Consider the following 115,343-nt stretch of genomic DNA (forward strand, 5'->3'; position numbering starts at 1 on the left):
CGATATCGCGCCGCAGCACGCGCACGCAGAAGCTGTGGAAAGTCGAAAGCAGCGGCTTGGCCAACGACGAATGCCCGAGGATCTTGTCGACGCGCTCAGCCATCTCCTTCGCAGCCTTATTGGTAAACGTCACCGCTAGGATCGAGTCCGCCGGTACGCCCCGCTCTTCAATCAAATACGCTATGCGATGCGTCACGACGCGCGTCTTGCCGCTGCCCGCACCGGCCAGCAACAGCACTGGCCCATCGACCGTCCTGATTCCCTCTTGCTGCTGAGGGTTCATGTTCTCTAAAAGATGACTCAAGTTGCCCGTCCAACTTCAATTTTAACGCTTCCTTCAACCATTCGACGGCTCGTCACGATTTCCACACCGCTCGTCACATCACGCACATCCAACGGAACCTTCTCAAGTCCAACGACGTAGTTCGCAACGATGAGGTCGCCAGGTGCACCGATGCAGTCGAGCGCTCTCTCAAACCTCGAACCACTGGGAGTGAAACATGAATCGTCGCAATCTCTTCGCAGTCACCACCATCGCCGCATCGTTGATCGTCTCCCCCGCCGTTTACGCCGCAACCAGCATTCATTCTCCGGTCAGCGCCATGTTCGGCAAGACGAAGATCATCACACTCACCCTCGTCAACGACTCCGGAGCCTCCATGCAGGTGAAGGCAGGCGAAGACGTCATTACGCTCGAGACGGGCAAGCCTGTCACCGTCAAGCTTCCGCCCGGTACGCGTGTTGTAGCCACCACCGCCACTCCTGTTCATCAGGCCGGCTCACTCATCGCCGAGGTCTCTAACGCACTCAACGGAGCAGTTCTTCACATCAAATAACAACTCACCTATCTGGCACGGGGATGCCGCGTCCGCGTTTTTGAGCCGCGGCGTCCCCACTTAATCCCGTTCTGCTGCTTCATCATCCCCTCACATTCTCTGAATCCGTCCCTGCTATCCTCAACGGTGTGATCCGCAACGTTGCCATCTTCTGCGCCTCCGCCGACGGAGTTGACCCTGTCTACCGCGAAACGGCTGAGACTCTCGGCCGCACACTCGCCCAGAAGAACATCGGCCTCGTCTACGGCGGTTCCAACGTCGGCCTCATGCAGGCCGTCGCTGAAGCCGCACTCGCCGCTGATGGCCGCGTCATCGGAGTCATCCCCGAGGTCCTCGTCGACCTCGAGGTTGCTCACCACGGCATCACCGAGCTCCACATCGTCGACACTATGCACACACGCAAGGCGCTCATGGGCAACAAAGCTGACGCCTTCATCGCCCTGCCCGGTGGCTTCGGAACCTTTGAAGAGCTCTTCGAGGTCCTCGCCTGGCAGACCCTCAAGCTCCACGCCAAGCCTGTCATGCTGCTCAACATCAACGGCTTCTATGACAAGCTGCTGGACTTCCTCGACCACTGCGTCACCGAGGGCCTGCTTAGGCCGAAGAGCCGCGAGATTCTCCTCGTCGCCAATACGGTCGAAGAGGCCCTTGCCCTTCTGACAACCTGATCTCACGGAGACGCGATTACCGCACATAACTTGCGGAATACAGCCAGATAGGTGAATATGTATTTAGAATACATATTCACAGGAGGAGTAATGCTGGCCCAGCAAAAGGCTATCGTTCAGGCAACCGTCCCCGCACTTCAGCAGCACGGCGAAACCATCACAAAGGTCTTCTATCAGACTCTTTTTGAAGAAAATCCGGCCCTGCTCAACATCTTCAACCCTGCCAATCAGCAGAGCGGCGGCCAGTCCCGCAGCCTCGCGGCCTCGATCCTCGCCTATGCCGCGAACATTGATCGCCTCGACCAGCTAGGCGGCATGGTGAGCCGCATCACTCACAAACACGCCAGCCTTGAGGTACAGCCCGAGCACTATCCCATCGTCGGCGACCATCTGCTCCGCGCGATTCGCACCGTACTCGGCGAAGCCGCAACGCCGGAGATCCTTGACGCATGGGGCGCCGCCTATCAGCAGCTTGCAACTATCATGATCGGCGCCGAAAAGCAGCTCTATACCGAAGGCGGCGCACAACCCGGCGGCTGGTCCGGCTTTCAGCCTCTCGTTGTCGAGCGCAAGGTCGTCGAGAGTGAGACCATTACTTCCTTCCATCTCGCCTCTCCTTCAGGACAGCCGCTGCCTTCCTTCCTTCCCGGACAGTACCTGGCCGTCAAGGCGCACGTCGCCGACGCGCCCTTTCAGCAGATTCGCCAGTACAGCCTCTCGCAGGTTAGCAACGGCAAGACATACCGCATAAGCGTCAAGCGCGAGACGGCTCCCCTGCACATCGCCGCAGCCAACAACGGTCTCATCTCCAATCATCTCCACGCCGACGTTCATGAAGGCGACACCATTCTGGCGCATGTGCCGCAAGGCGATTTCGTTCTGCGCGAGGGCAGCAGGCCGGTCGTGCTTCTCAGCGGCGGCGTCGGCATTACCCCGGCGATCTGCATGTTGCAACACCTTACGCTCAACTCCACGGATCGCCGTGTGCTCTTCGTGCACGCTACAACCCAGCGCAGCCACCACTCCTTCCGCGACGAAACACGCTCGCTCGTCGAGGTCCACCCTGACGCACGCGCACTCGTCTTCTACGAGAAGGTAACAGCCGCCGACAACCTCGGGCACGACTACGATCTCACCGGCCGCATCGACGCAGCATCTCTGCGGCCCTACCTGCCGCAGGAGCCTGCCGACTTCTACTACTGCGGCCCCCCGGGCTTCATGAGTGCAGTCGAGAGCGTTCTCGATGCCCTTAACATCCCGCTGGCCGACCGTTATAGTGAAGCTTTCGCCCCCGATCCCTCGTTCGCGACCGAAATGGCGAGGGCCTAGCCTAAGGAGTCCGCTCACCTCATGAACATCACCCGCTTCTCGGACCTGTCCCTGCGCCTTCTCATGTATCTCGGCAGCCGCGCCGAGCCCATGCAGGCCACGGTCACGGTCCGCGAGGCGGCCTCGATGTTCAATGTTCCCTACGCCCACCTCGTCAAGGTCGCCCATCAGCTTGGCCAGCAGGGATTCCTCGTTACCACGAAAGGCGCCGGCGGCGGACTCCGCCTCGCGCGCCCGGCCGAGTCCATCCGTCTCGGTGAGGTCCTCCGCATCACTGAGCCCTCCGACGCCGTAATCGACTGCACGGCCCAGCCATGCCCGCTCGCAGGAGCATGTCTTCTCAAAGGCGCGCTCGACAGTGCCTACGCTGCGTTTCTTGACACGCTCGACCGGTACACCCTCGCCGAGGTCGCGCGGACCCCGCGGCTGCAGAAGCTGGTCTATCTCAAGCCTTGAGCGCCTGGCTCTTCGACCTGCACGCCTCGCACTGGCACACCCGCCGCAGATACTCCCACGAGTAGATTCCGCTCTCGTGCCCATCCGTCCACTTGAACTTCATGGCGTACTTGCCCACCGGAGTCACCTCCACCGGACGCACCGGAGCCTCATACATCACCAGCAGCGTCTTCGGCTTGGGCTTCGGCTCACCCGGCCTGCGCCCGCTCTGCTCGCGCTCTTCATGACACGTCGCGCACGGACACGCATTGCGCAGCCACGCAAAGTTCCACTCGCTCGCATGGCCATCCTTCCACTCAATCGCGACGCCGGTGCCTTCCGTCTTCATCACGCGAACCTTCTTCGGAGTCACGGCATCCTCCGGCAGTCGCGCTTCCTCCGCTGCCTCACGGTGCGCCTGCTCCGCGCTCACAAACCGGATTCCCTCATGGCTCATGGCTCCATCTCCTCGCTTGCGCCGTCGCGATCGTATTTCATCTTCAGAAACAGAATGCTCAGTGACAAGGCCAGCGTCACTACATTCGATGCAATCACCGGCTTCGACCTGATCATCAGTCCATACATCAGCCACATCGCCACACCCACCGAGAACAGCAGAAAAGTCCCCAGCGAGATCTCCCTCGCCGACCGCAGCTTCAGCACGCGAAGCAGTTGCGGCACAAACGCCGCAGTTGTGCAGAACGCCGCGACAAACCCAATCTCCTCCACCAAACGCTCCCCGGACAAAATCATCCGTTCCTCCAGAAAAAATACGCCGCCATCACACATCCCGTCGTCACCACAATCGCGCGCAAAACATCTCCATTCATACGCCGCGCATACTGCGCCCCCACATACCCGCCAAGACCGGCAAACACCATTGACACCACGCAGTAGCGCCACAACACCGCACCGCTCACAATAAACGTGCCAATCGCCACCATGTTCGACAGGCACGCCATCACAACCTTCAGCGCATTCAACGTGTGCATCTCTTCCACGCCGAACAGCGCCAGGACCGTCATCACCAGGAACCCGCCGCCCGCGCCAAAGTAGCCTATATAGAAACCAATCGGAAACAGCGTGACGAACAAAGGAAGCATCTTTGGCGTGTGCCTCACATGCGGCGTTGACGACCGCGTCCACAACCAGCGTGAGATCCTCCCACTCACCCCGAAGATGACCGCGCCCATCAGCAACAGCCACGGGATCTGGTGCAGAAACGTCACCTGCTTAGTCCGCAGCAGCACCGCCGCGCCCGTCAGCCCACCAAAGACCGCCGCCGTCACCACCGCCGGCAGCAGCTTAATATGAACATCCTCGCGCAACGCCGCTACCGAGGTCAGTTGCCCTGGCCACAGCGCGACCGTATTCGTCGCGTTCGCCTGAACTGGCAAAACGCCCATCGCCATCATCGCCGGAAACGAAACAAACGAGCCACCGCCAGCCATTGCATTCATCACCCCGGCAATAAGCGAGGCAGCGACCAGCCAGACATAATGCCAGTGCGAGCTAAAATCCAAAACCATCCATCTTCCATTGTACCGGCTGCACCAGCTCAGCTCTTGCGCCGCGAAAGACCGGTCAATTCAGCGGTTTGTCGAGGGCAACCTTAAACCCGCACCTCAGGCGTCGCCCCAATCAACTCCCGCGTGTAAGCCTCGCGCGGTTCGCAGCACACCTGTTCGCATTCACCCAACTCCACCAGCCGCCCCTTCCGCATCACGGCTACGCGGTCGCACAAATATCGCACCAGCGGCATCGAGTGCGAGATAAACAGATACGTCAGCCCATAGCGCTGCTGCAACTCCCGCAGCAGATTCACCACCTGTGCCCCCACGCTCACGTCCAGTGCGCTCACTGGCTCATCCAGCACCACAAACTCCGGCCGCAGCGCCAGCGCCCGCGCAATGTTGATCCTCTGCCGTTGCCCCCCGCTGAACTCATGCGGATAACGTTCCAGTGCCGAACCATCCAGCCCAACCTCGCCAAGCATCGCAGACAGCCGCTCCGCAGGGCATCTCTCTCCATGAATGGCAAAAGGCTCCGCCAGAACCTCCTTCACCCTCATCCTCGGGTTCAGCGCGGCAAACGGATCCTGAAACACAATCTGCATCCTACGCCGCAGTGCGCGCAGCTCACGCGCTCTCGCAGCCAGCAGGTCCTCGCCGCAATACCGGACCTCGCCCGCTGTCGGCTCCGTCAGCCGCAGCAACATCCGCGCGACTGTACTCTTGCCCGAACCCGACTCGCCCACCAGCCCCAGCGTCTCGCCGCGTCCGATCGTAAACGACACATCATCCACCACGCGCGAGCCCGCGCCATACTCCTTCACCAGTCCCCGCGCTTCCACCAATGCACTCATCGTCTAGCCGATGCTACCATCCACTTTGAGCAAACCTGTAGACGCATCCAGGAGCGAATTCGTGACACCCTCGGCCACACTTTCCAACAAAACCGCCATCGTCACCGGAGCCAGCTCTGGCATTGGCCACGCTACCGCGCTGGCTCTCGCGCGACACGGAGCGAACCTCATCGTCACCGCCCGCCGTGAAGACCGGCTCCGCGCCCTCGTCGACGACATCGAAGCACTCGGCGCCCGTGCAGCCCTGCACGCCGGCGACGCCACCGACGACGCCACCGCCCGCCAGACCATCGCACTCGCCATCGCCGAGTTCGGCCGCATCGACATCCTCGTCAACAACGCCGGCGCAGGCAGCGACAGGAATCTCATCGACACCACCGTCGAAGACTACGACGACCTCATGGACACCAACATGAAGTCCAGCTTCCTCTTCTCCCGCCACGCCGCGCCCATCATGATCGAGCAGCGCAGCGGCACCATCCTCTTCATCGCCTCCGTCGCCGGCCTGCAGGGTGCAGCAGGCGAGTCCGTCTACTGCGCCGCCAAGTTCGCGCAGGTGGGCTTCGCGCAGGCGCTCGACGCTGAGCTCCGCAAACACAACATCAAGGTCGGAGCCATCTGCCCCGGCGGAACCAAAACCGAGTTCGCCGTCGGACGCGGCCGCACCGAAGAGTGGGTCCGCGACTCCGAAATGATGCAGCCCTCCGAGGTCGCCGACGCCATCGTCTTCGTCTGCCTCCAGCCCCCAAACGTCCGCATCCCCCAGATGACCGTCCGCCATATGGGCTAACCCACATGAGTTAAGCCTCCACCGTCTTTTGTTGGCATCCTGACCGGAGGCGTCCCTCGCCGCCGCGACTACCCCTCGTTGTCATCCCGACCGGAGGCGGCGCTTTTGCCGCCGCAGTGGAGGGATCTGCTTCTCGCCTTTTGAAGCTAATCCAGTTTCGGATGCATCAGGTGAAAACTCGTCGTATCCTGATACGACCGCGCCAGCGCAGCCAGTCGAGCATCCGAGTACAACGCCCCCAGAAACGTCAACGACACCGGAGTCCCCGGCCCACCCACATTTTCCCGCGCGCCATCCTCTTCGCTGTCCGGCTTCGGAGCACCATCGCCACGCAGGCCATTCGGCACAACGATTGCGGGATGCCCCGTCAGGTTCGTCGCCGTCAACTGCGCCCCGTTCGAGGGAGTCACAATCACGTCTACCTCGTTGAAGACCTTCGCCATCGCCTCCATCGCCATCGTGCGAGCCCGCTGCGCCTGCACATAATCCACCGCCGAATAGAACCTCGCCACATGAAACTGATTCGGCCAGTCGAACGGCATCTGCCCGGTAAGCAGCTTGTCCCGTCCACTCGTTGTCAGTTCATCAAAGGCCGCCGCAGCCTCCGCCTCCAGCAAGGGAGTCATGTCTCCGAAGTGATACCCCGTCGGCATCTCCACCGGAATCAGGTTCACGCCCATGTTCTTCAGCGCATCCAGCGCAGCCACCCCATACTTCAGGTCGTAGACACGCCGGTCGTAATCCCTCTTCTGCTCCGCAGTCGCATCCGCAGCCAACTTCGGAGCTTCGAACTCGCTCTTCAGATACCCCACCCGCAACGTCTTCCAGTCGAAGTCCGCGTCCCAGTTGAAGGCCGCATCCTTCACGCTGCGGTCCTTTCCATCCGGCCCATAGATCGAAGACATCACCAGCGCGCAGTCCTCCACGCTCCGGCAGATCGGCCCGATTTTGTCCATCGTCCAGCTCAACGCCATCGCTCCTGTACGCGGCACGAAGCCAAACGTAGGACGCAGTCCCGTCACGCCGCACCGCGTCACGGGCGACGAGATCGACCCCAGCGTCTCCGTCCCGAGCGCAAACCCCACGCAGCCAGCCGACACCGCGCTCGCGCTCCCGGCCGACGACCCGCTTGACCCCTGCTTCTGATTCCACGGATTCCGCGTCCTTTCACCACCAGCCCGCGCCCCGAACCACAGGTCACCCTGCGCCAGCGCGCCCATCGACAGCTTCGCCAACAGCACCGCTCCCGCCGCATCCAGCCGCTCGACTACCGTCGCGTCGTAGTCGAACCGTTGCTCCTCAAACCCCGCCGCTCCCCACGTTGTCCTGTAGCCCTTCACCGCCAGCAGGTCCTTCGCGCCCCACGGAATCCCATGCAGCGGCCCACGATACTTACCCGCAGAGATCTCCTTATCCGCGGCGGCCGCCTGCTTCAGCGCCCGCTCCTCGGTCAGCGTAATCACAAAGTGCAGACGCGGATCGTGCCGCTTCAACCGCGCCAGGTACATCTTCGTGAGCGCAACGCTCGTCACCTTGCGTGTCTTCACCAGCTCCGCAAGCTCCCGCACCGAGGCAAACGCCAGCAGACCCTCTCCAGCGCTCAACCGCGAAACATCCGGAGCCGCACTCATCCGCATCGGCCTCCGCTCTGTATCGAGCTTCATCCGGATCAAACACGAACGCCGGAGCCACACTGTTCGCCAGCTTCATACTTCGGATCGCGATCACCGAATCCCGCTGCTTCCCCAGCCCCTCGAGCATCATCGACTTCTGCTCGTCCTTCAGCTTGATTCCCGCAATCACCGCCGCCGCATCAATCATCTCCGGCGTAATCTTCCCGAGCTCCTTCGCCTTCTCGCCCGAACTACTCGCCGCCGGAGCCTGAGCCGCCATGCCCCAAAGCACACCAGGCATCAGCGTCTGACCCAACCCAAGCGCCGAACACACGCCAAGAAACCTCCGCCTATCTACAACCCCATACTGTTCGCCCATCCCGGCATTATTGCATCGCCCTTCGCTCCAGCCCGAAAACAGGCTCACGCGCGCATGCTTTGGCAGAATCTGGCATCCCTCACTCGCTATCCAGACTGGCTCCTCCTCTGGGGAAGTGATACATTCTTTTCGTTCACCCGGACACACCTTTAGTGGCCGTGAACGAACGTCATGCACGCGGGCCCAAATCACACATCTGAAAGGAAGGCCATATGCGACTCCGTAATGCTCTTCCCCTGCTGATGGTGCTCCTTCTAACAACCTTTGCCATGGCGCAAAAGGTCAACACCGACTACGACCGTGCGGCCACATTCTCCAACTACCACACCTACGCCTGGACCGCAGGCACCCCCGTCCCTAACCAGCTTATGGATGGACGCATCCGTGACAGCATCGATCAGCAGCTCGCCTCCAAAGGGCTACAGAAGGTTACCGACCCCGAGAAGGCCGATCTGATCGTCGCCTATGAGGCCGCCCTCGGCCACGAGACCCAGATGAATACGACAGACTTGGGCGGCTGGGGCGGCTGGGGAGGATACCGCTATGGCGGCATGGGCGGAATGTCCACCACCACCGTACAAAACATCCCCGTCGGCCAACTGATCGTGCTCCTCGGCGATAACAAGACCAAGAAGGTCGTCTGGCGCGCCACCGCCTCGGACACGTTGAGCGACAAGCCCGAAAAGAATACCAAGAAGGTTCAGAAGGCTGCTTCGAAGATGTTCAAAAATTACCCGCCCAAGGCCTAAGGAGCCAGATCGCAGCAGGGCAAAAATAAACGGCCTCACGTATGCATCGTGAGGCCGTTCTGTTTCAACCAGACTTTGAAGACAGCTCAGATATCCAGGTTCTTCACATCCAGAGCATTCTCTTCGATGAACTTCCTGCGGCTCTCCACATCCTCGCCCATCAGCGTCGTGAAGATCTCCTCGCAGGCAGCAATATCTTCGAGCTTCACCTGCAGCAGCGTCCTGCGCTCCGGATCCATCGTCGTCTCCCAGAGCTGCTCGGCCGTCATTTCGCCCAGACCCTTGTAGCGCTGCACCTGGTACTCCTTGCGGCCCTGCTCGATCACATACTCGAAGACCTCGCGCGCCGTCTTCTTCTCCACCGGGTCCTGACCCGCCCGGCCAGTCTTCCTGGCCTTGACGGTCTCAGCCGCTCCTTCTTCTTGAGTGGCCTCCTCGGCCTCTTCCGCAGCCTCAGCCTTCGCAGCCTTCCCCGCATACTCAATCAGGAACGGCCCCTCAAGCTGCTCGCGAATCAGCGCATGCTTGCCCAGTAGCTGACGGCTCTCCGGAGCCGACGCCAGCGGCCAGTCAATCGTCCGCGTCGCGCCCTGCGCATCCGTGAAGTTCACCGAATACGTCCGGTGCTCCTCATCCAGCTCCACATCGCCAACGTGCTTGAACTGGTATTCCTTCGTCATCGCCACCAGCTTCGCGCGTAGCGCCTCCAGCTTCGCGGGAGTCTCAAAGTCCGCGCGCTTCGCCGGCTCCTTGCCCTCATGCGCAAACATCTCTGCGAACTCCCGCGTCACCTCTTCGTTGCGCAGCCGCTTCTCCACCTTCTCGAAGAACTCGAGGTAGTCTTTCAACTGCCCCATGAACTTCGTCAGCGTGGAGCCCTCCAGCTTCGCGCCTCCGTCGCCATAGTGAATCACCATGCCATCCGAGGCGCGCTTCACCATCACGCTCACGTACTCGCGGTCGTCCTTGATGTACTGCTCGAACTTGCCCTTCTTGATGCGATACAGCGGTGGCTGCGCAATGTATACATGCCCGCGCTTGATCAGCTCCGTCATATGCCGGAAGAAGAACGTCAGCAGCAGCGTGCGGATGTGCGATCCGTCGACGTCGGCATCGGTCATGAGGATCAATTTCCCGTACCGCAGCTTGGTCGCGTCGAAGTCATCCTTGCCGATCCCGCACCCAAGCGCGGTGATCATGGCGCGAATCTCTTCGTGCCCCAGCATCTTGTCGTACCGGGCCTTCTCCACGTTGAGGATCTTGCCCTTCAGCGGCAGAATCGCCTGGAACTTCCGGTCGCGGCCCTGCTTCGCGGTTCCACCTGCGCTCTCTCCCTCGACGAGGTAGAGCTCGCAGCGCTCCGGCTGCTTTTCGCTGCAATCGGCCAGCTTGCCGGGCAACCCGCCGCCATCCAGCGCTCCCTTGCGCCGTGTAAGATCGCGGGCCTTGCGGGCCGCCTCACGCGCACGAGCTGCGTCAATCGCTTTGTTGATGATCTTCTTCGCAACCGAAGGAGTCTGCTCCAGAAACGCCCCCAGGCGCTCGTTCACAAACGCCTGCACCGTTCCTGCAATGTCCGAGTTCAGCTTGCCCTTCGTCTGCCCTTCAAACTGCGGCTGGCTCAGCTTCACGCTCACAACGGCGACCAGGCCCTCGCGAACGTCATCGCCGCTCAGGTTCTCCTTCACGTCCTTGAACAGGCCCATCTGCTGCCCGGCCCAGTTGATCGTGCGGGTCAGCGACGCGCGGAATCCCTGCAGGTGCGTTCCGCCATCAACCGTGTTGATGTTGTTGGCAAAGGTAAAGATCGTCTCCGAGTACGAGTCGTTGTACTGCAGCGCGATCTCCATGGCCACGCCATCGCGCTCGGCCTCCATGTAGATCGGCTTATCATGCAGAACCTGCTTGCCCTTGTTCAGGTGCTTGATGAACTCCGCAATTCCGCCGACGTACTTGAACTCCTGGCGCTTGCTCTCACCTGTCTTGGTATCGGTGGTCCGCTCGTCAGTCAGGTGAATCTCGAGTCCCTTGTTCAGGAAGGCGAGTTCACGTAGCCGCTGCGCCAGCGTGTCGTAGTTGAACTCCGTCACCGTGAAGATGCTCTTGTCCGGAAGGAAGTGGACCTTCGTTCCCCGACGCTTGGTCGTTCCCACCTTCTGCAGCTTGCCCAGCGGGTCGCCCTTGGAGTACTCCTGCGTCCACGCGTTGCCGTCGCGCCACACCTCGACGTCGAACTCCTCGCTCAGCGCGTTGACGCAGCTCACGCCCACGCCGTGCAGGCCACCCGACACCTTGTAGTTCGAGGCATCGAACTTACCGCCCGCGTGCAGCATGGTCAGAACCACCTGCACGGCCGGCATCGTCTTCCCGTTGATCGTCTTGTCGTCCACCGGGATTCCGCGGCCGTCGTCGGTCACGGTAATGGAGTTGTCCACATGGATCGTGACGTCGATGCGCGTCGCATACCCCGCCAGGGCTTCGTCCACCGAGTTGTCCACCACCTCATACACCAGGTGGTGCAACCCCTGCTCGCTGGTCGAGCCAATGTACATCGCCGGACGCTTCCGTACCGCCGCGAGGCCTTCCAGAACTGTAATATTCTCGGCCGAGTAGCCGCCGCTGCTCTTCGTCGCAGCGTCCTTCTCTGCGGTGTCTAGTTCCAAAAGTTCACTGCCGGTGGGGACTGCGGTCGTTGCCATGGATCTCCTGATGATGCGGGAAGAGACCTCCGGAATTCTGTCGCCCGAAACTCGCGCAAAACCGCGTCAATCAAGCACTTTGCACAGATTCAACCGGGGTCTTCCGTGTCTTAAGTATAGCACGTCCCGGGGGTCGAAACCCGCCTCCGGGGGCCCCCTCCGGAGTATCCGCAACGGTTCAGTCCGGCCCCTTCCGGATGGTTCCGCCATGCATTCTCCCGGCCACAAAACCACCCCGGTTTACCCCTTTCGTGGGACTGGCCTAACACCTGTGGCTTGTTATGCTTCGCTCGGTATCACGAGGTGAAGAATGAAACTGAATCGCTTGATAATGGCTTCTTTGCTGAGTCTTTCCTTATCCGCTACCTCCGCCTATGCGTGCGACCACGGTGCAAAGGGTGACGGCAAAGGCGGCACCGTCTTCAACCATCACCACCACGACGACGACCACGATCAGGACAACGATCGCGATCACCACGACAGCGACCACCACGACGGCGACCACCACCAGTGCTCCGGTGGAGACCACTCCGGTAGCGGCGGCAGCGGGAGTGGCAGTGGTAGCGACAAAGGCGGTACCACCCAGTACAAATAACGGCCTCGCAATACCCGCTACACCCGTTTTTCATGCACCGTCCACTAAACACGAGGTAATCCCATGAAACTAAACCGCTTGCTAATCGTCCCCCTTCTTGGTCTATCGCTACTAACTACTTCCGCTCTCGCTGACGACCACAGCAATGACAGCAGCAGTCACCAAAGCCATTGGTCTTTCCTAAGCTGGATCTACAACCCTGTTGCGGACTCACACCGCCAGTGTGACCAGTATGGGCAGGATTCCGGCAGAGGCAACAACTGCGATCGCGGCAGAGGCAACGGCGGAGGCTACTGCGGAACCGGCGGTAGCACGTCGGGTGGCGGCACCAGCGGTTCAGGCAGCGGAAGTACAAGCAGTGGGGGCGTTACCACCCAGTACAAATAGCCCTTGCCGAAAACCACAACGACAACCCTAGCACCTCGGACCGGCACCAGCCGATCCGGGGTTTCCTTTTTCCGGTATCGTCGGTTTGCGCCGATTCACCTCATTTCCACGGGAGATTCTTGTCAAGCCCCTGAGGCGATCATTCTCAACAAAACAAACAACTTGCGAGTGGCAGAGTAGTTTCCCAAAACTGCTAGAATTAAAACATCAGCCAATGAAGAGAGCCCCCGGTCATCCGGGGGCTTTTCTATGTCAATAACCCTATAGTATCGAATACTTTACAGATAAAGTATTGATTTTAGATACTTTACGTGATTAACGACAGAAAGTACAAGGCTAAGCCGTTATTTTTGAATACCTTGCACAAGAAATATCCAGGGGGGCCAAAGGAAGACGAAATGAAAAGCTGGACCATCCGATGGATGATCCAGCCGTCTTGTCAGGAACGAGGTTCTGCTACTCTATCGAGCCCTTGCGAGGCCGCCGGTTCGCCTGCAGTACCTTCTTGCGTAGCCGGAGCGACTTCGGAGTAACCTCGACCAGTTCATCGTCTGCGATGAACTCGATCGACTGCTCCAGCGTCTGTTGCTTGTACGGAACCAGCCGCAGCGCGTCGTCCGAACCTGAGGCGCGCATGTTGGTGAGCTTCTTCTCGCGCACCGCATTGACGTCCAGGTCATTGTCGCGCGAATGCTCGCCGACGACCATGCCCTCGTAGACCTCGGTGCCGTCGCCGACGAACAGGATGCCACGATCCTGCAGCCCGTTCAGCGCGTAGGTCGTCGTCGTGCCGTTGCGGTCGGCGATCAGCGCGCCCGTAGGCCGCTGTGGAATCTCGCCCTGGTAAGGCACGTAACCATCTGCTATGGAATTCATGATGATCGTTCCACGCGTCTCCGTCAGCATCTCCGAGCGCAGCCCGATCAGTCCGCGCGAAGGAATCTTGAACTCCATCCTCACGCGACCGGAACCGTGGTTGGTCATCTTGGCCATCTCGCCCTTGCGCGGCCCAAGCCGCTCGATCACCGTGCCCACAAAGGCCTCCGGGACGTCGACCGTCAGGTACTCGCTCGGCTCCATCAGCTTCTCTTCGATGCGCCGCGTCACGATCTCCGGACGCGAGACCATCAGTTCGAAGCCCTCGCGCCGCATCATCTCGATCAGCACCGAGAGCTGGAGCTCGCCGCGGCCCAGCACCTTGAAAGTCTCAGGGGAGCCGGTGTCTTCGACGCGGATCGAAACGTTCGTCAGCAGTTCCTTCTCCAGCCGCTCCTTCAGGTTGCGGCTGGTCACATACTGCCCCTCGCGGCCGGCGAAGGGTCCGTTGTTGACTGAGAACTGAATCGCAATCGTCGGCTCGTCGATCTTGATCAGCGGCAGCGGAGCTGGATTCTCGATGTTAGTGATCGATTCGCCAATCGTGATTCCCGCCACGCCGGCAATCGCAACGATGTCGCCCAGCGTCGTCTCGGCAATGTCGGTCCGCCTCAATCCGTCGAAGCTGAACAGCTTTGTAATCTTGACGTTCTCAAGCGAGCCATTGGTCTTAGAGACCGCTACCTCCTGACCGGTCTGGAGCGTACCGTTGAAGACGCGAGCGATCGCGAGCCGGCCCAGGTAGTCCGAGTAGTCGAGGTTGGTCACCAGAATCTGCAGCGCACCATCGGGATCGCCCTTCGCCGGAGGGATCGTCTTCACGATCAGATCGAAGAGCGGCTTCAGGTCGGTTCCCGGCGTTCCCAGGTCCATGGTCGCCGTGCCCTGCTTGCCGTTGGTGTAGATGATCGGGAAGTCGAGCACGCTCTCGTCGGCGTCGAGGTCGATGAACAGGTCATAGACCTCATTGACGACCTCCTGCGGTCGGGCGTCGGGCCGGTCAATCTTGTTGATCACCAGGATTGGCGTCAGCTTCGCCTCAAGCGCCTTCGAGAGCACGTATCGCGTCTGCGGCAGCGGCCCCTCGGAGGCGTCCACCAGCAGCACCACGCCGTCAACCATCTTCAGCGCACGCTCCACCTCGCCGCCGAAGTCGGCGTGGCCCGGCGTATCGACGATGTTGATCTTGGAGTCGAGGTAGTGGATGGCCGTATTCTTGGCCAGAATCGTGATTCCACGCTCTTTTTCAAGGTCGTTCGAGTCCATGACGCGATCGGCGACGGCCTCGTTGGCGCGGAAGGTGCCCGACTGGCGGAGCATGGCGTCGACCAGCGTCGTCTTGCCGTGGTCAACGTGGGCGATGATGGCGATGTTGCGGATAGGCTGCTGGGTGCTCACTGCGTTTGAATGTCCTGTCTGTGCGCTGGGGATGAGGAAAACCTGAAAATGCGCGTGTACTACTAGTTTAGCTTAGTTGGCTGACTCTTGACGGCTCCGGGGCGCGCCAAAGCAACAACATCGCGTAAAACTTGAGAATCACACGCGGTAGGGCCAATAATGGATACACGCTCAGATTCGGCGAAGGAGCAAGCCAATGACGACCCCAGAGATTGCAAGCTGTACCCACCCGCTTCGGACCAGCGTAGCGGACTTCATATCCGGACTACGTGAACTGGAGCGGGACCTCATCACCAAGGAACGGATCGCAGCCTACATGGCCGCGACGACGCTGCGCCCCGAAGCCCTGCACGACTATGTCTGGTGGCGCGACAGCTTCTACACTCGTAACCTCATCTATCGCGACGAGCTTTTCGAGGTCATGACCATCTGCTGGTCGCCGGGACAGAAGACCGCCATCCACACCCACAACGGCCAGCTCGGCTGGATGACCGTCTCCCAGGGCGAGGTCTTCACTCACGAGTACCATCACACCCGCTGCAACGCGCCCGAGAACCAAAACGTCGTCAATATCGACTGCCTCGGCGGAGCCACCGAGCTCCAGATCGACAAGGTTCGCACCCTAAGTTGCTCCGAAGGCACGGGAATGGTCACGGTGGACAAGCTCCAGACCATCCATCAGATTGAAAACGCTGGAACAACCGGCTGCATCAGCCTGCACGTCTACTCCAAACCCTTCGACTCCTGCATCGCCTTCGACCTCGAACACCAGCGCTGTTACCGCAGACAATTGAGCTACTTCAGCAGGGATGGGCACAGAATCGAGAAGTAGCAGGGCAGCGAATTTTGTCTTTGGACAGCCACAAATCAGGCCAGCCGGAGCCGAACATCGTGCTGCTCACGCCCGGAGCCTTCTGGTGGAGAAGGCGACGCGGCTGCCGGAGCAACTTCCTCCGCTGACTCGGAAGCAGAAGATGGCGCAGCAGCAGTTGAAACCCGTCGATCTGCGTTCTTTAGAGATTTAGCTTCTTGAAGATGCGCTCCGGGATATTGCGTACGACAAACATGATGGGCTGCCACTGAAACGGGACGTAGAGGTTGTCCTGGCGCTTTTCGATGGCTTTGACGATCGACTGTGCGACCGTGTCGACGTCGGCGAACTTCTCGCTGCCCTTCATTCCGGCTGTCATCGCGGTCTTTGTTGGGCCGGGCTTGATGGTGAGGATTGTGACTCCTTCGCGATCTACCCTGTTGCGCAGGCCAGCGAGGAAGGCGGAGAGGCCGGCCTTTGAGGAGCCGTAGACGTAGTTCGACTTGCGGCCGCGGTCTCCTGCGACCGAGGAGAGAACCGCGATTGTTCCAGAGCGACGTTGCTCGCAGAAGTTCGCCAGCCAGGTGAGTAGAGAGACCGGCGCCATAAAGTTGGTGTGCAGGATGTGCGCGGCGGTGTTGAAGTCCTGCTCGGCTGCGACCTGATCGCCGAGGACTCCGTGCGCGAGATAGGCGATGTCGAGTCCAGTGAGCGAGTTGATGGCGTGCGCGAGCAGCCCGGGGTGCTGGTCGGTGTCGTCGAGATCGACAACGGCGGTATCGACGTAGCTGGCTCCGCGGGCCTTCAGGTCCTGCGCGACGGCGGCGAGCTTTTCGGCATTGCGAGCGACGAGAAAGAGGCTTGCGCCCTGCGCAGCCCAGATGCGGCATGTGGCTTCGGCGATTCCTGAGGTTGCTCCGAGGACGAGGATCTTGCGTGGTGCGCTGCTTGCTGTCTGATTCATAGGCTTGGCTTGTTTCCGGTGACGCGCTCCCAGAAGCTGGAGGTGAGGAGCGGGTCGCGGTAGCGGGCGAACTGCTGCCACTGCGGGTAGAAGGCCTGGAACTGCGCGGCGGTCATGGCTGCGTCCTTGGCGGGATAGAGACGGCCACCGAACTCGAGCGTCATGTCGGCGAGGCGTTCGCAGAGCGGGAAGCTCTTGCCGGGCTTGATAGGGAAATCCAAACACAACGTAATGCCGGGCTTCGGGAAGCTCATCATTCCGGGCGAAGGAACGTCGCCGAAGGCCTTGAGGACGGCGAGGAAGCTGGCCAGGCCAGACTTCGCGACCTCCTTGAGGATGGCGACTGTGCCTTCGCGCGCGTGCTCCCACGGAATGACGTACTGGAACTGGAGCAGACCGCGCTTGCCGTACATGCGGTTCCAGCGCAGGACCTTGTCGAGCGGGTAGAAGAACGGCTCGTAGTCCTGGAGCGCGACGACTCGCTTGCTGAACTGTTTGTGGAAGAAGAGCGTGTTGAAGAGGCTTACGGAGAGACTGTTGAGCGCGAAGCCGGGCGCGTCGAAGGGGAAGATGAGCCTCGGCTTCGGCGAGGGTTTTAGCTCGTCCCTCTTAGTCGAGTGATCGCCCTGCATGAAGATGCCGCGGCAGAAGTTGCGGCCGGTCGAGGTGCAATCGACCCAGCTTACGGTGTACTCGATGTCTTTGCTCTGCTCGGTGAGCGAGATGAACTCGTCGATGCCGTGAAACTGGATTCCTTCGTAGTCGATCTTGCGCGAGACGATGGGCTTGAGTTGCACCGTTGCCCACGAGATGAAGCCGGTTAGACCGAGGCCGCCGATGGTGGCGGAGTAGAATTCCAGATTCTGCGTTGGCGAGCAGAGGATGCGCGTTCCGTCGGTGCGGACGAGCTCGAACTGCGTGATGTGGCAGCCGAAGGTTCCGGCGATGTGGTGGTTCTTGCCGTGAATGTCGTTGGCAATTGCTCCACCGAGCGTTACATATTTTGTACCCGGCGTGACGGGAAGAAAGAAGCCGCGCGGAACGGCGAAGTCGAGGATCTGTGCGAACGACATTCCGGCTTCGGCGGTGAGCAGGCCGGTCTCCGGGTCGAAGGAGATGATGCGGTCCATGCCGGTGGTGACTAGCAGGTTGCCGTTTTCCAGCAGGCCGACGTCACCATAGCTGCGGCCGAGGCCGACGGGAAGAATGCCATTGTGCAGGCCCTCGGTGACAGCGGGAAAATCGCTCTGCCAGTGAAGCGGGATGATGTTGGCGCGGTAGCTTGGGTAGCGGCCCCAGGACTCAAACGATGCTTTTGTTCCGTTCTGAGTAGGGTCGGAGGTCTCTGCCATGTTTTCTAGGATAACGTCTTCGGTGCGGCCGGAGATGAACGCGATGGAATGATGGCCCCCTTTTGCGTCGCGAGTTAAAGTGCGAAGGGCACAGCTTCGAGCCGTGCCCCTCAGGTAAGCAATTTTGTTGCTGCGCTTAGGCGGCCTTCTTCTCCGACTTGGCGGCGGCGTTGGCGGCCTTTGCCTGCTCGGCGAGAGCGGCGAAGCCTGCCGGGTCGTTGGCGGCGATGTCGGCGAGGACCTTGCGGTCGAGCTCGTTGCCGGCCTTCTTAAGGCCGCTGATGAAGGTCGAGTAGCTCAGGCCGTTCAGCTTGGCTGCAGCGCCGATGCGGACGATCCAGAGAGAGCGGAACTGACGCTTCTTCTGCTTGCGGCCGGTGTAGGCGAACATGAGCGAGCGCTCGACGGCTTCCTGCGCTGCCTGGTAGAGCTTGGATTTCGTGAGGAAGTAGCCACTCGCGCGCTTGAGTATTTTTTTGCGGCGGTCACTACGTTTCGTACTCCGTTTTACACGGGGCATCGTGCTTCTCCTTTTGCGTACTTCGTTTGAGCGGCTGGAGGTAAGGAAACCTCTTCACTCGCTTTTCTCATCCAGGTCTCGGTTGGCTTCGCTGACGCTAATCCAAGGGGCCTTTACGCTTTTGCGGCCCTTTGCTTCTATTGAAGCGGCTTGACCTGAAAACCTTCGACTCCCTGCCCTTATCAGGCGTAGGGGATCATGCGTGCGACTTTGGCCGAATCCGCCTCGGAGACCAGGGTGATACGAGCAAGCTTGCGCTTGGTCTTGGTCTTCTTGGAGGTGAGGATGTGGCGCATCTTCGACTGGCCGCGCTTGAACTTGCCCGTACCGGTCTTCTTGAAGCGCTTGGCTGCGCCGCTGTGTGTTTTCAGCTTTGGCATTGTGATTCCTAAAAGGTTACTGCTTTGGACAACCTTCTAAGTATACACGGCGATTCCAAGAGGGCTTTCGAAGTGCCCCCCGGGCCTCTCCCGCGCAAAATATTTGCCACCCCCTCCCGCCCTTTTTGTGCAAAATCTTCCGAACAAAGACTTTAGGTCTGGACTTCGCGTGCATTTATTATGCCGAAGCGTGAAAAGTCCGGAAAAATCATGGCTTGATATATGTAAAGTCTTCATATGGTTTGGTTTATCTGGAATGAACTAAAGGAAAAGGCCCCGAATAGTGTCCGGGGCCTTTCTCTTCCTTCTGTTTCTAATTTTACCGGATGCAGGGAAACTAACGTGCCACTTTGCCGGAGATTATTTCGCGTCGGTAAGCGATTGATGCATTTGCAGTTAGGCAATCCAAGCTTGATCTCTGCACCGGTTGGGGTCTTGACAGGTTTTAGAGCGAATTACGCCTCGCGAAGGATGGGGCACCCGGGCTTTTGTGGCACTGCTGACAAAATGCGCTTCGCTCAGAATGACAGCAAAAAAACGAATGCAGAAGAGGCGAGCGTTACGCTCGCCTCTTCTGTCCAAGGTTTGTTTGATGGCTAGTTATGCGGATAGTCGACCCTTACGGTGAGGATTTCGTAGGGGCTGATGTTGGCTGTGACTTTGTTGCCGCTGACGGTTAGTGGCTGGCCTTCGGGTTTTTCCATCAGGCTGGTTTCGGTGGCGGCGGTGGCGCCCTCGGGGACGGTGAAGGTCACGGTGGACTGCTTCCCTGCCCACTCGAAGACGCGGAAGATGAGGGAGTTTGAGTCCTCGGCTTTTTTGACTGCGGTGAGGACTACGTTTTCCGGAGCGACGGAGATCCATGAGTGCGCGAGCGGGAGGGTGCCGGTGTGTGGAGCGACCTGCGCGGCGCGTAGCTCGTAGTTGTACTGGTAGCCCTTGCGCTCGGTGAGGGCCTGCTTCCAGGTTCCGGCGTGCGGGTAGAGGGCGTAGCTGAAGTGCTGATGGCCACGATCGGCGTCGGCGTCAGGCCAGGTTGGCGAGCGAAGGAGTGTGAGGCGAAGGACGTTGTCAGCGGCGTCGTAGCCGTACTTGGCCTCGTTGAGGAGGCTGAAGCCGTGCTGTGCGTCGCCGAGGTCGGCCCAGCGCATGGCGGGGACTTCGAACTTGGCTTGCTCCCAGGAGTTGTTGCGAGTGGTGGGACGCTCGATGTTGCCGTAGGGGATCTCGTAGGTCGCCATCGGGCCAGTGGCTGCCAGCGGAAAGGCTGCTTTGAGGAGGACGTGGGTCTCGTGCCAGTCGATGTCGTTGATGACGTCGACGGTGTCGGTGTTGGCGTAGAGCTGGATGTCCTGCACGAACCTGGAGGACTGCCAGGTGCGGGTGACGCGGATGACGGCGCGCATGGGGCCCTTTTCGACGAGTTCGACGGAGTCGACCTTATCGATTGGGGTCATGTGGTCGAGCGTGCCGGGGTCGATGTTCCAGGCGTCGTAGTCCTTCGGTGTGTCCTTGAAGGTCTGGAGCTGGTTGCCGCAGGCGCCTTTGGCAAGCGACTCGAAGTTGGAGCGCTTGTCATAGAGGCTGGTGATGCAGCCGGTGGCCGGGTCGACGGTTACGCGGAGAGCCGCGTTCTCCATTGTGTAGCCGCTGGCTTTGAGGTCGGTGGTGAAGGGCTTCTCGCCTGCGACTGCGTGGAGAACTTCGTAACCGAGTGAGGGGACGTCCTTCGCCTGAACGAGGAGCTTGTAGGTGTTGGTCTTCGAGTCGGTGGAGAGGACCTTCGACGGGACTACGTTGTTGTGCGAGTCGAGGATGGAGATACCGCTGGGTGAGGCGGTGGGCATCTGCACGGTGACGGTGGTGACGCCTGTGTCCGACCAGGCGAGAGGATTGACGATGAGGACGGGGACTTCGCCGGCAGCGCGGGTGTCGATGCCGGCGGCGAGGGTGTGGAGCGAGTGAGAGGAGATGGCGTTGGTGGAGAGACGGACCTTGTCGAACTCGGCCTGCGCCTCTTTGTAGATGATACCGATGCCGGAGCCGGCGGCGAGGTCGTGGAAGTCGTTGAAGGTGACCTTCTTCCAATCGTCGGTGAGGTCGGCGTTGGGATACGAGTCACCGTTGAGCCAGGCGAGCGAGGCGTACTTCTCGGCGTTGAGGGTCTGCTCTTCGCTCTCGCGCATGTTGCGCTTGTGCTGCGCCTGCGAGGTCATGACTCCGCGGTGGTACTCGAAGTACATCTCGTCTTTGAAGGTGGGAATGCCGATCTTGCCGGCCTCGGGCGTTGGCGGCGTGTATCCCTTTGCGAGGTCGCTGTAGTTGATGACGGGTGAGTTGGGGGAGACTTCCTTTTCGACCTTCGAGAAGTAGGACTGCGCGGTTCCGAACTCGAGCTTCGGAACGATCATGCCGGACTGGGTTTCGGAGTGGGCCCAGTGGTTGCCTTCGTCGAGAATGGCGCGCGTGGGGCCGCCGCCGTGGTCGCCGATGCCGTAGAGGTCCATCATCTGCTCCATTCCGGGTGCGCGCTGGCGTGCGGTGGCGAGGTCGGCGGAGAGGCGGACGGGGTTGAGGTTGCCATTGGCGTAGTCGTGCGGGAAGTAGGTGAGGACCTTGGAGCCGTCGGGTGACTGCCACCAGAAGAGTTTGAAGGGGAGCTGGTTGGTGTCGTTCCAGGTCATCTTCTGGGTGACGAAGTAGTCCATGCCGGAGCGCTTGTAGATCTGCGGGAGTTGCCAGTTGTAGCCGAAGGAGTCGGGGTTCCAGCCGATGCGGACGTCGACGCCATACTGCTGCTGGAAGAAGCGCTTGCCGAGGAGCAGCGAGCGAACCTGCGATTCTCCGTCGGGCATGTTGAGGTCGGGCTCGACCCACATGCCGCCGACGATCTCCCAGCGGCCTTCCTTGATGCGCTTCTTGATCTCTTCGTTGATGGCGGGGTACTTGGTGGCGATCCACTCGTTGTAGGCGGCGGCGGACTGCGTGTAGGTGTAGTCCGGATACTCGTTCATGAGTTGGAGCGCGGTGGAGAAGGTGCGCTTGACGACGTCAACCGTCTCGGAGACGGGCCAGAGCCACGCGGCGTCGATGTGCGAGTTGCCGGTGAGGTGGATGGTCGCCTGCTGGAGGACGGGCTTGAGGGCTTCGAGCTTCTGGCGGGCCGAGGTGAGCGAGGCGTCGAAGGTTGGCTGATTGGCGGAGTCGAGTGCTTTGAGGTCGACGGTCTGGATGGAGTTGTTGAGGTTGGCGAGGTCCTGCGTGGAGTTCTTCGAGAGGCTGGGGAGAAGGACCGCGCTGGAGAGGAACTCGAGGCGGAGGTCCGCGGGGTTGGGGCGATTGGAGGCGAAGTCGATCCTGGTGACGACACCGGCGAAGGTCTTCGTGTCGACGGTGTGGAGGAGCTTGACGGCGACGAGGACCTTGTCGCCAGGCCGGGCCTGATCGAAGAGGACGATGGGCTCAAGATCGTCGCCGAGCGCTACGCGGCGGCCGTTGAAGTATACGATCTGAGGCATGGGGCCGTTGGCGTTGGCGCGGAACTGGAACCAGATGCGGGCTCCGGTGAGGTCGTAGCCGTTGAGGGTTTTGGGGACTTCGATGAGACGGCGGTACCAGACGGCTTCGTTGGGCGCGTGGCTGCGGGGCTTCACGACCTGCCATGAGGAGTCGTCGAGCGCGGGGTCTTCGCCGTGAGCGAGATCGCCGTTGTGGTAACGCCATTCGGAGGCGGGGAGGTTGTCGAGGGCGCCAAGACGCTCGATGACTGACTGCGAGGCAGAGGGGAGCGAGTGGGCGATATCAGCAATCTCTTTTGCGGACTGAGCGAATACGGGAGTGGCGAGGAGGGTGGCGAGCAGGATCTTTGCCGTGGTGCGCAGAGAGGCGGTGACAGTCAAAATACAGCTCCTTCTTTCTTTACCGGTTACTTTCGCAACGAGGTTTTTGGTTCTAAAGCAGACAGAGGGAGTCTAACGCACTGCGCTCCCGGAGAGCGAGGGTGTGGATTGCAATGGTGCGTGTTGGGAGACGGCGACACTGGAGGAAGCAGCGGTTGACAGTGAGGGTTGGGGCAGATAGGGTAAGCGCGGGCGTAAGCGATGACGCTCGTGATTTGAGGAGGAGCTGCGTGGGTTTTGCTCGCGGATTGAAGACGATTGTCACCGATAGCCACTTTCTGGTGCCATTTCTGGTGCTGCTGGCGGGGATTGCGCTGCTGGTGGCTCTGCACTAGTTGGTGGATGGAATGGGAGAACGGATGGCTGCTGGGGAACAGGTGGTGACGAAACGCGGACTCTCGCTGCATGGTCTGGGCGTGATCTGCGGGTTGGCGGCGGGAGTGTGGCTGGGGGCAGCCGAGGCTCCAACGAAGCTGGTGAATGTGGGGCTGTCACCGTTTGCCGTGTCGCTGTGCATGGTGGCGGGAGTGTTCACGGCGCGATGGACGTTTCCGACCCTGCTGAAGGGGACGGGCTACGTCTTTGAAGATCTGATGGAGAAGAAGCACCTGATCGTGTGGGCCCTGCTGGCCGGAGCGCTGTGGGCGGTGGCCAATACGCTGACCGTGTTTGCGATTCGCGATGTGGGGCTGGCGGTGGCGTTTCCGCTGTGGAATGCGAACTCGCTGATCGGACTGTTCTGGGGCCGTGTGCTGTTCCGCGAGCTTGAAGGCGCGAACGCAAAGAACATCGGCAAGGTGGTGCTGGGGGCGGTCGCGATCGTGATTGCCGCGGTGATGCTGGGCTTCAGCACGATTCATGGAGGGACGACGCAGGCGCACCATGCGATGAGCGGGATTCTGGCGGCCTTCGGGGCGAGCCTTATGTGGGGGACAATGTATGTTCCGTACCGGAAGGCTTACCTGAGCGGGATGAATCCGCTGTCGTTTGTGACGGCGTTTACGGTGGGCGAGCTGGGCACGGTGCTGGCGTTGACGCTGGCGCTCGACGGGGGGCTCCACTCGCCGTCGTTTCAGCTGTTCCATCATCGCGGACTGGTGTTCTGGCTGTTTCTTGGAGGGTTCGTTTGGGTGGTGGGCGACCTCTTCCAGCAGTTCGCCGCGAAGTACCTGGGGATTGGACGAGGAATTCCGCTCTCGAATACAAACCAGCTCTGGGGGCTGGCGTGGGGCGCCCTGGTCTTTGGCGAGCTGGCGGGAGCGGACAGACAGCACAAGTTGCTGGTGCTGGCCGGGTCCGCCGTGATGATTCTGGGAGCGATGGCGATTGGGACGGCTGTGGCCTCGTCACGCGAGCAGACATCGAACAACGAGGCGGTGCTTCGCGAGTGCGAGCGCTATGGACTGGACTACAACCGCACGCTGGCAGCGATGGCAGGCGACGAGTTTGGCGGACGCGACGAACGGCGGCGCTGGTGGGACTACGTGATTGTGGCCGCGGCGACCCTGTTGTTCGTGTGGCTGGGACTGCGCGCGGTCGTGCCTCCGCTGGCGATGAATCTTGCCTGGGTTGCAGTGCTGGGAGCATTGCTGGTGGTGAGCCTGGCTGTGGGCGGATGGTGCCTGTGGCGGCGAACGAGGTTTTGTTAGCGGAGATAACGCTTCGACATCTGTCGTAGCTGTGGGATGATGCATTTTATGGCGGTCAGGCTAAAGGACATAGCGCACGATCTGGGTGTTTCGGTAGTCACGGTCTCGAAGGTTCTGCGAGGCAACAAAGATGTAGGACCTGAGACACGGCGGCGTGTCCTGAAGCGCATGAAGGAGCTGAACTATCAGCCCAACATGCTCGCGAGAGGGCTGGCCAGCGGCAAGACCTATACGGTGGGACTGGTGGTGCCGGACCTCGTGCATCCGTTCTTTGCGGAGTTTGCGAAGTCGCTGAGCGAAGTCCTGCGGAAGAGCAGCCGGGCGCTGATCCTGGCATCGTCGGAGGAAGACCCGGAGATAGAGCGGCAAGAGATACGCACGCTGCTGCGGCGCGGGATCGATGTGCTGCTGATCGCCTCGTGCCAGTCGAACCTGCGGAATTTCTACGAGCTGGGCGAGGAGCGCACGCCCTATCTGCTGTTTGACCGCAACTTCCCTCACCTGGCGGCGCACTTTGTTGGGTCTGACGATCTGAAGGTGGGAGAGATCGCGACGTGCCACCTGATCGATATCGGGAAGAAGCGCATTGCCCATATCGGAGGCAAGCATACGAGCCCAGCCTTCGATCGTCTGCGAGGCTATCGGACCGTGCTTGCTGAGAAGGGACTGCCTGAGAAGCCCGAATATGTTGTGCTGTGCGAGCGGACAGAAGAGGCCGGCGACAAGGCGGGATTCCAGGCGATGAAAGAGCTGCTGCGCCGGAAGCCGCGGCCGGATGCGATCTTCTGTTACAACGACCTCACCGCGATCGGAGCCATGGAGGCGGCGCTTGAGGCTGGTTTGCGGATTCCTGAGGACATTGCGTTCGTCGGATGCGGCAATCTCCGCTATGCCGAGTATTTGCGCGTCCCGCTGAGTTCGATCGACCATGGAACGGGAGAGCTGGGACGAATTGCGGGTGAGTTTGCGCTGGAACTTTCCGCCAAGCCGGACCAGGACCCGAAGAGCATCCTGGTTCCGCCGAAGCTGGTGGCCAGGACTTCGACGATGGGGAAGTCGTAGAGACACGTCAGGGCTGGAAGAGGAGACGCGCGCCTTGTTCGGAACTGAGAGTCGACGTCGCGTAACTGTAACAGTGCTCAAGGGAAACGAATTTTCACTTGCCAAACCAGGCAGCGGGAGTGCTATATTTCCATCAACGTTAGCGGTAACGTAAGTTAGATCCGCTCGTCTTCTGGAGGAAAATATGGCCGCGAGTATCACCAACCCAAATGCACCGTTGAAGGATATGGACGAGTGGGACGACTTTCTCACCGGCCGGTACAAGGAAGGCAAGAGCGAGACGGAGTTCCGGCAGTATGACGCCCAGGCCAATCCGGGCGTCGCGGAGTTCTACCGGCTGAACCATCTGCACCAGACGTTCGACTACGTGATGGCGAAGGAGAAGCAGTACTTCGGCCTGGACAAAGGCATGAAGAGCATCTGGGAGGCGGCGGAGTTTCTGAATACGCTGGTCGACGACAGCGATCCGGACACCGACCTGACCCAGATCGAGCACCTGCTCCAGACCTCGGAGGCGATCCGCAGGGACGGGCATCCGCGGTGGTTTGTGCTCACCGGCTTCATCCATGACCTGGGCAAGGTACTGTGCCTGTGGGGCGAGCCGCAGTGGGGCGTCGTGGGCGATACCTTCCCTGTGGGCTGCGCATACTCCGACCAGATCGTGTTTCCGGAGGACTTCAAAGCGAATCCTGATTTCAACCATCCGGTGTACAGCACGAAGTACGGCGTCTATGAACCGAACTGCGGGCTGGACAAGGTGCATATGTCGTTCGGGCATGACGGGTACATCTACGAAGTGATGAAGAACTACATGCCGGAGGAGTCGCTGTACATGCTGCGGTATCACTCGTTCTATGCGGCGCACCGGCATGGAGCGTACCGACACTTGATGAACGAGCACGACCTCGAGATGCTGGAGTGGGTGAACAAGTTCAATCCGTATGACCTCTACTCCAAAGGCCACACCAAGCCGAACTTCAAGGAGTTGAAGCCTTACTACGACGACCTGTTCGCAGAGTTCTTCCCAGAGAAGATTGCCTGGTGACGCAGCGGCTGCGTCGCCAGTGATTTGCATTGGATTCATGAAAGACAGGCACAATGCAGACAGATGCCTTCTCTTGAGGAACAGATTTGACGACAGTACAACGTGCAGTGCAGATTGTGGCGGGTTCATTGCTGGCCGCCGCGAGCTATAGCGGAGTTGCGCAGCAAGGCAACCAGGCCTCGCAGGACAAGGTGGTGAGGCTTAACCAGATTCAAGTGATCGGCTCGCACAACAGCTATCATGCAGGGTTTGCGCCGAGTGAGCGGCGATACCTGGAGATGAAGAATCCGAAGGCGCTGCGCGGGCTCGACTATCACCATGCTCCGCTCGCTGATCAGTTATCGTCCGGCGTGCGGCAGATTGAGATCGATATCTTCGCCGACAGTAAGGGCGGCCGCTTTGCGCATCCGATGATCGACCGCTGGGTCACGGACGCGGGGCTTCCGGCTGATCCTGATTTCGATCCGCAGCATGAGATGGACAAGCCGGGATTCAAGGTGATGCACGTGCAGGACTTCGATGAGCGGAGCACGTGCCTTACGTTTGTCGCGTGCCTCACACAGGTGAGGAACTGGTCGAGGCAGCATCCGGGACATCTGCCGATCTTCATCCTGGTGGAGACGAAGGAAGGTGAGGTGAAGGAACTGCCTAATGCTCCGAAGACAGAGCCGTTTACTTCGGCTGTCTTCGATGCTCTGGACGCTGAGATCCGTTCGGTCTTTCGGCCCGAGGAGATCATCACTCCGGATGAGGTTCGCGGGCGGCACAAGACGCTGATTGACGCCGTGCGCGCTGGCGGGTGGCCGACGCTTGCGCGAGCCCGCGGACGCGTGATTTTTCTGATGGACCAGAAGAAGGCTGGGCCGATTTACACCGAAGGGCATCCTTCGCTGCGTGGGAGGATTTTATTTACGAACGCTGAGCCTGGCGCTACGGATGCCGCGTTTGTGGAGCAGAACGATGGGACGCCAGAGGCCATCGATGCGCTGGTCCGGCAGGGTTATCTGGTGCGGACGCGGAGCGATGAGCCGACCGAGCAGGCTCGGAACAATGACACCCGGCGACGCGATGAGGTGCTGTCGAGTGGAGCGCAGATGATCAGCACGGACTATCCGAAGTCGGAGCCTGCATCGTGGACTGGGTACTCGGTGAGTCTGCCGGGTGGAGTTGTGGCTCGGTGCAATCCGGTGACTTCGTCTTCCGGATGTGTCGACGATCTGCTTGAGCCTGCCCGGTAAATCATGAATCGCCGACGCGCCCGCAGCTCGACGGTCCGTAAAACAGCTGCGGAGATGGCCCGAAGATGTGTCCGCGGTCGAGTTTTTCTTGCTTGCAGCATTTCGCAGCGCCCGCGATTCATTGCATTTTCCTCAAGTCCTTGAAGCTGATCTTGCCGGGTCTCAGGAGCAACATGAGGAGAAGATAAGCGAACACCACCCACACGATCAGGATGAATCCATCTGACGTTGCCAGTGTGTAGGCCTGTGCTCGTACTTGTTGACTCAGAATGGCGACCGCACGATGCTGTGCCACTTCTGGCCCGGTGGAATATGGAAGCATTGCTCCGGTTAGCATATGCAGTCGGTTATCGGTAAGCCAACTGCCGGTCTGGAGATGGAGCCCCAGCATGTTCGAGTGAAATTTCTCGCGAACCGAAATGAAGCGGGTCAAGACAGTCACGCCGATCTGACCGCCGAAGATACGAATAAAGTGCATGAATCCGGAGAATGTGGCTGCATTGGCGGCGCTTGTCAAGGCACCCGCTTCGAGCCCCTCCAGGACTATGCTGCTCACCAATCCAATGTATGTGCAAGCCAAGGCGCATGCCAGGAGAAGTTCTACTGACTGAAAGCTATTTCCCGCCCACGAAGTATCCACATGTGACCAAAGCCAACAGCTCACCGCGCCCGCGGTGAGCCCCACCGCCAGAACCATCCGCGAGTTGGTGTAGATGATGGTTGTGGCAACCAGCCATACGACTACAAACATCGGTAATGCCACCCAGGCAAGGGTGTGGCCAGTCTCAAGGGGCCGGTAATGTTGAATGTTGCCCAGAAATCCGGGGACGAGCACAATTGCGGCCAAGTGCATGAACTTGAATACAAAAATCGATAGAGCCAGAATGATGATGTTTCGAGTGTTCAGGAACTTAAGATTCAGAACTGGGTTTGGCTCGTAGAGCCGACGCACGACTGCCGCGGCCAACAGGAAGACTCCCGCAGCGGACATCGCGACGACCGTGGCCGAGTTGAACCAGTCAAGACGCTCCCCTTGATCCATAGCGCCATACAGTAGAGCGAGGCCCATACTGAAGTAAACGAACCCCTCCCAGCTGGGTTTCGGGTCCGCAGCAGGCCGGCGCGGGATTCCGTAGTAGACGCAGACCATCATCACCGGAGAGAAGAGCGCGGCAGTCCAGAATATCCACTGCCAGGCCCGGCCCTCCATAAACCAACCTTCCAGCAAGGATGCAAAGTTGCTGACGAAGACGATGTCCGCCGCATAGGCTGCGATTCCGAAGATGATCAGCCGCTTCGGAAGGATGGTCAACACAAAGGTCATCGTAAGCGAGTAAAAAGTGCCTGAGGAAATACCTGCGAGCACAACCAAGACCAACATTGTTTGGTAATTCGGCGCAAAAGGCAGCACCATGGAAACGACCATAAAAATCGCAGCAGCCGGCAGCAAGATTCTGCGCGGCCCCCAAAAGGCGTTCAGGAAGACGATAAAGACACCACTAAACATCGTCGCCATATTGAGTGCGGTCGGAAGCCATGAGGCCCCGTCGAAACTGAGACCGAGGGCGCCCCGCAGGTCCGGGAGGCCGACACTGAGCAATCGGCTGTTCAGCGTGGCAAGTCCCGCACCGATAAAGACCGCCAGGATCCCCACGTATGGATTGGTGGTGACCGGGATCGATGAAGGTTGCGGGACTTTCTCTGAATCGTTCATCCGGCCCTCCGAGGCGACGGGTGACCACCTTGTAGCAACTGTGCGCCGCTTAACCATCGGCGCGCGATACAGAGCTCTAAAGATAATCCGCTCTACCGCGGGATGCATGCAAGAAATCTGTGGGTGAGTGATTTGGGAAAAAGATTCCTCCCCATTCGGCTTCCCATTCGACTTCGCTCAGGGCAAGCTGCTCAGGGCGGGCTGCTGCGCTGCGGAATGACAACAAGAGAACAGGCAACGGCTAAAACGAACGCAAAGTACGCAAGGGAAAGGGAACGGTCGCAAAGGCAAGGCAACTGCGAAAGCAGCTGTCTCCTGTGCTTCGCTCCGGTCGGGATGAAGGATCTATCGTGACCTGCAATTAATTAACGATGCTAGCGCCCCATCCAGTGCTTGATGCGGGAGCGATAGGTTCGGCTCATCGGGATCCTCTGGCCGTTGCGGAGGACTACACCGTAGTCTCCGTCGTTTTCGGGACGGACCTCCTTGACGTACTGGAGGTTGACGATGGAGGAGCGGTGGACGCGGAGGAAGGTGCTGGGGTCGAGCTTCTCCTCGATGCGCGACATGGTCTCGCGGAGGAGGTGCGACTCGGACTGCGTGCAGATGCGGACGTAGTTCTCCTCGGCGCCGATCCAGCAGATCTCCGAGACGGGAAGGAAGAGGATGCGGCCCTTGGATTTGAAGACGATGCGCGTAGTGTAGGGGCTGCCGTTCTTCGCTTTGCCGGTTTGGGCCTGCGGGTTCTGTCGCAGGTTCTTGATGTGCTGGAGAGCGCGCTGCGTGGCCGCGCGGAAGCGCTCGAGCGTGAAGGGCTTGAGCAGGTAGTCGACGGCGTGGATCTCAAAGGCGCGCAATGCGTAGCGATCGTACGCTGTCGTGAAGATGACTGAGGGCATGGAGTCCCCGACAGTTTCGGAGAGACGGCCGATGACGTCGAAGCCGTCCATGTCGGGCATGCGAATGTCGAGGAACAGCAAGTCAGGCTTAGCCGTGCGGACCAGGTCAATGGTCTCGGCGGCGGTAGCGCCTTCCCCGACCACCTGAATCTCGGGAATCTCACGTAGCAAATGGCGCAGCTTCTGCCGTGCCAGAACTTCATCGTCTGCTAATACGGCCTGAATCATGTGACACCATACCTTGTTGTGTTCGTTTCAGGGGAGTGGGAACCAAAGAGGAGCGGGAGTGTCATGACAACCTGCACACGCCGGTCTTCTATCTCGGAGAGGAAGAGGCTTTGATCTGCGCCGTAGTGCATGCGCAGACGGTTGCGAACGTTGGCGAGACCGACTCCTGTGCCGGAATTGTCGCCGTTGGAGGCCAGGGCGAGGCCCCGGCCGGAGTTGGTGACGCAGAGGCGCAGATGCGAGTCCTGCCGCGATGCCTCGATGGAGAGCAGGCCGCCAGAGTTGATGTGTGACAGGCCGTGGCGGTAGGCGTTTTCGACGATGGGCTGCAGGATCATGGTGGGAACGAGCGCGTCGTGAAGACGCGGGTCGATCCGCATCTTCTGTTCGACTCGTCCGCAATACCTTCGGCCCTGCATGGCGAGGTACATCTCGATGAACTCCATCTCGTCGCTGAGAGGGATAAATTGGGCGTCTCCGCGATGGAGGGTGATACGTAACAGACCGCTGAGTTGTTCCAGCATGAGGTCGGCGGCGGCGATGTCGGTGCGCATGAGGCTGGAGATGCCGTTCATCGTGTTGAAAAGAAAGTGGGGATTGAGCTGCATGCGAAGCGCGCGCATCTGCGCTTGCACGAGTTGTGACTCGAGCTGTGAGGCCGTCCTCTCCTTCTCGCGGTAGCGCTGGTAGTAGCCGAGGCCGCGGAAGAGGAAGAAAGCGGACCAAAAGATGACCATGCTATCCACGAACTCGGCGTCGAGCTGAAAGGCGAGCCGCGTCCAGAAGTGCATGTTGGGATGCCCCATGGGAAGGTGTGGAAAGAGGAGGACCCAGATGACCTCTTCGACGAAGCAGACTGCGATGCTGAGGGGAGCGAAGAGCAGCAGGATGGTCCGCAGTCCGCCATCGTTGATTTGCGGGCGAAGCAGCATCCAGAGGAGCCAGCAGATGGTTCCCCAGAGGAAGTACTGGGCCCCCCAGGCGCGAAGGAGCAGGCCGAGGTCAATGTGCATGTGGTAGTTCCATGAAAGCGAATGGACCCACTCCTGCACGCCAAAGAGAAAGCCGAGCACCGTCGCACTCCCGATGAACACGAGAGGGTGCATGAAGAGCGGCTGATTGAAATCACGCTTCCATCTTAAAAAAGTCAGGGGCTTGTCCTCGGCTTTCGTGGGCTTTCGTAGGCTTTCCTGCCTTCCGCTCACGGGCAATGGAAAAAACAGCTGACGTGAAGATGCGATTTTGACCCGTGGGAGTGTCTTGCACTGCATAGACGCAGGAAACTACGCATCGGTTATCGCCCCGGTTCCGCGATAAGGCCTGAAGAGTTATTCATCCCGGGATTTGGTCGCTTCGTCACAAAGAACGGCACTTGGCTGCTACTTTGCTGTGAGCGTGGGCGGGGTTCCGCGGCCGGTGAGGGCGTGGATGAGGTCGACTTCGTGCTGGCGGTAGGGGGTGAGGTCCGGGTGGAAGACGTCGTGGAACCAGATGGTTGGCTGAGAGAGGACGTAGGGATGCAGCCAGGAGTCCCAGGGGAGGTAGGTTTGGGTCTTGCCAGCGACGAGGCCCCAGTTGATGGCAGCTACGTTGAGTTGTTTGGCGAGGGGGAGGACGGTGTCAAAGGTGCTGCCGCTGCCGCGAGCCATATACTCGGTGCAGAGGATGGGGCGGTGCAGGGGCTCGAGCGATTTGACGCGGGCCTCGAAGTCCTCAGGCCAGCCGTAGTTATGGAAGGTGATGATGTCGGATTCGGCGAGCTGGATTTTGGTGACGGGGCTCTCCTGGGCGGGGTCGGTCCAGTCGCCGGTCCAGACACCGCTGGTGAGGGGCTGGGTGGGATGGACGGAGCGTGCCCAGGCGAAGGTCTTCGGCAGGAGTGCGGCGACGAGCTCTGCCTTGTTCTTAGGCTCGCCGGGCCTGCCGCTGGTGTTGTCGGGCTCGTTCCAGATGTCCCAGCCGAGGATGCGGTCGTCGTTTGCGAAGGCTCCGACGACTCCTTTGACATAAGCCTCAAGTTTTGGCTCGTAGGCGGGGTCGGTGAGGCCGGGGGCTCCGGGGCTCTGGACCCATCCGGAGTTGTGCACGCCGGGGATGGGAGGGTGCTGCGGGCCGAGATGCGGGTTGGGCTCCCAGCAGGAGTCGAAGAGGACGAGCAGCGGGCGAATGTGGTGCTTCGCGGAGATGGCGAGGAAGGCGTCGAGGCGCCGGGTGAACCCTTTGGGGTCCTGCTCCCAGAGCTGGTCCTGGAGGAAGACGCGGACGGTGTTCATGCCGATGGATTCGGCGGCTCCGAGCTCGCGGTCGTTGAGCGCGGGATTGAAGGTTGCAGCCTGGAACATCTCAAGCTGGTTGATCGCGTCGGAAGGGACATAGTTGGCACCGACCAGCCAGGGCTGGCGGGCGTACCAGTCGTTGGCTTGCTGCTCGGTCCAGCGGCGCTGAGCCAGAGCCGAGGTAGCCAGAGAGAGCGTGAGGCACAGAAAGATCGCCAGATTTCGCATTGGCGAAATGATACGTGTGGCGGAAAGAACAGAACAAGGTACTGTACGAAGTGACGGATTTGGTTAATGATGAATGCCTAAAATCGTTTAGGCCAAACAAGCGAACCGGGTGGGCAAGAAATGAAACGAACAGGCTGGGTGAGGCGAAGGCTATGGGTTTACGCCGTTTCAGTGGCCGCAGTGCTGGCACTGCAGGCGATGAATATTGCAGGCGGCCAGAGCACAAAGGGCGGCGGGGGCAGGCTCAAGGTCTACTTTGTGGATGTGGAGGGCGGTCAGGCGACGCTGTTTGTGACTCCGGCGGGACGCTCACTGCTGATCGATACGGGCTGGCCGGGCAATGATTTCCGCGATGCGAGCCGGATCGTTGCGACAGCCAGGAGGGCGGGGCTGCGGAAGATCGACTATGTTCTGATTACGCACTACCACGTAGACCATGTGGGGGGACTGCCGCAGCTGCTGGAACGGATTCCGGTGGGCGCGGTGATCGACCACGGCCCCAACCGCGAGATGGACCAAGGCCCCACCGAACACGGCTATGAGGCCTACCTGAAGGCGATCGGCGACAGGAAGATCAGGCGGATTACCGCGCATTCAGGGGACGTGCTGCCGATCATCGGAATGAAGGCTACTGTTGTGAGCTCGGACGGCGATCTGGTGACGAGTCCGCTGGCCGGCGGAGGCGGGGCCAATCCTTATTGCAAAGATTCTGAGACGAGACCAACGGACGAGACCGAGAATGCACGGTCGGTCGGAGTGCAGATCGTCTTCGGCAAGCTGAAGCTGCTGGACCTGGGCGACCTGACGTGGGACAAGGAGATGGAGCTTATGTGTCCGGCGAACAGGCTGGGCACGGTCGATGTGTTGATCGTCTCGCACCATGGGTCGGATCTGAGTTCGAGCCCGGCGCTGGTAGGCGCGCTGGACGCGCGGGTGGCCATGATGGACAATGGCGCGAAAAAAGGCGGGTCGACGCCGACGCTGGACACGATCAGAAAGGCTCCGGCGCTCGAGGCGCTGTGGCAACTGCATTACTCGGAGGAGGGTGGCACGGAACACAATACTCCGGAGGAGTTCATTGCCAACCCGGAGGGGGTGGACGGCGAGTATCTGGAGCTGATCGGCAGCGGAGACGGCAGCTTCGATGTGATGAACTCGCGGACGCGGAAGAGCGTGCACTACTCCGCGCGGTAGCGGTGGGCATCTCAGCGTGATTGCGAACTGGGGAAGAGGCAGATTCTTCCCCATTGGTTTCCCATTCGACTTCGCTCAGGGCAAGCTGCTCAGGGCGGCTGCTGCGCTACGGAATGACAACCAAAAAGGCTTGAGTGCGGTTTTGTTCGACAGCCGGGGGGAGCTTTGTTACCTTGTGTGGGATGCGATCCGTTGCTCCTCGTACCCCGTCGATCAAGCCAAGCGGCAAGAGATATTACCCAACCCCAGCGCTCGAGAAGGGGCTGGACATTCTCGAGTTGTTCGCCAGCACTCCTGAGGGAATGACGGTGAGCGAGGTTGCGCGGCGGCTCAACCGCACCATGTCGGAGATCTTCCGCATGCTGCTGTGCCTGGAGCAGCGCGGGTATCTGGCTCAGTCCGGTGCGAAGGACCGATATCATCTGACACTCCGGCTCTTCCGTATGGGGCAGGAGCATCCGCCGACTAAGCGCATGGTGGTGGAGGCGATGCCGATCATGCACCGCGTAGCGTACGAGACGCGGCAGTCGTGCCACCTGGGCGTTCTGGACGGAGGACATGTCGTGATCATCGCGCAGGTGGACTCGCCTGAGTCGACGGGCTTTTATGTGAAGGTGGGGTCGAAGGTCGACCTGATGCATGCATCGACCGGACACGTGATTCTGGCGCACCAGGATGAAGATGCCAGGGAGAGAGCGATCCAGGAGTGGGCGATTGAGACAAAGAAGAAGAAGCCCGCCGACCTGGGTGATCACCTCGACAAGATTCGCCAGCGGGGCTATGAGCGGCGCGCCAGCTATGAGGTGACAGGTGTGGTAAATATCAGCTTCCCGGTCCTGAACTCGCAGGGCAATGCCGTGGCCGGACTGACGGTGCCTTATGTGAAGCGGATCGAGGACACGATCGGGGTACAGGAGATTGTGAATGCGCTTCGGCTGGCGAGCCGGGAGATCAGCGTAGCGATCGGCGCGGTGCTGGAGAGTGAACCGGTCCAACAGGAGCCAAAGCATCGCACTGCGAAGGCAAAAAAGTAGCCCTGCCGGTATGAGATAGCGGTGGTAGGGCTTTGTGGGGAGTAGTGTGATAAAGACCTAGACACCGCTCGCGACTTGTTGTTGCGGACGAAATCGGTGTTTTGTTTCGGTATGGCGTCGCACTCGCGCCGGGGGCCTATGTTGAGCAGATAATTGCCGCCGTCGTGAACTCAGGAGATCAGTTGCGGATGACGGTCTTTGACGACTTCCAATTGTCGTCGGCACGCTGGTAGCCCCAGGAGTCGTTGAGGGTTATGCGGCTCTCCTAGGCTCGGCTGCCTGTCTCGGCCACGATCTTTTGCTCGGGCGTGGAGAAGCGTCCATTGCGTTTTTGTTCTTCAAAGTTGAATTTGAGACGAGCCTGCACGAAGGGTCTTCCCGATGCCGTGTGACAGGGGCCGGAAAACTGCAGCTCGACTGCAGCAGAGTTGTAATGGGCAGTAATTGATAATTGTCAACAATAAAAAATATGTTTTAAGAATCTTCATTTTTTCTTTACCCTCTTTTGTCTGAGAACAGCTATTTAGCCAATTTCGAAGTATGATTTCATTTACAAAGAATCGCTTCCGTAAATGGAAATTCAGGAGCTGGCCCGAAAGGATGCGTTAAGAGAGACCGTGAGCGAAATCATCATTACCGACATCCGCGTCATCGATCTGAGGTTTCCGACGTCGCGCGAGAGCATTGGTTCGGATGCGGTGAATAAGGACCCGGACTACTCGGCGGCGTACTGCATCCTTGAGACGAACACGGGGCTCGAAGGACATGGACTCACGTTCACACTGGGGCGAGGGACGGAGTTGTGCGTCATGGCGCTGGAGTACCTGGGCCATGTGGTCAAAGGCCGCTCGCTGGCTTCGCTAACCGAAGATATGGTTGGCTTCAGCCGTGCGTTGACCGATGAGAGTCAGTTCCGGTGGCTCGGGCCGGAGAAGGGCGTGATTCACCTCGCCGCAGGCGCTCTGATTAATGCTGTGTGGGACTTGTATGCGCGGGCGGAGAAGAAGCCCTTGTGGCGTCTGCTGGCGGGGATGGAGCCGAAACAGATTCTTTCTGCCGTCGATTTTCGCTACATCGATGATGCGTTGAAACCTGAAGAAGCGCGGGAGATCTTAGAGGCAGCACAGGCAGGCAAGGCCGAGCGGATCGCTGTGCTGGAGCGCGATGGGTATCCGGCGTACACGACCTCTGTGGGATGGTATGGATTCAGCGATGAGAAGATCCGCAGGCTGTGCCACGAGGCGCTGGCCGACGGGTGGACCAGGTTCAAGCTGAAGGTCGGCGGCGATCCCGTGAACGACCTGCGGCGGGGACGGATCGTGCGCGAGGAGATTGGCTGGACGAACAAGCTGATGGTGGACGCCAACCAGAAGTGGGGCGTCGAGGAGGCGATTCAGCGAACGCGCGAGTTGGCCGCGCTGGATCCATGGTGGATGGAAGAGCCTACCAACCCGGACGACATTCTGGGCCACGCACGCATTCGCGCTGAGGCCGCGCCGATCCGGATCGCGACGGGAGAGCACTGCCATAACCGTGTGATGTTCAAGCAATTTTTCCAGGCGAAGGCGATCGACGTGTGCCAGATCGATAGCTGCAGGGTTGCGGGAGTGAATGAGAACCTCGCGATTCTACTGATGGCTGCGAAGTTCAAGGTTCCGGTGTGTCCGCATGCGGGCGGCGTGGGCCTGTGCGAGTACGTGCAGCATCTCTCGGCGTTCGACTTTGTCAGCGTCTCAGCGACTATGGAGGACCGCGTGATCGAGTATGTGGGCCATCTGCACGAGCACTTTGTTGATCCGGTGCGCATACGGCGAGGGAGGTATCTGATGCCGGAGATGCCGGGCTACAGCATCGAGATTCGCGCGGAGTCGCTGCAGCGATACCGCTTCCCGGAAGGTGAGGCCTGGCGCGCTGAGGAAGCGCAGGAGACGGCCATCGCGGAGAGTGCGCATTGAGTCCGCTGCGGGGTTCCAGATGGTTTTGTGCGCCTCGGCCGCTATGAATGCGCACTCAGGCTATTCGGCTGTAGACAGGATGACCTCGGAGCGCGGCGCATCAGCGTGGCCGCGCATCAGCATGGTGTAGACGGTGCCAGCGGTAAAGAATCCGACGAACCAGGCGTAGTCGTAGAAGTGCACTAGAACGCGCACAACGTGATGTCCGCCAATCAACCAACTCGCTCCGACGCCGAGGCGATTCAGTACGATACCGGTAAGCGCCAATAGGACTCCGGTGATGAGTGCGACGATCGCACGCGGGTTGATGCCGCTTGAATACTCGTAGACTCCGTTGCGCCGGTAGAGCGAGCAGACATCAAGCCTTCTCCTGCGAATCAGGAAGTAGTCGGCGACCATGATTCCTGCGACCGGGCCAAGCAGGCCGGAGTATCCGACGAGCCAGCCGAAAATGTACGAACCGAAGGTCGCCATCAGCTTCCACGGCATCATTGCGAGGCCGAGGAGACCGGTGATGAGGCCTCCGGTGCGGAAGGAGATGTAGCGCGGCGCGAGGTTGGAGAAGTCGTTGGAGGGGGAGACGACGTTGGCGCCGATGTTGACGTTGAGGGTAGCGATGAGGATCGAGATGAGCGCGAGGAATGCGATGAACGGCTGATGGAAACGCCCGAGCAGCGTGATCGGCGACCAGATGGGTTCGCCGAAGATGACTGCCGACGCGGAGGTAACGGCGATGCCGATGAAGGAATACAGCGTCATCGCGACGGGAAGCCCAAAGGCCTGGCCGACAATCTGGGCATCCTGGTTCTTTGCGTAGCGCGTGAAGTCGGGGATGTTGAGCGAGAGCGTCGCCCAGTAGCCAACCATCGCGGTAAGAGAAGGAAAGAAGAAGCGCAGGAAGCTTCCGGTGGAGTGAAACTGGCTGGGTGCAGCGAGCATGGGACCGAAGCCGCCAGCCTTTTGGAGCATCCACACGAGCAGAGTGAGCGACATGCAGAAGAGAAACGGCGCGGAGAAGCTCTGGAGGAAGCGGATGGATTCGACACCACGCCACACGACCAACATGTTCAAGAGCCAAAAGCCGAGGAAGCAGGCCCAGAGCACCCACGGCATTCCCTGTGCGGCGGGCGAAAGAACATAGATCATCTGCGCGATGGATTGGCCTCCGATCCACGACTGAATGCCAAACCAGCCGCATGCCACAATCGCGCGCAGGATCGCTGGAATGTTTGCCCCGCGCGTGCCGAAGCTTGCGCGCACGAAGACGGGGAACGGAATGCCATATTTCGCGCCCGCGTGCGCGTTGAGGATCATGGGGATGAGGACGATGAGGTTTCCCAGCAGGATGGTGAGGACAGCCTGCTTCCAGTTCATGCCGCCAGCGATGAGCGAGGAGGCGAGCATGTAGGTGGTGACCTCCATCGACATGGAGAACCACAGCGCGATGTAGTTGTAGGTGCTCCAGGTGCGGTGTTCCGGTGTGGTGGGCGCGAGGTCGTGATTGTAGAGGCGCGCGTCGGCGTTCGCGATTCTTTGCGCTGTATCCGTCGCGACAGAAGAGCCGGTGGGGATCACTAGGCGAACCCTCCTGCGTTGGCTTCGCGCTTGAGAAAGCGGCCACGGCCGACTTCTCCGATCCACTCGCCATCTTTCACGACGAGATCACCGCGCGAGAAGACGTGTTTTGCGTTTCCGCGGACCTTCCAGCCTTCGAACATGGAGTAATCGGTCGCCATGCGCTGCGTTGCGGCGGAGATGGTGTAGTCGGCGTTCGGGTTCCAGAGGAGGATGTCGGCGTCCTTGCCGGGTGCGAGCGTGCCTTTCTTCGGCATGCCGAAGATGCGTGCTGGAGCGGTGCAGGCCAGCTCGACGAACTGCTCTGGTGTAAGGCGGCCGGAGTTGACGCCGAAGTGCCAGAGGATCTGCATGCGGTTTTCGATACCGGGGCCGCCGTTGGGGATCTTGCTGAAGTTATTGCGGCCAAGGGATTTCTGATCGGCGAAGCGGAAGGGGCAGTGGTCAGTGGAGACGACGGCAAGCGAGCCTTTCTCGAGCGCCTGCCACAGCGGCTCCTGGTTCTTCTTCTCGCGGAGCGGAGGCGTGAGGACATATTTCGCTTCATCCCAACTCTTGCCGGGCATCTGATCTTCGAGCGAGAGGACCAGGTACTGGATGCAGGTCTCGGCCATTGCGCGGGCTCCGCGTGCCTGCATGAACCTGAGCTCGTCCAGGGCGTACTCGTTGGAGAGGTGCACGATGTAGACTGCTGCGCCGGTCATGTCGGCGAGTGCGATGGCGCGGTGGGTCGCTTCGGCCTCGGCTTTGGGCGAGCGCGAGAGCGCGTGGTAGTGAGGCGCGGTCTTGCCCTCGGCAAGCATCTGCGCGACGACGACATCGATGGCGCTGCCGTTTTCGGCGTGGACGCAACAGAGCGCGTTGAGTGCGGCGGCTTTCTGCATGACCCGGAACATGAGACCGTCGTCGATCATGAGGACACCGGGATAGGCCATGAAGAGCTTGAAGGACGAGATGCCTTCGGCGACCATCTCTTCCATCTCACGGAGGCCGCGCGAACAGTCGCCGCCTCCGAGATCGGTAACGGCCATGTGGAGCCCATAGTCGATGCACGCTTTGCCGCGCGACTTGCCGCGCCAGGTATCGTACGCCTCGCGCATGGTGTGGCCCATGGACTGGAGCGCGAAGTCGATAACGGTGGTTGTGCCGCCGACTGCGGCGGCGATGGTGCCGGTACGGTAGTCGTCAGCAGAGACCGTGCCGCCGAAGGGCATATCGAGATGCGTGTGCACGTCGATTCCGCCGGGCATGACGAAGAGGCCGGTGGCGTCGACCACAGTGTGATCAGCAGCGGAGAGGTTCGGCGCGACCTGTGCGATGGTCTCGCCTTCGATGAGGACGTCGGCCTTCTGCCGGCCGTCGGCGTTGATGACGGTTCCGTTCTGAATCAGCATTCCCATTGATGCTTCTCCGGTTGTGCGGTTATCCGTTGGTGTTCATGACCTCGCGCGCGCCTTCGGGGACGAGTCCTGCGGAGGTGCGTTCATCCCAGTTCTGCGGCGGCAGGCCGTTGTTGATCTGCTCCATCGTGATGCAGTTCTCGACCGGACAAACGAGCGCGCAGAGGTTGCAGCCTACGCAGTGCTCTTCATCGACGCGCGGAATGCGCTCGAGCGGCGTGATTGCGCTTGAATGGGCAGCGCCGCCGGAGTCGAGCTTGGGGATGGGCGTGGTCGAGATGCGTTGGGCCGACGTAGCCTCCACCATTGCCGGCGTACGCGTGGTGTCGGGCGCAGGAGCAGTGCGGTCGAGGTGGATGCACTGGTGTGCGCCGTCCCAGCAGGCGGTGTAGCAGAGCTGACAGCCGATGCAGAGATCCTCGTGAATGCGGGCGACGATCTTGTAGTTGAGGTTGAGGTACTTCCAATCGGTGACGTTGGGCAACGAGAGGCCGCGGAAGTCGTCGATGGTCGTGAAGCCTTTCTCTGCCATCCACGCGAGGAGGCCGTCCTGCATGTCCTCGATGATGCGGTAGCCGTAGTGCATTACCGCGGTGCAGACCTGTACGTTGCCGCAGCCGAGCAGGATGAACTCCGCTGCGTCGCGCCATGTGCCGATGCCGCCGATGCCGGAGAGGGGAAGCGCGGCTGCGGGATCCGATTGCACCTGCTGGACCATGTTGAGCGCAATGGGCTTAACTGCAGGGCCGCAGTAGCCACCGTGCGAGCTCTTGCCGTCGACGTTGGGGTTCGGCTGGAAGTTGTCTAGGTTAATGCCGGTGATGGAGTTGATGGTGTTGATGGCGGAGAGCGCATCGGCTCCAGCGCGCTTGGCGGCGCGGGCGGGCATGCGGATGTCGGAGATGTTGGGCGTGAGCTTGACGATGACGGGTGTGCGCGCCTTCTCTTTGACCCACGAGGTAATCTGCTCGCAGTACTCAGGCACCTGGCCGACGGCCGAGCCCATGCCGCGCTCGCTCATTCCGTGCGGACATCCGAAGTTGAGCTCCAGGCCGTCGGCTCCGGCGTCTTCGGCGCGCTGCACGATCTCGTGCCAGGTCTCGCGCTTCGACTCGACCATCAGTGACGCGATGACGATGTTCTTTGGATATCGGCGCTTGACCTCGGCGATCTCGCGCAGGTTGACCTCTGTGGGCCGGTCGGAGATGAGCTCGATGTTGTTGAGGCCCATCATGCGGTGTCCGTCCCAGTCGATCGACGAGTAGCGCGAGCTGACGTTAGTGATGGGGGCGCCGATGGTCTTCCATACGGCGCCGCCCCAACCGGCGTCAAAGGCACGCATGACCTGCTCGCCGCAGTTGGTGGGTGGAGCCGAGGCCAGCCAGAATGGGTTCATACACTTGATGCCGGCGAAGGTGGTTTCGAGAGTTGGCTTAGGCGTGGACATGATTGCCCTCCAGCCAGGCAGCGATACCGATGCCTGCTCGTTTGCCGTCGGCGACGGCGTCGACGACCTCGCGGCCGCCGTTGGTGCAGTCGCCGCCGGCGAAGTACTTCGGGTTCGAGGTCTGGCCGCTGACGCGATCGATGACGATACGGCCACGCTCGAGCTGGATCGTCGCGCTCCCACTCCCGTTGGGGAGAAACGTGGTGTGGGTTCCCTGACCAATCGCAAGAACGACGAGGTCGATGGGCAGCGTGAACTCTGAGCCCGGCTCCAGGATGAGCGAGCCGTCAGTTGTGGGGGCGAGTCGCGTGAGCTGGAGCGACTCGACGGAGCCGGTGCCGCGGATGGCGGTGGGCTGCACGTGCCAGAAAAAGTTCACTCCCTCCTGTTTGGCGTGTTCGTACTCAAAGGAGAAGGCCGACATGTGCTCTGCTCCGCGGCGGTAGATCATGTGGACCTCGACGGCGCCGAGACGGACTGAAGCAATCGCGGCATCAATGGCGGTATTCCCTGCCCCGACGACGGCTACGCGCGCGGGAGACGTGGTGATTAATCCGGACTTGTAGCCGGCGATGAGGTCGAGTGCGTTAGTGACTCCCGCGAGTTGCTCACCAGCGACACCGAGCTGGTGGATGCCTCCGAGACCGATGCCGAGAAAGATCGCATCGTGGGTGCTCTCAAGCTGGGCAAGCAGCGCCGCGTCGACCGGCGTCTCGAAGCGAAACTCCACGCCAAGCTGGGCAAGCAGATCGATCTCGTGCAGGCTGTCGGCGAGCGTCAGCTTGTACTCGGCGATGCCGTAGGTGTTGAGTCCTCCGGGAAGCGGGCGGGCGTCGTGGATCGTTGCGCGAATGCCCCTGCGGCGAAGTTCGGCGGCACAGGCCAGCGAGGCGGGTCCGGCGCCGATGAGCGCCACGGATCGGCCAGTCTCCTCACCGGGCTCAAAGGGCAATGGATTACCGCTTGCATGAAAGGAGTCCATGGCGAACTGCTGCAGGCGGCCGATCTGGATAGGCTGCTTGTTATAGCGGTGCATCACGCAGGAGCCCTCGCAGAGCACATTCACCGGGCAGGCCCTCGAACAGCTTGCGCCGAGGATGTTCGCATCGAGAATCGTGCGGGCAGAGCCTGCGAGATTGCCGCTGGCGATCTTCTTGATAAAGCGCGGGACGTCGATGTGCGTGGGGCAGGCGGCCGTGCAGGGAGCGTCGAAGCAGTAGAGGCATCGGTTGGCCTCTACTGTGGCTGCCTGGCTGCCCAGCGGGGGATGGATATCGCCAAACTTCGCCGCGATTTCAGGCGCAGGAGAGAACTGTTGCCGGTATGACGCTCGTTGACTCATCGTGCAGAATTCCTCCCGTAACAACGAAAAACCGAAATACGAGACTGACGGATCACGGACGCTGACATGACCCTCCTTGAAATTCACCGATTCAGATCAGGAGTGATAATTATGCACCATAGAAGGGTCATAGCGTTATAGAAGAGTGATCGCTATCGCCCATTCTTTACAACACGTCTCCGGGCCGGACGCTCGGTTATTCATAGCCTCATTGTGAGTTACGTCCGCCTAACCAATTCAACGTCTTGTGGGCGAGCCGGTCGAAGGCCTGCACTGCAAGCTCGAGATGCTCCTTCCTGGTGTCTTCGGCCTTGTTATGGCTGAGGCCGGCGAGCGATTGCGTGAACATCATCACCGTGGGGATTCCGGCGCGCGCAACCTCGGCGGCATCGTGCAGCGGGCCGGAAGGAAGGCTGTGCGAGACGCCCGCAGTCTCGCGAATCGCCTCCTCGCAGAAGCCTATCAGGCGCGAGTTGAAGGGGATCGGCTCGATGTTCCAGATTTTCGACCACTCCACGGAGCAGCGTTCTTCGGCGGCGAAGCGCTCGCTGGCGGAGTGGGCCTCCGTGAGCATGGAGGCGAGAACGCCTGCGTCAAGATCGCGCATGTCGAGCGTCGTCTCGCAACGGCCAACCACAGCGGTCACGATACCGGGGAAGGTCTTGACGCTGCCCATGGTCGCCACCGAATCAGGGTGCTTGCGGGCGATTGGGCGAATCTCAAGCGCGAGCTTTGCGGCAGCGGCCAACGCATCGCGACGCACCGCCATCGGCGTCGAACCGGAGTGTGCCTCCTGGCCGTGAAACGTAATTGTGTGGCGCTCGACTCCCTTGGTTCCCAGCACGGCTCCGAGCGGAAGCTGCTTCGCCTCGAGCACAGGCCCCTGCTCGATGTGAAGCTCGAGATAGGCGGAGGCGTTGCGACGTTCGACCGCAGCGTCGCCGATCCTGTCGATCAGAACGCCACAGTTCTTTAGAGCGTCTTCCAGACGTACCCCGTCGCGATCGGTTCGGCCTCGATCGGTCGCGATGGTCTGCGTGCCTGCAAACGCAGAGGAGCCTAAGAGGCTCCGACCAAAGCGCGCGCCTTCCTCATCGGCCCAGTCAACCACACGAATTGTGAAGGGCGGTCTGCCATTGAACTCCTCCTGCAGGCTGCGTAGAACCTCAAAGCTAGCCAGTACGCCCAGGCAGCCATCGAGCCATCCGCCGTTCGGAACTGAGTCAAGATGACCGCCTAGAATCAAGGCGCGATCGGATTCTCCGGGAAGCGTCGTCCACGAGTTGCCGGCTGCATCGAGATGGTGCTCGAATCCCAGGGCCCTTCCCTTCTCCTGAAACCAGGCACGGGCCTTGAGCCACGTCGGGCTCCAGGCTACGCGCTGTGCGCCATTAGCATCGGCTGTCAGGGAACGTAGCTCTTCCAGATCAGAGACTACTCTTCGCGGATCAAGCGGCATTTCCTCTTCCTCCAGGGACGAAGTATGAGGATAACCGCACTTGGCATCTATGTGTGGGAGAAAGTCTTCCTAGTCCTCCTCGATACATGGCCTGTGCCAACCGCCTGTCGGAAGAACGCTCTGGTAGGCCTCCTTAGGCCCCCACGTCTGCGGTGCATACGGATAAATCGGTGTATCAGCCTTCAACACCGGATCGACAATCCTCCAGGCCTCTTCGACGTAATCCTGGCGGGCGAACAGCGTTGCATCTCCGGCCATGGCATCGCTCAACACCCGCTCGTACGCTTCCATTTCGCCGGGGTGCGGGTGGCGGCTAACGACGAGTTCCGCGCACTCTCGTTTTCCGCCTTCAATGGGGGGAGGTACCGAGACGCCCATCGCTACCGTAGTCGCAGGATTCAGGCGGAACCGCATGTAGTTCTGTGGCGAGTCCGCCGGGATGATATTAGGCAGCGGGAGGCGACGAAAACGGGCGATGATCTCAAGGCATGTCGCCGGCAGATTTTTCCCTGCACGGATGTAGAAAGGAACTCCCTGCCAGCGCCATGAGTTCAACTCCAGCCGAAGCACCGCGAAGGTCTCGGTCTTCGAGTCCGGAGCCACTCCCTTCTCCTTGAGATAACCCTCAAACTGCCCGCGAACGAGATCTCTCGGCTCGATCGGCGGAATGGATTTCAGCACCTTGACCTTCTCGTCGCGCAGGGATTCACTATCGTCGCGCGCGGGGGGCTCCATCGCCAGGTTACACATCACCTGAAAGATGTGGTTCTGGATGACGTCGCGAATCGCGCCAGTCGGATCGTAGAACGCACCTCGACCCTGGATCCCGAAGTTCTCTGCCATGGTGATCTGCACGCTCTCAACGTGATCGCGATCCCATATCGCCTCAAGGAAGGGGTTCGCGAAACGGAAGCTGACCATGTTGTAAACGGCGTTCTTTGCGAGGTAATGGTCTATGCGGAAGATAGACGATTCATTGAACGCGGAGAGCAAAATCAGATTGAGCTCCTGGGCAGAAGCCAGATCGTGGCCAAACGGCTTTTCCACGATCACGCGCGCGCCTTTGGCCGAGCCAGACTTTACCAACTGCTCCACAACCGTCTCAAACATCGATGGCGGAATCGCAAGATAATGCGCAGGATGACGTGCGTCGCCGAGTGCGGTTCGCACGGCCTGAAACGTGGCCGGATCTGCGTAGTCACCGTCGACGTAGCGAAGCAGGCCGCTCAGCTTGGGCCATGCTTCGGCATCGAGGCCGCCGTGCTGCTCCAGACTGTCTTTGGCTCGCGCCCTCATCTGGTCAAGATTCCATCCAGCCTTCGCGACGCCAATCACCGGGACGTTGAGCGTCCCGTGCTTGATCATCGACTGCAACGCCGGGAAGATTTTCTTGTACGCCAGATCTCCCGTGGCACCAAAAAACACCAGCGCGTCAGAATGGGGATTGCTCACAATTCCCTCCTTTGTGGCTGATCCCAACCACTGACCGGAATCAGCTTCGTGCACGGGGTTTCCGCGCCGGCATGCAGAATGACGAGACATAGCTTGCGCGAGCAGTATATGACAATAGTTGACGCTACTTACATTGGCATCAGGTGATGGAACCGACGACCTGTAACGGGCGGAATTTTAGCAGAAGCGGCGATACCGGCGCTTCCTCAAGTCACCCCGAACGAAGGCCTTTTATGAGCAATTTCATAGCGAGGGCTACCGCGCGTTTTGATGTTTCGGTCGTCCCCGGGCTCGAAGCTGCATGATGCGAGACCGGCCACCTCATCTGGAATTTGATAACGGCAAAAGGGGCACTTGACGCCGCAACGCGGAAGCGAGATTATCATAGTCCGCCAGAGGTTCTACATACTGCGTAAATTGAACCACTTGACGCTTTAGGCCCCCTAGATTTCAAAAAATCGGTTTTGAAAGCCGGCCGTTGCGCTCGCAGTGCCTCAGACAGCGCAAGGCGCCCGGGAGAGCCAGCATGATTCAACGAGTTTTTATGACTGCTGGCGACTCCGGCAATAGGTAACGCTAACAATGCAGGCACCTAGACCAAAGGCACAGTGGAGCAGAAGCCGCGACTCCGTATTTGCACTGAAAGCGTGCAGTGAACAAGGAGATAAGACCAACTAGAGGTCTAGGAATTTGTACGGCAAATGATCCTACCCGGGTGAAATGCCATGCTGCCTATCGATCAGGTTTGCGTCTCATCACGCGCTCGGCAACGGGGGATGCTTTCTTCTCTGCATCTCCGGTCAATACTGCTGCCTTGCATATTGTCCCTGACTGCAGGCGCCGCATTGGGACAGTCTGCTACAAGCATCTTTAGTCCTGCGGCAAGTCCCGCCCAGTGGGAGTACGGGCTTTCCATGCTTGTCCTTTCGGTTACGCTCGTCATCTTTTTAGTCGTCGGAGGTCTGCTGCTTTATGCGGTCATCCGGTTTCGGCAGAGACCAGAAGATTCGGAGCGAGAGCCGCCCCAGATCTACGGCAGCGAACAGATTGAACTTTCGTGGACGGTCATTCCAATCCTCATCGTGGTGATGCTCTTCCTCTCGACTACGCGGGTGATTCTTGAGACCGAGGCAGCTGCCAAACCCGCCAGTGCGCTCGACGTAACCGTGATCGGTCACCAGTTCTGGTGGGAGTTCCGCTATCCCAAGTACGGAGTCGTTACCGCAAACGAACTGCATGTGCCCATGAGTGATCCAGCGCGGCCCACGCCGACCTACCTTGCGATGTCCTCGGCCGATGTCTCCCACAGCTTCTGGGTTCCCCGGCTGGCGGGAAAGATGGATGTGATTCCAAACCGCCTGAACACGATGTGGATCGATCCGTGGGCACCAGGACTTTATCTTGGGCAGTGCGCTCAGTACTGTGGAACGCAACACGCGAAGATGTTGCTGAGGGTATATGCACAGTCGCCAGCGGACTTTGCCGCGTGGATCAAGCAACAGCAGCAACCTGCGGATCAGGACCTATCGAACAACTCCGCAGCGGCGGAGGGACGAACCGTGTTTATGCACAGCGCTTGCATCAACTGTCACACAATCACAGGAACACCAGCGACTGGGCGCTTCGGGCCAGACCTCACGCATTTAGCAAGCCGGGACACGATTGCCTCAGGTCCGGTACAGAACACGGCCGAGAACCTTAGAAAGTGGATTGATAATCCCGACTCAATGAAGCCCGGCGTATTGATGCCGTCGATGCATTTGAATGATCACGATCTCGACGTTATTACGGCATATCTAACCACGCTTCACTAACGGCCACGGAAAGAAGCGCAGACATGGCTAACTCTACTCCAGTAATGGAAGCGATCGATCAGACGATTGAGAGTAAGCGACGCCCTCCCTCCGACGTGATCACCGAATGGGTGTCAACGGTGGATCACAAGAAGATCGGCATCATGTACATCGTGTATGCACTGATCTTCCTCCTCATCGCGGGTGTGGAAGCGATCATTATGCGCATCCAGCTTGCAGTCCCGAACAATGATTTCGTCAGTCCGCAGGTCTTCAACAGGATGTTTACCATGCACGGCACGACGATGGTGTTCTTCGTCGGCATCCCAGTTCTTTTCGGTTACGGCAATTACCTCGTTCCGCTGATGATCGGCGCACGCGATATGGCATTTCCGCGCTTGAATGCCTTCGGCTTCTGGATATCGGCCTTCGGCGGCCTGTTGCTCTACTTCAGCTTCTTCGGAGGGGATGGACTTTACGGAGCCGGCTCTGCACCGGATGTCGGATGGTTTGCCTATGCTCCTTTAACCGCAAAGGTGTTCTCGCCTGGTAATAATACTGACTATTGGACATTAGGGGTCCTCCTCAGCGGCATTGGGACAACAGCAACCGCGCTTAACACTGTAACGACCGTGATCTCCATGCGATGCAGAGGCATGACCATGGGCCGCCTGCCACTCTTCACATGGCTGATGCTGATCACTAGCTCCATGATATTCGTTGTGGTGAGTCCACTTACTGCGGCGCAGATCATGTTGATCCTGGACCGCTATCTTGGTTCACACTTCTTCGATACGCAGGCAGGCGGCTCGGCTGTACTCTGGATGCACTTCTTCTGGATCTTCGGCCATCCTGAGGTGTACGTCCTGGTTTTACCCGCCTTCGGTTTCGTCAACGAGATCATTCCTGTCTTCTCTCGAAAGGCGGCGTTCGGTTATCCCGCGATGGTTGCGGCTTCGGCGGGGATTGGCTTCGTCAGCCTGAGCGTGTGGGCACATCATATGTTCACGGTAGGACTAGGGCCGGCCGGCAATACTTTCTTTGTCTTTTCGACCATGGTGATCTCGGTCCCTACTGGCATCAAGATCTTCAACTGGCTCGGGACTCTCTGGGGAGGGAAGATCATCTTCACCGTCCCTATGCTGTTCTGTATTGCCTTCCTCTTTCAATTTCTTGTTGCAGGCTTGACCGGCATCATGCTGGCGGCGGCCCCATTTGACTGGCAGTTGGGCAACTCCTACTTTGTCGTCGCTCACTTCCACTACGTGCTGGTTGGCGCGATCGTCTTTGGGCTCTTCGCAGCGTTCTATTACTGGTACCCGAAGATAACTGGGCGGATGATGAGCGAGACTCTGGGCAAGTGGCACTTCTGGCTCTTTGTCATTGGCTTCCACCTGTGCTTTGACTTCATGCATATTCCGGGGCTGCTCGGCATGCCGCGGCGTATCTATACCTATGAGGCAAGTCGCGGTTGGGAGACGTTGAATCTGATCGTGAGTGTTGGGGCCATCTTTCAGGGCGTCGCTGTCTTGATCCTGGTCTACAATCTCGTACGCTCCTACTACCGGGGCGAGAAGGCCGGCCGCGACCCATGGGATGCATGGACCCTGGAATGGGCGGTTCCGTCTCCACCGCCGGTCTATAACTTCGCTATCGATCCCAGCGTAAATAGCCGCCGCCCGCTTTGGGACCTCAAACATCCGGAAGAACCGGATTCGGACTACGAGTGATGCAAACGGCAAGTGCAATCCCGATCAACGAGCAGGGCGGAGCGCCGTGGGTATTGCCGAGCCGCGGCATCATCGGAATGGTCTGCCTCATCATCGCCGAATCTGCGATCTTTCTTATCTTTGTGGTCGCGTACATCTTCTACATCGGGAAGAGCCTCACAGGGCCGTATCCGAAAGAGGTGCTTGAACTGCCGATCTTCGGCACAGTATGTCTGCTCTCCAGTAGTTTCACGATCCATCATGCCGTAGCGGCGCTGCGCAAGAGCGATACCCGTGGCTGCCTGCTTGGTCTCGCAGGAACGGTCCTGCTCGGAGGGATCTTCATTGCAACGACCGCGAAGGAGTGGTACCACCTTATCTACCACGAAGGGCTGACGGTTCGCACCAACTTATTTGGAACGACCTACTACTCGCTGGTCGGTCTGCACGCCTCTCACGTCATTGTCGGGTTGATCATGCTCGTGACTGCGCTTGGACTTTCGCTCGCTGGCCGCGTGAGGGAAGAGCATGCGGAACGGCTCGAGGTGCTGTCGCTTTATTGGCATTTTGTCGATGGAGTCTGGGTCGTGGTGTTTACAGTCGTGTACATATTGGGCAGATAGTGCTGGATATCGAAGAGGGAGCGGGAGGCGACACGATGGAAGATCCCAGAATCGCAAAGCCAGTAGAATCCGTCCGACTCCCTGCGTCGACGGCGTGGCCGTTCGTACTCGCATTGGGGATCTCTCTGATGTTGACGGGACTGGTGACACATTGGGTGCTCAGCCTTCTTGGAGTTGTGCTGTCACTGATGGCGGCCGTCGGTTGGTTCTTCCAGATTTTCCCCCACGAACATCACGTCGATGTGCCCGTGGTGGCCGAGAGCTTTGAGATTGCAAGTCCACGTTCAACAAAAGCGCTGATTTCTATCGACGAAAAGCATCGAAAGATGCTACCGATTGAGACCTTCAACGTAATGTCAGGGGTTAGAGGAGGGATAGCAGGGGGGATCGCCATGATCATACCTGCGGCTCTCTATGGTCTATTCCGATATCACAGCATATGGTATGCGGCCAACCTCCTGGCTGCAGGCGGATTTGTCAGCTGGGCGAACGCGAGCAACGAGTTTCTCGCGCAGTTTCACCTACAAGGCCTGCTGGCTGCTTCAGGGATTCATGCTTTGGCTTCCCTACTCGTGGGCCTGCTGTACGGCGCGATGCTGCCTATGTATCCCAGGAGACCAATTCTGACATGCGGGTTTATAGCGCCGCTTGTGTGGACAGGCTTGCTGCACTCGGCACTCGGCATTATCAGTCCAATTTTGAATCAGCGAATCGACTGGATTTGGTTCATCGCTTCGCAGATCGCATTTGGCCTGGTCGCCGGCTATGTCGTCAATCGGCACGTGAAGGTACGTACAGCGCAGTTTCGGGCTCTGCCGTTTGCTGTTCGTGCTGGAATCATCGCCACCGGCCTGAGCGAAAAGAAAGAAGACGAACGGTGAGAACGACCATGTTGAGGATTGCTACATTGAACACCTTGGTGACGGTTGCAGGTCTCCTCTGCCTCGGGTGTGATCGCATTCCTGGTCGCCCCGGGCCTGGGCCGGAGGTGGTACGGCCCGAAGAAGTGCTCGACTTTGACGTCCTCTATAAGACGAACTGCTCCGCTTGCCATGGTGACCACGGCAAGGGCGGAGTCGCGATCTCACTTGCGAACCCGGTGTATCTGTCGCTCGCAGGAGAGGAGAACCTACGCCAGATCACCAGCAAAGGCGTGCCGGGCAAGTTGATGCCACCCTTTGCAAGAGATGCGGGTGGTATGTTGACCAATCAACAGGTCAATGCCATAGCGCACGGCATGATTGAGCATTGGGGACAGAGGGATCTTTCTGCGGCTCAGGACGGCCCGCCATACGCAGCCGCTGGTTCGGGTGATCCCATTCAAGGACAGCAAGCGTTCGCCGCTTATTGCGCGCGATGCCATGGAGCGAACGGCGAAGGAACCGCAGCCGACACTACCGCGAACAAAACGAAGAAGATTGGCTCCATCGTCGACGGCTCCTATCTTGCGCTTATCAGTGATCAGGCCCTTCGTAGCACCGTGATAGCCGGAAGGCCGGACGAGGGAATGCCCGACTGGCGCTCGGATGGCGCTCAGCCCATGACGGATGGCCAGATCACAGATATCGTTGCGTGGCTTGCTTCAAAACGTGTCGCCAATCCCGGCCAGCCATATCCGACGCACCCTTGAAGGGTTCCCAGGCCAGTACGTCGACAGGAGCAACTGAGATGAATACCGGTGAAAATAGTCCGCAGACAGAGATGGCCAACAAGAATGCTTCCCTGAGTTCGCGAAGGACATTCCTGTTCAAACTCTCCCTTCTGCTAAACGGAGCCGTCGGCGCGGTCCTTGCGGTGCCTATCATTGGTTATCTTTTGGGGCCAGCCGCGAAGGGGGCGAGATACAACAATTCATGGATCACACTCGGTCCATTGAGCAACTTCCCCGAGGGGGAGACGCGTCTGGCCAACTTCCGCAATCCGGTGACAACCTCGTGGGATGGCCAAACTGGAGATATTCCGTGCTGGGTTCGACGGATCTCCGGAACAAGCTTCCAGGTCTTTGCAATCAACTGCGCGCACCTGGGTTGTCCGGTGCGTTGGTTCGCTCAGTCGAAGCTCTTCTTGTGCCCCTGCCATGGAGGCGCCTACTATGCCGACGGAAGACGCGCCTCTGGACCACCCGAGCGCGGCATGTTCGAGTACGAATATAAAGTCGTTGGAGATGAGTTGATGATAAGTGTCGGCAAGATGCCGACACTGGCCGAAGAGGCAAGCATTTCGCCGCCACTCACTCAGATTGCAGGAGCACACCGGCTCTCCGCGTTGGAAAAGCCAAAACCGAGGTGCGGATCATGCCCAGGATGAAGCAACGCGTCACTGAACTGTATCTCTGGTTCGAGCGTCGGCTCGGCCTCGGCAAACCCATGATCGATGCGGCCGAGCATCCGGTGCCTGAGAACACTTCGAGCTGGTGGTACGTCTTTGGCAGTGCGGCGACAGTGCTCTTTGTGCTTCAGGTCGTGACGGGAGTACTGCTCGCGCTCGTTTATGCGCCTTCGGCCGGCAATGCATGGAGCAGCCTCGAGTTCCTCGATCACAACGTGAAGCTGGGATGGTTCCTGCGCGCGCTGCATGGCTGGGGCTCCGATTTCATGATCGCCGTCGTCGTAATCCACATGGCGCAGGTCTTTTTCTTTGGGGCATTCAAGTTCCCGCGCGAATTGACGTGGATCATCGGCGTCTGTCTGCTGCTGCTTACGCTGGGGATGGCGTTCACCGGGCAGGTTCTGCGTTTCGATGCGGATGCTTACTGGGGTCTCGGAATCGGGGCCTCCATTATCAGCCGCGTGCCAGTTATCGGCGGGGCACTCGTCGACATATTGCTGGGAGGCCCGATTATCGCAGGTCCAACGCTCAGTCGCTTTTTTGCCATGCATGTCTTCGTCATTCCGGGGATACTGCTGGCACTGGTCGGCCTGCACGTCTGGATGGTCCTTCGTCTTGGCATCAATGATTGGCCGATGCCCGGGCGCATCGTTCGCAGAAGCACGTACATTCGCGAGTATCACGAACTCACGCACCAGACCGGAATCCCCTTCGTGCCTGACGCCGCCTGGAAGGACGCTATCTTTTCCGCGGCCATCATGCTGGCGGTTATCGCGTGCGCTCTTCTCTTCGGCCCCTTCGGCCCCACGGGACAGCCGGATCCGACCATTATCGAAACCGCGCCCAAGCCTGACTTCGCGTTTCTTTGGATCTATGCGGTGCTTGCGTATCTGCCGCCAAACCTGGAAACCCCTTTCATGCTTATCGCCCCGGTCCTCGGCATTGGTGCAATGCTGCTGCTTCCACTGGTCGCGGGAGAGGGGGAGAAGCATTGGTCACGCCGACCCGTCGCAGTCCTGATGTTGACGGTCATCGCAGTGATGCTGGGAATCTTTACGCGCCTCGGCACCTACACGCCGTGGAGCCCAATCATGACGGCGTGGGCCAGTGACCCGATTCCGGCGGTTTACCTCCACGATCGAACTCCACTCGAGAGACAGGGCGCGCTCGTCTTCCAAAACAAGCAATGCCGCAACTGTCATTCCATTGGGGGAGCCGGAGGTTTGCGCGGACCTGCACTGGATAACCTCGCGAACCAAATGACGGAAGATCAGATTATTCGGCAGGTACTCCAGGGCGGCGGCAATATGCCGGCCTATGGCAATGCACTCAACCCCGCAGAGACCACGGCTCTGGTTCGTTTCCTCACCACGCTGCGGGGAAACAATCTTCCCGCCGCTGTCGACGCATCACGGCAGATGGTTCTTTCCGGTGAAAAAGCAACACCCAAGGGGCATTAGTGCATATACCCTACCCTCATGCCACCTGAGTTTCGGGCGGTCTTTGAAGATTGGTCGCCGCCTCTCCTCCTTACCGGAAGCCTACTCCTCTGCGGCATAGTCTACGCGAGAGGCTTTCTTGCGATTCGAAAGACGCGCGCGTCCCAGTTTCCCATCTGGCGGCTGGGGGCATTTTTCCTGGGGCTTGTTACCATCGGGATTGCAATCGCGTCACCGCTTGACGGATTCGCGGATGTGTCGCTGAGCGCCCACATGGTGGAGCATCTCCTCCTGATGTCGTTCGCTCCACCGCTTCTACTTCTCGGAAACCCCATCGTCCCGACGCTCCGCGGACTGCCTCAATCAGTGATGGTCCGACTCTTCGGGCCGTTGATGCGCTCTAGATTGCTTCGGGATTTAGGCCACTTACTGATCTCTCCGCTCGTTGCATGGCTCGCGATGAACCTCGCCTTTCTTGGCTGGCATGTGCCGGCGGCCTATGACTTCGCCCTCGATAACGAGCATTGGCATGAGGTCGAGCACCTGTGTTTTGTGGGAACCTCAATTCTGTTCTGGTGGCCCCTTATTCGACCGTGGCCCATGAGACAAAACTACTCACGCTGGCTGCTGCTGTTCTACCTGGTCATGGCTGATATCGTGAACACCGCGCTTTCGGCGTTTCTCGCCTTCTGCGACCGGCCAGTGTACGCGTACTACCTGCGCACACCGAATCCCTTCCACATCTCTCCCCTCTCAGACCAGCGCGCGGGCGCGGTTGTGATGTGGGTTATCGGATCATTGATCTTTCTTGTGCCTGCCGTGTTCATCACGTTCGGACTTCTGCGGCACAATAAGCAGTCAGTGTTCGCCTCTTCAAATTGAATCGTCAAAGTCCATACACCTGCGTCGCAGTGCGGTGCCGAATGGCTTCCGCTTCCTCGTCGCTGAGGTCAACGAGCCAGCTCGCTACGACACCTAACCAACGCTCATAGCTGCTCGCCAGCATGAGAACAGGCCAGTCGGAGCCAAACATGAGCCGTGCAGGACCAAAAGCGTTCAACACGACATCAAAGTACGGCTTCAACTGATCGGCGCTCCAGGAACTCCAGTCTGCCTCAGTTGCCATCCCGGAGATCTTACAAAGGACGTTCTCCCGCTCCGCCAGAGCACGAATGTCTCTGGCCCATTCGTCGATCTCCCCTTTGGCAATCTCCGGCTTCGCAATGTGATCCATGATGAATATCTGATTCGGGTGGCGATCGACGAATGTGATGGTTTGCGGAAGATGCCGCGCGAAGACGAGGAGGTCATAGCGCAGGTTGTAGCGCTTGAGTTGATTTACGCCATCATTGAAGTCTTCGCGGAGCATGTAATAAGGGTCGGGTTCGTCTTGCAGGATGTGACGCACGCCTTTGAAGAGGGCGTCCTGTGCGAAACGCCCAAGATGCATTTCGACGTCGCGGTCAATCAAGGGCACCCAGCCCACCACGCCTCGGATCAGCGCGCTATTTCGGGCGGCCTCGATGAGGAATTCGGTCTCCTCCATCCGCTGCCGAGCCTGTACAGCGATGGCCGCTTTGACACCGCCGCGACTCGCAACCTGCTCGAGATCACCGGCCAGAAAGTCTCGGCGAAGCGTTGCCATCCTCTCGGACATCCAAGGATATTCTTGTTCGTTGTATTGCCAGAGATGGTGGTGGGTATCGATCCAATGATCTCGCATCGTCATTTGTTCTTAGCAACGCTATGTGGTCCAGATTTTGATCTTTGAAGCACGACACTTTTGCATGATGCGTGATTTCCTCGAATATGTCACCCTTGCTTTACAGATTTCGGATGCCATAAAACCAGAGAGCCACCAGAGATACTATCTGTCCGATATCCTGCTCATTGATGGGCACCGTTAACATTTGCCGGCAAAGGGATCAGAAGATCGCCCTTGGACAATCTAAAAGAACGAGTGAATGACCTTTCAGGTCAGTTCATTGGCCCTCTACTAGCCCTGGTAACGGAGCAGGGTAGAATATGGCGTGTGAAGATCACGAAGCTGGCCGTTCTCGCGTTTTTTACACTCGCAGTCTTTTCCTCGCCGGCGCTTTCAGCAAGCGACGCTCCCTTGCGAGCGTCTGCCATTGCCGACAAGGTGCTTGTGCTGAAGGGGGAAAGGAAGCTTCTGTTGATCAAGGGCGACGAAGTGTTGAAAACATATAGCGTCTCGCTCGGAGGAAGCCCGGTCGGCCCCAAGACCAGGCAAGGTGATAGCAGGACGCCTGAAGGCAAATATTTACTTGATCGGCATAACGCGAAAAGCCAGTTTCATAGGTCCATCCACATCTCTTATCCAAACGCAGAAGATCTGGCACGCGCGAGACAACTGGGCGTACCGCCCGGTGGGGACCTGTTCATCCATGGGCTGCCGAATGACTTCGATGGGCCGAGTCAGCAACTGGGCGATTGGACCGATGGCTGCATCGCGGTGACCAATGCAGAGATGGACGAGATCTGGCGAGCGGTGGCAGACGGCACGCCGATCGAGATCAAACCGTAGTCGCGCCCACCTGCGATAGCCGCCCCTCTAACTTTTTTATTGTCCCGCTTGATTTTCTTTATTTGGGATACGGGTAGCCCTTGGCCAACTCCTCCTCGAGCGTCGCATCGTGTCCATAAATATCGTGAAAGAAGTGAATGTCTCCGTTCTCCTCTACGACAGCAGTTTCGTAAACGATCAAGACCGGAATAGGTGAGGCAAGATTTACTCTTACGTTATCTCGGCCCTCATGCATGGCGTGCTCAACTCGTTCCAGATCCCAACCGGGCGTGTTGCGCAGGAGCCACGCGGCGAGCTTGTCCGGTTCCTGCGCGTGGATGCACCCATGGCTGACCGCCCGTTTTCTCTTTTCAGAGAACATGTCCACGCTCTCCGGCGTATCGTGGATATAGACGTGGTGTTCGTTTGGAAAGATGAATTTAACCAGTCCCAGCGCATTCTCGGGACCGGGTGGCTGCCGCACGGTCAACTTTCCTGATCGCACCTGCTGCAACATCGCAGGTGTGACGTCCCCGGACCTGAAGACCTGCCCGCTCGCGCTGACCAGCTCCAGGCCATTTTCCTCCAGAGAGGGATCCTCTTTTAGCTCGGGGATGATTTCATTGCGCAGGATTTTTGGCGGAGGGTTCCAGTAAGGACGGAAGACGATGTACTGGATGTTGTTTTCGAATATGGGAGTTTGAAAATCGTACTCCTCGCCCACATTCACGTTCATGGTGAGACCGAGTTGATTTCCTTCCTTGAAACCGTAGAGACGGAATTCTGGAACATTGACTGCAATCGGCGGCTGTTTGAACTCGTAAGGCAACCAACGGTATCTTTCCAGCCCCAGGCGCATCTGCTCAAGACGATCACTTAGCGGCACATTCATCTCAGCAATGGTTTTGGAGTCGAGTTCGCCGGTCGGGCGTAGTCCATGACGCCCTTGGAAGCGCTTGACCGCATCAGCCAGGGCTGGCTCATAAATCTTCGAGTCAGGCGGAATCGTGACGCTATCCGGCAGATCGCCCACCAATCGCAATAGGCTAGTCAGGCGTCTCGTGCCCTCGTACTGCCCGCCCGGAGGCAGTAGTATCGGGTTGGACAGTTTCTCCCCATCATCACTTTTCGCCAATTCCATGTAGTGCTGCAAAGCGTCGCGTAGTCGCTGGTAGCCTGCGAAAGGCGGCCCGACCCCGGCCAGTTCCGAACGTAGGTCGGAGCCGTTGACCAGACGTTGGCGGACAAAGTGGGGCAAGTCGAGTTTCTTGTGAGAGACGTCAAACTCAAAACCCAGATGCTGCGGGTTGATTCTTCCAACGTGGAGGTCGGAAAGATAACGCATGGCGCAGACGGTGAGGGCGGCATCGAAGCGTGCTTGATCAGCGTCGTTATGCGTTTCCTTCAGCGATGTCAGGCGATCGGCCCAGCGCGAGGCGTCGTAATCTTCGGCCCGAAGGCCCTCCCGATCGGCGTCCTGCAGTATCTTGATCAGTTCGACGGCCTGCGGAGTAGGCTCGCCGTCGCGGACCCACGCCAGCTCGTATCCCGAAGGGCGGTAAAAGTTGGTGAGGTGCAACCGGTAGTCGGAGAGGTTGGGCCAACGAAGATCTTCAAGGCGACCCGAAGCGACGATCGCACTCAACCGGGTAGCTGCACCCTTTGGCTTCTTTGTGGAGCTGGCTTGGGCGCTGGTCGCAGCCGACGAACTCTTCGCGACCTGCGCGGCGGTTGGCACGCTGAGCAACGTTGCGGCGACAAGAAGCAGAATGGCGATCTGAAGCTGTCGTCTGGAACGCACAAGTCACTCCTCGGAAAGCTGCAGCTTCCTGTTTAGAGAAGAACTTCTAAGCAATTCGCGGGCCCGCAGGCCATCATAACAATACCCGCGCTTCCGCGCCCTTACGGCCCGTCAGGGTCACGTATTGTTCCAACAATTTATCTCGCAAGCTCAATTGCAATTCAATTGTCCTAGCCTGGGCTTTGCTCACGCAAGCCGGGTTCGTGACCTGTGGAATCACATTCAACTGGGCAGCCTTGGCCAGGGCTTCAACACGACGATTCTTGGCCACGGCGTGCGACTGCTGAAGGGCAGGGGCGAGGGGCATGCTCCGACGGTCGAATCGCAGAGCTATGAAGCGGAGGCAGCCACGCTGCACGGCACAGCACAGCAGTGATTGCCGCTTGTCCGGCCTGCTCGGGTCTGACTGAGAGGAAAGTCAGCGACCGCGCGTTTGGCGTGGTCGGCGACGAATCGCACATCCCCAAGTTGGGGACACCTCCCTTTCAGAAAAAAGTCGTGGACATTCTTTCTAATTGTTCGTTAGTATTCCCTTCGTAGTGGACAAATAGGGCAAGCAATTGCCAGGCGCGCCAATGCCGATTTCCGTCGGGGCAAGCGACGCCTCCTTGTTTATTGGAGAGTGGAAAGCTGATGACGGAGATGCTTCATATATCAATGAGCGAAGGTTGCCGGGGGTTCTTGGCCACACTAGATGCACGTTTCGCCGTAAGAGCATTGCCGCAAGATGACGGATGTGCCGTGTCACTCGCTTGGTGCTGTTGCTCCGCTCGTCGCGGCTTGCGGGCGGGAAGAGACTGGATGAAGCGCTTCATTCTGACTGGTTGAGACGATATCGCAGGGTTTATTCACTTGGGAACTTAACAAAACTATTTCTTGAGAGGCAATCCTATGAAGCGTTCTTGTTTGTTAATAATCGCGCTTTTCCTGCTGGTCTCCCTACCGGGTATAGCGCAAACCGTTACTGGTGCCATTCGTGGCATCATCACCGATCCCACTGGGGCCATTGTTCCCAAAGCAACTGTTACCGCAGTCAATGTGGCAACAGGCGTCGCGACGGTAGCACAGACAAACCAGGCCGGAGAATACGCGATCCGGTTCCTGCAAATTGGACAATATAAACTGGCCGTTGAAGCGCCAGGTTTTACTACCGCCAAGTATGGTCCGTTCTCTCTTGAAATCGACCAGACCGCGAAGATCGACATCCCGCTGAAGGTAGGTGCTACAACCACAACTGTGGAGGTATCTGATCAGTTGCAGCCGATCTTGAACACAGAAGGCGCAACTCTCGGCGAAACTTTTACTGAAAATACGATCAACAGTATTCCGCTAAATGGTCGAGATTTTAGCCAATTAACGGTATTTACACCTGGAGCTGTTGCACCCGGTTTCAGTTCCTTCGGAATGAGCGATTCAACCGAGCGCGCTGTGGATGCAAACACCGAAGTTTCTGTAAATGGCAATCGCCAGCAGTCAAATAACTACCTGCTTGACGGACAGGAAATCAATGAAAATATTAACAACACAATTGGGTACAACCCCAGCCCTGACGCATTGGCACAGATACGTGTCATCGCCTCGAATGCGAACGCTGAATTCGGCAACGTGAACGGTGGCACCGTTCTGGCAGTCATGAAGAGTGGCGGCAACCAGTTTCATGGCAGCATCTTTGCATTTCTAAAAAATTACAATCTCGATGCGAATAGCTGGAGCAACGATAACAATGTGATTCCAGTCCCCAAGAATTCATATACAGCTACACAGTTTGGGGGCACCTTTGGCGGTCCGATCATCAAAGACAAGCTGTTCTTCTTTATGGACTATGAAGGATTCCGTTATCACGGAGCTGGTCTGACGACAGCCAGCGTAGCTCCTGCAGCCTTTCGCACAGGAGACCTGTCGTCCCTCATAAGTACCCTTGGGATCCAACTCTACGATACCCAGACGATTGATCCAATAACGGGCCAACCGAAAGCATATGCAAACAATAAGCTCACGATCACAAATCCTGTCGCTCTCTACCTGTTTAGTCACCCCAACGCTTACCCGCTGCCCAATCATCCAACGAGCGACCCACTTGGAATCTACAACAACTTCATTGGACCATCGGGTAGTTTCGCCAGGAATGATCAAGGGGACGTGAAGATCGATTGGCACCTGCATGCTAACGATGCGTTCTCCTTCCGGTATTCCCAGGCATACGCACAGGATGGTCAAACAGCTGATCCACTTCCTGTCCAATTTCCGATCGCAAACAACTATCCAGACCATTTTTTCAATTCCAACTGGGTTCACACGTTCTCCTCGGCAATTGTGAATTCTTTTACAGCTAACTATGGACGCATTCGCTTCAATAACGGCGTTTCAACCGACCCTAGCGGCATCTTCGGGCTGACAGGGAATCAACGCGTAGGAATTCCCGGCAATCCGCAACAGACTGCGGGTTTCAGTGCACAAAACTTCAACGGTACCGGAGGCACTGGCTTCCCGAGTGGCTTTGGCACAAACCCCTCTCCGGAAATCTTCATCGACAACGTCTTCGGATATTCCGACAGCCTTACTTGGCAGAAGGGGCGGCACCTCATGAAGTTCGGTGCCGAATTTATTCGCTACCAGCAAAACAGCTTCTACCCCGGTAACGACGGAGAGTTGGGTGCATTCAACTATACGGGCGGCTATACCGCCAACCCGTATGCGACTAACAGCACGCTTTATCCCTTCGCCGACTTCCTGCTAGACCGAGTTCAGGATGTCCAGATCGGTGCCGTGACTGGAAGAACCGGACAACGCCAATGGAGAGACGGCATCTTTGCTCAGGACGATTTCAAAGTGAGGCCGAATCTCACCTTGAATCTCGGTCTCCGCTGGGAGTTTGATCAGCCCATCTATGAAGTCAATAACAAGATGGCCAACATCAACATGCAGACAAAGCAGATTGAGCATGCTGGTGTTGGCGGAAACAGCCGCGCTCTATACGATTCCACCTATACTCAGTTTCAACCGCGAGTGGGTTTTGCCTATCAGCCAATGACGCGGGTGGTGCTCCGTGGCGGCTACGGAATATCAAGTTACCTCGAGGGCACGGGCGCAAATCTGCGGCTGACCCAAAACCCACCCTTCCACACGGATTTTGAACAGACCGGTCAGAATCCGAGTACCGCAGACGGCTACTCACCAGGCGTGTTCTACCAAGCATCGAATGGGTTCCCGACAAGCACTGTGCCTACCACCACGTTCTATGTATGGCCTAAAGATCTCAAGGCGGCCATTACCCAGGAATTCAGCCTGACAACTGAATATCAAATTGGAACCTCGTCATCATTTCAGTTGGGCTATGTCGGTATCGTCGGACACCATCTTACGGATCCGTATTGGGGCAATCAACTCACGTCACCCGGTGCTACTGCTCCATATGCCAATATTGTGGGACAGGGTGGCATCATCAAGATTACTCAGACGGAATCCGCCAGCAGCTACAACGCCTTGCAGGCTGTCTTCAGGCAGCACCTCACTGCGGGCTTTGAGTTGACCGCTAACTATACCTACTCCCATTCGTTGACAGATGACATCGGCTTCTACGGAGTAAGCAATATTTATAGTGGCCAGTACTATCAGCAGAACGCATACGATATGAGATCGGAGTGGGGGCCAGCTGGCATGGACACCCGCCATAATATCTCCGTCACTGGCGTGTATGACCTTCCCTTTGGCCGGGGGAAGAGGTTTGGCGCCACCTCAAATTACATAGTTGACACTGTACTCGGCGGCTGGAGGTTGAGCGGTGCCCAGGTCTATTATTCTGGATTTCCAGTCACTGTCTCTTCGCCGGCAAACTACTCAAGCACGGTGAATGCTTTTACCGGCGCGGCACGCCCCAACCAACTCCGTCCGCTGAAGGTCGTCAACCGTTCCATCAATGCTTACTACGGCACTGCGGTACAAGGTACTTCCTGCGGTCCTAATCAGGATGATGGAAACTGCGTCTATGCCCAGCAGCCCAACAATGCCTTTGGTACGGTTCGCCCGGGCTCACTCCGCGCTCCTAGCTTCCAGAACATTGACATGACGGTTGCAAAGAAATTCATAATCTGGCGTGAGCATCGCGTGGATTTCCGCGCTGATTTCTTCAATGCCTTCAACATTGCCGACTACGCTCCGCCAGATAGTGGTATGACTGACTCCAACTTCGGCCAGATCACTGGCACTGTAAGCAACAGTCGTTCCATTCAGCTAGCACTGAAATATGCATTCTAGTGGTTTATTTCGCTCTTCAGTATGCATTTTCCAGATAGGATTCCCTTCAATGCCTATGCTGCAGCCGAAATCAGGCTGCAGCGTTTCTTTTAGAGGGAGCGATGGTTGCTTTTGTATGCGCTGATTGTGCAATGGATGTGGAGCGCATCCGCGATGAGGTTGTTGGCCCAACCCCTAGCCTCCTCCTATTGAGCCACAAGCGTATGTTCGATAACGGCAGTGGCGGAACAGTCCTTGTAAAGCGCACCTTCCTTCATGATTACGTGCAGGTTTTTCTCATGCACAACGACGTCAAGATCTTCCAACGGATCCCCATCCACCAGAAGCAGATCTGCCAGGTAGCCTTCCTTGATCTGGCCGAGTTCGTTGCCCAAGCCCATTACCTGCCCACCAATGCGTGTGCCGCATTGCAGCGCTTCGTTCGGTGAGAAGCCGAGGAGATCGACAAAATGCTTGAGGTCTCGCGCATTGTCACCCTGAGGCGATTGGGCGAATCCGTAGTCTCCTCCGATGAGAATGCGTACGCCTCGCTTGCGCAGCTCTGTATACACGGCGGCAGTGGACTCGATGACGCGTTCCATAGTTCGTCCAATCTCAGAATCGCGACGAAAGCCAAACGGCTCACCCTCGTAGAGCGTGCCATAGATGATCCCAATCGCGGGTCCCACAAAGATCCGGTCCTTCGCGGATTCCAGCATATCGATCGCTTCCTCGTCCGCAGATTCGCAGTGATAGATTACATCCACACCGCAACGGACGGCGCGCTTCACCGCTTCTGCCGCACGGGCGTGGCAGTTGACCTTCTTGCCGAAATCGCGCGCAGTATTGACGGCCGTCTGTACCTCTTCCTCGGTCATCACGGTGAGGCCGCCGTGGGCGGCCGGGCTGAGATCATCGCCCGAAATATTCACCTTGATATTGTCGACGCCTTCACGGCAGCAGAGACGAATCGCCTTCTTGATCTCTTCCTTGCCGTCGGCGATCAGCCCAAAGCTCTCGTAGTACATGTGTGCTTTGCGCTCATCGCCGAGACCGCCGGTCACCGTGATCTCCGGGCTTGCGGCGCGTATACGCGGCCCGGGCAGGCGGCCTGCATTCACTTCATTGCGGATAACGACATCGAGCCGCAGCTTGGAGGTGGCAGCGCTATAGCAGCTGGTGAAGCCATGATCGAGCAGCGTCTTCGCGTTCCGCATGGTGAGCAATACATGCTCTTCGGGAGGGATGTTCCCAAGGTCGGAATCATTGACAGCTCCGCCAAAGGAAATATGCGCATGACCTTCCACCAAGCCTGGCATCAGGGTCCGGCCTTTCGCGTCGATGACCAAGGCTCCATCTACGTTGGGATGGCCTGGCGCCCGGGCAATAGTCTTGATTCTGCTACCTTCGACAAGCACATCGGCCGGAAACGCGGCCGCGCCGCTGCCATCCCAAACACTGGCGCCGCGGAAGAGAATTGGTTTCATCAGATGACCTCCTTGCGAGTTGCAAAAACTACCCAATAGATTCAGCTTACTGATCGGCTACATACGCGCCGATGCGACCCGCCAGGTCAGGCGACAGCTGCGCCATCACGATGCCATAGACCTCGAACAGGGCGAGAGCACCGAGCGCGATCCAGGGGAAGACATTGAAGGGCCAAGTCTGGCCTGGTTGGATAGGACCCCGCGGCGGAAGCAACATGATCAGCGTACCGGCAATTGGCAGCAGCACATGACGCAAGATCTCAAGTTCGCTGCGATGGTATCGGGTCACGTAGACCGGAAGAGCAAGATTCGTGAGCATGTAAACCCGAATCCGGACCCGCAACCGCCAGTCCTTCCTGCTCTCCGCGAGTGAATGCGGCAAATCGCATGAACATCGCCTTTCAGTATTTTGGCGGTACTTTAGAGGGGCCTCGAGTCGATTCTCGACGTCTGTATCAAATTCAACATGACCCACAATTGTATATTTGTCAATGAATAATATATTTTCTCAGAATGTGCAGTACGATAGCTCTACGGAAAAACCCGGATGGAATGCGCCGATGAACAAAGAGTCTTCAGCGAACATGACCCAGGGAGCCTATGAGGCCCTGCGCGCAGATCTGCTCGCTTGCCGCATCGTTCCCGGGAGAAAGCTGAAGATCCAGGAGCTGTGCGGTCGGTTTTCAGTCAGTTTGGGAGCAATTCGCGAGGCATTGTCGCGCCTGACCGCCGAGGGCTTGGTAGTCGCCGAACCGCAGCGGGGTTTTCGTGCTGCCCCCATTTCAGCAGCCGATCTCACGGATTTGACGATGGTGCGTATCGAGATCGATAGCCTCTGCCTCAGGCGGGCGATTCAGTTCGGCGACGTGGATTGGGAAGCGCGGCTAGTCGCGGCGGCGCACCGGCTGGCACGCACACGCGAACGTGCTTCAGACGATCCCGCGCGCTTAAGTGAAGAATGGGTGGAAGCACACGCAGCATTTCATCTCGCGCTGGTGGATGGCTGCGATAGTCTCTGGCTATTGCATCTGCACAATCTTCTGTATGCACAGAGCGAGCGCTATCGGCGGCTATCGGTGCCCTTCTCCACCAAAAGCCGTAACGTGGACGAGGAGCACCGGGCCATCGTAAGCGCCACGCTAGCGCGTGACGCTGAAGCCGCAGTGCGGCTGCTCGCGTCACATCTGGGCGCCACGACTCGCATCCTGCTGGATGCGGAAGTAGAAGGACGAAAGCTGCTGGAAGATGTGCAGGAAAGCGTCAACAACACTGCTATCAGGCGAAGCATGCCGATTGGTATTCCAGCCTCGGACGCAAACAGCATCCTGCACACATCTTCCAAGCCATGAGAGAGGTCCACAAGCTGTATATGAAGATGTTTGGAGTGACCCGAAGCATTCTCATCGCCTGCTGCGCGACTGCTTTCGGCATCACTTTATCCGCCCAGAACGCTGAGAACACTTTAAACCGCATCACTGTCCTCGTCGACCAGGTCGGCTATGAAACCAATGCGCCCAAACTCGCCATTATTCGCGGAAGCTCAAGCAATCACCCAACGGAGTTTTCTCTGCAGGACGAAGTTTCCAATAAGACAGTTCTCACTGGCGCGCTGTCCTCCGCTGGAAAGGTTGCGCACTGGAGCGGCACCTATTGGATCGCTGATTTTTCTGGGTGGAAGCAGACCGGACACTACGCGCTTCGCATACGGAGCGAAGCAGGCGAGGTGACTTCATGCGCTTTTGTGATCGATGACAATCTGCTTGAGCGCAGCACGCTTTCCGATGTTATCTACTACTTCAAAGGCCAACGCTCCACTGGTTTGATCGATCGCGCCGACAGCCATCTAAAGCTGCCTCCAGGGCAAACTGGATTTGTCGATGCACACGGCGGATGGTATGACGCAACGGGAGATTATGGCATTCATCTCTCGCATCAGAATCCGACCTCATACTTCAATCCACAACAGATGCCGCTCGTGGCGTGGACGCTGCTCAAGAGCTACGAGTCGCTCGTCGTGCGCAAGGACGACAACTTCAGCGAATACGAGCGGCGCATTTTGGATGAGGGCCTCTTCGGCGCTGACTATCTAACACGCATCAAGCGCCCCGGTGGGTCCTTTTACGAGAGCATCACCGCGCCCGGCCGCGAGAAGCTCGCGCAGGATCGCGCAATCGGCAACCCCAACTGGCGCACACAAATCAAGAAAAACGACACCGACTCCACCGAGGTCGGCAGCGCAAACCGGCCGCACTCCTATGAGGCAAGCTTTCGCGCCGGCGGTGGCATGTCCATCGCGGCACTCGCACTGGCCGGCACCATGCCAATCGACGGGGACATCCCACGCGCGACCTATCTTAGGACAGCCGAGGAGGCCTTTGCCTTTCTCGACGCGCACAATCGCGAGTTGCTCAACGACGGCAACGAGAACATTCTCGATGACTACTGCGCACTGCTGGCCGCCACCGAACTCTACCGCGCCACGCACAAAGATGCTTATCGAACCGCAGCGAAACGCCGCGCCGAAAACCTGCTTCAGCGCCTCACCACCGCCAACGGCCACCGCGACTACTGGCGCGCGGATGATGGGATACGTCCCTTTTTTCACCCCTCCGATGCTGGCCTGCCCGTCGTCAGCCTTCTGGAATACGCAACAATCGCGCCTGAGGATGATCGTGTTCGAGTCCTTGAAGCAGTGAGACGCTCGCTCGACTCGGAGATGGAGACCACCGCCGAGGTCAATAACCCCTTCGGCTATGCGCGTCAACTGGTGCGTTTTGGAAATGGGCAAGTGCGTACTGCATTCTTTTTTCCTCATGATACTGAAGCCGCACCGTGGTGGCAGGGCGAAAATGCGCGTCTGGCTTCACTCGCCTCTGCTGCGCGCCTCGCGGCTCCCTACTTCGGTGGCGATCCAGCCTTCCACGCTCGCCTTGAGGAGTATGCATGGAATCAGTTGCACTGGATACTCGGACGCAATCCCTTCGATGCCAGCATGCTGGGTGGCAGCGGCCACAACCAAGCCCCCTATATGTTCTTCCGCTCGTACAAATACGCCAACGCTCCAGGAGCGATCGTCAACGGCATCACTAGCGCGCTCAACGATCCTGATGGAATCGCATGGAATGAAGGCTTCGCTATCACCGGCAAGGATGAAGACTGGCGCTGGTCAGAGGAGTGGCTGCCCCACGCAGCCTGGTACCTCTACGCCATCAGCCTGCCGCACGAGTAATGAAGCACGCTGGCCCTCAGTGCGGAGTCGACGCAAGAATGTCGAGGCTCAACGTCGCCGGAGTCGAGCCTGGCTTTAGATCGCCGAAGTTCTCTGAGTAGAGATGTCCGCTGGCCGCATCCACCGCAAGCCCAAACGGATGCTCACCCGTAGTCATCGTCGCAGTGACAGTATTTGTAGCGCCGTCGATCGCTGTGACCGTGTTGCTGTACGTATTCGCAATATAGACCTTGTTCGCCTTTGCATCGACGGCTATGGCCTGTGGCCCTTCCCCGGTTTGGATGGTGGCAATCGCTGCATCATTGTTGCCATCCACAACAGTCACGCTGTCGTCGCCGTAATTCACGGCATAAACGCGATTGGTTGCGAGATTGATCTGAACAGCGCACGGCATCTTGCCCGTTGGAATATCCGTGCTCTTGCCGGTAGCCAGGTCGATGGCCTGTAGCGCATTCGTTCCTATGTGCGTCACATACATTTTGCCTGTCGACTCGTTGATAGCAAATCCCCACACATGGCCGCCAGTGGTGATCTTCGACTGCGCGTTGCTGGCGCCGTCCAGCACTGTCAACTGGGTGCCTTCATAGCCGAGAAGATAGACCTTATCGGTTTTTGCATTGACCGCAATTGCGTCAGCTGAGCCAGCTTTCACCTGCACTACGTCGCGCGTCGCTCCGTCGACGACCGTCAGTGCATCGCTGAAGGTATGCGAGACGTAGATCCTGTTGGTCTTGGGATTTACAGCTATCGCGTAAGGGAGATGCCCAACATCAATCGTTGCGCGCGGCACATCCGTCGCGCCATCAATTTCAGTCACCGTACCGCTGCCCACATTTGCAACGTAGATGGTGTTGGTCGCCTCATTGATGGCAAGTGAAACCGGCTCCTTACCTGCGGAAATTGTAGCCGTGGCATTGCTCGACGCGTAGATCACCGTGACCACTCCGGCCGACGAATCCACTGCGTATACCTTGCCCGTCGCCCGGTTCGCAACAATCGCATATGGGCTGATCAACTGGCCTCGCGCCTCCGGCTCCTGCGCCGTTGACTTGAACACCAGTAGCGGGACCGTAAGGATGGCAGTTCCCGTCGCAACTCTCAAGAGCGTTTTTTGAATCGATTGCGGCCTCATGACGGAACTCCTGGCCACTTGGCCATTTCTATTGACGTACCGACTCATCCTAGGATACTTTGTAATGGTTCACAAGTATCTACTAGCATTACAATTGCCCAGAACGACGAGGGGGCGTTCCAGACTCTTTTTCTTTTGCCTCTCGAACACAACGCTTCAGTTCAAAGATGTTTACCACGTGGGGGAAACATGCCTTTCTCGCAAGTATCCTCGTCTTCGAATCGGCTCTTCCATGTCTTCCGCCGTTCCGTCCTCATGATGCTGATTGCATTCGCAACCACTTGTATGCTGCGTGCTCAGAATCCCGCTCCGAAATTTCGCGTCCTCGCCATCGCCGAGGCCGGCGGCATACACAGGCCCTTCGTCGATGCGGCGATGGCTTGGCTCGCCAAAGAAGCAAAGGAAGACAAACTCTCTATCGACTATATCGAAAATACGGATAAGATCGACGACGCATTCCTGGCGCAATACCAGCTCTTTATCCAGCTGAACTATCCGCCCTATGGCTGGAAACCCACCGCCGTTGCCGCATTTCAGAGGTACATTGACGAAGGCAAGGGGGGATGGATCGGTTTTCATCACGCAACCCTGCTCGGCGAGTTCGACGGCTATCCCATCTGGCCCTGGTTTCAGGACTTCATGGGCGGGATTCGATTCAAGAGCTACATCGCCACCTTTGTCTCCGGCAAGGTCAATGTCGAAGATAAAGCGCACCCCGCGATGAAAGGTCTGCCGCCTTCTTTCGAAATCAAGGATGAAGAGTTCTACACCTACGACAAATCGCCCCGTCCCAACGTACATGTATTAGCAAGTGTGGACGAGAACACCTATACGCCAGACAGTAAGATCAAGATGGGCGATCACGCCGTGATCTGGACCAACCAGAGCAAGAAGGCGCGTAACATCTATATCTTCATGGGGCATCGTCCTGAGCACTTCCAAAACCCCGCATTTACTCAGCTCTTCCGCAACTCCATCCTGTGGGCGGCCAGCCAATGAAGCGATGTCTGCTGGCAGCTCTCTTTGCGCCGGTACTGGCCTTGGCACTCGCGGCCCAGACACCCGCCGACCCGTCAATCCATGTGCTTGCGCTTTACTCAACCAATGTGGAGCCGGATCACGTTGATTTCGCACGTGGGGCGCTAGCCTTTCTTACAACCATTGCTGCCCGGGATCATTTTGCCGTTACACCCTCGACCAACTGGGGCAACCTTAACGACGCGACGCTCAAACAATACCAACTTGTTCTTTGGCTTGATGACTCTCCGCACTCCGAACAGCAGCGCACCAGTTTCGAGAAATACATGGCTTCAGGCGGAGGCTGGATGGGCTTTCATGCCGCGGGTTACAACGATCGCGATACCAAGTGGCCCTGGTTTGTCGACTTTCTCGGAGGTGCAGTTTTTTACACCAACAGTTGGCCTCCACTTCCGGCGAAGCTGATCATCGACGATCCTAGGCATCCAGTCGCCAAGGGACTGCCTGCCACCTTCGTGTCTCCAGCTAACGAATGGTATATCTGGCGGCCAAGCCCACGCCTCAACACCAACGTGAAAGTGCTTGCCACGCTTGGTCCCTCGAACTATCCGCTAGGATTCAAGGACGTTTTGCTCTCGGGCGATCTCCCGGTCATGTGGACTAACACGAAATTCAGGATGATCTATACGAATATGGGCCACGGAAACAAGAGTTTTGATAGCTCGACGCAGAATCAACTCTTCGAGAACTGCCTCGTCTGGCTTGGATCGAACGGTAAGAACAAATAGGCTGGGGTGACCTGATCGAGGACTGGCCCGCTATATAGCGGATCTCAGAACAGAGTGGTTCTCGGAACACGTTTTCAATTCTGCGCTAAACACATGGAGGCTCCTTGCAACGCCACTCGCTGTCCTTGCTTCTCTTCGTGCTTCCATGCCCAACAGTTTTCGCGCAGACCGTGTCTCCAACAGCCGATATCCCGAAGGCCGCGTGGACGCGCCCACTTGGTCTCCCCTTAGAGAACCCCGGTGTGACCCGTGTGGCAGGCGACATCGACGACGGCTATTGGCAGGGCGTCCCTGTTGGCGGATTCGGCGCCGGCACCTTCTCCCGTACCTACCGTGGAGACTTTGCCCGTTGGCACATCAAGGCTGGCGTGCACAAGTATGAAACAGTTCCTGCGAATCAGTTCGCCATGTTCCAGCAGTCCGAGGGCGATGTAACCGGTACGGCACGCGTGCTCATGAATGGCCATCCCGCTGGCGGCGAACTCTCCAGTTGGCAATGGGACTATCCCGTCGGTGCAGGCGACTACTACGCGCTCTACCCCAAATCGTGGTTTGACTATAAGTGGGACAAGTTCCCCGCACATGTGGTGCTTGAGCAATATTCACCAATCCTGCCGGACAACTACCGCGAGTCGAGTTATCCGGTCGCAGTATATCGCTGGCATGCGAACAACCCTACGAACAAGGCCGTCACTGTCTCAGTTCTGCTCTCCTGGACGAACATGGCCGGATGGTTCCGCACCTTTACGCGGGACTTCAAAGGAACTCCGAATCAGGGTAACTTCAATCGCTTTCAGACCGAGGCTGTGAGCACGGATAGTTCGATGAAGGGCATCGTCTTCGATCGCAACCGTAACGGCAGTGGGTCCAACGAGTGGGACGGTCAGTTTGTGATTGCCGCACTCGAGTCGAAGGGAGTCGAAGTGAGCTATCAGACAACCTTTGAGGCAGCAGGAGATGGCAACGCGGTATGGACTTCATTTGCGAAAGACGGCCGTCTCGCCAACGACGGTAAGTCATGGGTGAGCGACAAGGAAAAGCTGGGTGGCGCTATTGCTTTGCGCTTCACACTGCAGCCTGGCGAGAGCAAGATCATTCCAATGGTGGTTGCATGGGATTTTCCAGTCGTCGAGTTCGGCGAGGGCCGCAAGTGGAATCGCCGCTACACGGATTTCTACGGCTCTGACGGCCAAAACGCCTGGAAGATCGCACGCAATGGCTTGCTGAACGCGGCTAACTGGAGCAACGAAATCGATAAATGGCAGGCGCCCATCATCCGTGATGAGAGCAAACCCCTGTGGTATCGCGGAATGCTCTTCAACGAACTGTATGCGCTCACCGATGGAGGCACGTTCTGGGGTCGTCAACAAGGAGCAAGTCTGAAGACCGAGCCATCCTTTGCGTTACTGGAATGTTTCGATTACGCATATTACGCGACACTCGATGTGCGGTTCTACGCTTCCCTGCCCCTGCTCAAGTTCTGGCCGAAGGTTGACATGCAAGTACTGCGTGAGTTCGCGGATACGGTGTCGAAGGAGTGGCCGGAGCAAGGTCTGTGGGTCTGGAAGAGTGAGCAGACTGGGGCACCAGTCACCCACAAACGCAAAACGCGTGGCGCAGTGCCGCATGACCTAGGCGTACCGGAGGGAGACCCATTCGTTGCGGTGAACGAGCCAGGGTGGCAGGATACAAACGGCTGGAAGGATCTCAACTCCAAGTTTGTCCTCATGGTTTATCGCGATTACGTACTTACCGGCCGAACAGATCTAGCCTTCCTGCGCGAAACCTGGCCCGCAGTCAAAGATGCAATCGAGTATCTGCGCAAGTTCGACAAAGGTGGAGGGGTACCTGAGAACAGCGGCTATCCTGATCAGACCTACGATTCCTGGATAGTAAAGGGAGTGAGTGCATACTCCGGTGGACTGTGGCTCGCCGCTCTGCGTGCCGGCGAAGAGACAGCGCGCATAATAGGCGACACCAGAACGGCGGAGGAATACCACAAGCTCTTTCTGAAGGGCCAGAAAACCTACATCACGCAGCTATGGAATGGCGAGTATTTTCGCTACGACACCAACAGCGAATCGAAGGACGCGATCCAGGCCGATCAGCTTGCGGGTCAGTGGTATGCCAATCTCACAGGACTGGGCGATATCGTTCCACACGATATGCAGATCTCGGCCATGGAGAAGATCTATGACTTCAATGTGAAAAAGTTCGGCGGTGGCGAGATGGGCGCGGCCAATGGCATGAATGCCGATGGGTCGATCATGACCAATGAACAAGGGAAAGAAGTCTGGGCGGGAACAACGCTTGGATACGCAGGCTTACTGATGAGCGAAGGCATGAAGGACGAAGCCTACGCAACTACCCACGGGCTCTACCGCGTCATCTATGAGAGCAAAGGTTACTGGTTCCGAACACCGGAGGCCTGGGATATCACGGGCGACTTCCGCGCCGGAATGTATTTGCGTCCCACTGCCATCTGGGCACTCGAGATGACTCCTCCGAGAAGAGACAACTCCGCGAAGTAGACGAGTTGCAAATTTAGGCAACATTCCTCAATCGGGAGGTCAATTCGACGTCCAGTATTTCGTAAAGCCTGCATACTCCGCTGGCACTGAAGCCAGAATCTTTCGCCGGAGTTCCAGAAGGTCCACGGAGCCCAACGTCTTGTAGAGCACCTTGCCATTTGGCCCCAGTAGCACAGTATATGGAACGGCTGAATCCCAGTTGGGATCGAAGGCCTTCTGCAGTGCCGCCGTATCTTCTGAACCGAACAGAAGGTTACGGCTGGTTGCGTGTTTCTTCTCCAGCAGCCGCATCACACCAGCTTTCTCATCTGGTTGATTGGCAGCGACCGTGACCAGTTCGAAGTCACGATCCTTGTACATGCGGAAGGTGCCCTGCAGATCCGCAAACTCCACGACACAAGAACCGCACCACGTGGCCCAGAAACTCACCAACGTCACATGACTACCTGCATTGGCGCGAAGCAACTTCAATCCCTCCGCGTCCACCATATCCAACTTGACTGGCGTCGCTTCTAGCTTGCGCTCATCTGCCTCACGCGCTGCACTCTTCTCTGCCCACTTCGTCGAGCATCCAAACGTACCCGTGTGGCCAACCGCGATATCCTTGCCTGCCAGCAAGGCTTCGATGGCGTCGCGCGCATCCGAGGTCTTTACCTGTTCGATACGATAACTGTTGTCGACCCGTCCTTCGTAGCGAAGTTTCCGTGCCTTGTCGAAGATAAAGATATGCGGCGTGGCCTGCGGCCCGTATGCCCTGGTCACCGCCTGCGTATCGCCGTCATACAGGTATGGATAGTGCAGATGCTTCCAGGCGACTCGCGCCTTCATCTCGGCCAACGTGTCGCTCATATCGGAGGAATCCAGCTCGCCGATCAGCAGTGCCTTGGGATCGTTACCCTGGATTGCCACCACGGCCACGCCGCGCTTGCCGTAGTCCTCATACATTTTTTCTATCCGTTGCTCATACATCTGCGCAATTGGGCAGTGGTTGCATGTAAACACCACGGCAAGTACAGGACTACTCGCATAGTCACTCAACTTATGCGTCTTGCCATCGACGCCCGGCAGGGAGAAATCCGGCGCTTGTGAACCAAGGTTCAAAATTGGATGTCCAGGATGCACCTGTTTCGCTGAGGGCTGCTCTGCAACGGCCGCTCGAGCCAGAGCAATCGTCATCAATACCACCGATGCAAACCAAAATCTCTTCGACATCATGGTTCTCCACAGTTCCAAACTATTTCTGAGAATCTACCTGTGCAGGCTGCGGTGCCACGGTCTGCCTCTACCGACAGGCCGACTTTCTATCCTGAATGGACAGCCTTTTCAGTTTCTAATGTTTCGCAATAAAGTCTGTACGCGTACTACATAATCACAGCGCGAAGCGACTGGTCAAGAACGCTCTGAAAAAAACTACGCTATCAGCGATTGCTAAATTTCTGGCACAGGCAGCAGCACCGAAGCAATCTCCTCAAGCGCAATCGAGATAGCACCCCACAGGACTGCGCGGCTGCCTAGCGCGCTCACTGCGATCCTGGTCACCGCAAATTCACTGCCCTTGAGCTGCTCCTCGACCGCGAAGATCAGCACAGGATGACTGCCGATCTCGCCTCCCAGCAGAATTAGTCCTGGATTGAGGATCAGCGACAGATTCACAATGATGTCCGCGACAATATTCGCTCGATGTTGCACGATCTTTCCTGCTATCGCGTCACCGGATTGCGCCATCGCCAACACATCGGCTCCGTCAATGCCTTTGCGGCGTCCGCGATGGCTTTCGCTCGGAGTCTCACGAATCTCGTTCCAGCTTTTCAGTATCCCCGAAGTCGTCAGCACCGACTCCAGTTCACCGAATTCGTGGATCGTCGGCTGTTTGCGCGAGATATAGGGCAGGCGAAGATATCCGATCTCGCCCGCCGACCATTGCGAGCCGTGATGAATCCTGCCGCCGAGCACAATGCCTGCGCCTACATTAGCGCCAATACTGATAAAGACGAAGTCCTGTTCATTGCGCGCAGCACCGCGATAGCGCTCCCCCTGAGCGGCGAGATTGGTATCGTTTTCGACGATCACCTGGCAATCGACGATCTTCTTCAGCATCGTGCGCAGCGGCACGGAACGCCACCGTTCCAGGGTACTGATCGACAGCACGACACCTTCCTGCACATTGGTGATAGCGGGTACGCCCACCACAAGCAGCAACAGCTGGTCACGGGTTCTTTTCTGTCGCCGGAGCATTATCCGCAAGCAGTCGCCGATATAGCCGCAGATGGCCTCAGGCGTTGTCCTTTGCTTGTCTAGCGAATACTCGTACGTTTCGAGCTCACGCCCATCCAGATCGGTCAGCAGAAAGGTAAGGAGGTGTGCCGTAATCTCCACCGCCAGCAGGCAACCCCGCTCGGCTTTGAAACGAATCATATCTGGCGGACGTCCACCGCTTGACTCGCCTTCACCAAGCGGCTCAATGAGATTCTCTGTCAGCAGGTCCTTGACCACATTGGTCACAGTCGGGGCACTCAGCCCTGAGGCGCGTACCAGGTCCGCGCGAGAGCACGGGCCAGCCTGTCGCAGCAGCTTCAAAATGCTCTGCGCGTTGGCATGCCGCAGAACAGATGGCCTCCCAATTGGAATCGATCTTCGCTTCACGTTCCCTGCTTTTACTCCTTCGCCTAACAATATTCCAGCTTGCACGGGACCCGCCTTTCGCTCCGAATGGAGCTACCGGATCTGCCCGAAGAGACGGCCGGCTGCAAAATGCACATCCCGCGAAGCACTCGCCCGCACTTCCGTGGACATAGGAGCCGGGCCTTCGCAACTCCGTCAGCATATCCTATCGCGCCAACAAGTCACCCGAAGAGACTCTTGCGTGAAAACCGTTTAGGAACGATACTAAATAATCATTAGGAAGTATCTCAATCCCATGCTCAATGTTTACACTATCCGCCCTGAGGTATCCGATGAAAACCGTACCGGATTTCCGGCCGAGTTTTGCCGCTCTTGCCTGCACTGCCGTCGCATAGCTCCAGCACGTTAAGGAAGAAGATGGAAACAGTCTCCCAACCCGCGCCGCAGTGGATCAATGGCATCGAACCATCGAAAGAACTGCTAGCTTCAAATGGAACGCAGATTCTCGAGTTCGAGTGCCGCGAGCAGCCGGCGCGCCTGCGCGAATTGCTGAACGTCTATCGCGAAGACCATACGCTGCGAGCCGAGTTTGCTAGGTTCCGCGAGCTTAACGCGGCCCCCGGCCCGGTACTCTTCATCGGTATGGGAGCGTCCTATTGCTCCGCAATCAGCGCTTCGATTCAATTACAGTCGCACGGGCGGTCGTCTTTTACAGTGGATGCCGGCGAGTGGCTGAATTATTCCCAGCCAGTTTGGTCCGACGCCGCGCTCTCCATCCTCATCACGACGTCGGGGGAAAGTGCCGAGCTGGTTGAACTCTTCAAGCGCGGGGGCGACCGGCCGCGCGGGCTCATCTGCAACAACGCTGCCAGCACATGCTGGCATCTTGCCGAGAACAAACTCCCCATCCTCGCCGGCCCGGAGTACGGCAACGCCACCAAGACCTATACAAACTCGACCGCCGCAGCAATCATCCTGGCCTCGGTGATCGTTGGGCAACCTTGGCAGCAGGACGCCGAGCGTGCTTTCGACGTCTTTTCCAGCAGCCTCGATCCCATCTTTGCCCGGCGCGACGAGATCGAAGCGTTCTGCCGGGGCGCGGCCAATATAGAGATCGTCGGACGCGGCGCAGCGTACGGCGGCGCGATCATGAGCGCGCTCTGTATCCGCGAAATGAGCGGCTTCCGCGCTGCGCCACATACCGGCGCCGGCTTCCGACATGGCCCCAATCTCGACGTGGACGGCTCGCATGTCGCCATCATCTTTGCCCTCGGTCGCACCGCCTCCCTAGGAGTCAAACTTGCGCAGGAATGCGACCGCCGTGGGGGCAAGGTCGTGTTGGTCTCTTCGGAAAATCACGAGGAGACCGATCGGTTGTATCCGGTTAGGATCGAAGCTGTACCCGAGCCGTGGGAAGGTATCGTTTCGCTGCTCGTGCCCCAGGCCCTTACCCTCGCAATGGTCGAGCGAACTGGCTGCCGGCTGCCGCCACGCTTTCAGTATGGAGTCATGGAGCAGTAAGGAAACCAATTCGCCGTCCAAAAGGAAAAGGCCATGCCCGAAGCAACACCGGTTTCGATTGCCGCGCAACACACCGAGGTGAAACGCGGCTTTCTCTGGCGGGTCTCCCTCATTACCGGCCTCGGCGGGGTCCTCTATGGCTTCGATATGGGCATCATCGCCGCTGCCCTAATCTTCGTGCGTGAGACCTTCCGCCTCTCTCCGCAGATGGAAGAGATTGTCGTCAGTGTCGTACTTATCGGCGCCATGACCGGCTCCATTGCTGGCGGCATGATTGCCGACCGCATCGGCCGCCGCGCCACGCTGCTCTGGGGAGGGGCCATTTTTATCATCGGCTCTATTCTCGCGCCGCTGGCACCCAATGTATGGACCCTGATAGTCGCCCGCGCCTTCCTTGGCGTGGCCATCGGCTTCACCTCAGTTACGGCGCCCATCTTCGTTTCGGAGTTAGCGCCGCCGCAGTCGCGCGGCACACTTATCGGCCTGTATCAGTTCACTTTGACCTTGGGCATTGCGCTTGCCGATCTGATCGGCTATTGGCTCGCTGCCCAGCATGGCTGGCGGCTCATGTTCGGCCTCGGAGCCGTGCCCGCAGCGATTTTTCTCGTGCTCATCCTCACACTGCCGGAAAGCCCACGCTGGCTCTTCGGCCAGGGGCGCCATGCCGAGGCCCAAGCCGTGCTCAAGACCTACACCAACGAGGCCGGCGCTGCGTTGCTTCTCGAGGATATCCGCATCGCCCTCCTGACCCGCGTCGAAACCCGCTGGAGCGCTCTCTGGAGCCCCGCTGTCCGCCCCTCACTGCTGATCGCCGTCGGCTTCACAGTGCTGCAGCAGGTCACCGGCATCAATACGATCATTTATTACGGTCCGCAAATCTTCGCCCTGGCCGGCATCACGGAAAACAAGAGTGCTATCTTCGCCACGCTGCTCGTCGCCGCTGTCAACGTCCTGGCAACGGTAATCGCCCTCGTGCTGGTCGATCGTGCCGGGCGCAAACCGCTGCTATATGCCGGCGTTGGAGGCATGACGCTTTCGCTTTTCCTGCTCTCCTACTCCTTCCATAACCAGGCGGCACCCGGACATTCGCTGGGCATGATCGCCACTGCTTGTCTCATGCTCTATATCGCCTGCTTCGCATTCAGCATGGGCCCCATCGCGTGGATCCTCGCCGCCGAGGTCTTTCCGCTGCGCGTCCGCGGCCGCGGCATTGCCGCCGCCAGTCTCGGTTCGGGAGCATCGAACTTTCTCGTCTCCCTTACCTTTCTTTCTCTCATTCAGCACGCTGGCAACTCCCTGACTTTCGCCATCTACGGAATCTTCTGCGTCCTCACCCTTCTCTTCGTCCGCTTCATCGTACCCGAGACCAAAGGCCGGGAACTGGAGAGCATAAGCAACAGACCGAGCGCCATAGCGCCACAACCATGACCGGGCGAGGCTGTGAACAAGTCCGGCCGCCACAGATCGGCAGAGGCAGTTTTCTATATGTTGTTCCATAAGACCGAAGGCTTGAAGACAGATCTCACCACTTTCCCGAACCTGGCCGGAGCCGGTAGTGTTCACGGCCTGGTCGTCGGTGTCGATATCGGAGGGACGAACCTGCGTCTCGCCCTTGCCGATCCTTCCGGCAACATCCTCGCCCGCTGGTCAGCATCTACGGTTGGCGTTCGTGCCCCCGAGATAGTCGTCGAACTCATCCATAACGGTGTTGCCAATGTACTGGAGCAGGCCGGAGTCTCTCGAAGTCTCCTGCGCGCGATCGCCGTAGGCGCGCCCGGTATCACCAATGTCGAGACCGGCGTAGTCATTGCTACCTCCTACCTTCTAGGCTGGCGCGATGTTCCTCTGCGCAACCTACTTGAGGAGTCGCTGGGCATCCCTGCCGCGGTTGAAAACGACGTCAACCTAGCGACCCTTGGAGAGAGCTGGACCGGTGCTGCCCAAGGCTATTCGGACTTCGTCTTTATCGCCATCGGTACCGGTCTCGGCGCCGGTATCTTCCTCGGAGGGCGTCCCTTCCACAGCAAGGACTGGACTGCCGGCGAAATTGGTTACATGCTGCTGCCGGGACTCCCCGGCCAGCCAGCGGAGCGCGGCAAGCCCGGCGCGCTCGAAGAAATTCTCGGCGGCGGAGGCATTAAGGCCCAATGGCAATCACGCTGGAGCCAAGACGCGACCACGCTTCCCAGCAGCCTTCACGCCACCGAGGTATTCGACCACGCCCTACTAGGCGATGCCCTCGCGCACAGCATCCTCCAGCAATCAGCCCACATGCTCGCCTCGGTTATCTACAACATCGCGTTGGTGCTCAACTGCCCACTCTTCGTCCTGGGCGGCGGAGTTGGTTCGCACCCAGTTCTACACGAAGCGGCGCAGCAGATCCTGATCGATTGGAATACCCGCGTTCAGCCGCAACTCGCGCGCAGCAGGCTCGGCTCAGACGCGCAATTGATTGGAGCCATCCGCCTCGCTCTCCATACCGCGAACGATGCCGCCAACGCTTTCGCAACATATGGGAGGCTCGAATGAAAACAGCGCGCTGGTCTCCGCGACCTGCCGGTAGCCTTTCATCCAGCAGCAAGCCCATTTGACCGGCGCCTCTATCCGCACAACGCTCTCTGAGTTGAATCCCCCGGAACTCCACCGACAGCACTGCTTTGCTTCTTTGCGACGCACTGCTAGGTTGCCCGGAAGACCCGGCACTCTTCCGGGCGCTCTGGAGAGAACGGCCTGGAGTGGCCCGCGACTATCGCCGCCGACGGCACCGAAACACCCGAGGTCGTGCCTCCCGACAGTATCGAGCATCAGTACGCTCCGCTGGGATTCGTTCGCTTCAAGGAGACGGAGACTGGCGCCTGGCAGCTGTCGGCGAAAGACCGACTACTTTCCTTCTAGGGCGCATCGGCGTCGCGAAGTTGCATCAAAGCGCGATGAGATAGAAGCTTGAAGCGGAGTTCCCTCGCATCTGTTGCTTTGGCGTCCCCCGTGGGCGCAGGAACGCTCTTGCCGTCCATCATCATGTCTGCTCTTTGCCCGACTTCGTTCGCGTCGATCGCTGCCCTTCTATAGCTGTCCCGGAAACGCCCAATCTCCTCGCCTGCCGCAGCCGGCCTGTAGCTCAACCTGTCCCCGGTCTGCATTGCGGCGATCAGATTCTCCGGAGACCACGCGCTGGGCGATGTCTGGTTGAGCTCGTCATACGCGCTGCGTAGCCTTCGAATCGCTCCCGCGAAACCATCCAGTTCAGCATCACGAGCAACGAGCGTGGGATCGCGATTAATACGCAACCGGATAAGCTCAGTAGTTGCACTGCTCGGCACAGTGACGATGGTCGTCAGCGTATTGCCATCGTAATGCCAGCCTGCGCCTCTACCGTTCCGTACAAAGTTCAGGTTCCGGCCATTCACTGTTATGGAAGTTGGTGGCCAATCGGCAGGCAAACGCAGCTCATAGCTGCGTGCCTGCAGCATCCCGGGATAATGGCCCCGAACAGGTTGAACGTCGACCTCAGTGGTTGAGCCGGACCGGTGTGCATCGATCTGCGTCCAGGCGCCCGCACCCTGCTTGTAGGTCTCGGATTTGCTGGCATCTTCATACACAGTGTAGGAAGAGTGTTGCCCATCCTGCATTGGGAAGACATTGATGATGAGTGGGTCGACTGGCTTTTCGTCCGTGTAACGCATCTCCGGCTGCATCGGAACAATGGCGCCTGCACGAATGTAGACGGGAACCTGGTCAATGGAGAAGCTGCGATCAACCGTGTGAGGCCCGGTAAAGTGCTTCCCGGTTGGCCATTCGATCCACTCACCTTCCGGAATCCATATACGCTCGCTCGCCAGTTGCGATGCGCTATCGACAGGCTGCGTTACCGGAGCGACAAACATGTTCTCTCCGAACATGTATTCGTTCTTTGCGGTATAGGCTTCTTGCGCCTCTGGCCAGTCATAGTAGAGCGGTCGTAGGAAAGCTACGCCGGTATCATATGTGCGGCGCGCTTCGGTATAGATATAGGGCTGCATCGCATAGCGTAAATGGAAGACGTCGCGCATTATGTCGGAGTACGGCTCCGGATACGCCCAGATACGACGCTCTGCGTCAGGATTCTTAGTCGTGTGGGTGCGTAGAACCGGACTGAACGCGCCGAATTGGACCCACCGCGTATACAGCTCCGGGTCAACGGCACCTGGTATGTGACCACCGATGTCGTGGCTCCAGTACGCATAGCCAACATTCGCGGCGGTCGCGGTAAACCACGGCTGAAAAGCAAGCGAATCCCACACAGAGATCGTGTCGCCGGAAAACCCTATCTGATAGCGGTGGTTCCCCAATCCGCCCCAGCGATGAAACAGCAGCGGCCTCTTGCCTTCGCGCTCCTGATCCGTGAAATGGATATAATTGAGCCACCACGTGGGGTTCACCCCTGGAAGAGCTGTGGTCATCTGCTGTTGCCAATCGAGCCACCAGAAATCGATCCCTTCTTTCTCAAGCGGATGATGCAGGATGTTCATGTAATGAGTGGCAAACTTTTTGTCCGTGAGATCGAAGGGGACATATCTCTTCGTCGCAGGATCGATGCCCATCGATCGCGCCATCTCCGGATAGCGCTCCTCCCATGGCTGCACACCCGAAGCCGGATGCATGTTTAGCGTCACTTTCAGCCCCTCAGCATGAACATCATTGAGAAACTCCTGCGGGTTGGGGAACAGCGTCTTGTTCCACGTATATCCAGTCCACCCCAGTCTCTGGCCTGACTGGTCCTGCTGGCCTTGCAACTGCGCCGCCGGTATGTGCCAATCCATGTCGATTACGAGAACATCGAGCGGCACATCATTTGTCCGAAAGCCGCGGACCAGATCGCTGAGTTCCTGGTCGCTGTAGGCCCAGTAACGCGACCACCATGCGCCAAACACGAACCGCGGCGGCAATGGGATTCTCCCGGCGACGCGTACATAATCGCCCAAAGCCTTCTTGTAGTTGTGGCCGTAACCAAAGAAGTACAAGTCCTGGCGATCTCCAGCGGGCCGCAGCATGACCCACGGCCAGGGACTTTGCTCGCCCTGCGAGAACTCGAAGTTGGCGGAGTCGAAGAGCGGCCGCGCTGAGTCGTCCACCACCGACCAACCATCGCGCGAAATCAGGCCAGTCTCTATAGGCTCTTTCGTTTTGTCGCCCCGAGCGCCATCCAACGTGCGAGTAGTTCCGAGCAGATTGCCGGTGTCAGGAGTGCCTGGATGCCAGGTGCAGAGCTTGCCGTTTAAAGTGAATGTGACGCTGAGATCATCTGCATTGAACTTGCCGTCTGTGCCAGTCGCTGCAACGTATTTCAGTTTGAGAGCGCTGGTTTTTAGCGTGAGCGCCTCCCCAGCACTGGACTGTTCTATATGCTTCTCGAAGAATGGAACTGCAAGCCTGCGGTTGATGAAGACAAAAGAAGCACGGTCTTCGAACTTGCCGTCGGCTGCCCACTCCAGGCGCACCATCTCAGGGGTAAGTACGGTAAACCTGGCGTGCCCGATCACAACAACAGCCTTTGGATCTGCTATCGGATTTGCAGGAGGCTCTGCTTCGGAGGTCTTTGCATACGCCTTGCTCGCGTGTGATGAAGACGCAGGTTGTGCCTGAGCTGAGCATGCCACCAGGAGCAAGCCGAGCAGGACGACCGACGCTTTGGATCTCACGCGGAAAGCAGCAAGCAATAAATCAATATTGGACAGACGGAACACACACTCTCCCAGCACGTAAATGCGTCTATATTCGAAACAAATTCCCCACGGGCCATTGCGTGGCGCGGGCTGATGTCGAGGAGGGCGATCTTTTGTGACGGCCGCTTCCTCCTCGCCATTGGTTAAAGACTCACGCGGCCATCAGTACGGTTGATGAGTATCCATCGCCTCTTGCAGTGTCACGCGCTTCTTCGAGCGGTAGGAGAGATTGGCCATGTGACCAGCTACTGCCGAGAGATACCCAATCTCGACTGGAGCGTTTGTCTTCTTGCTGCGCGTGCGAATACAGTCCATCCAATTCTGCATATGACTCATGCCCTTAGACTCGCTAACGAGCTTTGTCCCTCCTGGGTTATTGATCGCCTCAGGGTAGAAGATCAACGAAGATTTGGACTTTCCAGTCACCATGTCCGTCGCTCCAGCTATGTGTTCGATGGTGCCGTCAGATCCGAGGAAATGCTCCCCCAGACCATACCGCGTGTTACTGAAAGTGGACTGCCACAGAACGATAAGGTCAGGAAACTCGAGTGTGACACTGATCGTGTCCGGAACCTGGCGACCATCTTTCTCAGAAAATACTCCGCCCATCATGGATGCTGCGATGGGTTCCTTGAGATTCATGGCCGACATGATCCACGCAATCTGGTGGACCATGTTCTCGGTCACGTTGCCGCCGGAGAACTCCCAGTACAGTCGCCAGTTGATGAAATGTTCGGCATTGAATGCTTCTTTCGGTCGGTCATCCAGGAAGAGAGAGTAATTGACGTGCTGCGGGTCGCAGTCAGACGGGATGGGTCGCCTCCACTGCGGGCTCCCATGCGCCGAATTGCGGCTCATCCACGCCTCGACCATGGTGATCTTTCCCGGCAGGCCCTGCTTGATCCACTCAACCACGTCTTTGTGGCCACCCTCACTCTGATGCTGAACGCCGATCTGTACCACCTGCGAAGAGGCATTCGCAGCCTGCAGGCATGCCTTGGCCTCTGCAACGTTCCAGGTCATGGTCTTCTCGCAGTACACATCCTTGCCGGCGGCAAGCACCATCTGCATGTGCTTCGCATGCAAGAAAAGAGGCGTTGCGATGATGACAGCGTCGACGTCCTTGCGGTCGAGCAGATGGCGAGGATCGTCGTAGAAGGTGGCATTGGGAACGAGAGCCTTCGCCGCGTCGCGGTTGCGTGAATAGATGTCCGCAACTGCGACACACTCTGTGTTGGGGCATTCAATTGCATCTTTCAGGTCCTGCATGCCACGAGATCCAACCCCGATGATGCCGTACCGGATGCGATCGCTGGCCGCAAATAATTTCTTCGGTGCGAAGGCCAGCGTAGCGGCCCCAGTCGCCATGCTGCCTACAAAGTCACGCCTATTCATTCTTTCTCCGTGGGTCAAAGAGTTCCTGAATCTTGCAGGGTTTTCTTCATGCCGGCCCAGCTAATGCGGGTCGACTCTTCGTGAGTAGGCGCGCCGTTCCAGTGGGTCTCCAGGCTGACGGCGCCGCGGTAGCCGACACTCTTGAGTGCGCGGAACTGCGCGGTCCAATCGATATAGCCCTTGTCCACCGGTGACCACCCAATCTTGCCATCGGGATTCTTGATCGCATTCTTGACGTGGCAATGGTAGATGCGGTGCTTGGGAAGGAGGTCCCAGGCAGCGCGAAAAGCGTCGAGTTCACCGGCCCTGACTGCATTCCCTGGATCCCAGTTGAGTCCAAGATGCGGAGACTGCGCGGCTGCGAGGGTCGCCGCCGCTTCCCGACCGGTAGCAGTGTTGCATTCAAACTCATTTTCCAGCGCGAGGCGGACGCCTTGTTTGCCACAGACGTTCGCTGCCTCAAGAAGCTTTGCGTTGATGGGCTCACGGTAGGGCTTTACATCATCCAGGCGAAAGAAGTCGAAACAACGCACGACGTTTGTCTTGAAGCGATGCGCGTGAGCGATGGATTTGGCAAGCACTTCGTCCTGCTGTTTAAACGTGACGGCCGCGCCGAATGAGTCGTTCTTTTTGCTAAACGACGATCGTGGGGCTCCGGGCCAATCGACCTTGAAGAGCGGGCTACCGATGTCCGTTACCCGTAGTTGATATTTAGCGAGAATCTTCTCGGCATCGGCAAGTTGATCGTCTGTGAGTTCCTGCAGGTTCTTGCCCCACATGCTGCGAAGCTCAACCCACTGAAGACCGAAGTCTCTGGAGATGACCGAACAGGCATGGTCGAAGTCCGGAGATATTTCATCGCTGATGACGGCTACCTTGAATGGCGACTTTGCCGCCATGCCAAAGGCTGGCAACGTCGCGCATGACACTGCGACACCAGCACCTACTAAGAAATTACGACGAGAAACATTAGACATCCTTCGCTCTCCTCTGCAGCCCTACTGGCTGTGTGTTCCGCTACTGTGTCCGCCATCTACGATCTGCCACGCTAGAAAGCCCGTAACCGGTCCCCGAGAAACTAAGTGGGAACCGGTTACAAACAACTGCATTCAAGAGAGTTAGAACGTTATTTTGGCTGCTAATTCGACTACACGATTTCCTGTGGCTCCCCCATTTGTAGCGTCAAGATGGCCAAAATCCGGATTCGTATAATTACTGCTCGGATTGCCAAACTGCGGCGTATTGGTGAGGCTGAAAGCTTCAGCACGGAGTTCCAGGTTATACCGCTCTGTCAGCGCAAACCGCCGAAAAGCGGAAGCGTCGAGATTGAAAAACCCGGGTCCTACATATGCGTTCTTCCCCGAATTCCCGAGCGCGGCGGTAGTTGGCTGACTAAACACAGAGGTATCGAACCAGGCTTTCGCGGCGCCGATGCCCTTCAGTTTATGGAACGGTCCATTGACGTTTGCCACCTGAGTGTTACCGGGAGCATTCAGGCTGGCGGAACTGGCTGTAATAGTGAACGGTGTCCCTGTCTCTAGAGAAAGGACTCCGCCCAACTGCCATCCCCCTGCCACCCAGCTCGCGACACCAGAGGTCAGCCACTTCTTGCCCTTTCCAAATGGAAGCTCGTAGAGGAAGCTCTGCACAAAGGTATGTGTGCGGTCGTTGCCGAGACGCGAATAATTGCGGGCGAAGTCTATGTAGAAGGTGGTACCGCCTACTCCACTGCCCTCGGAGCTGACGGAACCTAGTGCCTTCTGATAGGTGTAAGTGGAGGTGGTTGAAAGCCCGCTCGCATAGTGATGATCCAATTTCACCTGGAGCGAATTGTAGTTTGAGTTTGTACGCTTGAGAATCGTGGTTGATGCCGTTCTCTTAAAGGTAGCGTACTCAGGCCGCCCACTCGCACCGGCCCCAGCCACGAAACCGGCATTGAGATTGTAGCTTAGCGGTTGACCTATTCCCACATTGCCGACGTAGGCAACGTCAAGTACGAATCCAGCCGGCAGCGCTCGCTGTACAGCAGCATTCCAGGATTCGATGTAAGGCGCGTGCCAGTGGAGATCGACAACGTTGTAGTTCTGCGGCGGCGCGTTGGTGACGATGCCGCTCGCCGGGATGACGGCAAGAGGGAGTGCGGGAAAGCCAGCTGCCAATGAGGCAGGTGAACCGTCCGTCTCTATTGCCTGAGTGAAACTGCTCAACGATTGAAATGAGACGTTCTGCTTGACTGGGTAGTTGGCGGCGTAGTTGGTGACGATATCCGGGTAGGATTCATAACTGATCCCGTAACCGCCGCGCAACACTGTCTTTTCGTCCAGCCGGTAGGCGAGACCGAGACGAGGTGCAAAGTAGCTGTATCGAGTCTGCAGGCCCAGGTCCATCGGGTTCCCCCCGATGCCAGCAAGGATGAGCGAATTGGTGGAAGGGTCATAGTTCGAGAAGCCGCCCGCATGGCGCGGAGTCGGGGGCACATAAAGTTCCCAGCGCAGCCCATACGTCAACGTAAGCTTGGAGTTGGCCTGCCATGTGTCCTGCACGTAAGTGAAGAACTGCGATTCTCTCCAGGTTGCGCTCTGAACGCCGATATCTCGACCTACCACGTTCGGATCATCCAGGAGGAAGCTGGCGAAGTTGTTTGCCTGACCTGTTTTGGGCCCGCCCTTCAAAGCCGTCTGTCCATCACGATATTGGAAGGAACCTCTAGGGTTGAACGTTTGCCCCTGAAGCAAGTCGTCGCGGACACGGCGGTACTCCACTCCAAGCTTCAGGCTGTGATTGCCTTGAATCTTCGTCCAGTTATTTACAGCGTCGATATTGGTTTCGCCGCGGACCCAGGGATAAGAGCCTCCGGTCCCCACGAAGGGGCTGGAGAAGCCTCCGATATCGATGGCGGCAAGTCCACTGGTGAATGCATCTACATTAACTCCCGGAATGCCGATCGCGGCCGAGGCGCTGGTGCCATAGTCCGTCGGAAAGGTCACGTTTTTGTAGTGGTTCAGTCCCAAACGGAGCTCTGTCAGCAAGGTAGACGAAAAGACATGGGTATAGTTTGCGGCCGTGTTGTAGGCGGTCTGCGTACCGCGTGCATTAGCGCCTCCGTTAGCCGGCCCGCCGGCCAAGCCGAATATAGGCTGCTGGACCTGGTCCGCCTTTTGAAAGCTGTAACGAAGCGACAGATGATCCTGTCCGTGAAGATTTGCGTCGGCTTTCGCATCGAACGAATTTGAATTACGAGTAAACCGCGTAACCCCCTGGAAGTTATTGGTTGTTCCGGCTCCTGGCACGTTCGGAAGCGGAACCAGCGCCAAAATTCTCTTTGCGATGGGGCTGATCCTAGAAGGATCGATGACGTTCGCTTGACCAAGATAGCTGAACTGTTTACGCCCCGTTCCATCGGGATTTCCCGTCGCTGGGTCGTAAATGGGAGTGGCAACACTGCTGAAATCTCCGTTGCGGAAAGCGGCGGTCGGGAGGGTCAGAGTATTGAACTGTCCCTGACTATCGCTGACGTGAAGATAATCTCCAAATATGAAGAGCTTGTCGTGAATGATCGGGCCGCCAATATTCCCGCCAGTATAGTTATAGGTGCTTCGTGGATTCGGCCCCTTCTGAAAATAGCTCTCAGCAGCCAGGGCGCTAATGCGATTGAATTCATAGACCGAACCATGAACTGAATTTGTTCCGGATTTGAGAGTGACGTCGGTCACAGCCCCGCCGGCGCGGCCGAATTCTGCCTGGTAGTTGCTGGTCGAGACGCTTACGCTCTGGATAGCCTCACTCGGTGGAATGAGAACCTGCAGGAGGCCCGATCGTTCGTTGTCGTCGATGCCTTCAATCTCGGTATTGTTGGCCAGCCGGGATTGGCCGTTCACTTCCGTCGAGAGCGAAGCAGCGGCATTGAAGAAATTGGAGTGCGAGAAATGCGGTTTAGTCGCCCCCGGAACAAGAGCGAGCAATCCCTGAAAGTTTCGATTCGTCCCCAGCGGCAGCTCCTCCGTCTGTTTCGACTCGAGGTTGATCCCGGTATCTGCGCGGTCCGTCTTTAGGAGCTCGGGCGCCGCGGTGACAGTGACACTCTCCGTCGCCGCGCCGAGCAGGAGCGTCATATCCATGCGAACGGTGCTGTTCACGACGACAATCACTTTTTCGGCCACAGCTTTCTTAAAGCCTGCCTGTTCTGCGGAAACTGTATAGATACCCGGCTGGATAGCCTCGAAGTCGTAGTTACCACTGTCATTTGTCTGTTCCGTTTTGGTGACCCCACTTTGGGTCTCGACGATCGTCACAGCGGCTCCGGGAACCGCGGCACTGGTTTGATCCTTGACCGTCCCCAGAAGATTGGCGTTCACAGCTTGCCCAAATACATGTCCGGCTGGAATCAGCGTCGCGATCAGCAGCGCCCTCCGAATGCCGTTTCGAATCAACTTCATTATTTCCTCCAAACTTCAAACTATTGCTTCGCGAATTGCCTTCTCTTCAGTCGATCTGACTCAATTGCTGGGTACTCTCCCCCTAGACATTTGAACCGCGGTTTATGGCCTCTGATCAAAAGCTCTGCAAGTCTCTGCGCGCAAATAACACGTTGCCAAGTTGTTCACGGTGTTTTGACCGGTGATAAACGGGGTGTAAAATATGTAGAAGTGACCCCGAGCTCCCCTATCTTTCATGAACTTAGCCAGAAACACTCAGAGGATCCGCGTTGGCTCCTCGTACAACGTGTTGTATCCAGCCAACACCTGAGAGGCTCGAGCAGGCTTCGGGATTTTTTGCTTTACGTGACCGAGTGCGCCCTTCGTGAAGCTCCAGAAGAGGCAACCGAGCAGCAAATTGGCATAAATGTCTTCCAACGCTTACCCGGGTATAACTCCAGCGAGGACAGCATCGTCCGCACTCACGCTCGTCTGCTGCGGCAGAGATTAGGAGCATATTTTGCTGGCGAGGGCGCTACCGAAGAAATGGTCATCGAAATACCAAAGGGGCATTACCTTCCGGTCTTTCGTTCATCCAACATCGCATCAGGGCCCTCGCAAGCAGACACTGCATCCGACGCGCCCGCGTCGGCGATGGATCCCGTTTCTCCGTCGACCCCACCGTCAATTCACAAGTCAAAAAAGCTGATTACAATCAGTTTCGCCCTGATTGCAATAGCCTTACTGGTCTGGCGGGCATGGCCAAAGCAACCGACTCCCCACTCAGAGATGGAGCAGCTATGGCATCCGTTCCTGTCAGATGACCCCCCACTTGTCATTTACAGCAATGCACTGTTCGTGGGCAATTCAAACAGCGGCCTTCGCCTTGCTTCGCCTGATGAGGAACAGGCACACCCATCAGGAGTTCAGTTTGTCGAGAGTTACACAGGCGTTGGCGAAGTCGTGGCAATTCATGAGCTAACTCAGCTCTTCGACGCGCACCACTCAACATTTATTCTCAAACGCAGTCGTCTCGTCACGTGGGATGAGGCCAAGCTGAAGAATCTGATCTTCGTTGGCTCCCCAGCACAAAATCCTGCTTCAAAGGTAGTGCCTTCGTCCAGCGACTTTACCATCGTGTCGAATGCTGATTCCGCAGGGATTGTGAATCTTCATCCCCAAAAGGGTGAGCCTGCCTTGTATTCTCGCCCTGACCACCCGCTCACAAAGGACTACGCGATCCTCACACTGGCGCCGGGGGCTGAACACGGAAAATGGACGTTTGGATTCAGCGGTTTGACAACGTTCGGAACGCAAGCAGCGGTGGAGTACGCCAGCCGCCCTGAAAGTGTCGCAGAATTAGTTCATGCCGCTTCATTGGCCAACGGGAAAATCCATCCCTTCGAAGCTGTGCTTGAAATTACGATTAGCAGCGGGGTTCCTCTACAGACTAAGCTGGTATCAGTGCATCTTCACTGATATGGTCTTGCCCGTCTAAAGGGCCAAGCATCCGGGCGACGGAGCTAGTCGAGGTCTTTGAGAATTGGCGAAGTGACGCTGACATTCAGGAGCCAAAACAGCCAATTTGATTGTAAAGGCTGTTGGTCATCCAAAGCTTGTTCAGTAGCCTCGCGACCGGCTTTGGGAGGCAGCAAAGGTGACCCCCGATACGCACACTGCCATCTCTTTTGCAGGCAGTTGGAAAGCGTTCGATAACCCACGGCCTATGCCTATCCATCGACCTCTCTTCGCGCTCGTCATCCTGACCGTCACCAGCCTCCCTGCGCAAAACATCTTCCCCGACGGCAGGCTCGACCCCACCCGCAATCCGGAAACCACATCGCAGCCGCTCCACACTCCACTCCCCGACCAATACATCTGGACATCAGGCGACATTACTGTCCGCCGTCCCGACCGCAGCAACTTTCCTTGGAATCGCCCTCAACTCCGCGCGGACCCTCACTTCTTTCGCGCCCGTTTCAGCGTCACCCGCATTCCCGATGCAGCGACCCTCTACATCGCCGGCCCACGCGAAGCCCATGTTTACCTCAACGGCCACCTCCTCGCCGACTTCACCAGCAACATCGACGCGCCCATCAACTTCCGCGTCTTCCACGCCAATGCAACCCAGGCTCTCAAGGTCGGCGACAATACGCTTGCTATCGAAGCCATCCGGGGCCGCGGAGTCGCCAATGGCGCCGGTGCCATCGCCACCCAGCAGCTAGCCTACGGGGAAGTCCTCGTCGCCAAGATCATCCCCGCAGCATTCGGCGTGGAAGCTCCTGCCCTCGTTGTCACCGACACAAACTGGCGCTCCACCGCCACGCACGCTGTTCATTGGCAAGACCCAACCTTCGACGACCGTGACTGGCCGGCAGCCGCATCCCTGGGTCCCATCGAGGGCAACATAGACTTCTTCCAATGGAACGCCGACGCCGGCATGTACGCATGGCCCGGCTATATGGGCATGTCCGAGCCTCTTCGTGTCTACGCGCTCCAGCCCCAGAACGTTACTCATATCCACGCTGCACACTCGCGATTGGCCAACCTCGATGCCCTCACCCGGCCATCGGCAGCGCCTTTCACCATTACCCTACCCAACATATTCACCGACGCCGAAGCTCCAACCCTTCTCCTCGACTTCGGCCGCGAGGTTTCTGGCCGCCTTCTCGTCGAATCCGCCTGCGACTGCATCGCCAGTCTTTCCATCGCGTACGGAGAGTCCGAGATCGAGGCCATGAGCACCGGCCTCACCACCGGCCAGCAAGGCGGCAACTACCTGGGAACGAACATCATCGAGGTTCCTGCGCACGGCACGGCCCGCGGCCCCAAATCCGGTTTCCGATATGTCCGGATTGCCTTCCTCCGCGGAGCACCACTCACCACCTTCAAGTCCATTCGCGTGGAGGGTATCTACTACCCCGTCAATTACGCCGGCCACTTCGAGTCCTCCGACCCTCTGCTCAACCGCATCTGGGAGACCGGCGCCTACACGGCCCACCTGTGCATGCAGGACGGCATCTGGGATGCCATCAAACGAGATAGGGGTTATTGGGCGGGGGACCTCGATGTCGCCGGCCGAGTCATCTCCACTGTTTTCGCCGACACCCTGATGATTGAAGACACTCTACGAGGTCTCGTGCCGGAAGGAACCGGTCCTGCCCCCGCCATCAACGGCATTCCCGGCTACTCCGCTCTCTGGATCACGAGCCTCTACAATCTCTATCTCCACACCGGAGACAGGGCCTTCCTCGCCTCCCAGCGCGACGACCTCCTCCGCATCCTCGCCGGCATGGACACTACTCTCGACTCCACCGGACTCGTAGCCAAGGCCGGACACGCGTGGCTCTTTGTAGACTGGGCTCCCGGCCTTCACACCGACACTCCCGAGGCGCGCATCGGCACCGAGCTCCAGTACATCCGCGCCTACACCGCCGCTGCCCACCTCTTCACCTATCTGGGCGACACCGCCAACAACGCGAAGTACGAAGCCCGGGCCCGCAAGTCCATCGCCGCAGCCCAGGCCGCCTTTCGCGATCCCAACACCGGCACGTACGGCACAAGCTGGCAGCTCAACTCGCTCGCGACTCTCACGGTGGCCGACTCCAAAGACACAGCAATCTGGAACAACGTCCTCTCCCACGTCAAACAGGACAGCCCCACCGACCAGATCATCAGCCCATACTTCAACGCCTACCTACTCGATGCCATGGCCTCGCTTGGCCACCGCCGCGAAGCCCTCGACTGGTTGCGCCAGTACTGGGGGGGAATGCTGGCCGAAGGCGCAACCTCTTTTTGGGAGAGCTACGATCTACGCTGGCCAAAGTCCAACCCCCATCTCTCCTTGCAGGCCGACGGCACCTCGGGTTACTTTGTCTCGCTCGCCCATGGCTGGTCCGCTGGCCCCACTGCCTGGCTGGCAGAAAATATCCTCGGCATCACTCCACTCGAACCCGGCTACGGCACGGTAGACATTCACCCCGATCTCTTGGATCTAGCCTGGGCATACGGCGCAGTGCCCACCCCACACGGCCTCATCAAAATCAACGTCGACAAGAAGAGGGGAATCGTCCTCGAGTTTCCACAAGGAGTCAGCAAAGCCGTGGTCAGGTTCACGCCATTCGACCCCAACGCCGAGGTCTACGTCAACGGCAGACTCTCCCGCTGCGCAACGTGCCTCAGAAGCGGACCGCGGGAACCAGTGCGAGTCATTGAACTCGCCAGTCCTGGCCACTATGAAATAACAGCACGCAGTCTTCCCTCCATCAAATAACCCCCAACACTGCCACGCGAAGCAGAGTATATCCACAAGAAACTCTTTGTAAAACGAAACCGCATCATGGTGCACTGGGGCGAGGTTGGCTGCGATTTCTTCCTATCTACGAATGGATAGAACACCCTGATCGTCTTATTCCATTTTCAAATCAATGCCCAATTGCTGGCATTTCTTATAAAAATGGCTCCGCTCCAACCCCAGAGCCTTTGCTGCGCTTGTAACGTGCCGATGATTCCGTTCTAACTCTGCCAGCACAGTCGCACGTTCGAACTCCATCACCCGACCTGCCAATGGACCAACGGCATTCCTGGCAAAATCCGTGCCGGCCATCCTTGCGTTCGGAAGTGCCTGCTCTACTGCTGCGGCCTCGATTACCTCTTCCGCCAATAGCAGCAATCGTTCCACGACATTCCTCAGCTCACGGATATTCCCCGGCCACGGGTAAGCCTGCAGCGCCACGATTGCACCAGATGTGAAGGGAATAGACTTCCATCCATTCTGACCGCACACCTGTCGAACAAGGTGTTCCACCAGCGCTGGAATGTCCTCTTTCCGTTGACGTAGAGCCGGAAGCTGGATGGGAAACACAACGACACGGTGATACAAATCCTGACGGAATGTCCCCGCGCGCACCAGCTCTTCCAGATTCCTGTGCGTAGCCACCACTACGCGCACGTCTACGCGGATCGGCTTGTCGCCGCCGATTCGCTCAACTTCCTTTTCTTCCAGCACACGCAGCAGTTTTGCCTGCATCGCCGCAGGCATATCGCCAATCTCGTCTAGAAAAAGCGTGCCGTGACGCGCCTGTTCAAATCTGCCAACGTGCCGCTGAGCGGCTCCGGTAAACGATCCCTTCTCGTGTCCAAACAACTCCGACTCGATCAGTTCCGCTGAACCGCTGCGCAGTTTAGTGTCACAAACGGACCACCGGAACGCGGGCTCTTCTCATGCAGCGCGCGTGCTACAAGTTCCTTTCCAGTCCCGGTTTCCCCGTAGATGCAGACTCGAGTCTCGCTGGCGGCCACACGCTCAATCTGTGCTATCACCCGCCGCATTGTCTCACCCGTCCATACCATCTCGTGTTTGCCGACGCGACGCCGCAAGTCTTTGTTTTCCGCTTCAAGCCGCTTCAGCTTCAACACATTTTCTACCGTAAGCAGGAGCTTTTCGGTTGACAGCGGCTTCTCCAGAAAGTCCAGCGCCCCAAGCCGGGTTGCCTTTACCGCCATCTCGATATGCGCCTGGCCAGACATCATCACCACTGGCGTAGCTACTCCATTTGCCTTCAGGTCCTCGAGCAGCGCTAGCCCGTCGCGTCTTGGCATCACTACGTCCGACAGGATCAGATCGAAAGCACGTGTCTGAGCCAGTTCCAGCGCCCGCGCCGCGTTATCGCACACCGTCGCTTCATGCCCTGCAAGCCGGAAAGCCCGCGCCAGCGTCGCCAAAGTATTTGTCTCGTCATCAACGATAAGAATGTCGGCTTTGTTGCTCATAGGTTTGTCTTGTTCTCGACAGGAAGATCTATCACAAAGGTAGCTCCCCTGCCTTGCGAGCTCTCTACGAATATCGTTCCGCGATGATCCGCTACCACTGACTGTACAATCGCCAACCCGAGTCCCGTTCCGTGCTCCTTTGTCGTGTAGTACGGCGTAAACAACCGCTCGCGCTCTTCGGGATTCAACCCTTTGCCCGTATCGGATACACAAATGCGCACCGCTCCGTCATTGTGCGCCGCCGACACGCTAAGTGTTCCACCCTCCGGCATAGCGTCAATGGCATTCAGAACGAGATTTGACAGCGCCCGATGCAGCAGATCAGCGTCCGCCGAAATGGTCAACGGCTCCTCGGCAATCTGTGTCTGCAGCGCAATCGGCCGCTCACGTTCCTTCAATGCGGGTTCGTACAACGACAACACGCGTCTAATCACATATCGCGCATCGATCTCCGCTTCCTGCGGCTTCGGCATCTTTGAGAAATCGCTGAATCGGCCGATGATTGTCTTGAGATTCGTGATTTCCGCCTTCAGAGCCTCTGTGCTCTCCACAAACACCTCGTCAAATTCGTTTGCCGGGAGCTGCCGCGCGCGCACCATATTTTCCACTGTCAGTTGCAGAGGAAAGAGTGGGTTTTTTAGCTCGTGCGCCAGACGCCGTGCCAGTTCGCGCCAAGCCGCTACCCGTTCGCTCTGCACTAGCCGGTCGCGCTGATCTACAAGCTGCGACGTCATGTGATTGAAGCTCGCTGCCAGTGCGCCCAGCTCATCCTTCGTGTCTACGCTTACATGGGAATCCCATTGCCCTTGAGCCACTTTGCCTGCGGCGAGCGCAAGCTGCTCGATCGGCCGTGATACCCGGGCCGCAATCCACAAGCTAGCCGCGATCGCGAACAGAATCCCAAATCCTGCCACACCGTAGGCGATGGCGCGGATGTGTTGCTGCACCTCCACCATGCCCCGCCGAGAGTTGGTGACAAGCAGCGCTGCCATCACACGACCGTTGTCGGCCCTCAGAGGGATCGCCGTTGCGTTCACGCTGTCCTCGCGCCTTGCCGTGAGAAAAACTACCCCATTTGCATCGTTTGCTGTTGCCCGGGTTGTATCGATCAGAGGCTGATACTTTGAGGCTTCGGGAACACTGCCGTTTACCCCTGTCAAACCGTGCGCGTCGAATGCACTCCCTGCGTTGCGGTAGAGATACACCTGCGTGCCGACAGGAACAGGAAGATCTGCAAGGAACTCACGGTCCAACTTTGTTCCCCCTATCAGATAAATGGATGCCTCGCCTTCGCGAACCCAGCGTACTGCAAAGAGACCCATTTGCGATGAACCATCTGGCAGATCCTCCTGCTTCAGGAAAGGTGGTCTTCCGGCTGTCTCAACAGACGGCTCTCTATATCCAAAACGTGCCGGCCATTGAGCGGACGAGATGATGCTGCCGTCCTTGTTTGCAATCTCAAGAAAGTCGAGCCTGTAATCTTGAGCCAGCGATGCCGCCTCTTGCAAATACGGTGCCGTGTCTCCTCCCTGTGTCAGTTCAACGGCCATGCGCGTCATCCGTTCGCTCGCTGCCATACGATCCAGCGCGGTGGCAACATCATCTGCACGATGTTGAAACTCTCGCCGGAACTGGCCGGCGAATGCCGCAGTCTGCTCCTGGTCCAGCCGCTCAAAGACGCGTCGCACCCGCACTGAAACTGTCCACCCCACTGCTGCCACCGCTGCTATCACAGTGAGCGAAAACATCAGCAGTAGTTTTTGTCGCAGGCTCACTTCAGGTCCTCACTTCGAATCGTTGAGCGCCGCGCCAGCGATCAGCGGAGTTCCGTCCGCTGCCAGGCGAAGATCGCGTACCCGTTCGCCAACCGCATACGCTTGCGGAAGCCAGAGCAAGGGCTCGACTGTATACCCTGCCAGAAAATCTCTCTCAGCGTCATACAGCGCCGTCGTATCTGTACCTGTTGCAGTCACATGTTGTTCGGAAGCCCCTATCATCTCATTCAGCGCCGCGCGTGGATCGTTGGCCTCAAGATGGACCCTCCGCAGGACAATATCCGCCTGTGGTTTGCCTCCACCACCAGAAGTTACCTGAATCCGGAACCCCGCTTCCCGCAGGTTTAGCGCTATACGCTCTGCGGCCAGTTGCATCTCAGCATTGCCATCTTCCACCGCCAGAGTCAGCGGAGGAGGTGTCGCCCCGCCTCGAAGCTCCTGCGCTCGATTCAGGTCCCGGCCAAGAGGGAATAGAAATGCATATCCACTCAACGCCCCCGGAATCACGCTTGCCGTTACCTCTCCCTGCTTTTGAAAAATCACGTTGTACAGAGCGCTGCGGTCCACCGCCAGAACAATCGCCTGTCGCAACTGAGGGTTCGCCAACTTTCCGGTATTCGCAATCTGCAGCAACAGCAGATTCACAGGATTTGACGCCAACATGGTTAAGCGCTGCTGTTGCGCCTGCCGCAGCATCTCTGGCGGAACCTCTACGATATCGGCCCTCCCAATACTCAGATCCAGCCACTGATCGCGAATGCTCCGCTTTGGCCGCAGCTCTACCGTATCCACAAAGGGCCGGCCGCCCCAGTAATCGTCGTTCGCAGTAAAGAGCATTACGCCATTGGGAAATCCCGTTATGCGAAACGGCCCTGTTCCCTCTAACGCGCCCTGCGCGTTCTGGTGCGAGATCAGAAACTTCGACTGTGCTAGCAGTGCCGGCAGGTCCGCCTCAGGCGAATCGCTGTTGAACACCACCGACGATCCAACCGCATGAACCTTCGTCCATGGGCATCCGTCCCGGCAGGATTGTGTGAGCGACCCCGCGATTGCATCGGCAGTCAATGGTGTGCCATCTGGGAACTGCACATTTGGGCGAATCCAGAACTGCCAGCGATGATCCCCATTTTGTGATTCCCATCGCAACGCCAATGCTGGATGCACTGGACCCACTGCATCCAGTCGCGTCAAACCATCCATGGTCAGTCGTCGCGCAAGACCGTACGGGCCTTGCCACGGATCGCCCAGAGTGTCGACGCGCAGCGTTCCCCCATAGTGCGGACGCGTCCGCGCGCCCGCCGCGAGCGTACAGCACAGCAGAACCCCGCTAGTTGCAAAGCGCCGAAACACTATACACCTCATATTGCATCGATTGCGCCTGTCCGGTTGCTGACGTTTGAACCACTACTGTCGCGCTCGCGCCGTCGCTCGATGGCCACATCGCCATCACCGGCCCATCCAGTGCCAAAGGCGCGCTTACCGGTTCAGCCTCCCTGCCTGGAATCTCGTAGGCTCGAACACTGTCGGTCGGTGTCGCACCCGATCCAGAGACAAGCGCCTGCACACCAGAACCGCAACCCGAGTGAATAGTTGCCAAATCGCTGCCCCAATCGCGCGCGCCCGCAATCGCCTTTATCGCATTGTTCTCGATGATCACAGCCTTACCGTCAACTCCGCTAAGGAGCTCGGCCACACCGCTCAGGCGGGGGATAGCCGCGGCAGAATAAAAGGGCTGTAACTGCATGCCGAAGCCCGGCGCCAACACTCCGGTAAAGTAATTCCGCGTCGCGTTGTAGAAAGCCTTTTGCAAAACCGTATTCGAGCCTCCGTCGCGCTCCGAGAGCGGACGCGGCGTTGTCAGTGGCCATGGGTCATCACTGTCGGCGCACGAAACCGTCAATGCCCCATTGCTCTCCGCCCCAGAACACAGCGCGCCGGGCAGATACGCATCAAAGAGACTCTCTTGCCCGACAATCAGGTGTCCGCGCATATCGCGTGGAGAGGGCCGTGTGTGCGCGATCTCGACCTGCTGCTCCTTCGTCCAAACACCTGCCGACATCACATAAGACTCGATCCGCTCCGGCTCCAGCACCACCATTCTGCGAATGGCGCCTGCCTGCAACAGCAGTACGTCCAATACTGGCTCCCCCTGTTGCCATACCAGCGTCTTGCGCAACGTCATTCCCGTTCCAGCCTGCGTCCTCGCCGCTGTGCCGAGGTCCACACGAACCATCGCCACGCGTACTTCCTTGCCTTCCTGAATCTCGGCTACCCACAACCCGCCCATCGTATTCTCTGAAAGTGTCACGCGGATGAGCGTAGCGCCGTCCGCGGGGGAAACAAGGACGCCGTACCCGCGGAGATTGCGCTCCATCATCTGTCTTATCGCAGGAAGCTCCTCCGAACTCAGGGAAGACTGATTCCGTATGGTCAGCTTTGCCGGACCGGGCCCGGCTATCGCTGCAATCTGCTTCGCCAGGTCAGCGACCGGCTGTGCTCGATTCACAGCTGCGTTCGCACGGAAGAGCGCGGCCTGCAGCCACACTACAACCATTGCCAGCTTCAGAAATCTTCTCATCTGTTTTCGCGGATTATATCCTGCCCTCGGCATGGCTCGATGCTCCCGGTAGGTCGGGTATCTGCCTCCCTAGTCTTGTTGCGATGAAGGTAGATACCCGCTCTCCGGTTCCTTACATATCTAGCGCCCGGCTTGTACTGGAGGAGGGTCGTTCTGGTCCATCTCCTGCTTCATCGCCGCACCTGTCATGCCACGGAAAACATCGTTTGCGAAGAAGAACTTACCGTCTGTCGGAACCATCACTACCTGGATCTTGTCCGACAGCCGCTCTGCGATGATCTTGTTGATCAGCAGTGGGGACTGGTTCAGAAGCTTCGCCTCGCTCTGCATCCTTTCTGCGTCTGCCGCAGCCGTTATCCGAATACGGTTTGCCTCGGCATCCGCCAACAGATTTCTCCGCTGCAGCTCAGCTTTGCTATCAATTACCTTGGCCTGCGCCCCAGCATCGGCGTTTTCAATCGTGGCCTCCTTGCGCGCCTCGGCCTCCAACTTCGACTGTTCAATCTGCTTCTGCTTCAGTGGAAGCGTGTACTGCATGGCATCAGACTCGCCCTTCGCTTCAACTACCTTCGCCCTCGCATCGCCCTCCGCCTGCTTCACCTTCTGCGCCGCCTCTGCCTCGGCCTGCAGTTCGGCAATCCGCACCTGCTTCTGCTGGATCTCCGTCTGGACATTGAGTTGGTCGTCTTCCTGCTCCTTCAGCAGTAGATTCTGCAGTCCCTGTGCGTATTCTGCGGGAAGCTGAACGTCGCGCAGCATTACCTCTTCCACGATGATGCCGTCCGCCGCCAGCTTCTTTGTTATTGTTCTCGCGGCCTGCTCACGCACGTCCTCACGTTTCGCGCTGAAGATCTCGCGCACCGTGTAGTGGGGAGCCAACTCCCGCCACGCACTCGCAACTACCGGAGGAACAATCTCGGTATCCACCGGCTGCGGGAGGTGGGACTGAATATAGTCCAGCCGTTTCGGATCGAGCCGGTAGCGCACTGTTACGCCCAGACCCATGCTCAATCCTTCCTTTGACTGGACATCCATCGCGTTCCTCCTCGCGGCTCCAGGTTGCGCTGAACTATCCGGGGTAGGCCCTGTGGTAAACAGCTTGTCCCGCAGGTCGAAAGTCTGGACGCTTTCGGTCAGTGGAGTTACAAAGTGCACACCCGAATACAGCGTCCCAGACAACGTTCCACTTATCTGGCTCACACGCACGCCGCCCATCCCGCTTGGAACCACCACAATGCTCTCTGCTACTAGCAGTGGCACGCATGCAACCATAGTCATCACGGTCGGCCTACGCCAGCGAACTGGTTCCGGTTCCGTCAGCCCTTCCACGCCGCTCGCAAGCCGGCGCCGGTACACCATTACCATCCACAGGTCATACGCTGTGATCCAGACTGCGGTAGCCAGCAACAGCACTCCCGCCACGACAAGCAGGTACTTCAACGCAAGCATGGGAATTCTCCTTGTGAGTTGCGCTCCTTTTCGTTTCTGGCTTCCGGCTGTCGAGCGAAGAACAACCGGGCCAGTACACCAAACACCAACTCTTCCAATAAAAGCCCACAAGACACGCTCAGGAGCATGGCGCCGATCACACTCAGTCCTTCTGCAAAAATTTCCATCGAATGTCTCCTTTACTGCCCGAGCTGTGCTGCCGCCGCAGCTATCTGCATTCGTGTTCGTAGTTGTCAGAGTCGTCTCGTCGCCCGCTGTCTGAGCAACCGTTGCAGCGCTCGTTCGTGTTGCGCTGCCAAAGATCGGTGGACGTGTCCGGATCGGGAGTGCTGACGATCTTTGCCTCATCCCCCGTTTTGACCGCGTCGAACAGTTCCTCTATGTCGCGTCGCCCCATGCGAATGCAGACGTGCGAAGCCGCATTCCCAATCGACTTCGGCACGTCCGTTCCATGAATCCCATACCCCTTCACGTTCAAACCCATCCACCGTGTCCCTACCGGATTTCCCCACCCGGGAGCCACGACTTTGCCCGCGTGTGAGTTCGTGGGATTGTTCACGCGGCTAATGATTTTGAAGGTCCCTGTCGGACTCGGTGTTGACCTCTTCCCAACCGCCACGACGTAAACCTTCTTTACCCGCCCATCCTCTAGCAGCGCTAGTTTGCGACCCTGAAGACTCACCACCAGCGAACGTTTCGCTTCGCCCGAACTCTGTGCCTGTGCTGAAAAACCCATTGCGAGAAGAGCCGGAATGAAAGCTGAGAGGCATGAAGCTGGGATCTTTCTCTGCATCTGTCACCTCGTTCAGTCACGAACGGAAAGACAGATTGCATGCCCTAGGCCATCCGAAGCGTCTTTGAAAAGAAAGAAGTTGTATCGCGGAAGGGGACGAGCGTCTGTGTCTGTAGGCACACACCGTGTCAGCTGTGACACATCAAGGGGAAGACGGAGGTATATGGAATTTTTGTCTCGTCCGGGGATCAACTGCCAAATCGCCGATGCACACCGGTCTTACACTTCCAAAACCAGACTTCGACTCGGGTCCTGCAGTGGAGAGAAAAGGGATAGCTGAGGTGGCTTGTACCTTCTCAGGCGATTCTCCGATCAGAGAGCGACTCGCGATATTGCGGGGGCTAGGGGAGAGATAGGTTGTGTAAGCTGTTTATTATTAACAACATATATTCCATGGCGATGGGTGCAGTTCTGAAGCGAACCACTCTCCGGGCCCGATTCCCGTTAACAGGAAACAACAGGGAGTACTAAGGTCTGTCTCACAAGATTGCCCAGAAGAGGCCCCTGTATTCTACTGAATACAGAGGCTTTACTTCACAGTGCCCCACTTGGGGGGGCTAAATATAACAGGGGCAATAATTTTTCCTTTCGCATTCTGTCGGAGGTCGATAAGAACTCGCGGCTGGCTACCGCCGGGGATGAGGCGAAACTCGCCAACTTCGGCGCGTGGCCGCCGCATACTTCTTCCATTAGCATCACGGCGTCACGCGGAACCCAGCATTCTCCGTCGCCAGCGAATCGCCGCCGATCCACACGGTGTACTGCGTCGCTTCCATCTTCGCGTTTCGCTCGGTGTCGTAAAACGATAGCTCCTCAAACCCCAGAGGAAACTCAACCTTCCGTGATTCCCCGGGCTGCAGCGCCACGCGTGCGAATCCCTGCAGGCTACGCAGCGGCTGCTCCAGGCTCGCACCTCGGTTGCCGACGTAACACTGCACGACCTCCGTCCCCGCGCGCTTCCCGGTGTTGGTCACTGTGGCAGTGGCCAACACGAGAGGCGCGCTTCCCGGCTTCGCATCCCGGAGCGGAATCTCCGCGCGCGACACGGTCAGATGCGAGTAGGCAAACGTTGTGTACGACAGGCCAAAGCCAAAGGGGAACAGCGCAGCATTCGGAGCGTCGATATACCGCGAGATGAAGCGCGTTCCGCCGACCGGCGGCACCGTCAGGTCCGCCCGCAGCGGCGGCCGCCCCGTAGGAAACTGGTTGTAATACAGTGGCTCCTGCCCCTCAGTGACCGGGAAGCTCATCGGCAGCTTCCCGCTCGGAGCCGTTATGCCGAACAGGACATTCGTTATCGCGTGTCCGCCTTCGGTGCCGGGAAACCATGCCTCTAGGATGGACGGCACATGTGCAGCCGCCCACGTAAGCACCAGTGGCCTGCCGGAAAACACTACTAGGACTACCGGCTTGCCCACGCCCACTACGCGCTCCAGCAACTGCTCTTGGTTCCCTGGTAAATCCAAGTGAGTGCGCGAGCCAGCTTCACCGCTCATCGCGCTGGACTCGCCGAGTGCCATCACCACGACATTGGCTGCGCGTGCAGCTGCCTCCGCCTCCGCAAAGCCCGCGTCGGACGTCCCCGAAATTTCTGCGCCGCGGACCGCGACCACGGATCCGCCCTTCGCCTTCGCAAACTCTTCGAGAGCACTCCGCAGTGTCACAACGTCAGCAGACCGGTGCGCTCCTCCCCACGCCCCTTGCATCTCATTGGCGTTATCGGCGAGCGGTCCGATCAGCGCCAGCTTTACACCCGGCTTCAGCGGCAGCGCCGGATCTCCGCCAAGCCCTTCGTTCTTCAGCAGCACCAACGATTCCTCTGCTGCCTCGCGCACCAGTGGCCGGTGCTCCGGGACCGCCGCCGTCACCTCCGGCGCCGAAGGGTACGGATTCTCGAACAAGCCGAGCGCAAACTTTACGCGCAGGACACGCCGGACCGCTTCATCAATCACACTCTGCGGCACTCTGCCCGAACGTAGCAGCCCCGGCAGTTCCGCATCGTAGAAGTGCGACATCATGTCTACTTCTACACCGGCCTTCAGCGCCTTTTCGGTTGCATCCGACGCGGTTAGCGCGATCCCGTGGTGTAGCAGTTCCATCACTGCCGTATAGTCGCTCACCACGAATCCGTTGAAGCCCCACTCCTTCCGCAGAATCGTATCTAGCAGGTAAGGATTGGCCGTGGCGGGCACACCGTTCAGCGCATTGAATGCGCTCATCATCGTCGCTGCCCCGGCTTCGACCGCAGCCTTGTACGGTGGCAGGTACACCTGCCGCAGCCGGCTGTCGCTCATGTCTGTCGTGTTGTATTCCCGACCCGCCTCCGCCGCTCCATACGCTGCATAATGCTTTACGGAAGCCGCAACGCTGTCGGGCAGTCTCAGGCTGGTGCCTTGGTATCCGCGAATGTACGCTCTCGCCATTGCCGCGCCAAGGTAGGCATCTTCGCCGGCGCCTTCAGTCGAGCGTCCCCACCGTGCATCGCGCGAAATATCCACCATCGGCGAGTAAAACCAGCGGATACCTGCCGTCGTCGCTTCCTGCGCCGCCATCCGCGATAGCTTCGTCACCATCTCCGGGTCGAAGGTCGCCGCTAGTCCTAGCGGCACCGGATAAACCGTGCGATAACCATGAATTACATCTGCTCCAAACAGAAGTGGAATGTGCAACCGGCTCTTGTCGACCGCCGCATGCTGAAATGCCGCAGTCCGCGCTGCGCCGGTGACATTCAGCATCGACCCCAGCTTCCCCGCCGCCGCAAGCTCCATCGAGTTGACGCGATAGTGGGCCTCCGGATTGGCCGCTAACGCGCTGTCCTCCTTGGCCGCAGACGGAGCAACAAATCCGTCGCCGTTGTACTGAACGAGTTGCCCCAGCTTTTCGTCAAGCGTCATCTGGCGCAGCAGCGCTTCCACCTTTCGCTCGATCTCCGGCGAGGCCAACTCCTGGTTCGCCGATGCTACAGTCTGCGCAACAGCCGAGGTTAAGGCCATCGTTCCAGCAGTCAGTACACAACAAACCGTCCATAACCGAATCGCAGTCCACGCGAAGTACTGGTTCGTGGAAGCCTTCGCGCTCGTCTGTTCAACGACAACCATCAGCCTTATCCTCTCGTCTCGTGAAATAGAATGGGTTCCTGCGCACGTGCGGTCTGTAACACCGAGGCCGTGGAGTTGCGCTGCACGAACGAGGGCAGCACGCGAATCGGGTTCTGAAGGGTCCCGGCAGATTCTCCCTGGAGCAACTGCAGAAGCGTCATTGCTGCCACGCGCCCCATTTCCTGTAGTGGCTGGCGCACCGTCGTGAGCGCCGGCGCGTTGGTCGCCGCGCTCGCAATGTCATCGAAGCCAACCACCGAAACCTGCCGCGGCACACTCAGGTTCGCATCGCGCAACGCCTGGATCGCTCCAATCGCCGAGACGTCGTTGAACGCAAAGATCGCTGTGAACTGTACCTGGCGCCCCAGCAGCTTCACCGTCGCTGCGCGTCCCGGCTCCGAGCCGATGCCCGTGCCTTCCAGTTCGACCACCAGCTTCGGATGCAGCGTGATTCCAAGCTTCCGAGCCACCCGCTGAATAGCCTGCCAGCGGCTTTGGGTGTCCGAGCTGAACCGCTGTCCTTTGATGATGGCAATTTCGCGGTGCCCCAGGCTGCGCAGATGTTCCAGCGCATAGTGCGCTGCCAGCGTATGGTCCAGTTCAATATTGACTACCGATTTGTGCCGCAGGTGCCCAGATACCGACACCACTGGAATCGGCAGGTCTTCTTCCAGCGGCGTGTCCACCGCGATGATGCCCTCTACTGCACGAGACAGCAGCAGCCGCGGATACTTGCGCAGCAACTCCGGCCGGTGGCGGTGGCTCACCACAAAGTAAAAATACCCGGCAATCAGAAGCGCATCTTCGATTCCGCTCAGCACCGTCGTCGAGTAGCCGTCGCTGATCTCAGGAACAATTACGCTCACCGTCTGGCTGTGCTTGTTGCGCAACCCGCGCGCCAGCGCGTTCGGCGTGTAGTTCAGCTCATCCGCTGCCGCCAGCACGCGCTGCTGCGTCTCTGGCGAGATACGCCGCGAACCGGGCGATTGGTTCACCACGCGCGATACCGTCGTCTGCGAAAGGCCGAGATGAGCCGCAAGTTCTTTGAGGCTCACACGACTGTTCGAAGTTTGCGGCTTACCTTTTTCCCGGCCCTTCCGCATAGCTGTCCTTCGTTCCGACCTGCGTCGTACCATAGTACTTCTGTTGCGGTTCCGGATCAGGCTGCAGGCCGATCGCTTTCTGCATCGCGCGTATCTCCGGGTTGCTCATAAAGCTGTGCCAGATAAGTCCCGTGCGCCCGTTCTCGATCATCACCACTTGCGGTCCCTGATTCAGCGCCAGTTCCGTCGGCGCGTACCAGTCTTGGGTCTGGTTGAATGCGTTGCGGAACCCGTACACGTCCCACACCTGCGCACCCAGATCACGATAGAAGTGCTTGATGGCGAGCAGTGATTCCTGCGGCGTGTACACATACGCGCCAGCTGCCGCCGTAGGAGCAATTGTGCCATCATCCTCCACGGAGCCGCGATACTCGCGATACCCTATCGGCCCGGTAACCGCCGAGTAGCCCCACGTGTCGGCGCCATAGCCTTCAAAGTGCTTTGGGTTTTCGATCGCATGCTTCTGCTGGACCAGCGACTCGTTGCGATTGTTCACAAAGTAGTTCGCGTACTTGTCGCGCACATTCCGAGGGTCATACCCCATGAACGAGTAGTGTGTGAAGAAGAGCGGCCCTGCCGATCCCGGAGAATAATTCATCGCCACCGGAATTCCGTCGATGACCTGCCCTTTGCCGAACACATGCGACGGGTTCCCTTCCGCTGCAAATCCTGTGGAGTAGAAGCTTGCAGGCACCGGGTGGGTCGGCGAAGCGATCGCAAGCATATACGTGATCATCGTTTCGTTCCAGCCCTCGAGCCGGTGCGCAATATGGAATCCGTACGTTGGTGAACTGTGCCAGTAGAGTGCATCTTTCGAATCCGAGGTGTACCAGTCCCACTCCACCCCCTTCCACAACTCCGTGATCTGGTCGCGCAGCCGCCGTTCTGCCGGATCGTCGTGCGTGAAGTATCCGCGCACTGCGAGCAGCCCCTGCATCAGGAACGAGGTCTCCACCAGGTCGCCTCCGTCGTCGTACACACCGAACACCGGCAATACCTTACCAGTCATTCCGTTCAGATAATGCGGCCATACGCCATGAAAGCGGTCAGCCTTCGCCAGGAAGTCTGTAATGTGCAGTAACCGTTGCACGATTTGAGTCCGCGGCACAAACCCGCGGTCCGCCGCCACAATCATCGACATCAACCCGAACCCGCTGCCACCGATCGCGACAATGTCATCGCCACCTGGTATGGACTCCCGCGCCAGCCCGCTATGCGGTTCCGCGCCGTCCCAGTAGTACTGGAACGAAGCTTGCTGCACCATAGAGAGTAGTTCGTCGTCGTTCATCGGGTGCGTCGACGCTTCAGCCACACCGGACGTCGGCGACTCCCTCAGTGCCGACGTGCGTGCCGTCACCTTATACCTCGCCGAGAAGTGCGGATCGCCTACGAAGTCCTCATAGCGGTGCACGCCTGGACGCTGCACACCGATCATGCGGAATGGGCCGCCCCTCATCGAGCGGTAAATTACATACTGCGCGACCGAGGGGCTCTCCACTGGTGTCCACGTCAGTTCGACATGCCGCTCAAAACCCTGAGCCCGCAGATTTTTCGGCGCCGCCGGCGCTGGCGCGCGCTGGACCGCCTTATTCTCAATAAACACATCGTCCAGCAGCAGCGTATGCTCGACGCCATCGGTCTCGCCCTGCGAGAAGATAAGCGTGTTTACGTGCCGCACTTCAAACGGACGCACCGACATCGAATGGAAGTTCGCAAGCGGTACCCGGACGCGCGTCCACTTGCCCGCCGGCAAGTCCTGCGCAAACTTTCTCAGAGGCAGCCGATTGGTAAATGCATTGGTGCTGTCGCGAAGCGTGAGCTGGGGCAGCGCAGTTGCTGGCAGCGCCTTCGCTGAATACAGCCACAGGTAAAGGCTGTCGCCCGTGAAATTGATGTAGCGGTTTGGCCACTGCATCAGCCGCAGTTCCACGTCCCATCCGCCGCCCGGCTTCGACTGCCAGTGCAGACGCAGCGAGTTTGGTCCGCTCACAAAGCTGGACGTGTCAATTGGCAGCTTCTTGTTGATTAGCTCCAGCGCGCTCGGCGCATTCACTTTGCCCGCGGTGTAGAAATATGACGCAGTAGAAACGCTATTCTCGAAGACCACCGTCTGATACCAGAGGTCCTGGGCCATCACTCGCGGAGACCCGCCGAGAGTTGCCAACATCACCAAGGCTACAAAAGACACAAGAAGCTTCAATGAACGTTCGTGGCAGAGCATCATTACCTCTAGGGGTTGATTGTTAGCAGGTACAGCGCATTGGGCCCCAGCGCTAGAAACAGATTTCGGTCCGTCAAGTGTATGGTGCTCCGCGAGTGCCAGCGCGGTCGCGCGATTCATCTGCTCGACCTGCGCCGCCGTCGGACTCACCGGGCTTCCAATTGACTTGAGGATCGGCATCACATTGCTGTGCGTCTCATCCACGCGCTGGGTAACATGGCTCAACCTTCCGTTGCGATGCAATTGAAAGCGAGGAGCGAATGCGCGACTCTACATCCTCCCCTCCCGACTCAGTTTGGATGCGGCTTCCTAGAACGAGAACCGCGCCTGCATATCGACGATTCGCCCGCCCAGCGCGCCGGTCGCCTGTCCGAAGTTCACGTTGGCAGTCGTCCCGGTCCCGATCGAGGTCGAGATACCGTTCAGGTTCGTCTGGTTGAAGAGGTTGAACGCGTCAACGCGGAACTCGAAGATCGCTCTCTCGCCCATCACTGGCGTGTTCGGCAGGTGGAAGCCCTTCGTGATGCTCGCGTCCACTGCGCTATAGCGCGGTCCATCGAACGAGTTGCGCGACACGCCCGGAGCCGTTGGTAGCGGTGCGGTCGCTGGGAAGGCCGCCGCGCCAACCACTGTCGGCAGCGTGAAGTAAGTGAATGACCCGTTGGCGAAATTCTTGTTGCGCGCCGCCGAGTTTCCGGCCATAGGCCCGGACTCGAACGCAGCATTGCTCAGGTCATGTCCGCCTGTTCCGTGGTAGGCCACTGGCCGCAGCGTGTTCTGTCCGCTGTTGCCATAGAAGAGGTTAACGCCGGAGTTCCACGTAGGTGTCCACGGGAAGCCCGTGTGCCAGTTGTAAATTCCCGTCACCGTCCAGCCATCCGCCACCGAGTGCAGCACCGCGTTGTGGAAGAAGTTCGGCTGCCACATCCCGAACACCTTGAGCGCATTGCCCACGTTGTAGTCCGAGCGGCCATATGAGTACGCCAACTGGTACGGATATGCATCCTGGTAGTACGGCTGCGATCCGTTGTCCATGCTCTTGCTCCAGGTGTACTGCGCCTCTACTTGGTAGCTGCGCGAGAAGTTATGCTTCACTGTCGCCAGCATCGCGTGGTAGTTCGCGTTGCCCTTGTTGCCGTAGTAGCCCACCCGCGTCACCTGCGGATTCAGCGGAATGCCCGCCGCCGCTGCGATCACGTTCATGTCCTGCTGCAGGATCAGGTGATGGCTCACGCTTCCCTGGTAGCCTAGTGTGGCCACAAACTTGTGGGTCAGGTCATACTGCGTGTCCAGCGAGTAGTGGTACGTCTGGATCGTCTTTACGTTCGCATCGAACGCTGTGACGTTCACCAGAGTCGCAGCGTTGGTGGGTAGGCCACTCGCGTTGAAACCGGTGATGGCGCTCGGGTTCGATGCGTAGCCAAAGACTGAATGAAGGTCGCTCGGCAGTACGTACTGAATCGCCGCCCCATTGCTGGTGGTTCCCGAAGCCGCTTTGCAGCAGAACGTCGTGTTCACGATGTTGCCCGGATTGCCGTTACCGTTTGCGGTGATCGCCAGCTCGTTCTGGTTGTAGTTCAGCCCGAACCCGCCGCGGACCACGATCTTCTGTGCGAACGCCGCCGGGGTCCAGGCAAAGCCGAACTGCGGCCCCAAGTTGCCCTTCTGCGACGTGTACATGTTTCCGCCCTTGCGCACGCTCAGCCCGGTTAGCATCGCCGATCCCTGGCCTAGCACCACCGTCCGCAGGTTCTGGCCCTTGTCGTAGAAGGGGCCGAAGTAGTCCCAGCGCAAACCGAGGTTCAGCGTCAGCGTCGGCGTCACCTTCCAGTCGTCCTGCACAAATACGCCCCAGAAGTTGTTGCGGTTGTCCTGCCGGTTCGCCGAAGGTGTACCTGTGCTCGGACTGAACGTGCCGTTCTCCTGGTATGGAGCATCGTTAAGGAAGTTCCACAAGTTGGCGAACTTGAACGTCGGTCGCGCGCCGCTGATGTTCTGATTCAGGTAGTAAAGACGTGTTAAGCTCCCACCCATCTTCAGCGAGTGCGCTCCCTTCACCTTGGTCACAATGTCCTGGTACCCATATGTCCACTGGTCGAAAACGCTTGGGTTGGGCGCGCCGAAGTAGTTGGGCGTAACGTTGGGGAAGATACCACGCTGATCGCCAAAGGTCGCCTGTGCCAGCCCGAAGCCTGCCTGCGGGTTGGAAGCGATCTCGTTCCACCGCCACCCGGCCGCATTCGCGCGTGCCTCGTTCAGCAACGACGGCGAGAAGACCCGATTCCACAACCCCGTGAAGGCATCGTTGACCTGGTTGTGGTTCCAGAGATTCGCGGCTCGAACCGGCCCGTTATAACTCACTGTCTGCAGAGGCACCCAGTAGATGATGAAGCTCAGGCGGTCTTTCTTGGTTGCCTGCGCATCCATGCGCCCATAGTATTGCGTCGCCGTGCGCGTGTTCGGCGAGGACAGCGCGTAGTTTGCGAGGTCTGCCACACCGTCCAGTCCGCTGCCATAACCTGGCTGGGACGCTGCCGTTGCCGAGCGCGAAGGATCATACGATCCCAGCGGCGTCTTTAGCGGCGACCCCAGGTCAAGACCCTGGCCTGGGATCAGGTGGCAGTAGGGCCCTTCCGTCAGCCCGAGCGTCGTGCAGTCAAACGACCCCAGCCCCAGGATGCTCGCGCCTTCTCCCGTATAAGTCAGGTACTTCGACGCGTTGCTGTTGGCCGAAGCCATCTTCAAAAACGCAGGCGTCTCATACCACCCTGTCGTGTAATTCACCGTGCGCAGGCGCAGTGTTTCATACGCAAAGGAAGCAAAAAGCTTGTCGCGCAACACTGGGCCGCTCACGCTGCCACCGTACTGGTTGAAGCGTCCCGAATCGCGGTTCAGCCCGCGCTGTTGCGGTGTCTTAAGAGTGCCGTCTGGATTGTAGCTTCCCGGTCCAACGGAGTTCGGACCATTCCAGCGCTGATACGCATTCAGTCCCGGCCGCTCAGCCTTGAAAAACAGACTGCCATGGAAGCGGTTGCTGCCACTCTTCGAGATGATCTGGATCTGGGCTCCCGTGAAGCGGCCAACCTCCGCGTCGTACGCGTTCGCCGTCACCTTTACGCTATCCACCGACTCTTCCGTCGGCGTCACTACCGTCGTTCCGCCCCACGTCACACTCGACGCGCTGATGCCGTCGATGGTAACGCCATTGGTATTGGTCTGGTTTCCATTTGCAATTACCTGCGGGCCGTTTTCAGTCTTGAACACTCCGTCCGTAGCGCCAGCGCTACCTTGGTTCGTGCCCGGCAGGCTACGCGTTCCGCCGCTCGCCCCCTGGCCTCCGTCGCCGAACACGCCCGGTGCTAATTGCGCCAACTGCGTCACATCACGGCCAAACGACGGCATATGCTCAATCTGATTCGTCGTCACCGTCCCGCTGATCGACGCTGTCTCCGTATCCAGCGCGGGCACCGCACCCGACGCCACATCGACGCTCACCGTTGCACTTTCGATGCCCAGTTGCACATTAATTGCGTTGGCTTGCTCGGGAATGATCTGCAGGTCCTCGAAGACCTTCTCCCTGAACCCGGGAGCCACCGCCGTTAGCTTGAAACGGCTCGGTGGAAGCGCGTTGAAGTCATAGGTGCCGTTGGCCCCGCTCTTGGCAACCAGCGTCCGGTTGGTCGCGGTGTCCGTCAGCGTCAACGTTGCTTCCTTCACAGCCGCACCCTGGGGGTCCGTCACTATACCATGAAGCGACCCGCGGAACTGCGCAGCAGCAGGAATCACACTCCCGGCGCCCAGGACCAGGAAAACGACACTGAACAGAACATTCCACACAAACCGGGAAGCACGCACACCTTCGCTAAGACGTGAATAGCCTTGCATCAAGCCTCTCCTTGCACAAACGATTGCGCTGATTCGGAGACAAGATGTAGCACTGGCAATTTAAGACTGTCAAGTTTTTCTTAGTACGCGCTTTCCCGGGATCTCTTTCGCTAAAAATCTTTAGCGCAACCGATTGCGCGCAACTAGTCCGACTGTGTAGTATCTTTCCGCGCGGACCACTAAGATTGGCCCGTTCAAACTCAGCTTCAAGCCGCGGAAACGCGCTGCATCGCCGCGGTGCTCCATTCGTCTTGCGATATTTCTAAGATCGCCGTGCCAACCTATTGCTTGGCGCCGGTTAAGCTCCATAGTGTTGATGAGAAAGATCCAAAAATGAAGATTCTGATTGCAACTCCCCTGCTCCTGATATCGACTCTGGGCTTTGCTCGGGGGCAGAACGGCGGTCCGTCGCTAAAAGGAACGCACAGGACTTCGCAAACCAAAACGAGTCCGAATCGAGCGACAACGTTCTGCAATCCATTGAATTTGGATTACACCTATAAGATCACTGAATCTGACCAAGATATATCGTATCGGTCCGGTGCCGACCCGGCCGTTGTCAATTTTCGTGGCAACTACTACATGTTCGTCACCCGCGCGCTGGGCTACTGGTATTCGAACGACCTTACGCAGTGGCATTTCATCAAGCCGCAGCGCTGGTATTTTCAAGGCTCCAACGCGCCCGCCGCTCACAACTACCGGGATCAGTTGCTCTACGTCACGGGCGATCCGTCGGGAACCATGAGCCTGCTTTATACCGACGATCCACAGAAAGGCGACTGGCAGGCAGTCCCGGCCCTGCTCCGGAATTTGCAGGATCCGGATTTTTTCATGGATGACGATGGCCGGGCATTCATGTTCTGGGGATCATCCAACCGGTTCCCGATTCGGGGTTATGAGCTCGATCCGAACCACCGTTTTCTTCCGAAGACCGGCCCCATTGAATTGTTCAATCGCGACGAAGCGCGGCACGGGTGGGAGCGTTTTGGAGAGAATCATGATGATCCCAAGTTGAGCGGATTCATCGAAGGGGCCTGGCTCACGAAGCACGAAGGGAAGTACTACATGCAATATGCCGCGCCCGGAACGGAATGGAACACCTACGGCGACGGGGTGTATGTCGCCAGTTCGCCATTAGGGCCCTACACGTACGCGCCCAACAGTCCGATGTCGTACAAGCCGGGCGGGTTCATCAATGGCGCGGGCCATGGAAGCACGGTTGTCGGTCCGGGAGGGCAACACTGGCATTTCGCAACCATGACCATCGCCGTGAACTATAAGTATGAACGACGGATCGGTATGTTCCCGACATTTTTCGATTCGGACGGAGTGATGTATGCCGATACTGCATTCGGCGACTATCCGCACTACGCTCCAAGTGTGACGGGGAAGAAAGGCGCATTCAGGGGCTGGATGCTGCTTTCCTACAAAAAGCCAGTGACGGCTTCATCGCATTTGGAGGACTACACCCCGGATCGCGTGACGGACGAAAACGTCAAGACGTTCTGGGTTGCGCAGGACAACGCGGCAGGACAGTGGCTGGAGATCGACCTGGAAACACCCGCGACCATTCGGGCATTTCAGATCAATTACCACGACTATAAGTCGGATCTCTATGGCCGGCCAAAGGGCCTTTACCAGCAATACATTGTCGAATCGTCCCTGGATGGCGAGAGGTGGACGACTCTCCGGGACCGAAGCTACGATAAGTTCGATACGCCGAACGACTACGTCGAATTACCGCATGCGGTGCATGGGCGCTACATTCGTTTCAGAAACCTGCACGTTTCCACCCCCAATCTGGCGATTTCCGACTTTCGCGTCTTTGGCAACGTCGGTGGCAACCTGCCAGCCGCCGTAACCGCCGTGAAAGTCGCGCGCGAACAGGATCGGCGAAATGCCCGTATCACCTGGGATGCCCAGCCTGAGAGCCAGGGCTACAACGTCCGGTGGGGCATCGCTCCTGACAAGCTCTATTCGTCGTGGATGGTTTACGGCCAAAACTCGCTTTCGATTCGGTCCCTGAACATGGATCGACGTTACTACTTTGCCGTCGAGGCCTTCGATGTGCACGGCGTTGGGACTCAGTCCGCGATCATCGAGGCGCACTAGCGGCAGGTGAAGTGGTCGCCCGCCGTCTCGTTGGATTGCTCGGCAAACTTGCGAATCCTTCTGCTGCGGGTGAGACAATACGCGCGGGCGCGCGAGCATGAGGTGACGATCGTAGACAGGTTGGTTTATTAGTTGATTCCTCGCGGACGGACGGATGACATTGGCAGATGGGCTGCGCACTGTCGGAGGCTTCAGCGATCAAGAGTTGGAGCAATAGCGAAGAAGGAACCAAGGGGCGTGCTTGCTGTCCGGCCGGATGTGTCGCCGTACGCCGCGTCATCAATCCCCGATGATGCTTTCATAATTCCCGAAAACGACAGTTGATCCACGACGCAAGGAATCCTTGAAGATAAGGAGATTTCTGCTAAAAGGGAAGGTGCCGAGGGGGACTCAAAATCCGCCGATTCCATGCTATTGTCGTTCCTGGATCTTAGGCAGGAGGAGTCAGGACGTTCTCCGGTGTCCTTTGAGGTGTCCCAATCTGGTTATCCCCAGCCTCCCGGACTGGTAATCGGAGGAATTGACTCGCGCACATTGGGCATAGGTACCAACCACGCTTGGATCGACAACCTCGCTCTTACCGATCCGGCCTTTACCGCGTTGAATCTCGGCATCGCCGGTTCAATGGCGCACCGTGATGAGCAATTCCATTACGAATTGCTCGGTTCGACGGCTTCCAACCCTCATTCCACAGGAACCTCCACTCAGATAATCACCCTGCCAAGCTGCATCGGATATTCCTTACAACGCCAGATCGCCAATCTGGGAAGCGCGGCCGCGACGATAGCCCCTGCCAATGGCGAGGCGATCAACGGGAATGCCGCCGTCTCTCCAGGATCAACAGGGGTCTTCTCCCCCACGCCAGGCCCACTCAACACCGGCGGATGCAGCTGGACGAGATTGCCCTGAGCAGGGCCTCATTCAAGAGGTAAGTCGTATCGATGCCAATCTCTTCCAGAGTTGGTTGTGCGTTGTCCGACCGTTCACCTGAAGTTAGTTCCTCCTTCTATTGGAAAGTTCCGTATTTCCATTTTGGAACACTCTCATGGTTCACCCTTGGGTTGTGTGTTCTAAATCGGCACAGGGAGGATACTCTGAAACCGTTTCATTGTTCCAATTTGGGCTTTGCGTTTCTCGATCGGCATCGGGAGGAATATGTCTGCCACGGTTATCCAGAGTTTCTCTCAACGGAGAGAGGCCTTCTACAGTTCCGGCGTTCTAACAGCAAATAGATTCATCCGAAAAATGAGGGGAGGGGCTCAATCGCTCCTAGTGCAATGCACAGATAGTCAATATGTCATTGTGAAGATGGTTGGAAATCCGCAGGGGCCAAACGTATTGGCGAATGAGTTGATCGGCGGTCTTGTGTCGCGTGCAGCCGGTCTCCCCGTACCGCAGGGCAGCCCTGTTTATTTGTCAGATGAATTTATCGATCAAAATCCTGGCCTATGGTTCGAAACTCCGGAGGGCACACGCCGTCCGGAAGCTGGGCTTCATTTCGGCAGTCTATTTGTCGGAAAATCAGATGGCATGTATCGCCCAACAGATTACATAAGCCGTTCCAGGGTGTCGTCAATTCAGAATCGTACCGCATTTCTGGGAATGTACGTCTTGGACGTGTGGGCCAATCATCAGGACAGCCGACAGGCAATTCTGATCGCCAATCCCGATGGACATGGATCCGAGGTCTGCTTCATCGACCATGGTCATATGTTTGCTGGCTCTCACTGGAAGTTTTCAGACCGTCCAGGTCTTGCGTGTCATCCTGAACGCTCCGTATACTCCAACCTATGGCAACCTTCCCTAGTGGATGGCTGGATTTCCCATTTCGAAAACGTCCTACCGGATGCTCTGTCTCAAGCTGTCTCGCTGCTTCCCGGACAATGGTACAAAGGGGACATCAATCACCTGTGTGACGCTTTGATGAATCGACTTGCTAATCTCACTAAGCTAATTGAGGCAGATAGAGTTGGGTTTAATCAATGGACGCAACGGGGTACGGCGAATGGCACTCTGCGAATACCACATACTGGAATACACATGCTCGGAGCTGCAGTCTGAA

Annotated in this window: 86 protein-coding genes and 1 pseudogene (1 of these 87 only partly in view); 40 read left to right on the plus strand and 47 right to left on the minus strand. The window is 58.3% G+C overall.

What is annotated here, in order from left to right; translation table 11 throughout:
- Positions 1-283, minus strand: the start of a protein-coding gene (locus OHL16_RS13800; protein WP_263367750.1) for an ATP-dependent helicase. Its footprint begins 2,504 nt before the window's first position; the window shows 283 of its 2,787 coding nt (coding positions 1-283); the start codon lies at positions 281-283; the stop codon falls past the left edge of the window.
- Positions 284-500: 217 nt separating this feature from the next.
- Between OHL16_RS13800 and OHL16_RS13805 the strand changes: the two genes are divergently transcribed.
- The 4 genes from OHL16_RS13805 to OHL16_RS13820 all read left to right on the plus strand — a co-directional run bounded on the left by OHL16_RS13805 (position 501) and on the right by OHL16_RS13820 (position 3,289).
- A complete protein-coding gene (locus tag OHL16_RS13805) occupies positions 501-836 on the plus strand; it encodes a hypothetical protein (protein ID WP_263367751.1) in 336 nt (111 codons plus the stop codon).
- A gap of 128 nt (positions 837-964) precedes the next feature.
- A complete protein-coding gene (locus tag OHL16_RS13810) occupies positions 965-1,504 on the plus strand; it encodes an LOG family protein (RefSeq protein WP_263367752.1) in 540 nt (179 codons plus the stop codon).
- A gap of 90 nt (positions 1,505-1,594) precedes the next feature.
- Positions 1,595-2,833, plus strand: coding sequence for an NO-inducible flavohemoprotein (hmpA, locus tag OHL16_RS13815; protein ID WP_263367753.1), 1,239 nt, complete (start codon positions 1,595-1,597; stop codon positions 2,831-2,833).
- A gap of 21 nt (positions 2,834-2,854) precedes the next feature.
- On the plus strand, positions 2,855-3,289 hold the full coding sequence (locus OHL16_RS13820; protein ID WP_263367754.1) for an RrF2 family transcriptional regulator: 435 nt from the start codon (positions 2,855-2,857) through the stop codon (positions 3,287-3,289).
- On the opposite strand, the gene OHL16_RS13825 is transcribed toward OHL16_RS13820, so the two are convergent.
- From OHL16_RS13825 to OHL16_RS13840, 4 genes are all read right to left on the minus strand, one after another.
- Positions 3,279-3,725, minus strand: coding sequence for a DUF971 domain-containing protein (locus OHL16_RS13825; RefSeq protein ID WP_263367755.1), 447 nt, complete (start codon positions 3,723-3,725; stop codon positions 3,279-3,281). The genes OHL16_RS13820 and OHL16_RS13825 overlap by 11 nt on opposite strands.
- Entirely contained in the window at positions 3,722-4,021 is a 300-nt protein-coding gene (locus OHL16_RS13830) for a SemiSWEET family sugar transporter (RefSeq protein ID WP_263367756.1), read from the minus strand. The genes OHL16_RS13825 and OHL16_RS13830 overlap by 4 nt, the downstream gene beginning before the upstream one ends.
- Positions 4,018-4,797, minus strand: a complete 780-nt coding sequence (locus OHL16_RS13835) for a sulfite exporter TauE/SafE family protein (protein ID WP_263367757.1) — start codon at positions 4,795-4,797, stop codon at positions 4,018-4,020. Before OHL16_RS13835 ends, OHL16_RS13830 begins: the two co-directional genes overlap by 4 nt.
- 83 nt (positions 4,798-4,880) lie before the next feature.
- Positions 4,881-5,633 carry an ATP-binding cassette domain-containing protein gene (locus tag OHL16_RS13840; protein ID WP_263367758.1) on the minus strand — a complete coding sequence of 251 codons (753 nt, stop codon included), beginning with the start codon at positions 5,631-5,633 and terminating at the stop codon, positions 4,881-4,883.
- Between the two features lie 61 nt (positions 5,634-5,694).
- Between OHL16_RS13840 and OHL16_RS13845 the strand changes: the two genes are divergently transcribed.
- Positions 5,695-6,423, plus strand: coding sequence for an SDR family oxidoreductase (locus tag OHL16_RS13845; RefSeq protein ID WP_263367759.1), 729 nt, complete (start codon positions 5,695-5,697; stop codon positions 6,421-6,423).
- A gap of 146 nt (positions 6,424-6,569) precedes the next feature.
- Here OHL16_RS13845 and OHL16_RS13850 read toward each other — a convergent pair whose 3' ends face one another.
- Complete coding sequence (locus OHL16_RS13850) at positions 6,570-7,931, minus strand: amidase (RefSeq protein WP_317891072.1); 1,362 nt, start codon at positions 7,929-7,931, stop codon at positions 6,570-6,572.
- On the minus strand, positions 7,834-8,463 hold the full coding sequence (locus tag OHL16_RS20140) for a hypothetical protein (protein WP_317891065.1): 630 nt from the start codon (positions 8,461-8,463) through the stop codon (positions 7,834-7,836). Before OHL16_RS20140 ends, OHL16_RS13850 begins: the two co-directional genes overlap by 98 nt.
- A 164-nt stretch (positions 8,464-8,627) precedes the next feature.
- On the opposite strand from OHL16_RS20140, the gene OHL16_RS13855 reads away from it, so the two are divergent.
- Positions 8,628-9,164: a DUF4136 domain-containing protein gene (locus OHL16_RS13855; protein ID WP_263367760.1), complete on the plus strand. Its 537-nt coding sequence runs from the start codon at positions 8,628-8,630 to the stop codon at positions 9,162-9,164.
- Positions 9,165-9,250: 86 nt separating this feature from the next.
- Here OHL16_RS13855 and gyrB read toward each other — a convergent pair whose 3' ends face one another.
- Positions 9,251-11,863 carry a DNA topoisomerase (ATP-hydrolyzing) subunit B gene (gyrB, locus tag OHL16_RS13860; RefSeq protein ID WP_263367761.1) on the minus strand — a complete coding sequence of 871 codons (2,613 nt, stop codon included), beginning with the start codon at positions 11,861-11,863 and terminating at the stop codon, positions 9,251-9,253.
- Positions 11,864-12,173: 310 nt separating this feature from the next.
- Between gyrB and OHL16_RS13865 the strand changes: the two genes are divergently transcribed.
- The gene (locus OHL16_RS13865) at positions 12,174-12,458 is read left to right on the plus strand and encodes a hypothetical protein (RefSeq protein WP_263367762.1); all 285 of its coding nucleotides are present in this window, start codon (positions 12,174-12,176) and stop codon (positions 12,456-12,458) included.
- 843 nt (positions 12,459-13,301) lie between these two features.
- On the opposite strand, the gene typA is transcribed toward OHL16_RS13865, so the two are convergent.
- Positions 13,302-15,119, minus strand: a complete 1,818-nt coding sequence (gene typA, locus OHL16_RS13870; protein WP_263367763.1) for a translational GTPase TypA — start codon at positions 15,117-15,119, stop codon at positions 13,302-13,304.
- A 196-nt stretch (positions 15,120-15,315) separates the two neighbouring features.
- Here typA and OHL16_RS13875 point away from each other — a divergent pair, with 196 nt between their 5' ends.
- Positions 15,316-15,951: a cysteine dioxygenase gene (locus OHL16_RS13875; protein ID WP_263367764.1), complete on the plus strand. Its 636-nt coding sequence runs from the start codon at positions 15,316-15,318 to the stop codon at positions 15,949-15,951.
- Between the two features lie 181 nt (positions 15,952-16,132).
- On the opposite strand, the gene OHL16_RS13880 is transcribed toward OHL16_RS13875, so the two are convergent.
- The 5 genes from OHL16_RS13880 to OHL16_RS13900 form a co-directional block, all read right to left on the minus strand.
- A complete protein-coding gene (locus OHL16_RS13880; RefSeq protein ID WP_263367766.1) occupies positions 16,133-16,894 on the minus strand; it encodes an SDR family oxidoreductase in 762 nt (253 codons plus the stop codon).
- Complete coding sequence (locus tag OHL16_RS13885) at positions 16,891-18,246, minus strand: FAD-binding oxidoreductase (protein WP_263367767.1); 1,356 nt, start codon at positions 18,244-18,246, stop codon at positions 16,891-16,893. The genes OHL16_RS13880 and OHL16_RS13885 overlap by 4 nt, the downstream gene beginning before the upstream one ends.
- 136 nt (positions 18,247-18,382) lie before the next feature.
- The gene (rplT, locus tag OHL16_RS13890; RefSeq protein WP_263367768.1) at positions 18,383-18,766 is read right to left on the minus strand and encodes a 50S ribosomal protein L20; all 384 of its coding nucleotides are present in this window, start codon (positions 18,764-18,766) and stop codon (positions 18,383-18,385) included.
- 182 nt (positions 18,767-18,948) lie between these two features.
- A complete protein-coding gene (gene rpmI, locus OHL16_RS13895) occupies positions 18,949-19,146 on the minus strand; it encodes a 50S ribosomal protein L35 (protein ID WP_263367769.1) in 198 nt (65 codons plus the stop codon).
- Positions 19,147-19,742: 596 nt separating this feature from the next.
- Complete coding sequence (locus tag OHL16_RS13900) at positions 19,743-23,045, minus strand: alpha-mannosidase (RefSeq protein ID WP_263367771.1); 3,303 nt, start codon at positions 23,043-23,045, stop codon at positions 19,743-19,745.
- A gap of 230 nt (positions 23,046-23,275) precedes the next feature.
- On the opposite strand from OHL16_RS13900, the gene OHL16_RS13905 reads away from it, so the two are divergent.
- From OHL16_RS13905 to OHL16_RS13925, 5 genes are all read left to right on the plus strand, one after another.
- The gene (locus OHL16_RS13905; RefSeq protein ID WP_263367772.1) at positions 23,276-23,380 is read left to right on the plus strand and encodes a translocated intimin receptor Tir; all 105 of its coding nucleotides are present in this window, start codon (positions 23,276-23,278) and stop codon (positions 23,378-23,380) included.
- Positions 23,381-23,404: 24 nt separating this feature from the next.
- Positions 23,405-24,694, plus strand: a complete 1,290-nt coding sequence (locus OHL16_RS13910) for a GRP family sugar transporter (RefSeq protein ID WP_263367773.1) — start codon at positions 23,405-23,407, stop codon at positions 24,692-24,694.
- A 48-nt stretch (positions 24,695-24,742) separates the two neighbouring features.
- Entirely contained in the window at positions 24,743-25,756 is a 1,014-nt protein-coding gene (locus tag OHL16_RS13915) for a LacI family DNA-binding transcriptional regulator (RefSeq protein ID WP_263367774.1), read from the plus strand.
- Positions 25,757-25,940: 184 nt separating this feature from the next.
- The gene (locus OHL16_RS13920; RefSeq protein WP_263367775.1) at positions 25,941-26,801 is read left to right on the plus strand and encodes an inositol oxygenase; all 861 of its coding nucleotides are present in this window, start codon (positions 25,941-25,943) and stop codon (positions 26,799-26,801) included.
- An 86-nt stretch (positions 26,802-26,887) separates the two neighbouring features.
- Positions 26,888-28,039, plus strand: a complete 1,152-nt coding sequence (locus OHL16_RS13925; RefSeq protein WP_263367776.1) for a phosphatidylinositol-specific phospholipase C1-like protein — start codon at positions 26,888-26,890, stop codon at positions 28,037-28,039.
- 118 nt (positions 28,040-28,157) lie between these two features.
- On the opposite strand, the gene OHL16_RS13930 is transcribed toward OHL16_RS13925, so the two are convergent.
- The 4 genes from OHL16_RS13930 to OHL16_RS13945 all read right to left on the minus strand — a co-directional run bounded on the left by OHL16_RS13930 (position 28,158) and on the right by OHL16_RS13945 (position 33,384).
- Positions 28,158-29,753: an MFS transporter gene (locus OHL16_RS13930; protein ID WP_263367777.1), complete on the minus strand. Its 1,596-nt coding sequence runs from the start codon at positions 29,751-29,753 to the stop codon at positions 28,158-28,160.
- Between the two features lie 374 nt (positions 29,754-30,127).
- Positions 30,128-30,880: a LytR/AlgR family response regulator transcription factor gene (locus tag OHL16_RS13935; RefSeq protein WP_263367778.1), complete on the minus strand. Its 753-nt coding sequence runs from the start codon at positions 30,878-30,880 to the stop codon at positions 30,128-30,130.
- Entirely contained in the window at positions 30,877-31,986 is a 1,110-nt protein-coding gene (locus OHL16_RS13940; RefSeq protein ID WP_263367780.1) for a sensor histidine kinase, read from the minus strand. The genes OHL16_RS13935 and OHL16_RS13940 overlap by 4 nt, the downstream gene beginning before the upstream one ends.
- 273 nt (positions 31,987-32,259) lie before the next feature.
- Positions 32,260-33,384, minus strand: a complete 1,125-nt coding sequence (locus tag OHL16_RS13945) for a cellulase family glycosylhydrolase (RefSeq protein ID WP_263367781.1) — start codon at positions 33,382-33,384, stop codon at positions 32,260-32,262.
- Between the two features lie 120 nt (positions 33,385-33,504).
- Between OHL16_RS13945 and OHL16_RS13950 the strand changes: the two genes are divergently transcribed.
- The 3 genes from OHL16_RS13950 to OHL16_RS13960 all read left to right on the plus strand — a co-directional run bounded on the left by OHL16_RS13950 (position 33,505) and on the right by OHL16_RS13960 (position 37,567).
- The gene (locus tag OHL16_RS13950) at positions 33,505-34,578 is read left to right on the plus strand and encodes a ComEC/Rec2 family competence protein (protein ID WP_263367782.1); all 1,074 of its coding nucleotides are present in this window, start codon (positions 33,505-33,507) and stop codon (positions 34,576-34,578) included.
- Between the two features lie 182 nt (positions 34,579-34,760).
- Positions 34,761-35,612: an IclR family transcriptional regulator gene (locus tag OHL16_RS13955; protein WP_263367783.1), complete on the plus strand. Its 852-nt coding sequence runs from the start codon at positions 34,761-34,763 to the stop codon at positions 35,610-35,612.
- Between the two features lie 617 nt (positions 35,613-36,229).
- Entirely contained in the window at positions 36,230-37,567 is a 1,338-nt protein-coding gene (locus OHL16_RS13960; protein WP_263367784.1) for an enolase C-terminal domain-like protein, read from the plus strand.
- 60 nt (positions 37,568-37,627) lie between these two features.
- Here the strand turns inward: OHL16_RS13960 and OHL16_RS13965 are convergent, their stop codons facing one another.
- From OHL16_RS13965 to zwf, 6 genes are all read right to left on the minus strand, one after another.
- A complete protein-coding gene (locus OHL16_RS13965) occupies positions 37,628-39,142 on the minus strand; it encodes an NCS1 family nucleobase:cation symporter-1 (protein ID WP_263367785.1) in 1,515 nt (504 codons plus the stop codon).
- The gene (gene hydA, locus OHL16_RS13970; protein WP_263367786.1) at positions 39,142-40,542 is read right to left on the minus strand and encodes a dihydropyrimidinase; all 1,401 of its coding nucleotides are present in this window, start codon (positions 40,540-40,542) and stop codon (positions 39,142-39,144) included. The genes OHL16_RS13965 and hydA overlap by 1 nt, the downstream gene beginning before the upstream one ends.
- 22 nt (positions 40,543-40,564) lie before the next feature.
- Positions 40,565-41,989: an NAD-dependent dihydropyrimidine dehydrogenase subunit PreA gene (preA, locus tag OHL16_RS13975; protein ID WP_263367787.1), complete on the minus strand. Its 1,425-nt coding sequence runs from the start codon at positions 41,987-41,989 to the stop codon at positions 40,565-40,567.
- On the minus strand, positions 41,976-43,331 hold the full coding sequence (locus OHL16_RS13980) for an NAD(P)-dependent oxidoreductase (protein ID WP_263367788.1): 1,356 nt from the start codon (positions 43,329-43,331) through the stop codon (positions 41,976-41,978). Before OHL16_RS13980 ends, preA begins: the two co-directional genes overlap by 14 nt.
- A gap of 208 nt (positions 43,332-43,539) precedes the next feature.
- Entirely contained in the window at positions 43,540-44,790 is a 1,251-nt protein-coding gene (locus OHL16_RS13985; RefSeq protein WP_263367789.1) for a Zn-dependent hydrolase, read from the minus strand.
- A 69-nt stretch (positions 44,791-44,859) separates the two neighbouring features.
- Positions 44,860-46,242 (minus strand): glucose-6-phosphate dehydrogenase, encoded by a 1,383-nt coding sequence (gene zwf / locus OHL16_RS13990; RefSeq protein ID WP_263367790.1) that lies wholly within the window; start codon positions 46,240-46,242, stop codon positions 44,860-44,862.
- Between the two features lie 776 nt (positions 46,243-47,018).
- Here zwf and coxB point away from each other — a divergent pair.
- The 8 genes from coxB (at position 47,019) to OHL16_RS14030 (ending at position 55,016) form a co-directional block, all read left to right on the plus strand.
- Positions 47,019-48,056 carry a cytochrome c oxidase subunit II gene (gene coxB / locus OHL16_RS13995; protein WP_396127200.1) on the plus strand — a complete coding sequence of 346 codons (1,038 nt, stop codon included), beginning with the start codon at positions 47,019-47,021 and terminating at the stop codon, positions 48,054-48,056.
- A 23-nt stretch (positions 48,057-48,079) separates the two neighbouring features.
- Positions 48,080-49,765 carry a cytochrome c oxidase subunit I gene (ctaD, locus tag OHL16_RS14000; protein WP_263367791.1) on the plus strand — a complete coding sequence of 562 codons (1,686 nt, stop codon included), beginning with the start codon at positions 48,080-48,082 and terminating at the stop codon, positions 49,763-49,765.
- The gene (locus tag OHL16_RS14005) at positions 49,765-50,367 is read left to right on the plus strand and encodes a cytochrome c oxidase subunit 3 (RefSeq protein WP_263367792.1); all 603 of its coding nucleotides are present in this window, start codon (positions 49,765-49,767) and stop codon (positions 50,365-50,367) included. Before ctaD ends, OHL16_RS14005 begins: the two co-directional genes overlap by 1 nt.
- A gap of 128 nt (positions 50,368-50,495) precedes the next feature.
- The gene (locus tag OHL16_RS14010) at positions 50,496-51,248 is read left to right on the plus strand and encodes a hypothetical protein (protein WP_263367793.1); all 753 of its coding nucleotides are present in this window, start codon (positions 50,496-50,498) and stop codon (positions 51,246-51,248) included.
- The gene (locus OHL16_RS14015; protein ID WP_263367794.1) at positions 51,245-51,997 is read left to right on the plus strand and encodes a c-type cytochrome; all 753 of its coding nucleotides are present in this window, start codon (positions 51,245-51,247) and stop codon (positions 51,995-51,997) included. Before OHL16_RS14010 ends, OHL16_RS14015 begins: the two co-directional genes overlap by 4 nt.
- A 38-nt stretch (positions 51,998-52,035) precedes the next feature.
- Complete coding sequence (locus tag OHL16_RS14020) at positions 52,036-52,674, plus strand: QcrA and Rieske domain-containing protein (protein ID WP_263367795.1); 639 nt, start codon at positions 52,036-52,038, stop codon at positions 52,672-52,674.
- On the plus strand, positions 52,662-54,155 hold the full coding sequence (locus OHL16_RS14025) for a cytochrome b N-terminal domain-containing protein (RefSeq protein WP_263367796.1): 1,494 nt from the start codon (positions 52,662-52,664) through the stop codon (positions 54,153-54,155). Before OHL16_RS14020 ends, OHL16_RS14025 begins: the two co-directional genes overlap by 13 nt.
- 18 nt (positions 54,156-54,173) lie before the next feature.
- A complete protein-coding gene (locus OHL16_RS14030; protein ID WP_263367797.1) occupies positions 54,174-55,016 on the plus strand; it encodes a cytochrome c oxidase assembly protein in 843 nt (280 codons plus the stop codon).
- 4 nt (positions 55,017-55,020) lie between these two features.
- On the opposite strand, the gene OHL16_RS14035 is transcribed toward OHL16_RS14030, so the two are convergent.
- Positions 55,021-55,863: an amidohydrolase family protein gene (locus OHL16_RS14035; RefSeq protein ID WP_317891067.1), complete on the minus strand. Its 843-nt coding sequence runs from the start codon at positions 55,861-55,863 to the stop codon at positions 55,021-55,023.
- Positions 55,864-56,166: 303 nt separating this feature from the next.
- On the opposite strand from OHL16_RS14035, the gene OHL16_RS14040 reads away from it, so the two are divergent.
- Positions 56,167-56,682: a L,D-transpeptidase family protein gene (locus tag OHL16_RS14040; RefSeq protein WP_263367799.1), complete on the plus strand. Its 516-nt coding sequence runs from the start codon at positions 56,167-56,169 to the stop codon at positions 56,680-56,682.
- Positions 56,683-56,740: 58 nt separating this feature from the next.
- Here OHL16_RS14040 and OHL16_RS14045 read toward each other — a convergent pair whose 3' ends face one another.
- Positions 56,741-58,462 (minus strand): L,D-transpeptidase family protein, encoded by a 1,722-nt coding sequence (locus OHL16_RS14045; protein ID WP_263367800.1) that lies wholly within the window; start codon positions 58,460-58,462, stop codon positions 56,741-56,743.
- Positions 58,463-58,616: 154 nt separating this feature from the next.
- On the opposite strand from OHL16_RS14045, the gene OHL16_RS14050 reads away from it, so the two are divergent.
- On the plus strand, positions 58,617-58,838 hold the full coding sequence (locus tag OHL16_RS14050) for a hypothetical protein (protein WP_263367801.1): 222 nt from the start codon (positions 58,617-58,619) through the stop codon (positions 58,836-58,838).
- Positions 58,839-59,353: 515 nt separating this feature from the next.
- The gene (locus OHL16_RS14055; RefSeq protein WP_263367803.1) at positions 59,354-62,716 is read left to right on the plus strand and encodes a TonB-dependent receptor; all 3,363 of its coding nucleotides are present in this window, start codon (positions 59,354-59,356) and stop codon (positions 62,714-62,716) included.
- Between the two features lie 185 nt (positions 62,717-62,901).
- Here OHL16_RS14055 and OHL16_RS14060 read toward each other — a convergent pair whose 3' ends face one another.
- The gene (locus OHL16_RS14060) at positions 62,902-64,182 is read right to left on the minus strand and encodes a metal-dependent hydrolase family protein (protein ID WP_263367804.1); all 1,281 of its coding nucleotides are present in this window, start codon (positions 64,180-64,182) and stop codon (positions 62,902-62,904) included.
- Positions 64,183-64,228: 46 nt separating this feature from the next.
- Positions 64,229-64,501: a hypothetical protein gene (locus OHL16_RS14065; RefSeq protein WP_263367805.1), complete on the minus strand. Its 273-nt coding sequence runs from the start codon at positions 64,499-64,501 to the stop codon at positions 64,229-64,231.
- Between the two features lie 241 nt (positions 64,502-64,742).
- Here OHL16_RS14065 and OHL16_RS14070 point away from each other — a divergent pair, with 241 nt between their 5' ends.
- Positions 64,743-65,531 carry a GntR family transcriptional regulator gene (locus OHL16_RS14070; protein WP_263367806.1) on the plus strand — a complete coding sequence of 263 codons (789 nt, stop codon included), beginning with the start codon at positions 64,743-64,745 and terminating at the stop codon, positions 65,529-65,531.
- 26 nt (positions 65,532-65,557) lie between these two features.
- Entirely contained in the window at positions 65,558-67,411 is a 1,854-nt protein-coding gene (locus OHL16_RS14075; protein WP_396127204.1) for a glycoside hydrolase family 9 protein, read from the plus strand.
- Positions 67,412-67,427: 16 nt separating this feature from the next.
- Here the strand turns inward: OHL16_RS14075 and OHL16_RS14080 are convergent, their stop codons facing one another.
- The gene (locus tag OHL16_RS14080) at positions 67,428-68,543 is read right to left on the minus strand and encodes a YncE family protein (RefSeq protein WP_263367808.1); all 1,116 of its coding nucleotides are present in this window, start codon (positions 68,541-68,543) and stop codon (positions 67,428-67,430) included.
- Positions 68,544-68,798: 255 nt separating this feature from the next.
- On the opposite strand from OHL16_RS14080, the gene OHL16_RS14085 reads away from it, so the two are divergent.
- The 3 genes from OHL16_RS14085 to OHL16_RS14095 all read left to right on the plus strand — a co-directional run bounded on the left by OHL16_RS14085 (position 68,799) and on the right by OHL16_RS14095 (position 72,840).
- The gene (locus OHL16_RS14085) at positions 68,799-69,542 is read left to right on the plus strand and encodes a ThuA domain-containing protein (RefSeq protein ID WP_263367809.1); all 744 of its coding nucleotides are present in this window, start codon (positions 68,799-68,801) and stop codon (positions 69,540-69,542) included.
- Complete coding sequence (locus OHL16_RS14090) at positions 69,524-70,309, plus strand: ThuA domain-containing protein (RefSeq protein ID WP_263367810.1); 786 nt, start codon at positions 69,524-69,526, stop codon at positions 70,307-70,309. Before OHL16_RS14085 ends, OHL16_RS14090 begins: the two co-directional genes overlap by 19 nt.
- A gap of 242 nt (positions 70,310-70,551) precedes the next feature.
- Positions 70,552-72,840 (plus strand): non-lysosomal glucosylceramidase, encoded by a 2,289-nt coding sequence (locus OHL16_RS14095; protein ID WP_263367811.1) that lies wholly within the window; start codon positions 70,552-70,554, stop codon positions 72,838-72,840.
- Between the two features lie 39 nt (positions 72,841-72,879).
- On the opposite strand, the gene OHL16_RS14100 is transcribed toward OHL16_RS14095, so the two are convergent.
- Positions 72,880-74,052, minus strand: a complete 1,173-nt coding sequence (locus OHL16_RS14100; protein ID WP_263367812.1) for a redoxin family protein — start codon at positions 74,050-74,052, stop codon at positions 72,880-72,882.
- A 216-nt stretch (positions 74,053-74,268) separates the two neighbouring features.
- On the minus strand, positions 74,269-75,528 hold the full coding sequence (locus OHL16_RS14105; protein WP_317891068.1) for an ROK family transcriptional regulator: 1,260 nt from the start codon (positions 75,526-75,528) through the stop codon (positions 74,269-74,271).
- Between the two features lie 351 nt (positions 75,529-75,879).
- Here OHL16_RS14105 and OHL16_RS14110 point away from each other — a divergent pair, with 351 nt between their 5' ends.
- From OHL16_RS14110 to OHL16_RS14120, 3 genes are all read left to right on the plus strand, one after another.
- A complete protein-coding gene (locus tag OHL16_RS14110; RefSeq protein ID WP_263367815.1) occupies positions 75,880-76,983 on the plus strand; it encodes an SIS domain-containing protein in 1,104 nt (367 codons plus the stop codon).
- 33 nt (positions 76,984-77,016) lie between these two features.
- A complete protein-coding gene (locus OHL16_RS14115) occupies positions 77,017-78,411 on the plus strand; it encodes a sugar porter family MFS transporter (protein WP_263367816.1) in 1,395 nt (464 codons plus the stop codon).
- 81 nt (positions 78,412-78,492) lie between these two features.
- Positions 78,493-79,512 carry an ROK family protein gene (locus OHL16_RS14120; protein WP_263367817.1) on the plus strand — a complete coding sequence of 340 codons (1,020 nt, stop codon included), beginning with the start codon at positions 78,493-78,495 and terminating at the stop codon, positions 79,510-79,512.
- Positions 79,513-79,874: 362 nt separating this feature from the next.
- Here OHL16_RS14120 and OHL16_RS14125 read toward each other — a convergent pair whose 3' ends face one another.
- The 4 genes from OHL16_RS14125 to OHL16_RS14140 all read right to left on the minus strand — a co-directional run bounded on the left by OHL16_RS14125 (position 79,875) and on the right by OHL16_RS14140 (position 88,516).
- Entirely contained in the window at positions 79,875-82,661 is a 2,787-nt protein-coding gene (locus OHL16_RS14125; protein WP_263367818.1) for a glycoside hydrolase family 31 protein, read from the minus strand.
- Between the two features lie 186 nt (positions 82,662-82,847).
- Positions 82,848-84,080 carry a Gfo/Idh/MocA family protein gene (locus OHL16_RS14130; protein WP_263367819.1) on the minus strand — a complete coding sequence of 411 codons (1,233 nt, stop codon included), beginning with the start codon at positions 84,078-84,080 and terminating at the stop codon, positions 82,848-82,850.
- 14 nt (positions 84,081-84,094) lie between these two features.
- Entirely contained in the window at positions 84,095-85,057 is a 963-nt protein-coding gene (locus tag OHL16_RS14135; protein ID WP_263367820.1) for a sugar phosphate isomerase/epimerase family protein, read from the minus strand.
- Between the two features lie 141 nt (positions 85,058-85,198).
- Positions 85,199-88,516 (minus strand): TonB-dependent receptor, encoded by a 3,318-nt coding sequence (locus tag OHL16_RS14140; protein WP_263367821.1) that lies wholly within the window; start codon positions 88,514-88,516, stop codon positions 85,199-85,201.
- Between the two features lie 336 nt (positions 88,517-88,852).
- Between OHL16_RS14140 and OHL16_RS14145 the strand changes: the two genes are divergently transcribed.
- Together OHL16_RS14145 and OHL16_RS14150 are read left to right on the plus strand one after the other, a co-directional pair.
- The gene (locus OHL16_RS14145) at positions 88,853-89,974 is read left to right on the plus strand and encodes a hypothetical protein (RefSeq protein ID WP_263367822.1); all 1,122 of its coding nucleotides are present in this window, start codon (positions 88,853-88,855) and stop codon (positions 89,972-89,974) included.
- A 247-nt stretch (positions 89,975-90,221) separates the two neighbouring features.
- Positions 90,222-92,768 carry an alpha-L-rhamnosidase-related protein gene (locus OHL16_RS14150; protein ID WP_263367823.1) on the plus strand — a complete coding sequence of 849 codons (2,547 nt, stop codon included), beginning with the start codon at positions 90,222-90,224 and terminating at the stop codon, positions 92,766-92,768.
- A gap of 135 nt (positions 92,769-92,903) precedes the next feature.
- Here the strand turns inward: OHL16_RS14150 and OHL16_RS20480 are convergent, their stop codons facing one another.
- The 12 genes and pseudogenes from OHL16_RS20480 to OHL16_RS14210 form a co-directional block, all read right to left on the minus strand.
- On the minus strand, positions 92,904-93,404 hold the full coding sequence (locus OHL16_RS20480) for a hypothetical protein (RefSeq protein WP_449506065.1): 501 nt from the start codon (positions 93,402-93,404) through the stop codon (positions 92,904-92,906).
- Positions 93,393-94,267 (minus strand): annotated as a pseudogene (locus OHL16_RS20330) (sigma-54-dependent transcriptional regulator); the annotation flags it as partial. The gene OHL16_RS20480 and the pseudogene OHL16_RS20330, both read right to left, overlap by 12 nt.
- Positions 94,264-96,042 (minus strand): sensor histidine kinase, encoded by a 1,779-nt coding sequence (locus tag OHL16_RS14165; protein WP_263367826.1) that lies wholly within the window; start codon positions 96,040-96,042, stop codon positions 94,264-94,266. The pseudogene OHL16_RS20330 and the gene OHL16_RS14165, both read right to left, overlap by 4 nt.
- Positions 96,043-96,051: 9 nt before the next feature.
- Positions 96,052-97,392 (minus strand): ABC transporter substrate-binding protein, encoded by a 1,341-nt coding sequence (locus OHL16_RS14170; protein WP_263367827.1) that lies wholly within the window; start codon positions 97,390-97,392, stop codon positions 96,052-96,054.
- Positions 97,370-98,620, minus strand: coding sequence for a hypothetical protein (locus OHL16_RS14175; RefSeq protein ID WP_263367828.1), 1,251 nt, complete (start codon positions 98,618-98,620; stop codon positions 97,370-97,372). Before OHL16_RS14175 ends, OHL16_RS14170 begins: the two co-directional genes overlap by 23 nt.
- Before the next feature lie 120 nt (positions 98,621-98,740).
- Entirely contained in the window at positions 98,741-100,069 is a 1,329-nt protein-coding gene (locus OHL16_RS14180) for an SPFH domain-containing protein (protein WP_263367829.1), read from the minus strand.
- Complete coding sequence (locus OHL16_RS14185; RefSeq protein ID WP_263367830.1) at positions 100,057-100,236, minus strand: hypothetical protein; 180 nt, start codon at positions 100,234-100,236, stop codon at positions 100,057-100,059. Before OHL16_RS14185 ends, OHL16_RS14180 begins: the two co-directional genes overlap by 13 nt.
- Positions 100,237-100,277: 41 nt before the next feature.
- On the minus strand, positions 100,278-100,862 hold the full coding sequence (locus OHL16_RS14190; protein WP_263367831.1) for a L,D-transpeptidase: 585 nt from the start codon (positions 100,860-100,862) through the stop codon (positions 100,278-100,280).
- Between the two features lie 695 nt (positions 100,863-101,557).
- Positions 101,558-103,960: a glycoside hydrolase family 3 N-terminal domain-containing protein gene (locus OHL16_RS14195; protein ID WP_263367832.1), complete on the minus strand. Its 2,403-nt coding sequence runs from the start codon at positions 103,958-103,960 to the stop codon at positions 101,558-101,560.
- A gap of 5 nt (positions 103,961-103,965) precedes the next feature.
- Positions 103,966-105,015, minus strand: a complete 1,050-nt coding sequence (locus OHL16_RS14200; protein WP_263367833.1) for a LacI family DNA-binding transcriptional regulator — start codon at positions 105,013-105,015, stop codon at positions 103,966-103,968.
- A 22-nt stretch (positions 105,016-105,037) separates the two neighbouring features.
- Positions 105,038-107,230 carry a glucoamylase family protein gene (locus tag OHL16_RS14205; protein WP_263367834.1) on the minus strand — a complete coding sequence of 731 codons (2,193 nt, stop codon included), beginning with the start codon at positions 107,228-107,230 and terminating at the stop codon, positions 105,038-105,040.
- 363 nt (positions 107,231-107,593) lie between these two features.
- The gene (locus tag OHL16_RS14210; RefSeq protein WP_263367835.1) at positions 107,594-111,169 is read right to left on the minus strand and encodes a TonB-dependent receptor; all 3,576 of its coding nucleotides are present in this window, start codon (positions 111,167-111,169) and stop codon (positions 107,594-107,596) included.
- 333 nt (positions 111,170-111,502) lie between these two features.
- Between OHL16_RS14210 and OHL16_RS14215 the strand changes: the two genes are divergently transcribed.
- From OHL16_RS14215 to OHL16_RS14225, 3 genes are all read left to right on the plus strand, one after another.
- Positions 111,503-113,281, plus strand: a complete 1,779-nt coding sequence (locus OHL16_RS14215; protein ID WP_263367836.1) for a family 43 glycosylhydrolase — start codon at positions 111,503-111,505, stop codon at positions 113,279-113,281.
- A gap of 459 nt (positions 113,282-113,740) precedes the next feature.
- Entirely contained in the window at positions 113,741-114,190 is a 450-nt protein-coding gene (locus OHL16_RS14220) for a hypothetical protein (protein WP_263367837.1), read from the plus strand.
- Between the two features lie 393 nt (positions 114,191-114,583).
- A complete protein-coding gene (locus OHL16_RS14225; RefSeq protein WP_263367838.1) occupies positions 114,584-115,342 on the plus strand; it encodes a hypothetical protein in 759 nt (252 codons plus the stop codon).
- Position 115,343: the final 1 nt, after the last annotated feature.

The organism is Edaphobacter bradus (assembly GCF_025685645.1).
Lineage (GTDB): Bacteria > Acidobacteriota > Terriglobia > Terriglobales > Acidobacteriaceae > Edaphobacter > Edaphobacter bradus.

Excerpts from the sequence above, each read along its gene's own strand:
- OHL16_RS14020 (WP_263367795.1), top strand. The coding sequence starts at position 52,036 with ATGAATACCGGTGAAAATAGTCCGCAGACAGAGATGGCCAACAAGAAT.
- OHL16_RS14080 (WP_263367808.1), bottom strand. The coding sequence starts at position 68,543 with ATGAGGCCGCAATCGATTCAAAAAACGCTCTTGAGAGTTGCGACGGGA.
- OHL16_RS13955 (WP_263367783.1), top strand. The coding sequence starts at position 34,761 with ATGCGATCCGTTGCTCCTCGTACCCCGTCGATCAAGCCAAGCGGCAAG.
- OHL16_RS14210 (WP_263367835.1), bottom strand. The coding sequence starts at position 111,169 with ATGCAAGGCTATTCACGTCTTAGCGAAGGTGTGCGTGCTTCCCGGTTT.
- OHL16_RS14205 (WP_263367834.1), bottom strand. The coding sequence starts at position 107,230 with ATGTTGGCAACTCTCGGCGGGTCTCCGCGAGTGATGGCCCAGGACCTC.
- OHL16_RS14215 (WP_263367836.1), top strand. The coding sequence starts at position 111,503 with ATGAAGATTCTGATTGCAACTCCCCTGCTCCTGATATCGACTCTGGGC.
- OHL16_RS13945 (WP_263367781.1), bottom strand. The coding sequence starts at position 33,384 with ATGCGAAATCTGGCGATCTTTCTGTGCCTCACGCTCTCTCTGGCTACC.
- OHL16_RS13825 (WP_263367755.1), bottom strand. The coding sequence starts at position 3,725 with ATGAGCCATGAGGGAATCCGGTTTGTGAGCGCGGAGCAGGCGCACCGT.
- OHL16_RS13865 (WP_263367762.1), top strand. The coding sequence starts at position 12,174 with ATGAAACTGAATCGCTTGATAATGGCTTCTTTGCTGAGTCTTTCCTTA.
- OHL16_RS13805 (WP_263367751.1), top strand. The coding sequence starts at position 501 with ATGAATCGTCGCAATCTCTTCGCAGTCACCACCATCGCCGCATCGTTG.
- OHL16_RS13840 (WP_263367758.1), bottom strand. The coding sequence starts at position 5,633 with ATGAGTGCATTGGTGGAAGCGCGGGGACTGGTGAAGGAGTATGGCGCG.
- hydA (WP_263367786.1), bottom strand. The coding sequence starts at position 40,542 with ATGGGAATGCTGATTCAGAACGGAACCGTCATCAACGCCGACGGCCGG.
- OHL16_RS14180 (WP_263367829.1), bottom strand. The coding sequence starts at position 100,069 with ATGCTTGCGTTGAAGTACCTGCTTGTCGTGGCGGGAGTGCTGTTGCTG.
- OHL16_RS13940 (WP_263367780.1), bottom strand. The coding sequence starts at position 31,986 with ATGCACCCTCTCGTGTTCATCGGGAGTGCGACGGTGCTCGGCTTTCTC.
- rpmI (WP_263367769.1), bottom strand. The coding sequence starts at position 19,146 with ATGCCAAAGCTGAAAACACACAGCGGCGCAGCCAAGCGCTTCAAGAAG.
- OHL16_RS14140 (WP_263367821.1), bottom strand. The coding sequence starts at position 88,516 with ATGAAGTTGATTCGAAACGGCATTCGGAGGGCGCTGCTGATCGCGACG.
- OHL16_RS13910 (WP_263367773.1), top strand. The coding sequence starts at position 23,405 with ATGGCTGCTGGGGAACAGGTGGTGACGAAACGCGGACTCTCGCTGCAT.
- OHL16_RS14175 (WP_263367828.1), bottom strand. The coding sequence starts at position 98,620 with ATGAGAAGATTTCTGAAGCTGGCAATGGTTGTAGTGTGGCTGCAGGCC.
- OHL16_RS13980 (WP_263367788.1), bottom strand. The coding sequence starts at position 43,331 with ATGAGTCAACGAGCGTCATACCGGCAACAGTTCTCTCCTGCGCCTGAA.
- OHL16_RS14030 (WP_263367797.1), top strand. The coding sequence starts at position 54,174 with ATGCCACCTGAGTTTCGGGCGGTCTTTGAAGATTGGTCGCCGCCTCTC.
- gyrB (WP_263367761.1), bottom strand. The coding sequence starts at position 11,863 with ATGGCAACGACCGCAGTCCCCACCGGCAGTGAACTTTTGGAACTAGAC.
- OHL16_RS14065 (WP_263367805.1), bottom strand. The coding sequence starts at position 64,501 with ATGCTCACGAATCTTGCTCTTCCGGTCTACGTGACCCGATACCATCGC.
- OHL16_RS13950 (WP_263367782.1), top strand. The coding sequence starts at position 33,505 with ATGAAACGAACAGGCTGGGTGAGGCGAAGGCTATGGGTTTACGCCGTT.
- OHL16_RS14195 (WP_263367832.1), bottom strand. The coding sequence starts at position 103,960 with ATGGTTGTCGTTGAACAGACGAGCGCGAAGGCTTCCACGAACCAGTAC.
- OHL16_RS14130 (WP_263367819.1), bottom strand. The coding sequence starts at position 84,080 with ATGAATAGGCGTGACTTTGTAGGCAGCATGGCGACTGGGGCCGCTACG.
- OHL16_RS13935 (WP_263367778.1), bottom strand. The coding sequence starts at position 30,880 with ATGATTCAGGCCGTATTAGCAGACGATGAAGTTCTGGCACGGCAGAAG.
- OHL16_RS14110 (WP_263367815.1), top strand. The coding sequence starts at position 75,880 with ATGGAAACAGTCTCCCAACCCGCGCCGCAGTGGATCAATGGCATCGAA.
- OHL16_RS14115 (WP_263367816.1), top strand. The coding sequence starts at position 77,017 with ATGCCCGAAGCAACACCGGTTTCGATTGCCGCGCAACACACCGAGGTG.
- OHL16_RS13885 (WP_263367767.1), bottom strand. The coding sequence starts at position 18,246 with ATGGCAGAGACCTCCGACCCTACTCAGAACGGAACAAAAGCATCGTTT.
- OHL16_RS14005 (WP_263367792.1), top strand. The coding sequence starts at position 49,765 with ATGCAAACGGCAAGTGCAATCCCGATCAACGAGCAGGGCGGAGCGCCG.
- OHL16_RS13835 (WP_263367757.1), bottom strand. The coding sequence starts at position 4,797 with ATGGTTTTGGATTTTAGCTCGCACTGGCATTATGTCTGGCTGGTCGCT.
- OHL16_RS14135 (WP_263367820.1), bottom strand. The coding sequence starts at position 85,057 with ATGTCTAATGTTTCTCGTCGTAATTTCTTAGTAGGTGCTGGTGTCGCA.
- OHL16_RS14190 (WP_263367831.1), bottom strand. The coding sequence starts at position 100,862 with ATGCAGAGAAAGATCCCAGCTTCATGCCTCTCAGCTTTCATTCCGGCT.
- OHL16_RS14025 (WP_263367796.1), top strand. The coding sequence starts at position 52,662 with ATGCCCAGGATGAAGCAACGCGTCACTGAACTGTATCTCTGGTTCGAG.
- OHL16_RS14035 (WP_317891067.1), bottom strand. The coding sequence starts at position 55,863 with ATGACGATGCGAGATCATTGGATCGATACCCACCACCATCTCTGGCAA.
- OHL16_RS14010 (WP_263367793.1), top strand. The coding sequence starts at position 50,496 with ATGTTGACGGGACTGGTGACACATTGGGTGCTCAGCCTTCTTGGAGTT.
- OHL16_RS13930 (WP_263367777.1), bottom strand. The coding sequence starts at position 29,753 with ATGAACGATTCAGAGAAAGTCCCGCAACCTTCATCGATCCCGGTCACC.
- OHL16_RS13820 (WP_263367754.1), top strand. The coding sequence starts at position 2,855 with ATGAACATCACCCGCTTCTCGGACCTGTCCCTGCGCCTTCTCATGTAT.
- OHL16_RS14070 (WP_263367806.1), top strand. The coding sequence starts at position 64,743 with ATGAACAAAGAGTCTTCAGCGAACATGACCCAGGGAGCCTATGAGGCC.
- OHL16_RS13875 (WP_263367764.1), top strand. The coding sequence starts at position 15,316 with ATGACGACCCCAGAGATTGCAAGCTGTACCCACCCGCTTCGGACCAGC.
- ctaD (WP_263367791.1), top strand. The coding sequence starts at position 48,080 with ATGGCTAACTCTACTCCAGTAATGGAAGCGATCGATCAGACGATTGAG.
- OHL16_RS14060 (WP_263367804.1), bottom strand. The coding sequence starts at position 64,182 with ATGAAACCAATTCTCTTCCGCGGCGCCAGTGTTTGGGATGGCAGCGGC.
- OHL16_RS13880 (WP_263367766.1), bottom strand. The coding sequence starts at position 16,894 with ATGAATCAGACAGCAAGCAGCGCACCACGCAAGATCCTCGTCCTCGGA.
- OHL16_RS14055 (WP_263367803.1), top strand. The coding sequence starts at position 59,354 with ATGAAGCGTTCTTGTTTGTTAATAATCGCGCTTTTCCTGCTGGTCTCC.
- OHL16_RS14100 (WP_263367812.1), bottom strand. The coding sequence starts at position 74,052 with ATGTCGAAGAGATTTTGGTTTGCATCGGTGGTATTGATGACGATTGCT.
- OHL16_RS14185 (WP_263367830.1), bottom strand. The coding sequence starts at position 100,236 with ATGGAAATTTTTGCAGAAGGACTGAGTGTGATCGGCGCCATGCTCCTG.
- coxB (WP_396127200.1), top strand. The coding sequence starts at position 47,019 with ATGCTTTCTTCTCTGCATCTCCGGTCAATACTGCTGCCTTGCATATTG.
- OHL16_RS13850 (WP_317891072.1), bottom strand. The coding sequence starts at position 7,931 with ATGTACCTGGCGCGGTTGAAGCGGCACGATCCGCGTCTGCACTTTGTG.
- OHL16_RS13855 (WP_263367760.1), top strand. The coding sequence starts at position 8,628 with ATGCGACTCCGTAATGCTCTTCCCCTGCTGATGGTGCTCCTTCTAACA.
- OHL16_RS13985 (WP_263367789.1), bottom strand. The coding sequence starts at position 44,790 with ATGCCGCTTGATCCGCGAAGAGTAGTCTCTGATCTGGAAGAGCTACGT.
- OHL16_RS13830 (WP_263367756.1), bottom strand. The coding sequence starts at position 4,021 with ATGATTTTGTCCGGGGAGCGTTTGGTGGAGGAGATTGGGTTTGTCGCG.
- preA (WP_263367787.1), bottom strand. The coding sequence starts at position 41,989 with ATGTCCACGCCTAAGCCAACTCTCGAAACCACCTTCGCCGGCATCAAG.
- OHL16_RS14150 (WP_263367823.1), top strand. The coding sequence starts at position 90,222 with ATGCCTATCCATCGACCTCTCTTCGCGCTCGTCATCCTGACCGTCACC.
- OHL16_RS13920 (WP_263367775.1), top strand. The coding sequence starts at position 25,941 with ATGGCCGCGAGTATCACCAACCCAAATGCACCGTTGAAGGATATGGAC.
- OHL16_RS14085 (WP_263367809.1), top strand. The coding sequence starts at position 68,799 with ATGATGCTGATTGCATTCGCAACCACTTGTATGCTGCGTGCTCAGAAT.
- OHL16_RS13915 (WP_263367774.1), top strand. The coding sequence starts at position 24,743 with ATGGCGGTCAGGCTAAAGGACATAGCGCACGATCTGGGTGTTTCGGTA.
- OHL16_RS14075 (WP_396127204.1), top strand. The coding sequence starts at position 65,558 with ATGTTTGGAGTGACCCGAAGCATTCTCATCGCCTGCTGCGCGACTGCT.
- hmpA (WP_263367753.1), top strand. The coding sequence starts at position 1,595 with ATGCTGGCCCAGCAAAAGGCTATCGTTCAGGCAACCGTCCCCGCACTT.
- rplT (WP_263367768.1), bottom strand. The coding sequence starts at position 18,766 with ATGCCCCGTGTAAAACGGAGTACGAAACGTAGTGACCGCCGCAAAAAA.